Source organism: Phytopseudomonas dryadis, assembly GCF_004327355.1.
In the GTDB taxonomy this organism is placed as follows: Bacteria; Pseudomonadota; Gammaproteobacteria; order Pseudomonadales; family Pseudomonadaceae; genus Aquipseudomonas; species Aquipseudomonas dryadis.
Map to the genome: position 1 here is coordinate 57672 of NZ_QJUM01000004.1, position 112936 is coordinate 170607.

General features: G+C 64.4%; 106 protein-coding genes, 1 other RNA gene and 1 pseudogene (2 of these 108 only partly in view). 63 read left to right on the top strand and 45 right to left on the bottom strand.

Annotated elements, in window-relative coordinates; genetic code table 11:
• Nucleotides 1-362, bottom strand: the start of a protein-coding gene (locus DNK34_RS04415; protein ID WP_131174307.1) for an aldo/keto reductase. The gene continues 559 nt to the left of window position 1, outside the view; only the first 362 of its 921 coding nucleotides appear in the window; its start codon is at nucleotides 360-362; the stop codon falls past the left edge of the window.
• A 129-nt stretch (nucleotides 363-491) separates the two neighbouring features.
• Here DNK34_RS04415 and DNK34_RS04420 point away from each other — a divergent pair, with 129 nt between their 5' ends.
• A complete protein-coding gene (locus DNK34_RS04420; RefSeq protein ID WP_131174308.1) occupies nucleotides 492-1445 on the top strand; it encodes a LysR family transcriptional regulator in 954 nt (317 codons plus the stop codon).
• Here DNK34_RS04420 and DNK34_RS04425 read toward each other — a convergent pair.
• The 3 genes from DNK34_RS04425 to hslO all read right to left on the bottom strand — a co-directional run bounded on the left by DNK34_RS04425 (nucleotide 1409) and on the right by hslO (nucleotide 6082).
• Nucleotides 1409-3334 (bottom strand): RecQ family ATP-dependent DNA helicase, encoded by a 1926-nt coding sequence (locus DNK34_RS04425; RefSeq protein ID WP_131174309.1) that lies wholly within the window; start codon nucleotides 3332-3334, stop codon nucleotides 1409-1411. The two genes, DNK34_RS04420 and DNK34_RS04425, sit on opposite strands and share 37 nt — an antisense overlap.
• Nucleotides 3335-3495: 161 nt before the next feature.
• Nucleotides 3496-5037 carry a phosphoenolpyruvate carboxykinase gene (locus DNK34_RS04430; protein ID WP_131174310.1) on the bottom strand — a complete coding sequence of 514 codons (1542 nt, stop codon included), beginning with the start codon at nucleotides 5035-5037 and terminating at the stop codon, nucleotides 3496-3498.
• Between the two features lie 157 nt (nucleotides 5038-5194).
• Nucleotides 5195-6082, bottom strand: a complete 888-nt coding sequence (gene hslO, locus DNK34_RS04435; RefSeq protein ID WP_131174311.1) for an Hsp33 family molecular chaperone HslO — start codon at nucleotides 6080-6082, stop codon at nucleotides 5195-5197.
• 125 nt (nucleotides 6083-6207) lie between these two features.
• Between hslO and DNK34_RS04440 the strand changes: the two genes are divergently transcribed.
• Both DNK34_RS04440 and DNK34_RS04445 read left to right on the top strand, forming a co-directional pair.
• Nucleotides 6208-6678 carry a hypothetical protein gene (locus DNK34_RS04440; RefSeq protein ID WP_131174312.1) on the top strand — a complete coding sequence of 157 codons (471 nt, stop codon included), beginning with the start codon at nucleotides 6208-6210 and terminating at the stop codon, nucleotides 6676-6678.
• A 116-nt stretch (nucleotides 6679-6794) separates the two neighbouring features.
• Entirely contained in the window at nucleotides 6795-7589 is a 795-nt protein-coding gene (locus DNK34_RS04445) for a phosphatase PAP2 family protein (protein ID WP_131174313.1), read from the top strand.
• A gap of 264 nt (nucleotides 7590-7853) precedes the next feature.
• Here DNK34_RS04445 and DNK34_RS04450 read toward each other — a convergent pair whose 3' ends face one another.
• Nucleotides 7854-8258 (bottom strand): RNA-binding S4 domain-containing protein, encoded by a 405-nt coding sequence (locus DNK34_RS04450; protein ID WP_131174314.1) that lies wholly within the window; start codon nucleotides 8256-8258, stop codon nucleotides 7854-7856.
• Nucleotides 8259-8363: 105 nt separating this feature from the next.
• On the opposite strand from DNK34_RS04450, the gene rimA reads away from it, so the two are divergent.
• From rimA to DNK34_RS04470, 4 genes are all read left to right on the top strand, one after another.
• The gene (rimA, locus tag DNK34_RS04455; protein ID WP_131174315.1) at nucleotides 8364-9155 is read left to right on the top strand and encodes a S6 modification regulatory phosphodiesterase RimA; all 792 of its coding nucleotides are present in this window, start codon (nucleotides 8364-8366) and stop codon (nucleotides 9153-9155) included.
• A gap of 75 nt (nucleotides 9156-9230) precedes the next feature.
• Nucleotides 9231-9698, top strand: a complete 468-nt coding sequence (rimB, locus tag DNK34_RS04460; protein WP_131174316.1) for a retropepsin-like aspartic endopeptidase RimB — start codon at nucleotides 9231-9233, stop codon at nucleotides 9696-9698.
• Nucleotides 9695-10600 carry a 30S ribosomal protein S6--L-glutamate ligase gene (gene rimK, locus DNK34_RS04465; protein ID WP_131174317.1) on the top strand — a complete coding sequence of 302 codons (906 nt, stop codon included), beginning with the start codon at nucleotides 9695-9697 and terminating at the stop codon, nucleotides 10598-10600. Before rimB ends, rimK begins: the two co-directional genes overlap by 4 nt.
• Nucleotides 10597-11493, top strand: coding sequence for a S66 peptidase family protein (locus DNK34_RS04470; RefSeq protein ID WP_131174318.1), 897 nt, complete (start codon nucleotides 10597-10599; stop codon nucleotides 11491-11493). The genes rimK and DNK34_RS04470 overlap by 4 nt, the downstream gene beginning before the upstream one ends.
• Before the next feature lie 41 nt (nucleotides 11494-11534).
• Here DNK34_RS04470 and DNK34_RS04475 read toward each other — a convergent pair whose 3' ends face one another.
• From DNK34_RS04475 to ompR, 3 genes are all read right to left on the bottom strand, one after another.
• Nucleotides 11535-15326: a bifunctional diguanylate cyclase/phosphodiesterase gene (locus DNK34_RS04475; RefSeq protein WP_131174319.1), complete on the bottom strand. Its 3792-nt coding sequence runs from the start codon at nucleotides 15324-15326 to the stop codon at nucleotides 11535-11537.
• Nucleotides 15327-15566: 240 nt separating this feature from the next.
• Nucleotides 15567-16880, bottom strand: coding sequence for an ATP-binding protein (locus tag DNK34_RS04480; protein ID WP_131174320.1), 1314 nt, complete (start codon nucleotides 16878-16880; stop codon nucleotides 15567-15569).
• A gap of 88 nt (nucleotides 16881-16968) precedes the next feature.
• Nucleotides 16969-17706, bottom strand: a complete 738-nt coding sequence (ompR, locus tag DNK34_RS04485) for an osmolarity response regulator transcription factor OmpR (RefSeq protein ID WP_131174321.1) — start codon at nucleotides 17704-17706, stop codon at nucleotides 16969-16971.
• A 468-nt stretch (nucleotides 17707-18174) separates the two neighbouring features.
• On the opposite strand from ompR, the gene DNK34_RS04490 reads away from it, so the two are divergent.
• From DNK34_RS04490 to rmf, 4 genes are all read left to right on the top strand, one after another.
• The gene (locus tag DNK34_RS04490; RefSeq protein WP_131174322.1) at nucleotides 18175-20499 is read left to right on the top strand and encodes a Tex family protein; all 2325 of its coding nucleotides are present in this window, start codon (nucleotides 18175-18177) and stop codon (nucleotides 20497-20499) included.
• Between the two features lie 3 nt (nucleotides 20500-20502).
• Nucleotides 20503-20892 (top strand): PaaI family thioesterase, encoded by a 390-nt coding sequence (locus DNK34_RS04495; RefSeq protein WP_131174323.1) that lies wholly within the window; start codon nucleotides 20503-20505, stop codon nucleotides 20890-20892.
• A 157-nt stretch (nucleotides 20893-21049) separates the two neighbouring features.
• The gene (gene gshA, locus DNK34_RS04500) at nucleotides 21050-22630 is read left to right on the top strand and encodes a glutamate--cysteine ligase (RefSeq protein WP_131174324.1); all 1581 of its coding nucleotides are present in this window, start codon (nucleotides 21050-21052) and stop codon (nucleotides 22628-22630) included.
• Between the two features lie 293 nt (nucleotides 22631-22923).
• On the top strand, nucleotides 22924-23151 hold the full coding sequence (gene rmf, locus DNK34_RS04505) for a ribosome modulation factor (RefSeq protein ID WP_131174325.1): 228 nt from the start codon (nucleotides 22924-22926) through the stop codon (nucleotides 23149-23151).
• Nucleotides 23152-23528: 377 nt separating this feature from the next.
• Here the strand turns inward: rmf and argA are convergent, their stop codons facing one another.
• The 4 genes from argA to DNK34_RS04525 all read right to left on the bottom strand — a co-directional run bounded on the left by argA (nucleotide 23529) and on the right by DNK34_RS04525 (nucleotide 28317).
• Nucleotides 23529-24827: an amino-acid N-acetyltransferase gene (gene argA, locus DNK34_RS04510; RefSeq protein WP_131174326.1), complete on the bottom strand. Its 1299-nt coding sequence runs from the start codon at nucleotides 24825-24827 to the stop codon at nucleotides 23529-23531.
• A gap of 150 nt (nucleotides 24828-24977) precedes the next feature.
• Nucleotides 24978-26126, bottom strand: coding sequence for an acetylornithine deacetylase (gene argE / locus DNK34_RS04515; RefSeq protein WP_131174327.1), 1149 nt, complete (start codon nucleotides 26124-26126; stop codon nucleotides 24978-24980).
• Between the two features lie 210 nt (nucleotides 26127-26336).
• Nucleotides 26337-27602: an inorganic phosphate transporter gene (locus DNK34_RS04520; protein WP_131174328.1), complete on the bottom strand. Its 1266-nt coding sequence runs from the start codon at nucleotides 27600-27602 to the stop codon at nucleotides 26337-26339.
• Nucleotides 27603-27639: 37 nt separating this feature from the next.
• The gene (locus DNK34_RS04525) at nucleotides 27640-28317 is read right to left on the bottom strand and encodes a TIGR00153 family protein (RefSeq protein WP_131174329.1); all 678 of its coding nucleotides are present in this window, start codon (nucleotides 28315-28317) and stop codon (nucleotides 27640-27642) included.
• A 287-nt stretch (nucleotides 28318-28604) separates the two neighbouring features.
• On the opposite strand from DNK34_RS04525, the gene DNK34_RS04530 reads away from it, so the two are divergent.
• From DNK34_RS04530 to DNK34_RS04555, 6 genes are all read left to right on the top strand, one after another.
• Nucleotides 28605-29975 carry a CYTH domain-containing protein gene (locus DNK34_RS04530; protein WP_131174330.1) on the top strand — a complete coding sequence of 457 codons (1371 nt, stop codon included), beginning with the start codon at nucleotides 28605-28607 and terminating at the stop codon, nucleotides 29973-29975.
• 58 nt (nucleotides 29976-30033) lie between these two features.
• Entirely contained in the window at nucleotides 30034-30783 is a 750-nt protein-coding gene (locus DNK34_RS04535) for a DUF502 domain-containing protein (RefSeq protein WP_131174331.1), read from the top strand.
• Between the two features lie 188 nt (nucleotides 30784-30971).
• Entirely contained in the window at nucleotides 30972-32756 is a 1785-nt protein-coding gene (tfpB, locus tag DNK34_RS04540; protein ID WP_131174332.1) for a type IV pilus assembly ATPase TfpB, read from the top strand.
• Between the two features lie 83 nt (nucleotides 32757-32839).
• A complete protein-coding gene (locus tag DNK34_RS04545) occupies nucleotides 32840-33763 on the top strand; it encodes an SPFH domain-containing protein (protein ID WP_131174333.1) in 924 nt (307 codons plus the stop codon).
• Between the two features lie 3 nt (nucleotides 33764-33766).
• Nucleotides 33767-34228, top strand: coding sequence for an NfeD family protein (locus DNK34_RS04550; protein WP_131174334.1), 462 nt, complete (start codon nucleotides 33767-33769; stop codon nucleotides 34226-34228).
• A gap of 78 nt (nucleotides 34229-34306) precedes the next feature.
• Nucleotides 34307-34606: a DUF2388 domain-containing protein gene (locus tag DNK34_RS04555; RefSeq protein ID WP_131174335.1), complete on the top strand. Its 300-nt coding sequence runs from the start codon at nucleotides 34307-34309 to the stop codon at nucleotides 34604-34606.
• Nucleotides 34607-34657: 51 nt separating this feature from the next.
• Here DNK34_RS04555 and gcvH read toward each other — a convergent pair whose 3' ends face one another.
• The 9 genes from gcvH to DNK34_RS04600 all read right to left on the bottom strand — a co-directional run bounded on the left by gcvH (nucleotide 34658) and on the right by DNK34_RS04600 (nucleotide 44729).
• Nucleotides 34658-35041: a glycine cleavage system protein GcvH gene (gene gcvH / locus DNK34_RS04560; RefSeq protein WP_131174336.1), complete on the bottom strand. Its 384-nt coding sequence runs from the start codon at nucleotides 35039-35041 to the stop codon at nucleotides 34658-34660.
• 316 nt (nucleotides 35042-35357) lie between these two features.
• The gene (gene gcvT / locus DNK34_RS04565; RefSeq protein WP_131174337.1) at nucleotides 35358-36452 is read right to left on the bottom strand and encodes a glycine cleavage system aminomethyltransferase GcvT; all 1095 of its coding nucleotides are present in this window, start codon (nucleotides 36450-36452) and stop codon (nucleotides 35358-35360) included.
• A gap of 405 nt (nucleotides 36453-36857) precedes the next feature.
• Nucleotides 36858-38474, bottom strand: a complete 1617-nt coding sequence (locus DNK34_RS04570; protein ID WP_131174338.1) for an ABC transporter permease — start codon at nucleotides 38472-38474, stop codon at nucleotides 36858-36860.
• A 114-nt stretch (nucleotides 38475-38588) separates the two neighbouring features.
• Complete coding sequence (locus tag DNK34_RS04575; protein ID WP_131174339.1) at nucleotides 38589-39590, bottom strand: extracellular solute-binding protein; 1002 nt, start codon at nucleotides 39588-39590, stop codon at nucleotides 38589-38591.
• 305 nt (nucleotides 39591-39895) lie between these two features.
• Nucleotides 39896-41113, bottom strand: a complete 1218-nt coding sequence (locus DNK34_RS04580) for a 2-octaprenyl-3-methyl-6-methoxy-1,4-benzoquinol hydroxylase (RefSeq protein WP_131174430.1) — start codon at nucleotides 41111-41113, stop codon at nucleotides 39896-39898.
• 13 nt (nucleotides 41114-41126) lie between these two features.
• Nucleotides 41127-41609: a DUF4442 domain-containing protein gene (locus tag DNK34_RS04585; RefSeq protein WP_131174340.1), complete on the bottom strand. Its 483-nt coding sequence runs from the start codon at nucleotides 41607-41609 to the stop codon at nucleotides 41127-41129.
• The gene (gene ubiH / locus DNK34_RS04590; RefSeq protein WP_131174341.1) at nucleotides 41606-42796 is read right to left on the bottom strand and encodes a 2-octaprenyl-6-methoxyphenyl hydroxylase; all 1191 of its coding nucleotides are present in this window, start codon (nucleotides 42794-42796) and stop codon (nucleotides 41606-41608) included. The genes DNK34_RS04585 and ubiH overlap by 4 nt, the downstream gene beginning before the upstream one ends.
• 4 nt (nucleotides 42797-42800) lie before the next feature.
• Nucleotides 42801-44135: a Xaa-Pro aminopeptidase gene (gene pepP / locus DNK34_RS04595; protein ID WP_131174342.1), complete on the bottom strand. Its 1335-nt coding sequence runs from the start codon at nucleotides 44133-44135 to the stop codon at nucleotides 42801-42803.
• Between the two features lie 39 nt (nucleotides 44136-44174).
• Nucleotides 44175-44729, bottom strand: coding sequence for a YecA/YgfB family protein (locus DNK34_RS04600; protein ID WP_131174343.1), 555 nt, complete (start codon nucleotides 44727-44729; stop codon nucleotides 44175-44177).
• Between the two features lie 145 nt (nucleotides 44730-44874).
• Here DNK34_RS04600 and DNK34_RS04605 point away from each other — a divergent pair, with 145 nt between their 5' ends.
• The 4 genes from DNK34_RS04605 to DNK34_RS04620 all read left to right on the top strand — a co-directional run bounded on the left by DNK34_RS04605 (nucleotide 44875) and on the right by DNK34_RS04620 (nucleotide 46253).
• Complete coding sequence (locus tag DNK34_RS04605; RefSeq protein ID WP_131174344.1) at nucleotides 44875-45084, top strand: TIGR02449 family protein; 210 nt, start codon at nucleotides 44875-44877, stop codon at nucleotides 45082-45084.
• On the top strand, nucleotides 45081-45392 hold the full coding sequence (locus DNK34_RS04610; protein WP_131174345.1) for a cell division protein ZapA: 312 nt from the start codon (nucleotides 45081-45083) through the stop codon (nucleotides 45390-45392). Before DNK34_RS04605 ends, DNK34_RS04610 begins: the two co-directional genes overlap by 4 nt.
• A 33-nt stretch (nucleotides 45393-45425) precedes the next feature.
• Nucleotides 45426-45604, top strand: a non-coding RNA gene (ssrS, locus tag DNK34_RS04615) — 6S RNA.
• 52 nt (nucleotides 45605-45656) lie between these two features.
• Nucleotides 45657-46253 (top strand): 5-formyltetrahydrofolate cyclo-ligase, encoded by a 597-nt coding sequence (locus DNK34_RS04620; RefSeq protein WP_131174346.1) that lies wholly within the window; start codon nucleotides 45657-45659, stop codon nucleotides 46251-46253.
• Nucleotides 46254-46340: 87 nt separating this feature from the next.
• Here the strand turns inward: DNK34_RS04620 and DNK34_RS25375 are convergent, their stop codons facing one another.
• On the bottom strand, nucleotides 46341-46481 hold the full coding sequence (locus DNK34_RS25375) for a hypothetical protein (protein WP_165496866.1): 141 nt from the start codon (nucleotides 46479-46481) through the stop codon (nucleotides 46341-46343).
• Between the two features lie 129 nt (nucleotides 46482-46610).
• Between DNK34_RS25375 and DNK34_RS04625 the strand changes: the two genes are divergently transcribed.
• Entirely contained in the window at nucleotides 46611-47060 is a 450-nt protein-coding gene (locus DNK34_RS04625) for an EVE domain-containing protein (RefSeq protein ID WP_131174347.1), read from the top strand.
• 57 nt (nucleotides 47061-47117) lie between these two features.
• Here the strand turns inward: DNK34_RS04625 and DNK34_RS04630 are convergent, their stop codons facing one another.
• Nucleotides 47118-47525, bottom strand: a complete 408-nt coding sequence (locus tag DNK34_RS04630; protein ID WP_131174348.1) for a flagellar basal body-associated FliL family protein — start codon at nucleotides 47523-47525, stop codon at nucleotides 47118-47120.
• 150 nt (nucleotides 47526-47675) lie between these two features.
• Between DNK34_RS04630 and DNK34_RS04635 the strand changes: the two genes are divergently transcribed.
• Nucleotides 47676-48653, top strand: coding sequence for an NADPH:quinone oxidoreductase family protein (locus DNK34_RS04635; RefSeq protein ID WP_131174349.1), 978 nt, complete (start codon nucleotides 47676-47678; stop codon nucleotides 48651-48653).
• Between the two features lie 103 nt (nucleotides 48654-48756).
• Here DNK34_RS04635 and DNK34_RS04640 read toward each other — a convergent pair whose 3' ends face one another.
• From DNK34_RS04640 to trxA, 9 genes are all read right to left on the bottom strand, one after another.
• Nucleotides 48757-49722: a CDP-6-deoxy-delta-3,4-glucoseen reductase gene (locus tag DNK34_RS04640; RefSeq protein ID WP_131174350.1), complete on the bottom strand. Its 966-nt coding sequence runs from the start codon at nucleotides 49720-49722 to the stop codon at nucleotides 48757-48759.
• Complete coding sequence (gene ubiD, locus DNK34_RS04645; protein ID WP_131174351.1) at nucleotides 49722-51188, bottom strand: 4-hydroxy-3-polyprenylbenzoate decarboxylase; 1467 nt, start codon at nucleotides 51186-51188, stop codon at nucleotides 49722-49724. The genes DNK34_RS04640 and ubiD overlap by 1 nt, the downstream gene beginning before the upstream one ends.
• Before the next feature lie 165 nt (nucleotides 51189-51353).
• Nucleotides 51354-54473, bottom strand: coding sequence for a type I restriction endonuclease subunit R (locus DNK34_RS04650; RefSeq protein ID WP_131174352.1), 3120 nt, complete (start codon nucleotides 54471-54473; stop codon nucleotides 51354-51356).
• Nucleotides 54470-55513 carry a virulence RhuM family protein gene (locus DNK34_RS04655; protein ID WP_131174353.1) on the bottom strand — a complete coding sequence of 348 codons (1044 nt, stop codon included), beginning with the start codon at nucleotides 55511-55513 and terminating at the stop codon, nucleotides 54470-54472. The genes DNK34_RS04650 and DNK34_RS04655 overlap by 4 nt, the downstream gene beginning before the upstream one ends.
• A 169-nt stretch (nucleotides 55514-55682) precedes the next feature.
• On the bottom strand, nucleotides 55683-56858 hold the full coding sequence (locus DNK34_RS04660; protein WP_131174354.1) for an AAA family ATPase: 1176 nt from the start codon (nucleotides 56856-56858) through the stop codon (nucleotides 55683-55685).
• 1 nt (nucleotide 56859) lies between these two features.
• On the bottom strand, nucleotides 56860-58086 hold the full coding sequence (locus DNK34_RS04665) for a restriction endonuclease subunit S (protein WP_131174355.1): 1227 nt from the start codon (nucleotides 58084-58086) through the stop codon (nucleotides 56860-56862).
• The gene (locus DNK34_RS04670) at nucleotides 58083-59642 is read right to left on the bottom strand and encodes a type I restriction-modification system subunit M (protein ID WP_131174356.1); all 1560 of its coding nucleotides are present in this window, start codon (nucleotides 59640-59642) and stop codon (nucleotides 58083-58085) included. Before DNK34_RS04670 ends, DNK34_RS04665 begins: the two co-directional genes overlap by 4 nt.
• A 300-nt stretch (nucleotides 59643-59942) precedes the next feature.
• Nucleotides 59943-61202, bottom strand: coding sequence for a transcription termination factor Rho (rho, locus tag DNK34_RS04675; protein ID WP_131174357.1), 1260 nt, complete (start codon nucleotides 61200-61202; stop codon nucleotides 59943-59945).
• A gap of 262 nt (nucleotides 61203-61464) precedes the next feature.
• Complete coding sequence (gene trxA / locus DNK34_RS04680) at nucleotides 61465-61791, bottom strand: thioredoxin TrxA (RefSeq protein WP_131174358.1); 327 nt, start codon at nucleotides 61789-61791, stop codon at nucleotides 61465-61467.
• 286 nt (nucleotides 61792-62077) lie between these two features.
• Between trxA and ppx the strand changes: the two genes are divergently transcribed.
• Nucleotides 62078-63580 (top strand): exopolyphosphatase, encoded by a 1503-nt coding sequence (ppx, locus tag DNK34_RS04685; RefSeq protein ID WP_131174359.1) that lies wholly within the window; start codon nucleotides 62078-62080, stop codon nucleotides 63578-63580.
• Here the strand turns inward: ppx and DNK34_RS04690 are convergent.
• From DNK34_RS04690 to DNK34_RS04700, 3 genes are all read right to left on the bottom strand, one after another.
• Entirely contained in the window at nucleotides 63577-64497 is a 921-nt protein-coding gene (locus DNK34_RS04690; RefSeq protein WP_131174360.1) for an alpha/beta hydrolase, read from the bottom strand. The genes ppx and DNK34_RS04690 overlap by 4 nt on opposite strands.
• Complete coding sequence (locus tag DNK34_RS04695; protein ID WP_131174361.1) at nucleotides 64475-64771, bottom strand: DUF2218 domain-containing protein; 297 nt, start codon at nucleotides 64769-64771, stop codon at nucleotides 64475-64477. The genes DNK34_RS04690 and DNK34_RS04695 overlap by 23 nt, the downstream gene beginning before the upstream one ends.
• A gap of 351 nt (nucleotides 64772-65122) precedes the next feature.
• Complete coding sequence (locus tag DNK34_RS04700; protein ID WP_131174362.1) at nucleotides 65123-67345, bottom strand: TonB-dependent siderophore receptor; 2223 nt, start codon at nucleotides 67343-67345, stop codon at nucleotides 65123-65125.
• Between the two features lie 371 nt (nucleotides 67346-67716).
• Here DNK34_RS04700 and DNK34_RS04705 point away from each other — a divergent pair, with 371 nt between their 5' ends.
• From DNK34_RS04705 to DNK34_RS25915, 6 genes are all read left to right on the top strand, one after another.
• Nucleotides 67717-68688 carry a helix-turn-helix transcriptional regulator gene (locus tag DNK34_RS04705; RefSeq protein WP_131174363.1) on the top strand — a complete coding sequence of 324 codons (972 nt, stop codon included), beginning with the start codon at nucleotides 67717-67719 and terminating at the stop codon, nucleotides 68686-68688.
• 229 nt (nucleotides 68689-68917) lie between these two features.
• On the top strand, nucleotides 68918-70660 hold the full coding sequence (locus tag DNK34_RS04710) for a potassium/proton antiporter (RefSeq protein WP_131174364.1): 1743 nt from the start codon (nucleotides 68918-68920) through the stop codon (nucleotides 70658-70660).
• 293 nt (nucleotides 70661-70953) lie between these two features.
• Nucleotides 70954-74280 (top strand): mechanosensitive channel MscK, encoded by a 3327-nt coding sequence (mscK, locus tag DNK34_RS04715; protein ID WP_242675307.1) that lies wholly within the window; start codon nucleotides 70954-70956, stop codon nucleotides 74278-74280.
• Nucleotides 74277-75740, top strand: a complete 1464-nt coding sequence (gene selO / locus DNK34_RS04720; protein ID WP_131174366.1) for a protein adenylyltransferase SelO — start codon at nucleotides 74277-74279, stop codon at nucleotides 75738-75740. Before mscK ends, selO begins: the two co-directional genes overlap by 4 nt.
• Before the next feature lie 25 nt (nucleotides 75741-75765).
• Nucleotides 75766-76005, top strand: coding sequence for a DUF6429 family protein (locus tag DNK34_RS04725; protein ID WP_131174367.1), 240 nt, complete (start codon nucleotides 75766-75768; stop codon nucleotides 76003-76005).
• Nucleotides 76006-76610: 605 nt separating this feature from the next.
• The gene (locus tag DNK34_RS25915; RefSeq protein WP_317622801.1) at nucleotides 76611-76853 is read left to right on the top strand and encodes an HIT family protein; all 243 of its coding nucleotides are present in this window, start codon (nucleotides 76611-76613) and stop codon (nucleotides 76851-76853) included.
• A 95-nt stretch (nucleotides 76854-76948) separates the two neighbouring features.
• On the opposite strand, the gene DNK34_RS04735 is transcribed toward DNK34_RS25915, so the two are convergent.
• On the bottom strand, nucleotides 76949-77266 hold the full coding sequence (locus DNK34_RS04735) for a CcdB family protein (protein WP_131174368.1): 318 nt from the start codon (nucleotides 77264-77266) through the stop codon (nucleotides 76949-76951).
• The gene (locus DNK34_RS04740; RefSeq protein ID WP_131174369.1) at nucleotides 77266-77511 is read right to left on the bottom strand and encodes a type II toxin-antitoxin system CcdA family antitoxin; all 246 of its coding nucleotides are present in this window, start codon (nucleotides 77509-77511) and stop codon (nucleotides 77266-77268) included. The genes DNK34_RS04735 and DNK34_RS04740 overlap by 1 nt, the downstream gene beginning before the upstream one ends.
• Before the next feature lie 232 nt (nucleotides 77512-77743).
• On the opposite strand from DNK34_RS04740, the gene DNK34_RS04745 reads away from it, so the two are divergent.
• Nucleotides 77744-77986 carry a transposase gene (locus DNK34_RS04745; RefSeq protein WP_131174370.1) on the top strand — a complete coding sequence of 81 codons (243 nt, stop codon included), beginning with the start codon at nucleotides 77744-77746 and terminating at the stop codon, nucleotides 77984-77986.
• Nucleotides 77987-78151: 165 nt separating this feature from the next.
• Here DNK34_RS04745 and DNK34_RS04750 read toward each other — a convergent pair whose 3' ends face one another.
• Together DNK34_RS04750 and DNK34_RS04755 are read right to left on the bottom strand one after the other, a co-directional pair.
• Nucleotides 78152-79237 (bottom strand): hypothetical protein, encoded by a 1086-nt coding sequence (locus DNK34_RS04750; protein ID WP_131174371.1) that lies wholly within the window; start codon nucleotides 79235-79237, stop codon nucleotides 78152-78154.
• Nucleotides 79238-79425: 188 nt separating this feature from the next.
• Complete coding sequence (locus DNK34_RS04755; protein ID WP_131174372.1) at nucleotides 79426-80889, bottom strand: alpha/beta hydrolase; 1464 nt, start codon at nucleotides 80887-80889, stop codon at nucleotides 79426-79428.
• A 235-nt stretch (nucleotides 80890-81124) separates the two neighbouring features.
• Between DNK34_RS04755 and DNK34_RS04760 the strand changes: the two genes are divergently transcribed.
• The 3 genes from DNK34_RS04760 (at nucleotide 81125) to DNK34_RS04770 (ending at nucleotide 83557) form a co-directional block, all read left to right on the top strand.
• Nucleotides 81125-82102 carry a sulfite exporter TauE/SafE family protein gene (locus DNK34_RS04760; RefSeq protein ID WP_131174373.1) on the top strand — a complete coding sequence of 326 codons (978 nt, stop codon included), beginning with the start codon at nucleotides 81125-81127 and terminating at the stop codon, nucleotides 82100-82102.
• Between the two features lie 73 nt (nucleotides 82103-82175).
• Nucleotides 82176-82610, top strand: a complete 435-nt coding sequence (gene trxC / locus DNK34_RS04765; protein WP_131174374.1) for a thioredoxin TrxC — start codon at nucleotides 82176-82178, stop codon at nucleotides 82608-82610.
• 149 nt (nucleotides 82611-82759) lie between these two features.
• Nucleotides 82760-83557 (top strand): universal stress protein, encoded by a 798-nt coding sequence (locus DNK34_RS04770; RefSeq protein WP_131174375.1) that lies wholly within the window; start codon nucleotides 82760-82762, stop codon nucleotides 83555-83557.
• 99 nt (nucleotides 83558-83656) lie between these two features.
• On the opposite strand, the gene DNK34_RS04775 is transcribed toward DNK34_RS04770, so the two are convergent.
• Nucleotides 83657-84427, bottom strand: a complete 771-nt coding sequence (locus DNK34_RS04775) for a ParA family protein (RefSeq protein ID WP_131174376.1) — start codon at nucleotides 84425-84427, stop codon at nucleotides 83657-83659.
• A 235-nt stretch (nucleotides 84428-84662) separates the two neighbouring features.
• Between DNK34_RS04775 and DNK34_RS04780 the strand changes: the two genes are divergently transcribed.
• From DNK34_RS04780 to DNK34_RS04880, 22 genes and pseudogenes are all read left to right on the top strand, one after another.
• A complete protein-coding gene (locus DNK34_RS04780) occupies nucleotides 84663-85376 on the top strand; it encodes a beta-ketoacyl synthase chain length factor (RefSeq protein WP_131174377.1) in 714 nt (237 codons plus the stop codon).
• A complete protein-coding gene (locus DNK34_RS04785) occupies nucleotides 85349-86158 on the top strand; it encodes a lysophospholipid acyltransferase family protein (RefSeq protein ID WP_131174378.1) in 810 nt (269 codons plus the stop codon). The genes DNK34_RS04780 and DNK34_RS04785 overlap by 28 nt, the downstream gene beginning before the upstream one ends.
• Nucleotides 86139-86399, top strand: coding sequence for a phosphopantetheine-binding protein (locus DNK34_RS04790; protein ID WP_131174379.1), 261 nt, complete (start codon nucleotides 86139-86141; stop codon nucleotides 86397-86399). The genes DNK34_RS04785 and DNK34_RS04790 overlap by 20 nt, the downstream gene beginning before the upstream one ends.
• 11 nt (nucleotides 86400-86410) lie before the next feature.
• On the top strand, nucleotides 86411-86668 hold the full coding sequence (locus tag DNK34_RS04795) for an acyl carrier protein (RefSeq protein WP_042552284.1): 258 nt from the start codon (nucleotides 86411-86413) through the stop codon (nucleotides 86666-86668).
• Nucleotides 86665-87210 carry a COG4648 family protein gene (locus tag DNK34_RS04800; RefSeq protein ID WP_131174380.1) on the top strand — a complete coding sequence of 182 codons (546 nt, stop codon included), beginning with the start codon at nucleotides 86665-86667 and terminating at the stop codon, nucleotides 87208-87210. Before DNK34_RS04795 ends, DNK34_RS04800 begins: the two co-directional genes overlap by 4 nt.
• The gene (locus DNK34_RS04805) at nucleotides 87207-88865 is read left to right on the top strand and encodes an acyl-CoA synthetase family protein (RefSeq protein WP_131174381.1); all 1659 of its coding nucleotides are present in this window, start codon (nucleotides 87207-87209) and stop codon (nucleotides 88863-88865) included. The genes DNK34_RS04800 and DNK34_RS04805 overlap by 4 nt, the downstream gene beginning before the upstream one ends.
• Nucleotides 88862-89611 carry a glycosyltransferase family 2 protein gene (locus DNK34_RS04810; protein ID WP_131174382.1) on the top strand — a complete coding sequence of 250 codons (750 nt, stop codon included), beginning with the start codon at nucleotides 88862-88864 and terminating at the stop codon, nucleotides 89609-89611. Before DNK34_RS04805 ends, DNK34_RS04810 begins: the two co-directional genes overlap by 4 nt.
• Nucleotides 89611-90546: an LpxL/LpxP family acyltransferase gene (locus DNK34_RS04815; protein ID WP_131174383.1), complete on the top strand. Its 936-nt coding sequence runs from the start codon at nucleotides 89611-89613 to the stop codon at nucleotides 90544-90546. Before DNK34_RS04810 ends, DNK34_RS04815 begins: the two co-directional genes overlap by 1 nt.
• A complete protein-coding gene (locus DNK34_RS04820; protein WP_131174384.1) occupies nucleotides 90527-92209 on the top strand; it encodes an HAL/PAL/TAL family ammonia-lyase in 1683 nt (560 codons plus the stop codon). The genes DNK34_RS04815 and DNK34_RS04820 overlap by 20 nt, the downstream gene beginning before the upstream one ends.
• A gap of 233 nt (nucleotides 92210-92442) precedes the next feature.
• Nucleotides 92443-92868: an acyl-CoA thioesterase gene (locus DNK34_RS04825; RefSeq protein ID WP_131174385.1), complete on the top strand. Its 426-nt coding sequence runs from the start codon at nucleotides 92443-92445 to the stop codon at nucleotides 92866-92868.
• Nucleotides 92865-93473, top strand: coding sequence for an outer membrane lipoprotein carrier protein LolA (locus DNK34_RS04830; RefSeq protein ID WP_131174386.1), 609 nt, complete (start codon nucleotides 92865-92867; stop codon nucleotides 93471-93473). The genes DNK34_RS04825 and DNK34_RS04830 overlap by 4 nt, the downstream gene beginning before the upstream one ends.
• Complete coding sequence (locus DNK34_RS04835) at nucleotides 93463-95805, top strand: MMPL family transporter (RefSeq protein ID WP_242675110.1); 2343 nt, start codon at nucleotides 93463-93465, stop codon at nucleotides 95803-95805. The genes DNK34_RS04830 and DNK34_RS04835 overlap by 11 nt, the downstream gene beginning before the upstream one ends.
• Nucleotides 95802-96950, top strand: a complete 1149-nt coding sequence (locus DNK34_RS04840) for a sodium:proton antiporter (RefSeq protein WP_131174387.1) — start codon at nucleotides 95802-95804, stop codon at nucleotides 96948-96950. The genes DNK34_RS04835 and DNK34_RS04840 overlap by 4 nt, the downstream gene beginning before the upstream one ends.
• A complete protein-coding gene (locus tag DNK34_RS04845; protein WP_131174388.1) occupies nucleotides 96937-98181 on the top strand; it encodes an NAD(P)/FAD-dependent oxidoreductase in 1245 nt (414 codons plus the stop codon). The genes DNK34_RS04840 and DNK34_RS04845 overlap by 14 nt, the downstream gene beginning before the upstream one ends.
• Before the next feature lie 10 nt (nucleotides 98182-98191).
• Nucleotides 98192-98920, top strand: coding sequence for a class I SAM-dependent methyltransferase (locus DNK34_RS04850; RefSeq protein ID WP_131174432.1), 729 nt, complete (start codon nucleotides 98192-98194; stop codon nucleotides 98918-98920).
• Nucleotides 98917-99399 carry a hypothetical protein gene (locus DNK34_RS04855; RefSeq protein WP_131174389.1) on the top strand — a complete coding sequence of 161 codons (483 nt, stop codon included), beginning with the start codon at nucleotides 98917-98919 and terminating at the stop codon, nucleotides 99397-99399. The genes DNK34_RS04850 and DNK34_RS04855 overlap by 4 nt, the downstream gene beginning before the upstream one ends.
• A pseudogene (locus DNK34_RS04860) lies at nucleotides 99396-100592 on the top strand (beta-ketoacyl-[acyl-carrier-protein] synthase family protein); the annotation flags it as partial. The gene DNK34_RS04855 and the pseudogene DNK34_RS04860, both read left to right, overlap by 4 nt.
• A gap of 60 nt (nucleotides 100593-100652) precedes the next feature.
• Nucleotides 100653-101135 carry a hotdog family protein gene (locus DNK34_RS25670; protein ID WP_165493586.1) on the top strand — a complete coding sequence of 161 codons (483 nt, stop codon included), beginning with the start codon at nucleotides 100653-100655 and terminating at the stop codon, nucleotides 101133-101135.
• Nucleotides 101132-101860, top strand: a complete 729-nt coding sequence (fabG, locus tag DNK34_RS04865; RefSeq protein WP_131174391.1) for a 3-oxoacyl-ACP reductase FabG — start codon at nucleotides 101132-101134, stop codon at nucleotides 101858-101860. Before DNK34_RS25670 ends, fabG begins: the two co-directional genes overlap by 4 nt.
• 19 nt (nucleotides 101861-101879) lie before the next feature.
• Nucleotides 101880-103106 carry a beta-ketoacyl-ACP synthase gene (locus tag DNK34_RS04870; protein WP_131174392.1) on the top strand — a complete coding sequence of 409 codons (1227 nt, stop codon included), beginning with the start codon at nucleotides 101880-101882 and terminating at the stop codon, nucleotides 103104-103106.
• A 37-nt stretch (nucleotides 103107-103143) separates the two neighbouring features.
• Nucleotides 103144-103545 (top strand): hypothetical protein, encoded by a 402-nt coding sequence (locus tag DNK34_RS04875; RefSeq protein WP_207390734.1) that lies wholly within the window; start codon nucleotides 103144-103146, stop codon nucleotides 103543-103545.
• Between the two features lie 23 nt (nucleotides 103546-103568).
• Nucleotides 103569-104009: an excinuclease gene (locus DNK34_RS04880; RefSeq protein ID WP_131174394.1), complete on the top strand. Its 441-nt coding sequence runs from the start codon at nucleotides 103569-103571 to the stop codon at nucleotides 104007-104009.
• Nucleotides 104010-104065: 56 nt separating this feature from the next.
• Here the strand turns inward: DNK34_RS04880 and DNK34_RS04885 are convergent, their stop codons facing one another.
• Nucleotides 104066-104620 (bottom strand): methyltransferase family protein, encoded by a 555-nt coding sequence (locus DNK34_RS04885; RefSeq protein ID WP_131174395.1) that lies wholly within the window; start codon nucleotides 104618-104620, stop codon nucleotides 104066-104068.
• A gap of 61 nt (nucleotides 104621-104681) precedes the next feature.
• Here DNK34_RS04885 and DNK34_RS04890 point away from each other — a divergent pair, with 61 nt between their 5' ends.
• The 6 genes from DNK34_RS04890 to DNK34_RS04915 are packed head-to-tail and all read left to right on the top strand — an operon-like array spanning nucleotide 104682 to nucleotide 109052.
• Nucleotides 104682-105089 (top strand): hotdog family protein, encoded by a 408-nt coding sequence (locus DNK34_RS04890; RefSeq protein WP_131174396.1) that lies wholly within the window; start codon nucleotides 104682-104684, stop codon nucleotides 105087-105089.
• Nucleotides 105082-105966, top strand: coding sequence for an ABC transporter ATP-binding protein (locus DNK34_RS04895; protein WP_131174397.1), 885 nt, complete (start codon nucleotides 105082-105084; stop codon nucleotides 105964-105966). The genes DNK34_RS04890 and DNK34_RS04895 overlap by 8 nt, the downstream gene beginning before the upstream one ends.
• A complete protein-coding gene (locus tag DNK34_RS04900) occupies nucleotides 105963-107150 on the top strand; it encodes an ABC transporter permease (protein ID WP_131174398.1) in 1188 nt (395 codons plus the stop codon). Before DNK34_RS04895 ends, DNK34_RS04900 begins: the two co-directional genes overlap by 4 nt.
• Entirely contained in the window at nucleotides 107132-107398 is a 267-nt protein-coding gene (locus DNK34_RS04905) for an acyl carrier protein (RefSeq protein WP_131174399.1), read from the top strand. Before DNK34_RS04900 ends, DNK34_RS04905 begins: the two co-directional genes overlap by 19 nt.
• A complete protein-coding gene (locus DNK34_RS04910) occupies nucleotides 107395-108504 on the top strand; it encodes a beta-ketoacyl synthase N-terminal-like domain-containing protein (protein WP_131174400.1) in 1110 nt (369 codons plus the stop codon). Before DNK34_RS04905 ends, DNK34_RS04910 begins: the two co-directional genes overlap by 4 nt.
• The gene (locus DNK34_RS04915) at nucleotides 108501-109052 is read left to right on the top strand and encodes a hypothetical protein (protein WP_131174401.1); all 552 of its coding nucleotides are present in this window, start codon (nucleotides 108501-108503) and stop codon (nucleotides 109050-109052) included. The genes DNK34_RS04910 and DNK34_RS04915 overlap by 4 nt, the downstream gene beginning before the upstream one ends.
• Before the next feature lie 206 nt (nucleotides 109053-109258).
• Here the strand turns inward: DNK34_RS04915 and darH are convergent, their stop codons facing one another.
• Genes darH through DNK34_RS04935 form a run of 4 tightly spaced genes read right to left on the bottom strand, consistent with a single transcriptional unit; the run spans nucleotide 109259 to nucleotide 112748 of the window.
• Nucleotides 109259-110260, bottom strand: coding sequence for a BtrH-related acyltransferase DarH (darH, locus tag DNK34_RS04920; RefSeq protein ID WP_131174402.1), 1002 nt, complete (start codon nucleotides 110258-110260; stop codon nucleotides 109259-109261).
• A complete protein-coding gene (locus tag DNK34_RS04925) occupies nucleotides 110257-110664 on the bottom strand; it encodes a DarG family dialkylresorcinol biosynthesis protein (protein ID WP_131174403.1) in 408 nt (135 codons plus the stop codon). Before DNK34_RS04925 ends, darH begins: the two co-directional genes overlap by 4 nt.
• Nucleotides 110654-111811, bottom strand: coding sequence for a beta-ketoacyl-ACP synthase III (locus DNK34_RS04930; RefSeq protein WP_131174404.1), 1158 nt, complete (start codon nucleotides 111809-111811; stop codon nucleotides 110654-110656). Before DNK34_RS04930 ends, DNK34_RS04925 begins: the two co-directional genes overlap by 11 nt.
• A gap of 19 nt (nucleotides 111812-111830) precedes the next feature.
• Nucleotides 111831-112748 (bottom strand): dialkylrecorsinol condensing enzyme, encoded by a 918-nt coding sequence (locus tag DNK34_RS04935; protein ID WP_131174405.1) that lies wholly within the window; start codon nucleotides 112746-112748, stop codon nucleotides 111831-111833.
• Nucleotides 112749-112830: 82 nt separating this feature from the next.
• Between DNK34_RS04935 and DNK34_RS04940 the strand changes: the two genes are divergently transcribed.
• Nucleotides 112831-112936, top strand: the beginning of a protein-coding gene (locus DNK34_RS04940; protein WP_131174406.1) for a DUF2141 domain-containing protein. It continues 296 nt past the right edge of the window; the window shows 106 of its 402 coding nt (coding positions 1-106); the start codon lies at nucleotides 112831-112833; its stop codon lies beyond the right edge, outside the window.

Consider the following 112936-nt stretch of genomic DNA (forward strand, 5'->3'; position numbering starts at 1 on the left):
CGCCCGGTGGACGAGACCTTGGTCGCGAGAAACACCCGATCGCCGGTGCCGGTACGCTTGACCAGTTCGCCGGTGACCGCTTCCGAACGGCCATAGCTCGGCGCCGTATCGATCAGCGTGGCGCCGCCGTCGACGAAGGCCTTGACCACTTCCTGCAGCGGCGCCATGTCCGCCGATGCCGGATCGACGTTGAAGGTGCGTGAGGTGCCCAGGCCGATTACCGGCAGGGTTTCGCCGGTCGCCGGAATGGCCCGCTTGAGCAGGGTGTCCGCGGCGAAACTGAACGAGGGAAACAAGGACGCCATGCTGGCCATGGCGGCGAGGGCGCTGCTGCGCTGGATGAACTGGCGACGTGTTGGCATAGGGCCTCCTGGCGGGACAAGGATGCGGCCGGACTGGCCGCAACGGGTGAAAGGCGAGTATGGTCAGGGCAGCCCGCCCCATTCTCTCCAGAAACGATATGCATTGTTTCCCCATGGTTGACTAAGCCCATGCTCGAAGACCTCAGTGATCTGCGCCTGTTCGAACGAATCCTGCGTGCGGGCAACCTGTCGGCGGCCGCCCGGGAACTGGATCTTTCCCTGGCCGTGGTGAGCAAGCGCCTGGCGCGCCTGGAGGCCCGCGTCGGCGTGCGCCTGCTGCAGCGCACCACGCGGCGCCTGGCCCCGACGGAAGAAGGCCGGCTGTTCCATGCCCACTGTCGGCGCATTCTCGACGAGGTGGATGTCGCGGAAGCGATGCTCCTGCAACGTCGCGAACAGGTCGACGGATTGCTGCGCATCAGCGCGCCATTCGGCTTCGGCCGTCGCCAGTTGATCCCGCTGATCGCAACATTCCGCAAACAATATCCGGAGCTGCGTATCCAGCTGAATCTCGGCGATGCCCTGGTCGACCTGCTCGAGCACGAGGTGGACATCGCCATCCGCTTCGGCACGCCTGCCGACTCCAGCCTGATCGCCCGGCAACTGGCGCCGAACAACCGGGTCCTCTGCGCCTCGCCGTCCTACCTGGACTGGTACGGCCGCCCGACGCATCCCGAGCAGTTGCACACGCACAGTTGCCTGCTGATCGGTGATCAGGAACGCATGCACTGGCGTTTCGAACAGGACGGCGTCCCGCTGCAGGTGCGGGTTCAGGCCAGCATTCTGTGCAACGACGGCGAAGCGGCCCACGCCCTGGCGCTGCAGGGCCAGGGCATCGTCAGCAAATCCATCTGGGATGTGGCGGCCGACCTCAGGGCCGGGCGTCTGGAGCGGGTGCTGCCACGCTACCGGCTACCGGACGCCCCTTTGCATGCGCTCTATCCGACCAGCCGCCAGCAGGTGCCACGCGTACGGCGCTTCGTCGAATTCCTCGGCGAGCGCCTGGAACAGACCTGGCAGCAGGAGATCGCCGGGTTGGCGGAGCGTCAGCTCGCGGCCAGCCAGTCCCGCACGTCGGCGTAGGGATAATCCTCGAGCGCCGCGAAGCCCTTGATCTGCCTGGCCTTGAGCCGGGTGAGCATGGGCGTGCCGATACCGCAGAGAAAGCGCGTCAGGCACTCGTTGCCGGGCAACTGCCCGCCACGGGCGGCCTGGTGCCTGTCGATGAAGGCGGCGCACAAACCGTCGCGATCCACGCTGGCCAGCGGTGGCAACGGCGCTGGCTCGGGCAGGCGCGCCACCCGGCCCTGACAGACGGAACAGTGAGCGCAGTGCTGCGGTGCCCGGGTATCGCCGAAGTAGGCCGCCAGGCGCTGGCTCAGACACTGCTCGCTGGCGAACAGCGCGAGCATGGCGTGGATGCGGCGGATCTCGCTGGCTTCCTGTCGCGTGAAGTAGCCGTGCAATTCGCGGCTCAGGGCCTCGGCATCGAAAGCCGGCTGCAGCAGGGCATAGACCTCGGTCATCTGCTTGCTTTCCAGTTCGATCCAACCGCGCTCCTGGAACCAGTCCAGCGCCTTGACCACACGGCCGCGCTCGGCCTGGTGCTGGCTGTACAGAGCAGCGAAATCCACCGTGCACCAGGTTCGCGCCCGCGTCGAGGTAGCGACGATGGCCTCGACGAACTGACGGCGCTCACCGTCGAACTTGCCCAGCAGCACCTCGGGCTCGATCAGGTACTTGAAGCGGTACTCGGCGAAGTAGGCGTAACGCGCGGCGATGATGCCGCGCAGTTCGAGCTGCACCAGCAGGGTCTTGAGCGGCAACGGGCGAATATCGCTCTGCTCGCTCAAGGCGCCCAGCATCAGCTCCCACTGGCCGTCGGCAGCGGCGCCCTGCAGCTCGTCGAGCACGCAGCGGATGCCCGCCAGCTCCGGCGTATCGCCGTAGACGAAATTCTCCAGCACATTGAGGCTGTCGCGGTTGGCCAGCACCAGGCAATCGGAGGGCTGACCGTCACGCCCGGCACGACCGATTTCCTGGCTGTAGTTCTCCACCGACTTGGGCAGGTCGTAATGCACCACGTTGCGGATATCGCTCTTGTCGATGCCCATGCCGAAGGCGATGGTGGCGACGATGCAATTGACCCGCCCGTCCATGAACTGGCGCTGGATCGCCTCGCGCGCCTCATGGCCCATGCCGGCGTGGTAGGCACTGGCGGCGATGCCGCGCTGGCCGAGTTGCTCGGCCACCTGCTCGGCCGTCTTCTGCTGGGTGACGTAGACGATGCTCGGCTGGCCTTGTCTGGCGCCGAGCCACTCGACCAGCCGGCGCTGCTTGTCACGGCCAGCCACCGGCTCGACCAGCAGGTTCAAGTTGGCGCGATAGAAACCAGTGGTGACCACGTCATCCGCGGCGATGGAGAATTTCTTCTGCATATCGGCAATCACTGGCGGCGTCGCCGTGGCCGTCAGTAGCAGCACCTGTGCAATGCCGAACTGGCGCTGATAGTCCGGCAGTTTCAGGTAGTCGGGCCGGAAGTTGTGCCCCCACTCGGAGATGCAGTGGGCCTCGTCGACCACCAGCAGGGAGATCGGCACCTGGGCGATGAAATGGCGGAAACGTTCGTTCTTCAGGCGTTCGACCGAGATCATCAGGATCTTCAGCTCGCCGGACTTGGCCCGCGCCATGGTCTCGGCGGTCTGCTCACGGCTCTGCGCCGAGTCGATGCTGGCGGCGCTGATGCCGTGCCTGTGCAGGAACGCGAGCTGGTCCTGCATCAACGCCAGCAAGGGCGACACCACCAGGGTCAGGTGCGGCAGGTGCAATGCCGGCAACTGATAGCACAGGGACTTGCCCGAGCCGGTGGGGAAGATCGCCGCCGCCGAACGGCCGGCGAGTACGGCGCTGACCACGGCTTCCTGGCCGGGGCGCAACTGGCTGAAACCGAAGACGCGTTCGAGGGTGGTCATGGCTGTCACTCCTTTGAGTCAGCTGCAAGCCTCAAGTGAAAAGCCTGCTGGCGTCCCGTCAAATGCTGTTCCGCTTTTGCTTCTACTTGCCGCTTGTAGCTTGAAGCTTGCCGCTGCAAAAACAAAACCGCCCGAAGGCGGTTTCTTTTGCTCTGGCTCGCTTACAGCTGCGGGCCGGCGTTCCGGATGGCGTCGCTGACGTCGAACTTCTGGAAGTTGTCGATGAACAGCTTGGCCAGGCCCTTGGCGGCTTCGTCATAGGCGTTCGGGTCGGCCCAGGTGTTGCGCGGGTTGAGCAGTTCGGTCTCGACGCCCGGGACGGCCTTCGGCACGTTCAGGTTGATGATCGGCAACTGCTCGGTTTCGCTACCGATCAGCGCGCCGCTCTGGATGGCCGCGATCACGCCACGGGTGGTCGGAATGTTGAAGCGCTTGCCGACCCCGTAGCCACCGCCGGTCCAGCCGGTGTTGACCAGGTAGACCTTGGAGCCGAAGGCCTGGATGCGCTTGATCAGCAGCTCGGCGTAGACACCGGCCGGACGCGGGAAGAACGGCGCGCCGAAGCAGGTGGAGAAGGTCGACTTGATGCCCGAACCCGAGCCCATTTCGGTGGAACCGACCAGGGCGGTGTAGCCGGACAGGAAGTGGTAGGCCGCCTGCTCCTCGTTGAGGATCGACACCGGCGGCAGCACGCCGGTCAGGTCGCAGGTCAGGAAGATCACCGCGTTCGGCTCGCCACCGAGATTCTTCTCGCTGCGTTTCTCGACGTATTCCAGCGGGTAGGCGGCACGGCTGTTCTGGGTCAGGCTGTCGTCGCTGTAATCGGGTACGCGCTGCTCGTCGAGCACGACGTTTTCCAGCACGGTGCCGAACTGGATGGCTTTCCAGATCACCGGCTCGTTCTTTTCCGACAGGTCGATGCACTTGGCGTAGCAACCACCTTCGATGTTGAACACCACGCCGGTGCCCCAGCCGTGTTCGTCGTCGCCGATCAGGTAGCGGCTCTCGTCAGCCGACAGGGTGGTCTTGCCGGTGCCGGAGAGACCGAAGAACAGGGTCACGTCGCCTTCTTCGCCGATGTTGGCGGCGCAGTGCATCGGCAGCACGTCGACGGCCGGCAGCAGGAAGTTCTGCACGCTGAACATGGCCTTCTTCATTTCACCGGCGTAACGCATACCGGCGATCAGTACCTTGCGCTGGGCGAAATTGATGATCACGCAGCCGTCGGAGTTGGTGCCGTCGCGCTCGGGCACGCACTCGAAGTTGGCCACGTTGAGCACTTGCCACTCATCCTTGGCGGATGGGTTGTACGGGGTCGGGTCGATGAACAGCTGGCGGCCGAAGAGGTTCTGCCAGGCCGTGGCGGTGGTCATCCTGACCGGCAGGTAGTGGGCCTCGGCGGAACCTACATGGACATGGGAGACGAAGCTGTCCTGGGCATCGGAGAACGCCTGTACGCGGTCCCACAGGGCATCGAACTTGTCGGCCGGGAACTTGCGGTTGATCGGGCCCCAGCCGATGTCGGCCGAGGTGCTCGGCTCGTCGACGATGAACCGATCGACCGGCGAACGCCCGGTACGGTGGCCGGTGCGTACGACCAGGGCACCGTTGGACGCCAGTTCGCCCTCACCGCGACGGAGGGCCTCTTCGACCAGTTGGGCGGTGCTGATGTCGGTGTACACGGCGTTGGTGGCTTGCGTCATGTGAGTCCCCGTCGGCCAGATGGCCGAGTCTTCCAAACGTTTTGTAGTGATGCCCTGGCACCGCTACAGCTAAAAAAGTGCGTCGGATTATGCCAGAAAAGCAGGCTACGGGTGCAGCCTCTAATCAGAACAATCTAGCGCGGTCCAGTGGTGCCCCTCAGTGACGGGTGTCAGAGGGCTCGTGACTGCCTCCACCGGCGAACAGCTGGGCGACGTCGGCGGCATCGAACGCATAGCGCTCGTTGCAGAACTGGCAGTCGATTTCCACACGGCCGTGATGCTCGTCGAGCAGTTGCTCGGCATCGGCCCGCCCTAAACTGACCAGCGCTTTGGCAGAGCGTTCACGGGAGCAGCTGCAACGGAAGCGCAAAGGACGCGGTTCGAACAGACGCAAGGGCTCCTCGTGGTACAGCCGGTGCAACAGGGTTTCGTTGTCCAGGGCCAGCAATTCCTCATTCTGCAAGGTGTTGGCCAGGGTCGCCAGATGCTGCCAACTGGCGGCACGTTCCTCGTCATCTTTCAGACGATCGGCAGGCAATTGCTGCAACAGCAACCCTCGGGCGCGGCGCCCGTCGGCACACAACCAGAAGCGTGTGGCCAATTGCTCGGAGGTGGCGAAATAGTTGCTCAGGCACTCGGCCAGGCTATCGCCATCCAGCGCAACCAGGCCCTGGTAGCGCTGCCCCTGCCGGGGGTCGACGGTCATGGCCAGCACACCCTCGGGCATCAACTGGGCCAGGCCGGCGTCATCGCCGATGCGCTCGGCAGCGTAACGGGCGATGCCGCGCACCTCGCCGTCGCTGGAGCACTCGACCATCAGCAGGGGAACCGCCCCGTCCGAACGCACCTGCAGCACCAGCAGGCCGTCGAACTTCAGCGTGCCCACCAGCAGCGACGCGGCGGCCAGCAATTCGCCGAGCAGTTGTGCGACCGGCTGCGGATAGTCATGCTTGGCCAGTACCTGCTGGTAGCTAGCGGACAGCCCGACCAATTCACCGCGCACATCGGTGTCATCGAACAGGAAACGCTGGGTATGGTCGGACATGCCGGGCTCGCAGAAAATAGGCGGGGAAACCGCGAATAATAGAGGAAAAGCCTCGGTCGACCAAGGATCGGGCATCCTCGCCCCCCGCGCGCAACGGGGTAATCCGCAGACTGGAGGAAGACACGATGCTCACTGCGCTATTCTGCTTCATCGCCGGTGTGCTGGCGGCCCCGCTGGGCGGCCTGCTGCAACTGAGCGTACTGGCGTTATTCTCCGGGGTCCTGGCGGATCACCAGAGCCTGACGGCCGCGCAACGACACTGGCGCAGCACCTGGTTGCGGCTCATGGCCATCGGCTTCTCCCTGGGCCTGTTCTACGTGGCCATGTTGATCGCCGACAATGTCCCCATCCCCCTGGTCGATTTCGCCAGCGGCGCGGCCGGCATCGCCCTGGCGTTCCTCCTGTTCCGCTGGCTGATCCGCCAGCAGGAAAATTCGCCCATGGCCAGCACTTCGGCCGACGCGCTGGGCAGCGCCAGCTTCATCCACCTGTCCAGCCACGCCGGTACCCATGACGGCTACAGCGATTGCACGGCGGACAGCGGCTCCAGTTGCGATGGCGGCGGAGGCGATGGTGGCGGGGGCGGCGGCGACTGAAGGGCAATCGCGGGGCAAGCTGAACGGCGGCTGAACGAACCGCCCATCGTCAACCGACGGCGACGGCGGATCGCTAGAATTGCGCACCCGAAAACGTCCCGTTCGAAGCCGCCATCATGTCCAGCGCTGTTCTCGATAACCACTGGCGCCCACGCGCCCTGCTCATCAGCCATATGATCGTCGGACTGCTGCTCGCCAGCTGGCTGTGGCAACCGACCCGACAACTGTGGAATCACTTCGACCTGTGGCTGTTCCACCTGCTCAACGACCCAGTGCATGCCGTCGGCCTGTGGGCCCATCTCTGGGCCATCGGCAGCATGCGCCCGGTGGATGCCGGCGTGGGCCTGGCGATGCTGGCGATCATGCTTCGGGGCGGCCTGGTGCTCCCGGCGGCCCAGGTGCGCACGGGGCTGTATGCCTTCCTGGTCGCCCTGACCGTGATGCTGCTGATGCGCGTGCTGTTCGCCGACCTGGTGGAGTACATGGACTGGCAGCACGCCAGTCCTTCACTGGTGGTGGAAGGCAGTGCGCGGCTCACCGAGCTGTTCCCGGCCTGGGAGGAACGCTGGGACCTGAAGGATAGCGCCAGCCGCAGTTTCCCTGGCGATCATGCTTCGGTGCTGCTGATCTGGGCGATGTTCTGCAGCTTCTTCGCCAGCGGCTGGCGCCTGGCGCTGGTGTGGGGAGTGGCGGTCATCGGCATGCTGCCACGCCTGGTCGCCGGCGCCCACTGGGGGGCCGACGCCCTGGTCGGCGGCGTGCTGCTGAGCGTGCTGGGCCTGGCCTGGAGCTGCTACACGCCATTGGCCCACCGCGCCAGCGGCGCCATCGAACGCCTGACCGCCCCACTGATGCGGCGCCTGGCCGGACTGCCGCTGCTGGGTCGCCTGAGCGTTATCAGCGGGCGCTGAGAGGCGCCTGCGGTTACCCGGCCGCCAGAGGGCTCACGGACAGGAGCGTCGCCCCCGGCGCGATAATGATGGCCGCGTCACGGCCACCATTCGCGGCGAGGTCGCAGCGCCTACACAAGCATGACCCTCTTCTGCACTTACCGCTGAATCCCGTGCAGGGCGCCGTACCTCACAGGCCGTAGCCCGGGTCGAGCGTAGCGATACCCGGGTGTCGCTACGCTCGACCCGAACTACAGGAACAAGAGGTTTGGCGCGAGCAGGCGCTCAGTCGTTCGCCCCGCCGCGCAGGAAGTGCAACTGCCGCCGCTGCTTCTTGGTCGGGCGCCCGTCGGTCTGCACCCCCAGGGCACCGGACTTGCGCTGCTCGGCGGCCAGTTCGCGGCGCACGATGCTCTCGCCGGTCTCGGCATACAGCGCCTGGGCCTCCGGCGCGCCACGCCGAACCGCCGACAATGCCTGAACCACCACGGTACGCTCGTCGAAACCGCTGCGGATCACGTATTCCTCACCCACGCGCGGTTCCTTGCCCGGCTTGCAGCGCTCGCCCCGGCAATGCACCTTGCCGCCTTCTATCGCCGCCTTGGCCAGCGCTCGCGTCTTGTAGAACCGCGCGGCCCATAGCCACTTGTCCAAGCGAATCTTGTCATCGGAATCCTGCCTTGCCACCATCGCTTCACCCGTTGCTTCATTGCCCACACAATTCACTGCCACATCAGCCTGTCCGTATTGTCACAGGGACACAAGCCTGATGTGCAATCGCTACCCGGAGCCGCAGTGACCCACTTTCCCAGCGACCTCACCCATCCCGAAAAATGTCGCGGCTGCCAGAATAGCCAGGCGCTGGACTTCGACTTCACCTTCGCCTTTCAACCCATCGTGGATATCCGCGAGCGGCAGGTCTTCGCCCATGAGGCCCTGGTACGCGGCCCCGCGGGCGAGAGCGCACTGTCCGTGCTCGAGCGTGTCAACGATCACAACCGCTATCGCTTCGACCAACGCTGCCGCACCCAGGCCATCGCCGAGGCGATGCAACTGGGCCTGGATACCCATCTGTCGATCAATTTCCTGCCCAATGCCGTCTACCGCCCGGAGCTGTGCATCCGCAGCACCCTGGAGGCCGCCCGGCAACACGGTTTTCCGTTGCACAAACTGATCTTCGAGACCATCGAGAGCGACCACATGGAAAACAGCCGGCACCTGACGAACATCCTGCGCCAGTACCGCGAGTTCGGTTTCAAGACGGCGATCGACGATTTCGGCGCCGGGCACTCGGGGCTCACCCTGCTGGCCGGTTTTCAGCCCGACCTGATCAAGCTGGACATGGCCCTGATCCGCGGGATCGATCAGGACAAGGCTCGCCAGGCCATCGTTCGCGGCATCGTCGGCATCTGCGCCGACCTCGGCGTGACGGTGATCGCGGAAGGTATCGAGACCGCCGCGGAACGGGATTTCCTCGCCGACAGCGGGATCGAACTGATGCAAGGCTACTGGTTCGCCAGGCCACGATTCCAGGGCTTGCCGGCCATTGCCGAAGCGGCCTGGCCGGCAGCGAATCCAGCGTGCTGACGGGCTCGCATCGCCCGGGATTTTCAGTACCATGAGCGCCACACAGCCTGACCTCAGCAGCCACGGAAGCCTTTCTTGAAGACATTCGACCACCTCAGCGTGATCGGCCTGCGTGAATGGGTCAACCTGCCCGACCTGGGCATCATCGGCCTGCGCGCCAAGATCGATACCGGGGCCAGCACGTCCAGCCTGCATGCCAGCGATATCCAGACTTTCGAGCGCGATGGCGAGCAGTGGGTGCGCTTCACCGCCTACATCGGCACCCAGGTACAACGCCGGCACCGCTGCGAAGCCCGTCTGGTGACGGTCAAGAGCATCAAGAGCTCCAACGGCCTGGCGCAAAGCCGCTACGTCATACGTACCAGCCTGGTGCTGGGCGACCGGCTGTGGCCGGTGGAATTCACCCTGGCCAGCCGCAAGACCATGCGCTATCGCATGCTGCTCGGTTCCAAGGCGCTGATCGACGGCCAACTGGTGGTCAATCCCGCGCTCGCCTATGTTCAGGACAAACCCACGCTTACCGACCTTAGCGGTGCCCAATGAAAATCGCTGTGCTGTCGCGCAACCCGCGCCTGTATTCCACCCGCCGCCTGGTCGAAGCCGGGCAGCAGCGCGGCCATGAAGTGGTGGTGATCGACACCCTGCGCGCGTACATGAACATCGCCAGCCACAAGCCGCAGATCCACTACCGCGGGCGCCCGCTGGAGGGCTTCGACGCGGTGATCCCGCGCATCGGCGCCTCGGTGACCTTCTATGGCTGCGCGGTGCTGCGCCAGTTCGAGATGATGGGCGTGGTGCCGCTCAACGAATCGGTGGCCATCGCCCGCTCGCGGGACAAGCTGCGTTCGCTGCAGCTGCTGTCGCGGCGTGGCGTGGGCCTGCCGGTGACCGGTTTCGCCCACTCGCCGGACGACATCCCCGACCTGATCCAGATGGTCAACGGCGCGCCGCTGGTGATCAAGGTGCTGGAGGGCACCCAGGGCATCGGCGTGGTGCTGTGCGAAACGGAAAAGGCCGCCGAATCGGTGATCGAGGCCTTCATGGGCCTCAAGCAGAACATCATGGTGCAGGAGTACATCAAGGAAGCCGGCGGCGCCGACATCCGCTGCTTCGTGGTCGGCGACAAGGTGATCGCGGCGATGAAGCGCCAGGCCAAGCCCGGCGAATTCCGCTCCAACCTGCACCGCGGCGGTACCGCCAGCCTGATCAAGATCACCCCGGAAGAGCGCATGACCGCCATTCGCGCGGCCAAGGTCATGGGCCTGTCGGTGGCCGGCGTCGACATCCTGCGCTCCAACCATGGCCCGCTGGTGATGGAAGTGAACTCCTCGCCCGGCCTGGAAGGCATCGAGGTGACCACCGGCAAGGATGTCGCCGGGATGATCATCCAGTACCTGGAAAAGAACGGCGGCCCGCATCTGACCCGCACCAAGGGCAAGGGATGAGCCAGCCATTCGCAGGGCGCCTGGCCCTGATCGCGCCGGCGGCGGCCATCGCCGAGGATGTGCTCGAAGCGACCCTGGCGCAGCTCGAGGTGCTGGGCATCGACTATCACCTGGGCGCCCATGTCCGGGCCCGCCATCGCTACCTGGCCGGCACGCCGGCACAGCGGCTTGCCGACCTGCACCAGGCCTTCGGCCTGGCGGATATCGAGGCGGTGTGGTGCCTGCGCGGAGGCTATGGCTGCGCGCACCTGCTGCCCGGCATCGACTGGGCGCTGCTGCGACGCGCCAGTGCCCGGCCGCTGATCGGTTTTTCCGACCTGTCGATCCTGCTCGCCGCCTTCCAGCGGCATGGCCTGCCGGCGATCCACGGGCCGGTGGCCACGGCCCTGGGTCGGCAGCCCCTGTCTGCGCCAACGGGCCAGCGCGAACGCCTGGCTTCGCTACAGGCGCTATGGCAGTTGCTGCAGGGCCACGGCCGGCCGTTGCCGGTGCGGCATATCGCCGGGCCGACCCGGCCGGTCGACGGCCCCCTGGTCGGCGGCAACCTCACCGCCCTGGCCAGCGCCTGCGGCACCCTGGGCCAGTTGCAGCTGCCGGACAACGCCATCCTCATCCTCGAGGATGTCGGCGAGCCCTACTACCGGCTCGAGCGCAGCTTCTGGCAGTTGTTCGAAAGCTTCGGCGAGCGTCGCCCGGCAGCGGTATGCCTGGGCAGCTTCAGCGATTGCCCACGGCGCGGCGTCCAGCACAGCATCGAGGCGATCATCGGCGAATACCTGGCGCCGTTCGCCATCCCGCTGTACGGCGACCTGCCCAGCGGCCACGGCGACGCCAACCTCGCCTGGCCCTATGGCCACCCGGCGCGACTGCGGGGCAGCACGCTGGACTGGTGAGCGAGCCGCCGCGGCACCGGTTCGGCCTGGCCGCTCTCCTGCTACGCGGGAACCCTCGACCCGGGTGTCTCCAGCCAGGCCAGGAACGCCGCCTCCGGCATCGGCTGGCCGAGCAGATAACCCTGCCCCAGGGCACAGCCCAGGGCATTGAGGCGGTCGAACTGGGCCTGTGTCTCGATGCCTTCGGCGACACACTCCAGCCCCAGGTTGCGGGCGATCACCAGGATGGTCTCGACCAGCATGGCACCGCTGCTGTCTTCGCCGCCGCCGAGATCCTGGGTGAAACTGCGATCGATCTTCAGGCGATCCAGCGGCAGGCGCTTGAGGTAGGTCAGCGACGAGTAGCCGGTGCCGAAATCGTCGATGGCGAAGCGCACGCCCAGCGCCTTGAGCGCCTGCATGTTGGCGATGCACTGCTCGACGTCCTCGAGCAGCACGCCCTCGGTGATCTCCAGTTCCAGCGCCGCCGCCGGCACCCGATGGCGCTCCAGGCAGCCGCGCACGCGTTCCACGCAAATCCGGCTGCGCAGCTCGCGCGGGCTCAGGTTGACGGCGAGCACCAGATGCGGCCGCAGCGGCAGCCAGCGGCCCAGTGTGGCGCATGCCTGCTCCAGCACCCAGTTGCCGATGTCCTGGATCAGGCCGGTCTCCTCGGCCAGCGGGATGAACTGCCCCGGCAGGATTTCACCACGGTCGGGATGGACCCAGCGCAACAGCACTTCGGCGCCGATGATCCGCCCCCCGTCGAGCTGCAGTTGCGGCTGGAACGCCAGGTGCAACTGGCCGCGCTGGATCGCCTGGCGCAGTTCGCCCTGCAACTGCAGGCGCTGATCGATGGCCGCCTGCATCTGCGGCGCGAAGAAATGCAGCGCGTTACGGCCCGCGTGCTTGGCCCGGTACATGGCGGTGTCGGCCTGCTTCAGCACATCGGCCGCGACCTGTTCGCCGAATGGGTGCAAGGCGATGCCGATGCTGGCGCTGATGACCAGTTCATGGCCATCGACCTGACAGGAGGCCTCGAGGTTCTTGAGCAATTTCTCCGCCATCAGCGCCGCCTGCTCGGCGGCGAGTTCGGGGTTGGCATCCAGCGCCTCGAGCAGCACCACGAACTCGTCGCCGCCCATGCGCGCCAGGGTGTCTTCGGCGCGCAGCGCGGCGGCCAGGCGGTGGGTGACCTCGCGCAGCAGGTTGTCGCCCACCAGATGCCCCAGGCTGTCGTTGACCGTCTTGAAGTGATCCAGATCGATGAACAGCAACGCGCCCAGCGTGCCTTCGCGCAGCTCGCGATCCATGGCGTGCTGCAAGCGGTCGAGCAGCAGACGACGATTGGGCAGCCCGGTCAATTCATCGCTGTAGGCCAGCCGCTCGATTTCGCGCTGGTAACGCTGGCGTTCGGAAATATCGGAAATGCTGCAGCGAATCATCGCCGGCTCGCCGGGCATGCGCACCAGGCGTACCTCGCAGGGGAACTGCCGGCCGCTGCTGTCGCGGTGCATCCATTCGAACACCGGCGCGGCGCCCTGCAGAGCGCTCTCCACGTAGGCCTTGCCGGCCAGGGCCGACGGCTGGCCGTCGGGCTGGCGCAAGGGGCTCAGCTCGAAGGGCTTGCGGCTGAGCATGTCTTCGCGGCGGCAACGGAACAGGCGCAAGGCGTTCTCGTTGAAATCGACCATGCCGCCATCCTCGGTGAACAGCATGATGGCTTCCGGGGCATGCTCGACGATGGTGCGGTAGCGCGCCTCGGCCTCGAAGCGCGCGCTGATGTCTTCGACCAGCAGCAGGAACATGCCGACCCGGCCACTGCGCTTGCGCACCGCGCGCAGGTTGACCCGGGTATGCACCTGCGAGCCATCGGCGCGCAGGAAACGCTTGTCGCACTCATAGCCCTCGCGCTTACCGTCGAGCACCTCGTCGAGCAGTTGCCGCTCGGCCTCGAGGTCCTCGGCGACACTGATGCTCTCCCAACTGCAGCGCTGCAACTGTTCGCGACTGCGGCCGAGGATGCTGCACAGCTTGAGGTTGACCTCCTCCCAGGCGAATTCCGGACTGGTCAGCGCCATGCCGATCAGCGGGGCTTCGAAGAACAGCCGCAGGCGGTCATCGCGCTCGCGCAACTGCTGCTCGGTGCGGCGCCGCGCGCTGATGTCCTGAACGGCGCCATAGACCCGTACCAGAGCATCGCCATCATGCTCGCTGACGCCACGGATACGTACCCAGCGCGTCCTGCCCTTGCCGGTGGTCATGCGCACTTCGATGTCGAATTGTTCGCCACCGTTGCGCATCCGCTGCTGCGTCTCGCGCGCCAGCATCCGGCCGGCCGAATCGAAATGCCCGATCGCCTGCTCGAAGTCCGGCGCGCCGCCATTGGCATCCAGTTCGAAGATGCTGAAACAGCCGGCGCTCCAGTACATGCTCATGTCGTTGAGGTTGATCATCCAGCCGCCCAGATCGGCGATATTCTCGGTCTGGCTGAACAGGTAGCTCTGCTGCAGCAACTCCTCGCGCTGGCGGGCGACCTCGCCGGCCAGTTGCTCGCGGGCGCTGACATCCTGCTGCAGCGCGATGAAATGGCTGAGCCCCTGGTCGTCGTGCATCGGCGCGAGGATCACCTCGTTCCAGAACGACTGACCATCCTGGCGCTGGTTGCACAGCACCACATGAGTGCCGGTGCCCCGGCGGATGGCGGCATCCAGCTGACGCATTTCATGAGGGCGCTGCGCGTCATCGAGCAGCGCACGCAAGTTCTTGCCCAGGCTCTGCTGGGCACTGTAGCCGGTGATGCGTTCGAAGGCGGGGTTGCAGTAGATCAGCGGCAGCTCGGCCTGGCGCGCATCGGCGATGACCACCCCCAGCGGGCTGGCCTCCAGCGCCAGCCTGGCCAGTGCCAGTTGCTGCTGCATCAGCGCACTGCTGCGCAGGGCCAGGCGCAGGTCGCTCAGGCTGCGTCCGACCAGCAGGGTCGCCAGGGTCAGCAGCAAGACGCTGAAGTGCAGCTCCAGACGCTGCGGTTCCAGCCAGCCGGCGCTGGCGCCCAGGCCGAGCAGCCAGGGCAGCGCGAGGATGTTCAGGGCGCTGAGCCAGGCACTGCACAAGGCCCCGGGAAAGCCCCAGAGCAACGCCAGGCCCAGGGTCACCGCGCCGATCAAGGGCAGCTTGAGCGTCAATGGCAACAGCCCGACCAGTACCGGCAGGCACAGCAACAGCGCCAGCAGCAACGGCCACGGCGGCAGACGGCGCAAGACCTCGGGCACCCGTTCCAGGGGTGGCTGCGCCGTCGGCGTCGGCAGCAGCCAGCCACGCCGGCGCAACAGCGGGCTGAGGTAGCTCAGCAGGGGAATGGAAATCACCAGCGCGGTCAGACTGTCGGCCAGCCACAGGGTCATGATCACCTGCGTCCAGTCACCCTGCTCCAGGTCACCGAGCAGCCACAGGTTGACCTGCAGACCGACGCAGGTCAGCGCTGCCGGACACAGCACGCCCAACAGCATGAAGCGCAACAGATGAGCCGTATCCGGCAAGGCCACATCGAAGGGACGCGCGCGCAGCAACAGATAGCTCAGGCCGACGCCGATGGTTTCCGGCAGGGCATGCACCGGCGCCCAGCGCCAGTCGAGCCCCCATAGCGGCGTGCAGAGCAGGGCATTGGCATACAGCGCCAACAGCACCCGTGGCCCCCACCACAGGCACAGCACCAGGCCGAGCGCGAATGGCAGATACCAGATCGCCACTCCGCCATGGAAGTGGGTCGCCAGGGAAAGCCAGGAGGCCACATGGAAGATCGGCAGTGGCAACCACCATGTCCAGGACGGCAGGCGATCGGGATTTACGGGCATGCTGACCTCATGTCGGAGCACCCACACAGCATAGTGCAGCCGCCATCGCTGGTCAGCTCACGCCGCGAATAAAGCCAGGCGAGACGGCGGCAGCCATAAGGCGATAGCGGCCTTCGGCCTTCGATCAAAAGCGCTTGAGGCTGGAAAGCTGGACGAAAGAGCCTATGCGGTTTGCTTGTCGTTCAGCCTCCAGCCTCTAGCGCTCTTATCGGCCGTCCGCTTCCGCCTTTGAGCAACCAGTCAGACCGCATCGCGCGGCAGCAGCAGGCCCAGTGGCAGACAGATACGCGCCTCCAGGCCACCGCCGGAACGGTTGCGCAACTCGACGCTGCCGCCGTGCAGCGCGGCGATGCGCTTGACGATGGCCAGGCCCAGCCCCGCGCCCTGCCCGCCGCGGGCGCGGTCGCCACGGATGAAGGGGTTGAAGATATTGCCCAGTTCCGTGGGATCGATACCGGTACCGCGGTCGAGCACGCTGAGCACGACGTAGGGCGCGCCGTCGTCGCCCGCCAGCGACAGGGCGATTTCCACGGCGTTGCCACCGTAACGCAGCGCGTTCTCGATCAGGTTGACGATCAGGCGCTTGATCGAGACGCGCCGCAGGGGAAACGCCGGCACGGGCTCCAGGCACAGACGCACCAGCTCCTGCTTCTGGTTGTAGGGCGCAGCCACCTCGCGGATCAGCTCGGGCAGCTCGAGCTCTTCCACCGGCTCGTCGCGACCGTCGCGGATAAAGGCCAGGAACTGATCGAGGATGGCGTCCATGTCCTCGATGTCGCGCACCATGTCGTCGGTGAGCTCGGAATCGTTGTTGAGAAACTCCAGCGACAGGCGCAAGCGCGTCAGCGGCGTGCGCAAGTCGTGGGAAACCCCGGCCAGCATCAGTTCGCGTTCGCGGGCGGCCTGTTCGACGTCCTCGGCCATCTGGTTGAAGGCGCGATACACCTCGGTCATCTCGCTCGGCGTATCGCTCACCGGCAGGCGCACGCTGCGTCCCTGGCCGATCTGCCGGGCGGCGAAGACCAGACGCTTGAGCGGCGCGTTGAGCTGACGCACGAAGATCCAGGCGGCCGCCGTGGACAGCAGGCCGATGCCGAGGAACCAGCCGAGCACGCTCCAGATGCGCTGGCCACGCAGCGGATGGGGATACAGCGGCACCCGCAGCCATTCATCGCCCAGGCTCGGCGCATGCACCCACAGCGCGGGCGGACTCTTGGCCCGTACCCGGGTCTCGGTATCGGGGCCCAGTTCGGACTGCATCTGGCGCTGGAATATTTCGCTGTAGGGCCAGTGCTCCTCGCTGGCCGGCACCTCGGTACGCGGCACGCGCTTGAGCCCGGCGGCCTCGGCGATGTTGGACCGGTCCTCCGGATCCGCCGCCCAGTAGGCGCGCAGGGTCAGCGCCGCGCCATGGCTGTACTGCCGGTCGACCAGCACGTCCTCGTTCATCATCAGATAGACCAGGGTCAGCGCCTTGGAGAACAGCACGACGATGAGCACCAGCCAGAGGGTGCGCGAGAAGAAGCTTTGCGGGAACCAGAGTGGAGCTTTCATAATTAAGAACCGAATCAGAGCGCTGAAGGCTGGAGGCGGAACGGAAGAGCGCCGTCGTTCAGCCTCCAGCCTCTCGCGTTTTTTCGGCTTATTTGTTGCCATCCGGCACGAACACGTAGCCCACGCCCCAGACGGTCTGGATGTAACGTGGCTTGGACGGGTCCGGCTCGATCAGGCGGCGCAGGCGGGAGATCTGCACGTCGATGGAACGCTCCAGGGCGTCCCATTCGCGGCCGCGCGCCAGGTTCATCAGCTTGTCCCGGGTCAGCGGTTCACGGGCGTGCTGCACCAGCGCCTTGAGCACGGCGAATTCGCCGGTGGTGAGCATGTGCACCTCGTCGCCCTTCTTCAGTTCGCGGGTGGCCAGCGACAGCTCGTAGTCGCCGAAGGTGACGGTCTCGTCCTCGCTGCCTGGCGCGCCGGGCACCACCGGCGCCTGGCGGCGCAGCACGGCCTTGATCCGCGCCAGCAGCTCGCGCGGGTTGAAGGGTTTGGCCAGGTAATCGTCGGCGCCCAGTTCCAGGCCCTGGATACGGCTGCTCTCGTCGCCCTTGGCGGTGAGCATGATGATCGGCACCTGATTGTTAGAGGCCCGCAGGCGACGGCAGGCGGACAGGCCGTCCTCGCCCGGCAGCATCAGGTCGAGCACCACCAGATTGAACAGCTCGCGCGCCAGCAGGCGATCCATCTGCTCGACGTTTTCCACCGCGCGCACGCGGTAGCCCTGCTCGTCGAAAAAGCGCTCGAGCAGGCGCCGCAGACGGGCATCGTCATCGACAATCAGGATCTTCTCACCTTCGACCGGTAGTGCTGCAGTGCTGCTCATAGGGGCTCCTTGATCGAGAATTCGGGACGCGACGCGCCCGACTTCAACGCGGCATTATGGCTCAGAGGCCGTATAGACCACGTAGTGTCCATTGTTAGCAGATTTTTCGGTTTGGAGGGGGCTGGAAGCTGTTTTGCTCGGGCCCTGCCGCTGTCAAGCTTTTTCGCCCAGCCTTCAGCCTTTAGCGCCTTTATCGGCTTCTGCCCCGTAGCCTGGGTTGAGCGCAGCGATACCCAGGTAAACCCTTCCCGGGTGTCGCTCCGCTCGACCCGGGCTACCAGGCTTTTTCGTTCAGCCTTCAGCCTCCAGCGCTGTTCTCGGCTTCTAGCCTTTCTCGTCCAGCGTTTTTTTCGACTTCCAGTTTCAGGCTTCCAGCTGCTTTTATACCGCTATAATGCGCCGCTTTATCGTCCGGCCGATCATGAGCGAGGCCGGTTCTTATTCGTTCCAGGGTAGGCTTACTTTTCCATGCTCAGCATCAACAACCGTATCGCCGAAGAACTGGGCGTGCGCCCGCAACAGGTCGCCGCCGCCGTCGCGCTGCTCGACGAAGGTTCCACCGTGCCGTTCATCGCACGCTACCGCAAGGAAGTCACCGGCAGCCTGGATGACACCCAACTGCGCAACCTGGAAGAACGCCTGCGCTACCTGCGCGAACTCGACGAGCGCCGCGCCAGCATCCTCGCCAGCATCGAGGAACAGGGCAAGCTGACCCCCGAGCTGCGCCGCGAGATCGACCTCGCCGAGACCAAGACCCGCCTCGAAGACCTGTACCTGCCCTACAAGCAGAAGCGCCGCACCAAGGGCCAGATCGCCCTGGAAGCCGGCCTCGGCGAGCTGGCCGACGCGCTGTTCGACGACCCGAGCCTGAGCCCGGAAAGCGAAGCGGCGCGGTTCATCGACGCTGAAAAAGGCTTTGCCGACATCAAGGCCGTGCTCGAAGGCGCCAAGTACATCCTCATGGAGCGCTTCGCCGAGGACGCCAGCCTGCTCGCCAGCCTGCGCGGCTTCCTCAAGGACAACGCCACCCTCAGCGCCCGGGTGGTCGCCGGCAAGGAAAGCGAAGGCGCCAAGTTCCGCGACTATTTCGAACACGACGAGACGCTCAAGGGCGCGCCGTCGCACCGCGCCCTGGCGATCTTCCGCGGGCGCAACGAGGGCATCCTCGGCGTCAGCCTCAAGGTCGGCGAGGAGCTGCCGGGCACCCTGCACCCCTGCGAGGGCATGATCGCCGAGCGTTTCGGCATCGCCAACCAGGGCCGCGCCGCCGACAAATGGCTGGGCGAAGTGGTGCGCTGGACCTGGAAGGTCAAGCTCTACACCCACCTGGAAACCGACCTGCTCGGCGAGCTGCGCGAGGGCGCCGAAGACGAGGCGATCAGCGTCTTCGCCCGCAACCTGCACGACCTGCTGCTGGCCGCGCCGGCCGGCCCGCGCGCCACCCTCGGCCTCGACCCGGGCCTGCGCACCGGCTGCAAGGTCGCCGTGGTCGACGCCACCGGCAAGCTGCTCGATACCGCCACCGTCTACCCCCACGCGCCGCGCAACGACTGGGACGGCACCCTCAACGTGCTGGCCAGGCTGTGCGCCAGGCACGGTGTCGACCTGATCGCCATCGGCAACGGCACCGCCAGCCGCGAGACCGACAAGCTGGCCATCGAGCTGATCAAGAAATACCCGGGCCTGAAGATGACCAAGATCATGGTCAGCGAAGCCGGCGCCTCGGTGTACTCGGCCTCGGAGCTGGCCGCCCGGGAATTCCCCGACCTGGACGTGTCCCTGCGCGGTGCCGTGTCCATCGCCCGGCGCCTGCAGGACCCGCTGGCCGAACTGGTCAAGATCGATCCCAAGTCCATCGGCGTCGGCCAGTACCAGCACGACGTCTCGCAGCTCAAGCTGGCGCGCAGCCTCGACGCCGTGGTGGAGGACTGCGTGAACGCCGTCGGCGTGGACGTCAACACCGCCTCCAGCGCGCTGCTGGCGCGGATCTCCGGGCTCAACGCCAGCCTGGCGCAGAATATCGTCGCCCACCGCGATGCCCATGGCGCGTTCAAGACCCGCGACGAGCTGAAGAAAGTCCCGCGCCTGGGCGACAAGACCTTCGAGCAGGCCGCCGGCTTCCTGCGCGTGATGAACGGCGACAACCCGCTGGACGCCTCCGCCGTGCACCCGGAAACCTACCCGCTGGTGCAGCGCATCGCCGTCGACACCGGCCGCGACATCCGCTCGCTGATCGGCGACGCGGGCTTCCTCAAGCGCCTCGATCCGAAGAAGTTCACCGACGAGACGTTCGGCCTGGTAACCATCGGCGACATCCTCAGCGAGCTGGAAAAGCCCGGCCGCGACCCGCGTCCCGAGTTCAAGACCGCGGAATTCCAGGAGGGCGTGGAAACCCTCAAGGATCTCGAGCTGGGCATGATCCTCGAAGGCGTGGTGACCAACGTCACCAACTTCGGCGCCTTCGTCGACATCGGCGTGCACCAGGACGGCCTGGTGCACATCTCCGCCCTGTCGGAGAAGTTCATCAAGGACCCGCGCGAGGCGGTCAAGGCCGGCGACGTGGTCAAGGTCAAGGTCATGGAGGTGGACATCCCGCGTAACCGCATCGCCCTGTCGATGCGCATGGGCGACACCCCGGGCGAGAAGATCGAAGGCCCGCGCGGCGGTGCTCGCCAGGGCGGTCGCGGCGCCCAGGCGCCGCGCAGCGAACGTCACTCCGGGCAGGACAAGCCGGCTCCGGCCAACGCGGCCATGGCCGCGCTGTTCGCCAATGCCAAGCAACTGAGGAAATAACCCGTGAGCGAACCCGTGGAAGCAATCGGCAAGAGCAGCGCCTTCGGCCGTCTGCTCGGCCTGCGGATCGTCAAGGCCGAAGGCGGCGAAGCGGTGATCGACCTGAGCATGCACGACGGCCTGCGCAACCTGCATGGCAAGCTGCACGGCGGTGCGCTGTTCTCCCTGATCGATACCGCCATGGGCCAGGCCAGCCACAGCCTGGGTGACGGCGAGCCGAACAGCGTCACCCTGGAATGCAAGGTCAACTACATCCGCGCGGTGACCGATGGCGAGCTGAGTTGCCGGGCCTGGGTGGTGCATGCCGGGCGCCGGACCCAGGTGATCGAAGCCGAGGTGCACCAGAACGGCAAGCTGATCGCCAAGGCCCAGGCGACCTTCGCCTGCCTGTGATCGCCACCCTGCGGCGCCCGGCTTCGCTCGGGCGCCGCGGCCCGCTAGAATGCAGGCCACACTGACCCGCCAGACGACCAACGTCGGTAACCGTCCCCTTGTACGGCGCACGATCCACCCCCATATTGGGGCGACCGCTGCGTGAAGGAATGCAATCTTGAGCGACCTGTTCTCCCGTCGTCTGGCTCTGCTCGGCGAGCACGCCAACCTCTCCCTGCTGTCCCAGTGCCTGCACGGCATCGAGCGCGAGTGCCTGCGCGTCGACGGCAACGGCCAACTGGCGCTGAGCGGACACCCGGCGGCCCTGGGCTCGGCCCTGACCAACGCGCAGATCACCACGGACTATTCCGAATCGCTGCTCGAGTTCATCACGCCGACCGCCACCGACCCGGCCACCACCCTGGCCGAACTGGAACGCATCCACCGTTTCGTCTACAGCAAGCTCGATGGCGAATACCTGTGGAGCCCATCGATGCCCGGCCCGCTGCCGGACGAAGAGATCATCCCGATCGCCCGCTACGGCCACTCGCACATCGGCCAGCTCAAGTACGTCTACCGCAAGGGCCTGGCCCTGCGTTACGGCAAGACCATGCAGTGCATCGCCGGCATCCATTACAACTTTTCCCTGCCCGAAGCCCTGTGGGCGGTCCTGCAGCAGGCCGAAGGCGACACGCGTAGCGCCCGCGACTTCCAGTCGTCGCGCTACATCGCCCTGATCCGCAACTTCCGCCGCTACAGCTGGCTGCTCATGTACCTGTTCGGCGCCTCCCCGGCCCTGGACCGGAACTTCATGCGCGGCCGCCCGCACCAGTTGCAGGAGCTCGATGCCGACACCCTGTACCTGCCGTACGCCACCAGCCTGCGCATGAGCGACCTGGGCTATCAGAGCGAGGCCCAGGCCGGCCTGACGCCCTGCTACAACGACCTGCCCAGCTACACCGACAGCCTGCGCCAGGCGGTGGCCACCCCCTACCCGCCCTATGTCGACGTCGGCACCAAGAAGGACGGCGAGTGGCTGCAACTCAACACCAACATCCTGCAGATCGAGAACGAGTACTACTCCAACATCCGTCCGAAGCGGGTGACCTACAGCGGCGAGCGCCCGATCCAGGCACTGATGGCCCGCGGCGTGCAGTACGTGGAAGTGCGCTGCCTGGACATCAACCCCTTCCTGCCACTGGGCATCGACCTGGTCGAATCGCGTTTCCTCGACGCCTTCCTGTTGTTCTGCGCCCTGCAGGACAGCCCGCAGCTGAGCAATGGCGAGTGCGGCAACTGCTCCGACAACTTCCTCAAGGTGGTCAAGGAGGGCCGTCGCCCGGGCCTGCACCTGCAGCGCCAGGGCGTACCGGTGGTGCTGCAGAGCTGGGCCCACGAGCTGCTCGACGGCATCGAAGCGCTGGCCGCGCTGCTCGACGCCAGCCAGGGCGGCGACGCCCATCGCGCCGCCCTGCAGGCGCAACGGGCGAAGATCGATGACGCCAGCCTGACACCATCGGCCCAGGTGCTGGCACAGTTGCAGCAGGGCGAAAGCTTTGCCGCGTTCGCCCTGCGCCAGAGCAAGCGCCACGCCGAATACTTCCGCCAGCAGCCGCTGAGCCGCGAGCAACAGGCCGAATTCGAAGAGGCCGCCGCACGCTCGCTGCAGGAACAGGCGGAGCTGGAAGCCCACGAAGACGGCGATTTCGACAGCTTCGCCGCCGCCTACCAGGCCAGCATCCTGGCTCTGGCGGTATAGGGTCTGTTGACGTTTCAGCGCAAGCCGCGTTGCCGCGAGAAATCTCGCCAGGCCGGGCGGCGATCCGCTAGGCGGAGGACGCCGGGAATGGACTAGCCGTCCGCGTGTTCCCTTGCCAAGTCCTCCAACAACGATAGGGTCTGTCGAGCCTACATGCCCGCTCGTGGTGCAGCGACTTTCGTCGACTGCATCACAAAAAAAGCCAGCGGCAGTAAATCCATGACCAGCGGCTCGGTTCGTGCATCCCGACTTGGCTAGCATTGAGCCTGAGCACTCAATGCGAATCCCAGCCCATGTCCCACCGTGAAAAAGACCAGCACTGGAGCCTGGAAAGCCTGACCAAGGCCTATCAGCAAGGCTACATGGCAGGCCTCACCGGTCAGTCGGCGCAGTCGCAGCCATTCGCTGCCAGCGTGCCCGCGGCGGCCTGGGAAGCCGGCTGGGTGGATGGCGAAGGCCAGCGCCGGCTCAGCGAAGAGAAACTCAACCGAACGCCCTCCGCCAACAGAAAGCGCGCCTGATTCGAGCCGGCGCGAGCAGCTATTAGCTGCAAGCTAGAAGCCGAGGCAGCCCGTAGACACCACCGTCTTGATCCTTGGCCTGCAAGAGCCCGTTGGGAGCCAGCGGGCTCGCCTGTAGGAGCGTCGACCTCGGCGCGATGCGATGGCGGCCATCCGGCAGAATCTGCGGCGTGACCGCCAATCGCCGCGGGGTCGCGGCTCCTACAAGAGTGTGACGGCCCGTAGTTCGCCCGTGACAATGGATGCGAAGCCCGACCCTGCTAACGCAGGGCTGGATGAAACAAGCGCCGGCTACGCGCCCCAGAAACGAGTTACGCGCAGCACCTGCGTCTGCGCCTGCGCTTGAAGCTTGAAGCTTGAAGCTTGAAGCTTGAAGCTCAGAGCGTCTTCTCGAAGATCTTCGAATTGCGCTGGAAGTTGTACAGCGAAGCCCGCGCCGCCGGCAGGCGCTCGACGCTGCTGGGCGCGAAGCCACGCTCGCGGAACCAGTGAGCGGTGCGGGTGGTGAGGACGAACAAGGTATTGATGCCCATGCCCCGGGCTCGCGCCTCGATGCGCTCGAGCAACTCGTCGCCACGGCCGCCATGGCGATAGTCCGGGTTGACCGCCAGGCAGGCCAGCTCGCCGCAGGTCGAATCCGGGATCGGATAGAGCGCCGCGCAGGCGATGATCATGCCGTCGCGCTCGACGATGCTGAACTGGCCGATCTCGCGCTCCAGCACCTCGCGCGAACGCCGCACCAGGATGCCCTGCTCCTCCAGCGGGCTGATCAGTTCGATCAGGCCGCCGACATCGCCGATGTTCGCCTCGCGCAGCGACTCGAACTGCTCCTGGTCGACCAGGGTGCCGCCACCGTCGCGGGTGAACAGTTCGGTGAGCAGGGAGCCATCGGCCACGTAGCTGACGATATGGCTGCGCTTGACCCCGCTGCGGCAGGCCTGGGCCGCGGCGTCCAGCAACTCGCCCTGATAGTCGCCGCCGAGGCGTGCAACATGTGCCGGCACCTGCTGCGGGCGCAATTCGCGGATCAGCTTGCCGCTGTCGTCGAGCAGCCCCGGCTCGGCGCCGAACAGCACCAGCTTGTCGGCGGCCAGGTCGATGGCCGCGCGCATGGCCACGTCTTCGCAGGCCAGGTTGAAGATCTCGCCGGTCGGCGAATAGCCCAGTGGCGAGAGCAGCACGATATTGCGTTCATCGAGCTGGCGATTGATGCCCTTGCGATCGATGCGCCGCACTTCGCCGGTGTGGTGGTAGTCGATGCCATCGAGCACGCCGATGGGCCGGGCGGTGACGTAGTTGCCGCTGGACACGCGCAGCCGCGCGCCCTGCATGGGCGAAGCCGCCATGTCCATGGACAGGCGCGCCTCGATGGCGATGCGCAACTGCCCCACCGCATCGATCACGCACTCCAGGGTCGGCCCGTCGGTGATGCGCAGGTCGCGGTGAAAGTGCGGCGTCAGCCCGCGCGCCTGCAGGCGTGTCTCGATCTGCGGCCGCGAGCCGTGCACCAGCACCAGGCGCACGCCGAGGCTGTGCAGCAGGACCAGGTCGTGGACGATATTGCCGAAATTGGGATGGGCCACCCCCTCGCCCGGCAACATGACCACGAAGGTGCAGTCGCGGTGGGCGTTGATATAGGGCGAAGCGTGGCGCAGCCAGTTGACGTAGTCGTGCATGTGCAGCGTAACCCTCAGGTAATGTCGCGATCCGAATGAAAAGCGTCAGGCGGCCATGACCATGGCCGCCAGCGGCGCGGAACCCGGGGCTCCGCAGACAGGCTCAGCGCGTTATCGTCGTCGCAACGGCATCGGCGGCGCACTCCTCGTTCAGGCGGGGTTGAGACAGTAATGCTGGATGAGCTGGCGCAACAACCGCACCGTCGGCTCCAGGCGGTCGGTGTCCAGGTATTCGCCCGGCTGGTGCGCGCAGTCGATATCGCCGGGGCCGAGCACCAGGGTCTCGCAGCCAAGCTGCTGGAAATACGGGGCTTCGGTGCCGAAGGCCACTGCCGTCGCGGCATGCCCGGTGAGGCGCTCGGCCAGGCGCACCAGCTCGGCGTCGGCATTCTGCTCATAGGGCGGCACGCTGGGAAACAGCGGATTGAAGTCGATGCTGACCTGGTGCCGCTCGGCCAGCGGCTGCAGCTTCTGCCGAATCGCCGCCCGCAGCGTTTCGGGCTGCATGCCCGGCAGCGGACGCAGGTCGAACTCCAGGGAACATTGGCCACAGATGCGGTTGGGGTTGTCGCCACCATGGATGCAGCCGAAATTGAGGGTAGGCTGCGGCACGCTGAACTGCGGGTTGCGGAATTCGCGCTGCCACTGCTGGCGCAGCTGCATCAGTTCGCCCATCACCTCGTGCATGGCATCCAGCGCGCTGCGCCCCAGGCTCGGGTCCGAGGAGTGGCCGCTCTGGCCGAGGATATCGATGCGCTCCATCATCACGCCCTTGTGCAGGCGGATGGGCTTGAGCCCGGTCGGCTCGCCGATCACCGCGGCACGCCCGAGTGGACGTCCAGCCTCGGCCAGGGCCCGGGCGCCGGACATCGAGCTTTCCTCGTCGCAGGTGGCGAGAATCAGCAAGGGCTGGCGGAAAGGCTGGTCGAGCAGGCCCTGGACGGCCTCGATGATCAGGGCGAAAAAGCCCTTCATGTCGCACACCCCGAGCCCGACCCAGCGATCGCCGACTTCGCTCAGGCTGAGCGGATCGCTGTTCCACAAGGCCTCGTCGAACGGCACGGTGTCGCTGTGTCCGGCCAGCACCAGGCCGCCGGGGCCGCTGCCGTAGGTGGCGAGCAGGTTGAACTTGCCCGCTTCGACCTGCTGCTTCTCGCAGACGAAACCCAGCTCGCTCAACCAGTTGGCCAGCAGGTCGATGACCTGCTGGTTGGACTGATCCAGCGCCGGTTGTGTGCAACTGACCGACGGCGCGGCGATCAGCGCCGCGAAGCGATCCTTGAGCGTGGGAAATGACATGGCGGCTCCTAGGGTCGGTCGCCTCATCATAAACCAATAGAGCAGCTTCAAGTCAGAGCGTGCAGGGCAATCGCGCTATGGCGTCAGGGCATCGCCCGCACTCGATGAAAAGCGCTGGAGGCTGGAAAGCTGGACGAGAAACCGCTGTTTCGCGTCGTGCTCGAGCCGCTTTTCGTTCAGCCTCCAGCTATCCAGCGCTGTTTCCGGCTCTTAAAGAAAGATCAACATGAAGATTTCCAGGTAGATGATCGCCAGGATCGCACCGATCGGCAGGGTCACCACCCAGGAGGTGAAGATGCGTCCGACCACCGACAGGTTCAACGCGCCGATACCGCGGGCCATGCCGATCCCCAGCACCGCACCGACCAGGGTATGGGTGGTGGAAATCGGCAACCCGACACCCGAGGCCGCGACCACGGTGGCGGCGGTGGCCAGCTCGGCGGCGAAGCCACGGCTGGGCGTCAGTTCGGTGATGCCCTTGCCGATGGTGGCGATGACCTTCCAGCCATAGGTCGCCAGACCGACCACGATACCCGCCGCGCCCATCAGCAGCACCCAGCCGGGCACGGCCGATTGCCCGCCGATGGCCATGTCGCCACCGGCCTCGATCACACCGACCACGGCAGCCAGCGGGCCAACGGCGTTGGACACGTCGCTGGCGCCATGGGCGAAGGCCATGGAACAGGCGGTGAAGATCATCAGCACGGCGAACACCCGTTCGACGCTGGCGAAGTGGAAGTCCTTGTCCGCCTCGGGATCGAGCTTGATGCGCCGCAGCAACAGCATGCCCAGGCCGGCGACCAGGATGCCGACGCCCGCCGAGAGCAGGATGCCCTGCCCGGTGCTGAAACTCAGGCCGACGTGCTTGAGGCCCTTGGTGAAGGTCATCAGCGCCAGCATGAAGCCGGTGAGGAACATGTACACCGGCACCCAGCGCTTGGCGTTGCGAAACGGATCATCGGTGTCGATGATCAGCCACTGCACGCTCATGAACAGGCCGAAGGCGAGCAGGCCGGAGATGAACGGGGTGACCACCCAGCTGGAGACGATCGGCACCAGCCCGGCCCAGTTCACCGCATCCACCGAGACACTGACCGAGGCGAAGCCGATGATCGCGCCGACGATGGAGTGGGTGGTGGACACCGGCCACCCCCGCAGGGAAGCGATCAGCAGCCAGGTGCCCGCCGACAGCAGCGCCGACATCATGCCCAGCACGAACATGTCGGCCGGGATGACATTGGCGTCGACGATGCCGTTCTTGATGGTCTCGGTGACCTGGCCACCGGCCAGGTAGGCGCCGCAGAACTCGAAGACCATGGCGATGAGGATCGCCTGCTTGATCGTCAGGGCCTTGGAGCCCACCGAGGTGCCCATGGCATTGGACACATCATTTGCACCGACACCCCACGCCATGAACAAACCAAAGCAGCAGGCCAGCACGAGGAGTACGAAACCGTAGTCCGCGACAAGAGACATAGAAGATTACCTGTAGACCCAGAAAGGATGCCGGCGACTAGCGCGCCAGCAGTTGTTCCAGCCGGTTACCGACGCGCTCGGCGCGATCCGCGATATCACCGACCCAGTCGATGATCCGGTAGAGGAACATCACATCGACGGCGGGAAGATCCTTTTCCAGCTTGAACAAGGCGCGGCGCACCTCGATCTGCTGGCGGTCGGTCTCGTGCTCGATTTCTTCGAGCTCCTCGACCATGCGTTCGACCAGGGATGCCTCGCGCCCGGCGAAACCGGCCTCGAGCAGGGAATCCAGTTCCTTCATCGCCTTCAGCGCCTGGGCGCTGGCATCCACGCAACGACTGACATAGGCCAGCATCAGCGGCTGCAGTTCGCTGGGGATGGTCATGCAGCGACCGAGCATCAGCCCGGCGATATCCTTGGCCCGGTTGGCCACCTTGTCCTGGGTGCTGAGCAGTTCCAGCAGATCGGAACGTGGCACCGGCAGGAACAGGCTCTTGGGCAGGTGCATGCGCACGCTTTTCTTGAGCTTGTCCGCCTCGCGCTCCAGACGCACCATTTCCTGCTGCACCTGTTCGACCCGCGCCCAGTCCTCGACCATCACCGCCTCGAAGAACGGCACCAGGTTGGCTGCGCATTCATGGGCCTTGGCGATGTGCTGCTGCATCGGCCCGATGGGCGAGCGGCCGAACAGGCTGACGAACGGATTGGTTGGCATAGGGGTGACCCCTGTCTGTGAAGAGGCGGCAAGTATACGGATGACATCCGGGGCAAGCCAGCGCGTGTCATCTTTCAGTCACAATGTCGCATCTGGCCGGGGATTTTCCGCGAACGCCGGGGAAACATCGACGAAGCCAGGGTCATGCACAGCCTAGCATCGTTCGCCAGTACCGTTCGCCGACCTGCATCCGCCGCGCTTTTCCACTACCCTGTACGGCCAAATGCCCAGGGCGAGCCCTCCGCCCGCCGGACATCCCGCTTTCACCGGTTCACCGAGCCATCGCGATGAATAAAGAAACCGAAATCAAACTGCGCGCCAGTCGCGACACCCTGGTCGCCCTGCAGGCGCATCCGTTGCTGAAGAAACGCAACAAGAGCGGCTGGGAGCCGCGCGAGCTGTCCAACCAGTACTTCGACACCGACGCGCGCGACCTGGCCCGGGCCAGGGTCGCCCTGCGCCTGCGGCGCGACGGCGAGCAACTGATCCAGACCCTCAAGAGCCGCGGCCAGAGCGTCGCCGGCCTGTCCGAGCGCAACGAGTGGGACTGGTACCTGAGCGAGGCCGAGCTGGATCTGGCGAAACTCGACGACAGCTGCTGGCCGGCCAGCCTGGCCGAGCTGGACAAGCAGCAGCTGAAACCGATCTTCACCACCGACTTCCTGCGCCAGCGCGCGGAGATCGCCTGGGGCCGCGGCAAGGCCCGGGTGGTGATCGAGGCCGCCCTGGACCTGGGCAAGGTGATCGCCGCCGGCCAGGAAGAAGAAATCTGCGAACTCGAGCTGGAGCTGCGCCAGGGCGAACCCGAAGCGCTGCTGGAGCTGGCCGCCGAGCTGGCCGCCGATCTGCCGCTGATGCCCTGCGACATCAGCAAGGCCGAGCGCGGCTATCGCCTGTTCGACGAGGGCAGCTACAACCTGCACCTGCCCGCGCCGGCCCTGCAGGCCGGGCAGAGCCTGGACGATGCCGTCGCCGCCATCGGCTGGTACCTGCTGGGCAGCAGCCAGCGCCTGGCCGAACAATACCGCCACAACGGTCACTGGCGCCTGCTGGTCGACTGGCAGCAGTGCCTGGTCGACCTGCGCGCGCTGCTCGGCAGCCTTGGCCAGGCCGCGCCACGCGCCAGCAGCAGCGAGCTGCGCCAGGCCCTCGACAGCCTGCTCGACGACTGGCGTCCGCGCATCCTCGCCGGCCAGCAGGACGAGACGGCGCGGCACAACGCCCCCGGCCAGTTCGCCAGTGAACTGGAGAACTGCCGCTGGGGCCTGTTCTCCCTGAACGCCTCGCGCTGGCTGCTGGCGCGTAGCTGGACCCTGGCGCGCAACACGCGTGGCGATCGCCAGGGCGCCGCGCCGCTGCAAAGCTGGCTGCAGACCCTGATCGCCGAGGAAGGCCGCGACCTGCAGCTCAAGCGCTACCAGCAACAGCCCGAGGATCTCGCCGAACAGCTGCCGCGACTGGAACGCCTGCTGCTCTGGCTGCACCTGGCCCGTGGCGTGCTCGATGTCGCCGAGAGCGACCGGCTGTTCGGCGAGCTGAGCAAACTGGCGGAACTGGCCAAGCGCCCGCTGAGTCGAGAAGAGCTGGATCTGCGCATGACCCAGGCACAGATCGTGATGAGCCTGAAACCCTGGAAGACCTTGCTTAAACTCAGCTGAAACCATTGGCAGGTAGCCTGCGCCACCTGCCCCGCCCTCGACGACAGGACGACCGCCGATGTTCAAACACAGCCTGAAATCCATAATCGCGACCTGGCTCACCGGGCTGCTGGCCTTGCTGCCGCTGGCCCTGACCATGGTGGTGCTGGCCTGGATCGTCAGCCTGCTGAACAATCTGGTCGGCCCCTCGACCGCCATCGGCCGGCTGTTCGCCGCCCTTGGCACGCCCTTCGCCAGCAACCCCTACCTGGCTTACCTGCTCGGCAGCCTGGTGCTGCTGATCAGCCTCTACCCGCTGGGCCTGGCGGTGCAGCTCGGCCTGCGCCGCCCGCTCGGCTGGCTGATCGACGTGACCCTGCGCCGCACCCCACTGATCGGCAACTTCTACAACCTGGCCGACCGCTTCGTCGGCCTGCTGGACAAGAAGAACACCGACATCACCAGCATGCGCCCGGTGTGGTGCTTCTTCGGTGGCGACGGCGTGGCCGTCCTGGCCCTGCAACCGAGCGCGCAACCGGTCTTGCTGGATGGCCGCCCGCACTTCGCGATCCTCGTACCCACCGCACCGATCCCCATCGGCGGCGGCCTGCTCTATGTGCCGGCGGAATGGGTGAAACCGGCGAACATGGGGGTGGAAACCCTGACCAGCATCTATGTCTCCATGGGCCTGACGCCACCGCCCGCGCTGCCCACGCCAAGCCAGGAAGACGAAAACGAAAAAGTTGACGGTAAAGACGAGGCACCCAGGCAGGAAACGCTGGCGGTGACCAGCGAACAGCAACCGCCAGCGAAAGCGGACGGCCGATAGGAGCGCTAAAGGCTGGAGGCTGAACGACAAGCTCTTTCGTCCAGCTTTCCAGCCTCAAGCGCTTTTGATCGAAGGCCGCTATCGCCTTGGCGATCCTCGGCAGAACGTGAATAGGGCCTTAGCCAGCCCCCGCACAATCAGGCATGCTGACTTCCGACAGCACCGCCGCCGACCCTTCAGGAGCCCGCATGTCCAGCCTCTCCCCCAACGTCCCCGACCGCCTGCTGGATCTCAACGATCTGCTGCGCGAACTGGTCGCCCAGGGTAGAACCGCCCAGGAAAGCGCCGAGCAGTGCCTGGCGATCCGCCGCAGTGGCAGCAACAACGAGCTGCATCCGCTGGAGTTCCTCGCCGCGCAACAGCTCGACGACCTGTCGCGGCCGGGCAAGAAGCTCGATCTGGAAAGCCTCACCCAGTGGCTGGCGCACTATGCCGGCCAGCCCTACCTGCGGATCGATCCGCTGAAGATCGACGTGGCCGCGGTCACCCCGCTGATGTCCTACGCCTTCGCCCAGCGCCACAAGATCCTCGCCGTCGCGGTGAGCGCCGAGGCGGTGACCATCGCCAGCGCGCAGCCCTTCCTGCACAGCTGGGAAGCCAACCTGACCCATGTGCTGAAGCGGCCGATCAAGCGGGTGGTGGCCAACCCGGCGGACATCCAGCGTTTCACCGTGGAGTTCTACCGCCTGGCCCGCTCGGTCAGCGGCGCCACCGCCAACGACATGAAGACCAGCCAGGTCGGCAACTTCGAGCAATTGCTCAACCTCGGCGCCCAGGATCAGGAGCCGGACGCCAACGATGCCCACGTGATCAATATCGTCGACTGGCTGTTCCAGTACGCCTTCCAGCAGCGCGCCAGCGACATCCACATCGAGCCGCGGCGGGAACAGGGCAGCGTGCGCTTTCGTATCGACGGCGTGCTGCACACCGTCTACCAGTTCCCGGCGCAGGTCACCATGGCCATCGTCAGCCGCCTGAAGACCCTGGGCCGCATGAACGTCGCCGAGAAACGCAAACCCCAGGACGGCCGGGTCAAGACCAAGACCCCGGCCGGCAACGAGGTGGAGTTGCGCCTGTCGACCCTGCCCACCGCCTTCGGCGAGAAGATGGTGATGCGCATCTTCGACCCGGACGTGCTGCTGCGCGGCTTCGACCAGCTGGGTTTCAGCCCGGACGACCTCAAGCGCTGGGAGAGCATGACCCGCCAGCCCAACGGCATCATCCTGGTCACCGGGCCCACCGGCTCGGGCAAGACCACCACGCTGTACACCACGCTCAAGCAACTGGCCACCGACGAAGTGAACGTCTGCACCATCGAAGACCCCATCGAGATGATCGAAGGCGCCTTCAACCAGATGCAGGTGCAGCACAACATCGACCTGACCTTCGCCAGTGGCGTACGCGCCCTGATGCGCCAGGACCCGGACATCATCATGATCGGCGAGATCCGCGACCTGGAAACCGCCGAAATGGCCATCCAGGCCGCGCTCACCGGCCACCTGGTACTGTCGACCCTGCACACCAACGACGCCCCCAGCGCCATCACCCGCCTGCTCGAACTGGGGGTGCCGCACTACCTGCTCAAGGCCACCCTGCTCGGGGTCATGGCCCAGCGCCTGGTGCGCACCCTGTGCCCGCATTGCAAGGCACCGCACAGCCTCGACGAAGACGACTGGCAGGCCCTGACCCGCCCCTGGAACGCCCCGCTGCCGACCGGTGCGCAGCGCGCCGTGGGCTGTGCCGAGTGCCGCGAGACCGGTTACCGCGGGCGTGCCGGGGTGTATGAGATCATGCTCCTCAACGATGGCCTGAAACCGCTGATCAGCGCCGATACCGACCTCACCCCACTGCGCCGCCAGGCGTTCAAGGAAGGCATGCGCAGCCTGCGCCTGTCCGGCGCGCAGAAAATCGCCGCCGGGCTGACTACTATTGAAGAAGTCCTGCGCGTCACCCCGCAAAGCGAACAGAAGTAACCGCCGGCCAACGGCGCCATGGTCAGCAGACGCTGGCTTGCCCCGCTCACAGTGCAGCATCAGCCAACAGGGATACCGTTTTCATGGATATCGGTACAGCAGTCATCTTTCTTTTCGTCGGCCTCGCCTTCGCCGTGGTGTTCATGGGCTTCAAGGTGGTGCCGCAGGGCTCCCAGTGGACGGTGGAACGCTTCGGTCGCTACACCACCACCCTCAAGCCCGGGCTGAACATCATCGTGCCGGTGATGGATCGCATCGGCCGCAAGCTCAACGTCATGGAAAGCGTGCTGGACATCCCGCCCCAGGAAGTCATCACCGCCGACAACGCCACGGTGCAGATCGACGCGGTGTGCTTCTTCCAGGTGATCAACGCGGCGCAGGCCGCCTACGAGGTCAACAACCTCGAACACGCCATCCGCAACCTGCTGCAGACCAACATCCGCACCGTGCTCGGCTCCATGGAGCTGGATGCCATGCTCAGCCAGCGCGATGGCATCAACGAGAAGCTGCTGAAAACCGTCGACGAGGCCACCGCGCCCTGGGGCATCAAGATCACCCGGATCGAGATCAAGGACATCAGTCCACCCGCCGACCTGATGGCCGCCATGTCCGGGCAGATGAAGGCCGAGCGTATCAAGCGCGCGCAGATCCTCGAAGCCGAAGGCCTGCGCGCCGCCGCCATCCTCACGGCAGAAGGCAAGAAACAGGCGCAGATCCTCGAGGCCGAGGGTGAACGCCAGGCCGCCTTCCTCGAAGCCGAAGCGCGCGAACGGGCCGCCGCCGCGGAAGCCGAGGCGACCCGCGTGGTGTCGGTCGCCATCGCCGCAGGCAACGTGCAGGCGATCAACTACTTCGTCGCCCAGAAGTACATCGACGCCCTGGGCCGGCTGGCCAGCGCCGACAACAGCAAGGTGGTCCTCATGCCGCTGGAGGCCAGCCAGATGATCGGCGCGGTCGGCGGCATCGGCGAGATCGTCAAGGCCACCTTCGCCGACAAGAAGGCCTGAGCCATGCTGGCTTACCTGCAGCACCTGACGTTCTGGGACTGGCTGGCGCTCGGCACCCTGCTGCTGATCCTCGAAGTCTTCGGTGCCGGCGGCTACCTGCTGTGGATCGGCATCGCCGCGGCGGCCGTGGGCGTGCTGACCTACCTGATCCCCGGCCTGCCCTGGGCCCTGCAGTTCATCCTGTTCGGCATCCTGTCGGTGCTCACCGCGGTGTTCTGGTGGCGCCGCCAGCGCAGCGCCGGCAAGGTCTCCGACCAGCCGGGCCTGAACCACCGCGGCCAGGAACTGCTGGGCCGCCAGTTCGTCCTCCACGAGGCCATCGCCGGTGGCCGCGGCAAGATCAAGGCCGGGGACTCACTGTGGCTGGTAGTCGGCCCGGATCTGCCGGTCGGCAGCCTGGTCGAGGTCATCGGCCAGGACGGCGTCCTGCTGAAAGTGCGCGCGGCAACCACGACGGCCGCCTGAGCCGCCCGCGATTACAGTGGAACCAGTCATGCGGCCGCACACTCCTATCATTAGAAATTCCAACAAGGAGTCACCGATATGCGTCGCTTCAGCCCGTTGCTTTTTGCCGTACTGTTCATGGCCACGGCCCCGACCTTCGCCGCCGGCCTGCGCGACATCCTCTCGTCAGGGGCGACCACTGCGTCGACCTACCTGACGTTCAAGGACAACAAGCTGATCATCCCCGCCCAGGACGATGCCAGTAGCTACGTCGCCAGCAATGGCGAGATCCGTGGCCCCTATCTGGAGGCCGCCCTGCAGAAAGTGCGGGCCGACCATCCGGATCTGCAGGCCAGCGACATGGAACTGGCCACGGCCATCCTCACCGCCGAGCAGTGACATCCGCGCAGCCCATGGCCTTGCGCCATGGGCTGTTGTGACATTCGCCCGTCACGCGTCGATGGAAGCCTCGTAGGCGGCGGCGTCGAGCAAGGTCTGCAGTTGCGCCGTGTCGCTGGGCTGCAGCTTGAAGAACCAACTGCCATAGGCATCGCTGTTGACGCTTTCCGGGCTGTCGGCCAGCGCCTCGTTGATGGCGATCACCGTGCCGGCGATCGGCGCATAGATATCCGATGCGGCCTTGACCGACTCCACCACACCGGCTTCCTGCCCGGCCTCCAGCACCTTGCCGACCTCCGGCAACTCGATGAACACCACATCACCCAAGGCCTCCTGGGCATGGTCGGAGATGCCCACGGCGACACTGCCATCGGCTTCCAGGCGAGCCCATTCGTGGCTGGCGGCGTAACGCAGATCGGCGGCAATAGAGCTCATGTTGTGGTTCCTCATCAGACAGGGACGGCGACCGCGCCGTCAGGAAAATTTAGCGTAAAAGCAAGCGGCAGGCTTCAAGCAAAGCGCGCACCCCGTGACGCGGTGAAAAAGCCCCTATCCCGGCACGATGGCTGCCATCGCATCGCCGGGGCTCCTACCCGAACGCTGGCTTGCCGCAAACCTGTAGGAGCGCGCCCCCGCGGCGATCGATCGAGGCGCCCCGATCTGGCACGAAACAACATATCCTTCATCACCGGGAACGGCCAGCGGCCATGGCCGTTAGCGTAAAAGAAAGCGTCGGATCGCGAAACGTGTGCTAGATCAGCGCCTTGCCATGGCGGACGAAACTCGGCTGAACCACGCGCACCGGATACCACTTGCCACGGATCTCCACCTCGGCCCGCTCGCCGGTGGCGGCGGGCACCCGGGCCAGGGCGATGGACTTGCCCAGGGTCGGGGAGAAGCTGCCACTGGTGATCTCACCCTCGCCCAGGCCCTCGACCCGCACCACCTGGTGGGCACGCAGCACGCCACGCTCTTCCAGCACCACACCGACCAGACGCGACTGGACACCCTGGCGCTGTTGCTCTTGCAGCGCCTGGCGCCCGTAGAAGTCGCGCTCGAGCGGCTCCCAGGCCACCGTCCAGGCCATGTTCGCTTCCAGGGGCGAAACGCTCTCGTCCATGTCCTGGCCGTACAGGTTCATGCCGGCCTCCAGGCGCAGGGTGTCCCGCGCGCCGAGACCGATGGGCGAGATGCCGGCGCCGACCAGGTCATTGAAGAAGGCCACCGCCTCGCTCGCCGGCAGCATGATTTCCAGGCCGTCCTCACCGGTGTAGCCGGTACGCGCGATGAACCAGTCGCCTTCCGCCAGGCCCTGGAACGGCTTGAGCTCATGGATCAGTGCGGCGCGGCTCGCGGTCACCAGCTCAGCGGCCTTGGCCCGCGCCTTGGGCCCCTGGATGGCGAGCATCGCCAGTTCGCTGCGCTCGCGCAACTCGACGGCAACGCCCTCGCTGCACTGGCGCATCCAGGCCAGATCCTTGTCGCGGGTGGCGGCGTTGACCACCAGGCGGTAGCTCGGCGCATCGGCCGCGCCGGTGAGGTAGACGATGAGGTCGTCGATCACCCCGCCCCGTTCATTGAGCATGGCGCTGTACAGGGCCTTGCCCGGCGCCTGCAGACGCGCCACGTCATTGGCCAGCAGCCGTTGCAGATAGCCGCGTGCCTGCGGGCCGTGGACATCGACGACGGTCATGTGCGAGACATCGAAGACGCCGCAGTCACGCCGTACCTGGTGATGCTCCTCGACTTGCGAACCGTAGTGCAGAGGCATGTCCCAGCCGCCGAAGTCGACCATCTTGGCACCCAATGCGAGGTGCAGGTCGTAAAGAGCTGTGCGCTGTCCCATGGGTGTCTCCTTCCGGGCTTGGCGGAGCTGCGGCGCGCACGCTTCGGGCCACTGCGGCATTGAGCGGAGACGGGCGCATGACGGGCCGCAACGAATGGCGCGCATTGTAGCCGCATGACCGGAGCCGGTCATCCCGGACATTGGCAGGCCTTGTAACAGGGCCCGGGTACAGCCTCGAACCGGGCTGAGCAGAGCGAGGCCGGGACGACACCTGCACGGCGCCAGACCGTCTATCAGGTTGTTGAAAAACGTTAGCGAGGCAGCCAGCGCAATACCGATGGCAGCCCCGCAAAAACAGGCGAAAAAGCGGAGTTTACGTGTTGTAAATGAGCCTGTTGATTGGACTCGCACACGAGCCTGTTTTTAACGCCGCGATGGCAACGTAGGTAGTTCTTCAATGGCCTGCTATCCGATTCGTCGGGCCGAGCGGCGGATAAGCAGGACCACCGGCGGCAGGCCGACCAGCACCAGGGTCAGGGCCGGCAATGCGGCGCGCGCCCATTCACCCTCGCTGGTCATCTCGAAGATGCGCACCGCCAGCGTGTCCCAGCCGAAGGGACGCATCAGCAGCGTGGCCGGCATTTCCTTGAGTACATCGACGAACACCAGCAAGGCCGCGGACAAGGTCCCCGGCAGCAGCAACGGCAGGTAAACCCGCAGGAACAGCCGCGGGCCAGCGACGCCCAGGCTGCGCGACGCTTCCGGCAACGACGGCCGGACCCGCGCCAGGCTGTTTTCCAGCGGCCCGTAGGCCACGGCGAGGAAACGGATCAGGTAGGCCAGCAGCAGCGCTCCGAGGCTGCCGAGCAGGATCGCCTTGCCGGCACCACCGGCCCAGGCCGACAGCGGAATGACCAGGTGCCGGTCCAGGCCACTGAATGCCAGCATGATCGCCACCGCCAGCATCGAGCCGGGTAGCGCATAGCCCAGGTTGGCCAGGCCCACCGTGGAGCGCATCAGCCGCGTCGGCGTCAGGCGCCGGGCGAAGGCCAGCAGCAGCGCCACGGCAACCGTGATCAGCGCGGCCGTCACGCCGAGGTAGAGGGTGTGCACGATCAGCGCGCTATAGCGCTCATCGAGATCGAAGCGCCCCCGCTGCCAGAACCACACCAGCAACTGCAGTACGGGGATGACGAAGGCGCAGGCGAACACCAGCAGGCACCAACCGCTGGCCGCCGCGGCGCGCCAACCGGCGAGCCGGTACAAGGCCTCGCCCCGCGGCCGTTCGTTGGCCGGGCGTACCGCACCGCGGGCGCGACGCTCGCCGTAGAGCACCAGCATCACCGCGAACAGCAGCAGGCAGGCCAGTTGCGCGGCGCTGGTCAGGCTGTAGAAGCCGTACCAGGTCTTGTAGATCGCCGTGGTGAAGGTGTCGAAATTGAACACCGAAACGGCACCGAAATCCGCCAGGGTCTCCATCAACGCCAGGGCCAGTCCGGCGCCGATGGCGGGCCGGGCCACCGGCAAGGCAACCCGCCAGAAGGCCTGCCAGGGTGTCTGCCCGAGCATCCGCGCCGCCTCCATCAGGCCCTTGCCCTGGGCGAGAAAGGCCGTGCGCGCCAGCAGGTAGACATAGGGATAGAACACCAGCACCAGGACGATGATCACGCCGCCGGTGGAGCGCACCCGCGGCAGGCGCACGGCGCTGCCGAACCAGTCGCGCAGCAGCGTCTGCAACGGCCCGGAGAAATCCAGCAGGCCGACGAAGACGAACGCCAGCACATAGGCCGGAATGGCGAAGGGCAGCATCAGGGCCCAGTCCAGCCAGCGCCGTCCGGGAAACTCACAGAGGCTGGTCAGCCAGGCCAGGCTGACGCCGAGCAGGGTCACGCCGCAGCCGACCCCCAGCACCAGGATCAGCGTGTTGCCGATCAGACGCGGCATCTGCGTCTGCCACAGGTGCGCCCAGATCTGCCGATCCACGTCGTGCCAACTGAGCAACAGCACGCTCAGCGGCATCAGCACCAACAGCGCGACGGCAAAGGCGATGGGGTACCAGCGGCGCTGGGCGGGATGGGCCACGCACACTCCTCGATGCGTCGAAAAAGCTGCAAGCTAGGGTGGTGTACACCTCAAGACCGCTGTCAAGCTTTGGCTCCTACTTGAAGCTTGGCGCTTGCGGCTTGCAGCTGCTCGTCAGTTCCAGCCGACGCGGTCCATCAGGCGAATGGCTTCGGCCTGGCGCTTGCCGGTGACTTCGACCGGGATGGTGTCGGCCTTGAACGCGCCCCAGGAAGCGACTTCAGCGGATGGCTTGACCTGCGCATTGGCCGGGAACTCCTTGTTGCCGTCGGCGAAGATGTTCTGCGCCTCGGCGCTGGTCATCCACTCGACCAGTTTCTGCGCGGCCTGCGGATGCGGCGCGTGCCTGGTCAGGCCGATGCCCGACAGATTGACGTGCACGCCACGGTCTTCCTGGTTCGGCCAGAACAACTTGGCCTTGAGCTCGGGGTTCTGCTGGTGCAGACGGCCGAAGTAGTAGGTATTGACCATGCCGACGTCGCACTGGCCGGCAGCCACCGCCTGGATCACCGAGTTGTCGTCGGCGAACACGTCGGTGGCCAGGTTGTCGATCCAGCCCTTGATCACTTGCTCGGCCTTGGCCTCGCCATGGGTTTCGATCAGGGTCGCGGTCAGCGACTGGTTGTAGACCTTCTTGCTGGTACGCAGGCACAGGCGACCTTCCCAGTTCTTGTCGGCCAGGGCCTCATAGGTGCTCAGCTCGCCCGGCTCGACCCGCTCCGGAGCGTAGACGATGGTCCGCGCGCGCAACGAAAGCCCCGTCCAGGCGCCGCTGGCGGCACGGTACTGTGGCGGGATGTTCTGCTCGACGATGCTCGACTTCAGCGGTTGCAGGATACCCATCTGCTCGGCCTGCCAGAGGTTGCCACCGTCCACGGTGAGCAGCAGGTCGGCCGGGGTGTTCTCCCCTTCGGCCTTGATCCGCGCCATCAGCGGCGCTTCCCTGTCGGTGATGAACTTCACCTGCACGCCGGTCTTGGCGGTGTAGGCGTCGAATACCGGCTTGATCAGTTCGTCGATCCGCGAGGAATAGACCACGACTTCCTCGGCCGCCTGGACGGAAGTCGTGGCGAGGCCCAATGCCAGCGCCGCGATAAAAGGTTTGCCTACGCGCATCGTGCAGTCCTTGTGGATTTCGGAAAGGCGCAAATGATAGTAAAACTCAGTTACGGAAGATCGCAGGATTTATGTCGAGGTGTTTCACCTGGCCATGCGCTTATCCGTGACCCGCACATCGAGCAGCGCAGCAGCGCAGCAGCGTCAGACGACGGTCCAGACAGCCCGCGGGGCGTTTTCCACCCCACGGTATCCAGGCTACTTGCTCGTAGGAGGCGCTTTAGCGGCGATGGCGCCCGCAAGAACGCCGAAAGAATCGCGGCTGAAGCCCCTCCCACGACCCGGCCCTACGCTCGGTGGTCCTATCAGGCCCTGGCCAGCGCCGGCAGGTCGCCGCTCAGGCCCAGGGCCTGACGAACGAACGCCGCCTTGGCCGCATCCAGGCCATCCACCCAGTCCAGGCCGGCATTGCGCAGCCAGCGCAGCGGCAACGGGTCGGCCTGGAACAGGCGCTCGAAGCCTTCCATCGCCGCCATCATCGCCAGGTTGTGCGGCATGCGCCGGCGTTCGTAACGACTCAGCACACGTTCATCGGCGAGCCGCTCGCCACGCCCCGCGGCCTGGCCGATCACCTCGGCCAGCACCGCCGCGTCGAGAAAGCCCAGGTTGACGCCCTGCCCGGCCAGCGGGTGGATGCTATGCGCGGCGTCGCCGATCAGGGCCAGGCCCTGCTCGACGTAGCGCTTGGCGTGCCGCTGGCGCAACGGGATGCACAGGCGGCGCTCGACCTGCAGCACCTCGCCCAGGCGCTGTTCGAAGGCCTGCCCCAGTTCACTGCGGAAAGCGTCGTCGTCCAGGGTCATCAGTTGCGCGGCCCGATCCGGTGTGGTCGACCAGACGATCGAGCACCAGTGGCCATCAAGCGCCGAGCCCAGGGGCAGGAACGCCAGCGGACCGTCATCGGTGAAGCGCTGCCAGGCCGTGGCCTGGTGATGCGCCGTGCAGCGCACGCTGGTGACGATGGCATGGTGCAGGTAATCCCATTCCCGCGTGGCGCAACCGGCCAGGCGCCGCACCGCCGAGTTGGCGCCATCGGCGGCGATCAGCAGCGGCGTGCGCAGTTCGCGGCCATCGACCAGGGTCAGCAGCCACTCATCGCCGGAACGGCGCAGGCGCTCCAGACGGGCATTGGCCAGCAGGCCGATGTCGCTGTCGTGCAGGCGCTCGAGCAGCGCGTCCTGCACCACCCGGTTCTCGACGATATGGCCCAGGGTATCGGCGTGCACGCTGGCGGCGCTGAAGTGGATCCTGCCGGTGCCACAGCCGTCCCAGACGTGCATCTCGGCATACGGGCTGCTGCGCCGGGCCAGCACTCCCGGCCAGGCGCCGAGGCGCTGGAGGATGCGCTGGCTGGCTACCGACAGCGCGCTGACCCGGGGCTCATAGGCCGCGGCGAGGTCGAAGGGCTCGACGCTCAGGGGGCCGCCATCGATCAGCAGCATATCCAGCCCCTGCTCGCGCAAGGCCAGCGCCAGGGCGCTGCCGACCATTCCGGCACCGACGATGATCAGATCCGCACGCATCTCGTTCATATCCTCAGACTGCCTGCCGGGCGTGCGGCTTGAGCCGCACGTAAAGGGTCTTGTGCACCCGCGCCACCAGGGTACCGTCGCCATCCCGCACCTCGACCTGCAACTCGGGCAGGTACTTCTCGCCGCTGGCGGTGCGCTGGCGTACCTCGTCGATAAAGGCCTGATCGATGGCGAACGAGGCGAATACCGGCCCCCGGCCGGGGGCGATGAAATCGATGCTGGCGGCCTTGTCCCACACCACGTAGTCGCTGCCCAGGTTCTCCATCAACATCAGCATGAAGAAGGGGTCGGTCATGGAATACAGGCTGCCACCGAACTGCGTGCCCACGTAGTTGCGGTTGTACCAGCCCAGGCCCATCTTCACCTGCACCTGACGGAAGTCGGCGGCGATGTGCCGCACCCGCACGCCGGCGCCCAGATAGGGGGGATAGATATTCATGATCCAGCGCAGCAGGCGGGCCTTGCGCGCCAGTTTGCGGGCATTCATCGCCGTGTCCCGCGGGTACCCATGCCCATGGCCTGCCGGGCGAGCCAGCGCTTGGCCGGCGGCAGCAGTTCCAGGCCGAGCAGGCCGAGATTGCGGCCGGCGGCGAGCACGGGGTGGCCCGTGCTGAACAGGCGGGTGAGCTGATCGGAGAAGCCCACGGTGAAGGCCTGATCGCCCTGTTGCCCCTGTACGTATGCTTGCAGGGTGGGCAGATCGCCCAACGGTGCCCGGCTCGCCAACAGGGTATCGGCCAGCGCCCGGGTATCGCGCAGCGACAGGTTGAAGCCCTGCCCGGCGATCGGATGCAGGCTGTGCGCGGCATTGCCCAGCACCACCAGGTGCGAGCGCACCTGCTCGGCCGCCTCGACCAGGGCCAGCGGATAGGGCAGCCGCGCACCGACCTGCTGCAAGGCGCCCAGGCGATAGCCGAAGGCCTGCTGCAGCTCCTGGAGGAATTCCCGCTCGCCGACCCGCAGCAGACGCTCGGCATCGGCCGCCGGCCGCGTCCACACCAGGGCGCAGCGATTCTCCGAGAGCGGCAGCAGCGCCATGGGGCCGGCCTCGGTGAAGCGCTCGAAGGCTTCACCGCCATGGGCCAGGGACGGAGTGACGTTGGCGATCACCGCGGTCTGCTCGTAGGGCGTCTGCGCCACCTCGATGCCCAGTTGCTCGCGCAGGGCCGAACGCCCGCCATCGGCCAGCACGGCCAGGTCGCAGTCGACGAGCGACTCGTCATCCAGGGTCAGGCGGTAGCCATCGTCCAGCGCCTCCATGCGCTGCACCTGCGCCGGGCAGCGCCACTGGATCACCTCGCGATCCAGCGCCTGCCAGAGGCAGTGCCCGAGCCAGGCATTCTCCACCACGTAACCCAGGGCCGGCACGCCCTCCTGCGCCGCGCTCATGCGCGCGGCGGCGAAGCGGCCACGGTCGGAGACATGGATCCGCACGATGGGCTCGGCCCGCTCGGCGATCGCCGGCCACAGGCCGATGCCCTCGTAGATCAACCGCGAGCCGTAGGACAGCGCCGTGGAGCGGGCGTCGTAACTCGGCTGGTAACCCTCGCCCGGGGCGAAGGGCTCGATCAGGGTGATCTGCCAGCCGCGTGCCCGCGCCGCTCCCTGCAGCGCCAGCGCCAGGCTGGCGCCGACCAGGCCACCGCCGATGATCGCCAGGTTGACCCGCTGCATGGGCTCAGGCCACCTGCGTGCGGGCGGCGGCCATCAGCGCCTCGATCTCGTCGACGGTCTTGGGCACGTCGCCGGTGAGAATCTCGCAGCCCGTTCTGGTCACGACGACATCGTCCTCGATGCGTACACCGATGCCGCGCCATTTCTTGGCGACGTTCTGGTTATCCACAGCAATGTAGATCCCCGGCTCGACGGTCATGGCCATGCCCGCCTCGAGCACCCGCCATTCGCCACCGACCTTGTACTCGCCGACGTCGTGCACGTCCATGCCCAGCCAGTGGCCGGCACGGTGCATGTAGAAGGGCTTGTAGGCCTCGGCGGCGATCAGCTCGTCGACGTCGCCCTTGAGCAGGCCCAGCTCGACCAGCCCGGCGGTGATCACCCGCACGGTGGCCTCATGGGCTTCGTTCCAGTGACGTCCGGGGGCGATGTGCTTGAAGGCTTCGAGGTTGGCGGCCAGCACGATCTCGTAGATGGCCTTCTGCTCGGGCGTGAACACGCCACTGACCGGGAAGGTACGGGTGATGTCGCTGGCGTAGCAGTCGATCTCGCAGCCGGCGTCGATCAGCACCAGGTCACCGTCCTTGAGCAGCGCGTCGTTTTCCCGGTAGTGCAGGATGCAGGCGTTGCGGCCGGCGGCGACGATGGAGCCATAGGCCGGCATCTTCGCGCCGCCCTTGCGGAACTCGTAATCCAGCTCGGCTTCGAGGTGGTACTCGTGCAACCCCGCGCGGCTGGCCTGCATCGCCCGCACGTGGGCACGGGCGGAGATCCGCGCCGCCTCGCGCATCACCTTCACCTCGCCGGCGGACTTGTACAGACGCAGGTCGTGCAGGAAGTGGTTGAGGGCGACGAATTCCTTGGGCGGCGTGGCGCCCTGACGGGCCTTGGAGCGGATCACGTTGACCCACTCCATCAGGTGGCGGTCGAACTCGGGGTTGGTGCCCACCGCGTAGTAGACACGCTCGCGGCCTTCGATCAGGCCGGGGAGGATGTCGTCGATATCGCCGATGGGAAAGGCATCGTCCGCGCCGTAGCGGCTGATCGCCCCCTCCTGGCCGGCCCGCAGGCCGTCCCACAGCTCCCGCTCGGGATCGCGCTCGCGGCAGAACAGCACGTACTCGCCATGCTCGCGGCCGGGAATCAGGGCGATCACCGCCTCCGGCTCGGGAAACCCGGAGAGGTACTGGAAATCGCTGTCCTGACGGTAGACATGCTCGACGTCACGGTTGCGAATGAACACCGGGGCCGCGGGCAGAATGGCGATGCTGTTGGGTTCCATCTGCGCCATCAGCGCCTTGCGCCGACGGGCGTATTCCGCTTTGGAGATGCTGGTCATGGGCAGGCTTGTCCAGGTCTGGCGGGTCAATGAAAAGGCTCAGTGCAGCGAAGGCTTGGGCACTGCTGCAACGGGCTTGGCGCACTCGCTGAACAGCAGCAGCGGGGCGACGCGCAGGTACTCCATCACCTCCATGTAATCGCTCTCGCCGTCTTCGGACTCGTCCAGCGCGTTCTGCACCTGGGCGATGGCGGACAGATCCTGCAACACCTCCATGGCTTCGGCGCTCAGCGCGGCATCGCCGGCGGCCAGGCCGAAACCACCGAGAAAACCCTGGCACCATTGCCCCAGGGCCGCCGCACGTTCGGCCAGGGGCGCGTCGTCCGAGGGCAGCAACAGCACCACGGTGACGTCATCGCCGGTCAGCTCGCCCCTGACCATTTCCTGCAGGCCGATCAGCGCCTGGCGGACGTTGTCCTGGGGCGCCCCGCCGAGCAGCTCGGCGGCATCCACCAGCCAGGGATCGACCTCGAAGCCGGCGCCGGCGCAACTGCGCCCCAGCAGCAGGCCATGCAGTTCGGCGGGAGAAACGGGATTGCCGCCACTGGCGAGCAGGGTGGCGAACGCAGCGTAGGGAGAACTGGAAGTCGGCATCGATCACTAGGCGCCAGACGGCGCAGTCACTAGAATGGGGGCTCGTATCCTAGCACCGGCAAGCGCGCCAAGACCATCAGCGGGTTTGACCCCGCCTGCCGGGGCGCCTATACAGTCCGCTCAACCCTTGCCCTAGCGAGAGCCCATGGAAGACGCCGATCTACAAGCCCTAACGGCCAAACTGGAATTGCTGATCCAGCGCGTCGAGCGACTCAAGGCGCACAATCGTCTTCTGCTGGCGAGTGAGCAATCCTGGCGTGAAGAACGCGCCCATCTGATAGAAAAGAACGAAATGGCCCGGCACAAGGTCGAATCGATGATTTCGCGCCTCAAAGCCCTGGAGCAGGACTCATGACCCAATCGAATACCGTTACCGTCCAGATTCTGGACAAAGAATATTGCATCGCCTGCCCGGTGGATGAACGCGGCAACCTGCAGAGCGCCGCCCGCTACCTGGACGGCAAGATGCGCGAGATCCGCAGCGGCGGCAAAGTCATCGGCGCCGACCGCGTGGCGGTCATGGCGGCGCTCAACATCACCCACGAACTGCTGCACAAGCAGCAGCACCTGGACCAGCAGGCCAGCACCAACCGTGAGCAACTGCGCGACCTGCTCGGCCGTGTCGACAATGCCCTGGATGACACCGATGGCCGCGGTGTCTGACCAACGGTCGACACTTTGCGGTATACTGGCCACCGCTCCCTGGAGTGTGCGCCAGTCGGTGATGTCCCTGAGCCGATACGCACAAACCCGGGGGTTGCAAGTTGAGGCCGGTGTGCATGTCCGCTCGACGGAAAGCCTTAACGCCTCCTGCAACCTCCACCTTGAACTTTCGGGTTCAAGGGCTAAACCGACAGCGGCACGTCGGGGAGTCACACCTTGCAGCCCCTTGCCGGCCCGGTCCGACAAGGGGCTTTTCGTTACAGCATGATCGACTGCCAAGACCTCAGCCGCGCGCAATTGCGCCGCCTGCTGCGCCAGCGACGACGCTCGCTCGCCGCCCATGCCCAGCGTCAGGCCGCCCGTGCGCTGTACCGGCAGCTGGCTCAGCACCCCCTGTTTCGTCGCGCCCGCCATATTGCCCTGTACCTGAGCAATGACGGGGAAATCGATCCCCGCCTGCTCATGGCGGCGGCCCATACCCGCGGCAAGCAGGTCTATCTGCCCGTGCTCAGCCCCTGGCCCCGCAGCAAGATGGTGTTCCAGCGCATCGAACGCAACGAGCCCCTGTCGGCCAATCGCTTCGGCATTGCCGAACCACTGCGCAACGGCAAGCGCCAGCGCAGGATCTGGGCCCTGGATCTGATCCTCCTGCCACTGGTGGGCTTCGACCGCCATGGCGGGCGCCTGGGCATGGGCGGAGGCTTCTACGACCGCAGCCTGGCCTACCGGGCCAGGCGCAAAAATTGGCACAAACCGACACTGCTCGGGCTGGCCCACGGCTGTCAGCAGGTGGAACGCCTGCCCATGGCCAGCTGGGACGTGCCGCTCGCGGCCACGGTGACGGACGAAGGCTGGTATTAGCGTGACAGACAGCAGCGCCAATGCAGCCGGGTTGGCGGTCGAGACGCTCACCCGTCGGGGGCGGCCAGACCGGCAGCCTCGCCGCGACTACTGCGCCCGGGTAGCGGAAAAACCGGCGACGGGCGCACCATCCGAGTGCCGCCACTGACTCTGGGTGTAACCGGTCGTCACCATGCCGACACTGAACAGAATGACCAATACCCACAACAGATCTGGTTTACGCCTCATCGGTTGCCTCCCCCTTTCAGGCAAACTGCACGTGTATCCGGCAGACGCTCATCGTCGGCGCTGCTCGAATCGCCCTGCCCACGAGCGACCCTCGCTCGCCGTGACATCCCGACTCCTGGAGCAAAGTTCATGCCCTATTGGCTGATGAAGTCCGAACCCGACGAATTATCCATCCACGACCTGCAACGTCTCGGGCGCGCACGCTGGGACGGCGTGCGCAACTACCAGGCACGCAACTTCATCCGCAGCATGCAGACGGGCGATCTGTTCCTCTTCTATCATTCCAGCTGCCCCCTGCCGGGCGTCGCCGGCATTGCCCGCGTCGAAGGCCCGGCCTACCCGGACCCGGCGGCGCTGGATCGCCAGAGCCCTTACTTCGACGCCAAGGCCAGCGCCGAAAAGAACCCCTGGAGCGCCATCGACGTGGCTTTCGTCGAGGCCTTCGCGCGGGTCATCCCGCTGGCCGAACTGAAAGCCCAGAACGCCCTGCTGGAGTTGCCGCTGGTGCAGAAAGGCAGTCGCCTGTCGGTGATGCCCGTCACCGAGCCACAGTGGACGGCCATCCTCGCGCTACGCTGACAAGCCAGGTCGCGGCAATGCGCTCCCGACGGCCCGGACGGAGCTGGCACCGCGGACTCAACCCTGCAGGATCAGGTTGTTGAACAGCAGGTCCTCGACCAGCGGCCGGCCTTCTTCGTCGCTCAGCACCTGCTGCACCTGCTTCAGGGCCTCCTGGCGCAGCAGCTCCTTGGCATCCGGCGAGGCCAGGCTTTCTTCGGTCTGCTGGGAGAACAGCATCACCAGTTGATTGCGGATCAACGGCTCGTGATGGATGACCTTGGCCTCGGCGTCGACACCGGTCACACGCAGGGCGACATCGGCCTTGTAGAACTTGAGCCTGGGACCGACGCCGTAGTTGCCGACCAGCGCCGGCACCAGGTTGTGATAGATCACCTGGGGGGCGGCACCTTCCTTTTTTTCTTCCTCGGCGAGGACCGGGAGCGAGAGCGCACAAGCAAGCAAGAGGGCGACGACGGTTTTCACGGGACGAATCTCCATTGGGTTGCCGGCAAGCATAGCAACGCCTGCGCCCGAGCCCAATGCTTATAGCCGGCCATCAGGCCGGGCCATGCTCGTTGACCTCCCTCACCACCTTTCTACACTGCAGAACATTCATAGAAAGAGGTTGCCGAGATGAAAGCGCTGCTGTGCAAGGCCTTCGGCCCCGCCGAGACCCTGGTTCTGGAAGAGGTCGCCGCGCCGCGCGCGAAAGGTAACGAAGTGCTGCTGGAGGTGCATGCCGCCGGGGTCAACTTTCCCGACACCCTGATCATCGAGGGCAACTATCAGTTCAAGCCGCCCTTGCCGTTCAGCCCCGGTGGCGAAGCCGCTGGCGTGGTGACGGCGGTCGGCGACAAGGTCGCGCACCTCAAGGTCGGTGACCGGGTCATGGCGCTCACCGGCTGGGGCAGCTTCGCCGAACAGGTCGCCGTGCCCGCCTACAACGTCATGCCGATCCCGGACAGCATGGACTTCACCAACGCCGCGGCCTTCGGCATGACCTACGGCACCTCGCTGCATGCGCTGCAACAGCGGGCCCGACTGCAACCCGGCGAAACCCTGCTGGTGCTCGGCGCCTCGGGCGGCGTCGGCCTGGCGGCGGTGGAAATCGGCAAGGCCATGGGCGCCCGGGTGATCGCCGCGGCGAGCAGCGCGGCGAAACTGACGGTGGCGAAGAACGCCGGTGCCGACGAACTGATCGATTACGCCACCCAGAACCTCAAGGACGAGATCAAACGCCTGACCAATGGCCAGGGCGCCGATGTGATCGTCGACCCGGTCGGCGGCGTCCTGTTCGATCAGGCCATACGCGGCATTGCCTGGAACGGGCGCCTGCTGGTGATCGGTTTCGCCAGCGGACGCATCCCGGAACTGCCGGTAAACCTGGCGCTGCTCAAGGGCGCGGCGGTGCTCGGCGTATTCTGGGGCGCGTTCGCCCAGCGCCAGCCCGCCGACAATGCGGCCAACTTCCAGCAATTGCTGCAGTGGTTCGCCGAGGGCAAAGTCAAGCCGCTGGTGTCGCAGACCTATCCTCTGGAACGGGCCGCCGAGGCGATCACCGCCCTGGGCCAGCGCAAGGCGGTGGGCAAGCTGGTGATCCAGGTGCGCTAAAGCAGCTACAAGCTACAAGCTACAAGCTACAAGCTACAAGCTACAAGCTACAAGACAAAGCATAGGTGCTCTTGCTTGTAGCTTGGAGCTTGTGGCTTGCCGCTTATCTAGGCGCGTAGGCGAAGACGTCGGCGCGCATCTGATGGGCGTCCATGCCGGCTTCGACCAGGGCGTCCAGGGTCGCGTAGACCATGGCTGGCGAACCGCTGGCATAGACGTGCAACGCGCCGAGATCGGCGAAATCCTCGCGGATCGCTTCGTGCAGCAGGCCGCAGCGGCCCTGCCAGCCACACTGGTCGCTGACCACCTGGTGCAGGAACAGATTGGGCAGTTGTCGCCATTCGTCCCAGTGCGGCAAGGCGTAGAAATCCTCGGGCCGGCGCGCGCCCCAGTACAGGTGCACCGGATGCGCGAAGCCCCGGGAGCGGCACTCCTCGATCAGACTGTGCATCTGCGCCATGCCGGTGCCCGCCGCGATCAGCACCAGCGGGCCATCCGGCAGCTCGGCCAGGTGGGCGTCGCCGAACGGCAGTTGCACCCGCGCCATGCCCTGCTCGCGCAGCTGCTGCAGCAGGTTCAGCGCACTGCTCTCGCGACCGAGGATGTGCAGTTCCAGATCGCGCCCACACTGGGGCGCCGAGGCCAGGGAAAACGCCGACTGCTCGCCATCCTCGCGCTCGATCAGCAGGTACTGCCCGGCGTGATAGCGCGGCGGCCTGCCGGCCGGCGCCCGCAGACGCACCCGCCAGACATCGCCACCGGCATCCTCGCAGGCCAGCACCTGACAACTCAGCTTACGCACCGCTAGCTCGCCCGGCGCCAGCACCCCGTCCCAGTGCAGCACGCAGTCTTCCAGCGGCTCGGCCAGGCAGGTGTACAGCTCGCCATGCTCGAGTTCGACGCCGTTCTGGCGTACCCGCCCTTCCACCAGCAACGCGGCGCAGACATGGCAATTGCCGTTGCGGCAGCTCTGCGGGCAGCTGTAACCGAGGCGCCGGGCACCGTCGAGAATGCGTTCGCCGTCCTCGATCTGCAGGACGGCGCCGGACGGTTGCAGGGTGACCTTCATCAATCGATTCCCAACTGGCTCCAGATTTCGTCGACCCGGCGCGTCACCGCGTCGTCCTTGACGATGGCACGCCCCCACTCGCGACTGGTCTCGCCCGGCCACTTGTGGGTGGCGTCCAGGCCCATCTTCGAGCCCAGGCCGGACACCGGCGAGGCGAAGTCCAGGTAGTCGATCGGCGTGTTGTCGATCATCACCGTGTCGCGCTTGGGGTCCATACGCGTGGTGATGGCCCAGATCACGTCGTTCCAGTCGCGGGCGTCGATGTCGTCGTCGGTGACGATGACGAACTTGGTGTACATGAACTGTCGCAAGAACGACCAGACACCGAGCATCACCCGCTTGGCGTGGCCCGGGTACTGCTTCTTCATGGTCACCACCGCCATGCGGTAGGAACAACCTTCCGGCGGCAGGTAGAAGTCGGTGATCTCGGGGAACTGCTTCTGCAGGATGGGCACGAACACTTCGTTCAGCGCCACGCCGAGAATCGCCGGCTCATCCGGCGGCCGGCCGGTGTAGGTGCTGTGGTAGATGGGGTCGCGGCGACGGGTGATGCGCTCGACGGTGAACACCGGGAAGGTGTCGACCTCGTTGTAGTAGCCGGTGTGATCGCCGTAGGGACCTTCCGGAGCGGTCTCGCCGGGATGGATCACCCCTTCGAGGACGATTTCGGCACTGGCCGGCACCTGCAGCTCGCTGCCACGGCACTTCACCAGTTCGGTGCGATGGCCACGCAGCAGGCCGGCGAAGGCATATTCGGAAAGGCTGTCCGGCACCGGGGTGACGGCGCCGAGAATGGTCGCCGGATCGGCGCCCAGGGCCACCGCCACCGGATACGGCTGGTCCGGATACTTCTCGCACCAGTCACGGTAATCCAGGGCGCCGCCACGGTGGCTGAGCCAGCGCATGATCACCTTGTTGCGACCGATGACCTGCTGGCGATAGATACCGAGGTTCTGCCGCTCCTTGTTCGGGCCCTTGGTGACGGTCAGGCCCCAGGTGATCAGCGGCGCCACGTCGCCCGGCCAGCAATGCTGGATCGGCAGCTTGCCGAGGTCGATGTCGTCGCCCTCCTCGATCACCTCATGACAAGGCGCGTCCTTGAGCACCTTGGGCGCCATGCTGATGACCTTCTTGAAGATCGGCAGCTTCGACCAGGCGTCCTTGAGCCCCTTCGGCGGCTCGGGCTCCTTGAGAAAGGCCAGCAATTTGCCGATCTCGCGCAGCTCCGACACCGCCTCCGCGCCCATGCCCAGCGCCACGCGCTTCGGCGTACCGAACAGGTTGCCGAGTACCGGCACGTCGTGGCCAGTGGGATTCTCGAACAACAGAGCCGGGCCACCCTTGCGCAGGGTGCGGTCGCAGATCTCGGTCATTTCCAGGATCGGCGACACCGGCGCCTGAATGCGCTTGAGCTCGCCGCGCTCTTCCAGGCCGCGGATAAAGTCGCGCAGGTCGCGATACTGCATGCTGGAGCCTCTCGAATCGGGGCGCAAAGTTTAGCGCCGAAGTGGGGTTTTCAGAAGGTCTGCAGCGACAGTCTCCGCTCTTCAACCCTGCGTGACACTGAAACACATCGGTCGATTGCGAATTCGTGCCCATCGTCCAAAAGTCGATTCTCAAAACAAAGAAACCTATAAATCCCCTTCAACGCCGTTGAATTTCTTCACGCCTTTGAATTTCTCCACGAATGCAGAAATCTTCTGAAAGACGCTTTGCTTCTTAGTCAGGAACTGCGGATTCAACGGACTCATCTTGGGCAGAATGGAGTTCAACTCGGTTCCGGCGTCACTGGCATATTCTCGCCGCAACGAAGTCGTGATGTAGCGCCTTGCAGCTTCCGCATTGAGGCTCTCCCCGTTGATCAGTTCCTCGGCTTCTTGCCGCAACACAGCTTGGGCATAAGCATAGAAAGCCTCGATCACACTGGCCGCATCATCGATCTGATCGAGGTCGGTTTGATTGATGAAATCGACCACCAGGCTTTCCTTCGCCCGGTTACCCAAGCTAGCTCGAATGATCCGACGCATTTCCTCGACCAGTTCAGCCTTGCTCTTGGTTTTCTTATTGTGCTCGAAGAGCAGCTCCAGGATGTAATCCAGATTGATTTCCTGGGATTTGAGCAGATCCACTTCAAAGACCACGTCATCCCAGTCGATGGTGGATTGCTCCTTTTTAGCACCCGCTCTTTCCCGGCGCAGCCAATCACGCACATCGTTATAGGCCGAACGGTAATCCTGGATTTTTCTCTCCGCCGGCACCTTGATCGCTTGCAGCGCGGCGAGCTCTTCATCATTCAAATAATGCTGTGCCTTGAACGCCTCGACCGCCGCCGAGTCGTTCATGTCCACGCTTTGCAAGGTCTTCAGGCTGGCGAATTCATCGTAGTTCTGTAACACGTTTTCCACGCGCAGATACTCGCCAAACAGCTTGGCAAAGGCCTTTTTGTCGGACTCTTTTTCAATCGCCGTCGGGTCGGGGAAACGCTGCTCCAGCTCGGCAACCACATCGACAAAACCACGCCGCGCTTCACCCGTCAGCACGTCGGTAAAGCCCTCCATATATTCCTTGTAACTCTTCTCCAGCACCACGTTGCGGGTATGGCTGTTACCGAACAAGGTGATGGAGTCGATGGTCGCCTGCTGCAGATCGCGAAAGGTGACGATATTGCCGAAGGTCTTGGTTGCGTCAAAAATCCGGTTGGTGCGTGAATAGGCTTGCATCAGCCCGTGATAGCGTAGGTTCTTGTCGACGAACAAGGTGTTGAGCGTAGGTGCATCGAAACCCGTGAGGAACATGCCTACCACAATCAGCAGATCGACCTCCCTGGCTTTGACCTGCTTGGCCAGGTCGCGGTAGTAGTTCTGAAAGCCGTTGCTGTCCACGCTGAAGTTGGTTTTGAACAATCCGTTGTAGTCTGCAATGGCCGCACTCAAAAACTCCTTGGCGCTGCTGTTCATGGCAGAGACATCGAAGCTTTCGTCCTCGATCTCGCCGACCGCATCCTGCTCCTCGTTGGCCGCGAAAGAAAAGATCGTGGCAACCCGCAGCGGCTTTTCGCTGCCCGCTTGCAGAGCCCTGAAGGACTCGTAGTAAAGCTTTGCGGCATCTACGCTGCTGACCGCAAACATGGCGTTGAAGCCTTTGTTGCCCGCTTGCAAACGATGGGTTTTCTGCCGGAAGGTATTGAGGATGTACTGCGTGATTTCACGGATGCGATCAGGGTGCAGCAAGGCCCGCCTGTTTTCCGCCGCGCTGAGTTTTTTCTCATCCTGCTCGGTTTCGATGGCCTTGAACTGTGGGCGCACATCGTTGTAATCGACCTTGAACTTGAGCACCTTTTCATCGCGAATCGCATCGGTGATCACGTACGAGTGCAACTCAAGGCCAAACACGCTGGCCGTATCTTCCGCACCCAAGGCGTTGTGGCCGGCAAAGATCGGGGTGCCGGTAAAGCCGAACTGATAAAACTTCTTGAACCGCTTCTTCAGGTTCTTCTGCGCCTCGCCAAACTGGCTGCGGTGGCACTCGTCGAAGATAAACACCACCTGCTTACCGTAAATGGCCAGGTCGGGCTCGCTCTTCATCAGGTTATTGAGCTTCTGGATGGTGGTGACGACGATCCTGTTGTCGTCCTTGTCCAGGTTACGCTTCAGGCCCGCCGTGCTGTCCGAACCGTTCACGCTTTCCGGCGAGAAGCGCTGGTATTCCTTCATGGTCTGGTAATCCAGATCCTTGCGATCCACCACGAAGAACACCTTGTCGATGAACGGCACTTCGGTGGCCAGGCGAGCGGCCTTGAAGCTGGTCAGCGTCTTGCCGGAGCCGGTGGTGTGCCAGACGAAGCCACCACCCTCGCGGGTGCTCCACTTCTTGGCCTGATACGCGCAGTTGATCTTCCACAGAATGCGCTCCGTGGCAGCGATCTGGTAAGGGCGCATGACCAGCAGCGTGTTGCTGGTATCGAAGACCGAGTAACGCAGCAGCACCTTCAGCAAGGTGTCTTTCTGGAAGAAGGTGGCGGTGAAGTCCTTCAGATCCTTGATCAGGCTGTTATCGGCCTGCGCCCAATTCATGGTGAAGTCGAAGCTGTTCTTGTTGCGCTGCGTAGTGTTGGCAAAGTAGCGCGTGTCGGTGCCGTTGGAGATCACGAACAATTGCAGGAACTTGAACAAGGACTGTTCGCTGTTGAAGCTTTCCTTGCTGTAGCGGTGTACCTGATTGAAGGCCTCGCGAATCGCCACCCCGCGCTTCTTCAACTCCACCTGCACCAGCGGCAAGCCATTGACCAGAATCGTCACGTCGTAGCGGTTGGCATGGCTGCCGGCCTGCTCGAACTGCTTGATCACCTGCACCTTGTTGCGCAGGACGTTCTTCTTGTCCAGCAGGTAGATATTCTGGATACGGCCATCGTCAAAGACGAAGTCGTGAATGTAGTCATCGTGAATCTTGCGAGTTTTCTCGACAATGCCGTCGCCAGGCTTGTTCAGCCAGGTGTCGACGAAGCGCTGCCACTCACCATCGGAAAACTGCGCGTCATTGAGGGTTTGTAGCTGCACGCGCACATTGGCCAGCAGGGCCTGGGGCGTATTCAGGCCCGGCGGATATTCATAACCTTGGCTGACCAAGTCCTGAATGAACTCGCGCTCCAGATCGCCTTCGCTCTGATAGCTCTCGGCAACCTGCCATTGCTTCGTGTACTGCTCCAGAACGATGAAGTTTTTCGATTCGGCAATGGCCTTATAGTCACTCATTCCTGCACGTCCCTTTTCTGCAGCAGCTTTTTTATCTCGCGGTCGAAATCAGACTCGATACGCTGCTGCTTGTTGAATTTTTCATACTCGGCGAAGGCTTTCTGCTCCGCCTGCTGACGCGACATCGTGCCGTAGCCTTCCAGAATCCGGTATTCATTGAACGCCAGAAACTTGTTCACGCTTTCCGCGAAGCCCTCCATGGTGAAGGTGTTGCGCCGCTCGATGATGCCTTCGATGTAGTCGAAGAATGTGGCAACGGCCCGTTCCAGCTTCTTGATATCCGTCTCGCTCAGATAATTCTTCGCCACGATGGCATCCGACTTCAGCACGCGGCCATCTGGCGCGTTCTTGTAGGTGCTCATACCCATCAAGGGCTTACTGGCATCAGCATGCAAGGCAATGATTTCTGCCGCCGTATGGCCGGTAATCGCGAAGTGAAACTTGTCCTGCACATGGGCGTAGAATAGCCGCGTGGTTTCAGACTTCGGGTCGTAGTCGATGCTGCATTCGGCAAAAATATCGGTGATCTGCTGATAAACGCGCCGCTCGCCAGCACGGATGGAGCGCACCCGCTCCAGCAGCTCGCGGAAATAGTCCTTGCCGAAGTAGCGGCCATTTTTCAGCCGCTCATCATCCATGGCAAAGCCCTTGATGATGTACTCCTTGATCAAGGCCGTCGCCCAGATGCGAAATTGCGTCGCCTGCGCCGAATTGACCCGATAACCGACCGAGATCACCGCATCCAGGTTGTAGTACTTCACCTGCTGGGTTTGCGTCAGCCCCGCCACTGCACCGTGTTCAGTGGTTGTTTCCAAAATGGAAACAACCACGTCTTCCACCAGCTCGCCGCTGTCGAAAATATTCTTCAAGTGCTTGGAAATCGCCGGCACGCCCACACCGAACAGCTCGGCCATGCGCTTCTGCGTCAGCCAGATGCTCTCATTGCTGAGCAGCACCTCCACCTTGATCGCGCCATTGGGTGCGGTGTAGAGCAAAAACTCAGTGGTTTGATCGCGCAATGTCAGGTTGTGCTTGGACATGGTCGTTCTCTCGTGTCATACCCGCAAGGTGCGTACATGCAGCACCCAAGCGCGTTCGCGCTGCTTGATGGCTACTGGCGCGTCTGGCGGTAATCGCCAGGATGGGTGATGGCGGTCATGCCTTAGATCCTCACGAAGGAAAACCGCTGCCAGCCGAAAAATATGCTCATCAACCGTTTTCTTTCTTCTGCTGCCAGAAGCCATAGGTGTTCAGCTTTTCAAGCAATAGACCAACCATCTCTTTTTCGGGCGGCGTCGGCTCTGCGATCTCTTCGTTGGACAAGGTGTTGTGAGGATAGAAATTCATAACCCGACTGGCGTAAGCCTTTTTATCCTCCGGCAACAGCTCAGACCACCTTTGATATCCAAGAAAATTGGCGGTTTTTTCATACAGATTACGCAGCAGAGCAAAATGGTAGCGTTGCACGCTATTGGTAGCGACCGCTTGCTCGATAAGAGCTTTAATGTGCAGATGATAAGAAAAGCTTTTATTTGAATCGCCCTTCTTTTCTTCATGCACAAATGTGCCATCGTCTAAACGACTGAGAATATAACCGCCCTTGGCACCAACCTCATTGTAAAGCACATTGTAAAAAATAGCGCTGTGCGTAGATACGATGAATTTGACGCCCGACTCACTCGAATTGATCAATTGCCCCAGGTTCACCGCTAACTGAATCAGATGATTCTCATCCAGAGAGCTGACCGGATCATCAATAAACACATATTCCAGCTGATTGAATTGGTCAGTTTCGCGATCAGCCGGCTCAGCAACATTGAGTACGCCAATCACCTGCTCAAGCAGCGTGTAGAAAATACTCCAGATGAAGTTGCTTTCTTCGCCCTTGGAGATTTTCAGATTGCCCGAATGTGTCGTATCGCCACGCTCCATCGAGAACGTGACTTCCGAGAACGCCTTGATGGTGATCTCGTTACCGTCCTTGTTTTGTTCTTTTCGCTCTGCATTGAATCGTGGCGTGAGCTTGTCGTTGGTGTAACGCTGAAAGGTCGTGATGATGTTCTGGTCTTGGCCCTCATCCATCAACACCCAATCCGTAAAGGTATTGGGTTGGATTTTCAGCTTGGGCTCGGCGTCACCGGCCAGGTCGTTATCCCAATAGAACAAGTCTTCGGTAAAGGCGCTGTAATAGAGTATCTTGTTGCGCGACAGCCTTGGTTGATCGTCCTCATCGCCATCTTCATCGGCATCCGTTTTGGGAGCGAAGAGCTGTTTGAACTCCCGCGACAGGCGCGTTTTGCCCGTACCATTGAAGGCGTAGATCAACTGCACCTTCTTCGGGCTTCTTTTCAGACCTTCAGCTATTTCCCTTAGCGTCTTACCCATATTACGCCGCTACCTCTTCTGGCTTGGGGAAACTCAACAGTAAGGCACGATAATGTTCGTATTGCTTTTGGCGTAGGGCGATTTCGCGGGGCAAGCCTTCGCTGATGGAATTGGTTAGCGCGTCGAGTTTGTCGAGGATGGCGACGATGCGGGCTTGCTCTGCAAGTGATTTTTCAGCCTCATCTGGGTATGGAACAGGAATTTTAATCTTTGAAAACCCATTAACCAGCAATGTATTAACTTTGGTTCTGGCTATATACTTTGCCTTCTCGGAAACGAAAGATGTAGTTTGCATGCAATAGGAAACAAATTTCGGATCCATTGAATGCCGAAAAGCATAGCAATGATCGTGAATGGCGACCTTTTCATCTCCGAGCCATGCCACGGCCTTACCAACATCTTCAACGGTTTCGCCCACGTCGGTTATCACTACGTCGCCTGGCTCTGCATAGCGCAGTGACCCAGCCATATCGTTTCTAACCTGAGAATAGACTCGCGTCGTAGAAATGCCGTAACGCGTGTATATCTCGCCATAATGGATAACGTTGATACCGTCTCCCACATAATCAGCCTTGGTAAAACGCTTGCCACGAATAAAGTCGCCAACTTCTCCCAACGCCTTCCACTTCACATTCCCTTCTTTAAAACTCAGCAAGTGATCACGGTAGTAGCTGTATTGCCTTTTACGGGCGGTCAGCTCGGTGGTCAGCTCGGTGGTCAGCTCGGTAAAGGTGTCCAGTATGCGGACGATTTCGGCTTGGATTTCAAGCGATTTTTTAGGATTATCTGGACAGGGGATGGGGACTTGAATTTCTACCATGCTACCCTTGGTTAACTTAGCTCGACCACCACCAGTCAAAAATGGGATGAAATTAACAATGGATAGATAGTGGTACAAGAACCTTGTATTCACCTGCGTTTTACCACAAACAACATGAACGTGATTGTTTGCCCAAAATTTTCCTGTTGCATATTGAATCGAGTAGCTTTGCAGACTTGCGCTTCCGTCCTCAGCGATTAGAGCAAACTCACCGTCATGCGTATAACCTTCTACATAGTCTTGAATATTATTTGCACCGTAATATGGTATTTCGCCAGATTTTCGCAATGAAGCCTTTACTGGTGTTCTACCACTGTTGGCTATTTCAAAAAAACGCTCATCGCCCAGCTCCTTCCACTCCACTTCAACCCCATCCAGCAGCCTATCCAAGAAAGTCACGCTGCTCATGCCTCCAGCTCCTCGCCCTCAATCTTCGCCACGATGGCATCGATGTCCTTTCGCAATTGGTCAATCCTGGCAACCGTGGTTTTCAGGTCGGCATTGAGCTGAGCGATATTCACCGCCTCACGATTGTCCCTGACTTCCACATAGCTGCTGACGGACAGGTTGTAGTCGTTGGCGGCTATGCGCGCTAAAGGCATAGATTGGGCAAAGTGCTCGATATTCGCCTTGCTGTCGAACGCCTGCATGATGCGCTCGATATGCACGTCTTCCAGCAGGTTGTTGTTGACGCCTTTTTTGAACAGGCCGCTGGCGTCGATGAATTGGGTGGTGGTGTCTGGCTTGTTTTTCGCCAGCACCAGAATGTTCACGGCGATGGTGGTGCCGAAGAACAGGTTGGGGGCCAGAGAAATCACGCTCTCCACATAGTTGTTGTCCACTAGGTATTGACGGATCTTCTGCTCGGCACCACCCCGGTAGAAGATGCCGGGGAAGCAGACGATGGCCGCGCGGCCCTTGCTGGACAGGTAGCTGAGTGCATGCAGTACGAAGGCGAAGTCGGCCTTGGACTTGGGCGCCAATACGCCGGCCGGGGCAAAGCGGTCGTCGTTGATCAGGGTGGGGTCGTCCGAGCCTTTCCACTTCACCGAGTAGGGCGGGTTGGAGACGATGGCATCGAAGGGTTTGTCGTCACCAAAGTGCGGCTCGATCAGGGTGTCGCCAAGTTGGATGTTGAATTTGTCGTAGTTGACGTTGTGCAGGAACATATTCATCCGCGCCAGGTTGTAAGTGGTGTGGTTGAGTTCCTGACCGAAAAAACCCTCTTCGACAATATGGGCGTCAAAGTGCTTCTTGGCTTGCAGCAACAGCGAGCCGGAGCCGCAGGCCGGGTCGTAGATCTTGTTGATGCGGGCTTGCTTGTGCATGGCAAGTTGGGCGATCAGCTTGGAGACCTGCTGCGGGGTGAAGAACTCGCCACCGGACTTACCGGCGTTGGCGGCGTAGTTGGAGATGAGAAATTCATAGGCGTCGCCAAACAGGTCGATATGGCTGTCGTCGAAGGTGCCAAAGTCCAGTTTTGCTACGCCTTTGAGCACGTCTGCGAGGCGCGCATTCTTGTCCTTGACGGTATTGCCCAGGCGGTTGCTGGTGGTGTCGAAGTCAGCGAACAACCCCTTGATGTCTCGCTCGGAGGGGTAACCGCTGGCGGATGCCTCGATGGCTTTGAAGATATCGTTCAGATCGGTGTTCAGGCTGGCGTTGTTGTGGGCATTGGCCGCCACCTTGGCGAATAGCTGACTGGGGTAGATGAAATAGCCCTTGGTTCTGATGGCATCGTCTTTGACTGCCGCGATGTTCTTGTCGCCATCATTCATGGCAGCGTAATCGACTGACTCATCGCCGCCGCTCATGTAGTCAGCGAAATTTTCGCTGATGAAACGGTAGAACAGAGTGCCGAGCACATATTGCTTGAAGTCCCAGCCGTCGACTGCGCCACGCACATCGTTGGCGATTCTCCAAATTTGGTTGCGCAGTGCGGCACTTTGTTGGGCGCTGGTCATGCTCTGATTCCTACTTCAATACGGTTTGCTGGGTCACGCAATGGCGAAGGAGCGTGACGCGGATGATCGTGGTGTTTAGAGACAGCGGCATGTCTTAACTGCTTCTGCACACGGACTGCCGAGCCGACTTATCGCATAAACGGGGTATCAGGACAGCGCACTGCCTAGCCTGTAAGGGCGCCCTGGATGGCCTGAAGTCTACCAGCACTGTCCCCGCCCTCGGCAGGGGCTTTCTAGCCTGCCCTACGTGCAGAAACGACAAGGCCGGGTTTCCCCGGCCTTGTGGCATGACGCAATGTCTTACTTGCGCTTCATGGACATGAAGAACTCGTCGTTGGTCTTGGTCGCCTTGAGCTTGTCGATCAGGAACTCGATGGCCGCGATCTCGTCCATCGGGTGCAGCAGCTTGCGCAGGATCCACATGCGCTGCAGTTCGTCCTCGGCGGTCAGCAACTCTTCGCGACGGGTACCGGCGCGGTTGATGTTGATGGCCGGGAACACGCGCTTCTCGGCGATACGACGATCCAGGGGCAGTTCCATGTTGCCGGTACCCTTGAATTCCTCGTAGATCACTTCGTCCATCTTCGAGCCGGTTTCCACCAGCGCGGTGGCGATGATGGTCAGCGAGCCGCCTTCCTCGATGTTGCGCGCGGCACCGAAGAAACGCTTGGGTTTCTCCAGGGCGTGGGCGTCGACACCACCGGTCAGCACCTTGCCGGAGCTCGGGATCACGGTGTTGTAGGCACGCGCCAGGCGGGTGATGGAGTCGAGCAGGATGACCACATCCTTCTTGTGCTCGACCAGGCGCTTGGCCTTCTCGATGACCATCTCGGCGACCTGCACGTGGCGGGTCGGCGGCTCATCGAAGGTCGAAGCGACCACTTCGCCGCGCACGGTGCGCTGCATCTCGGTCACTTCTTCCGGACGCTCGTCGATCAGCAGGACGATCAGGTGGCACTCGGGGTTGTTGCGGGTGATGTTGCTGGCGATGTTCTGCAGCATGATGGTCTTGCCCGCTTTCGGCGGGGCGACGATCAGGCCGCGCTGGCCCTTGCCGATCGGGGCGCAGAGGTCGATCACCCGGCCGGTGATGTCCTCGGTGGAGCCGTTGCCGGCTTCCATGATCAGGCGTTTGTTGGGGAACAGCGGCGTCAGGTTCTCGAACAGGATCTTGTTCTTGGCGTTCTCCGGACGGTCGTAGTTGATCGTGTCGACCTTGAGCAACGCGAAGTACCGCTCGCCTTCTTTCGGCGGGCGGATCTTGCCGACGATGGTGTCGCCGGTGCGCAGGTTGAAACGGCGGATCTGGCTCGGCGAGACGTAGATATCGTCGGGGCCGGCGAGATAGGAGGCATCCGCGCTGCGCAGAAAGCCGAAACCGTCCTGGAGGATCTCCAGCACGCCATCACCGGAAATTTCCTCGCCGCCTTTGGAATGTTTTTTCAACAGCGAGAAGATCACGTCCTGCTTGCGCGAACGGGCCATGTTCTCGATGCCCATCTGTTCGGCCATTTCCAGCAGTTCGGTAATCGGCTTTTGCTTGAGTTCAGTCAGATTCATATAGGAATGACGTAATCATTAGAGGAGGGAATGATAAGCATTGAGCTTGAGAGGCCGCGCCGCAGATAGAGACGACTGGGTCGCCTGCTTGTGTTTCGACCGTTTGTTCAGCGAAGAGTCGAGTAGGAATGCGTCGGCGACGGCGTGCAGGGGGTTGCATAGAGAATGCAACGGAGCCGAATGTAACATCGGCTTGACGAAGGCGTCTAGCCTTTGCGCAGAAAAAAGCCCCGCGAACAGCGGGGCCTTTGTGCGCAGCGTCTCAGATATTGCTATCGAGGAACGCGGCCAGCTGGGACTTGGACAGAGCACCGACCTTGGTCGCTTCGACGTTGCCGTTCTTGAACAGCATCAGCGTCGGAATGCCGCGCACGCCATACTTCGGCGGGGTGTCCTGATTTTCGTCGATGTTCAGTTTGCAGATTTTCAGCTTGCCCTGGTATTCCCTGGAAATCTCGTCCAGAACCGGCGCGATCATCTTGCACGGGCCGCACCACTCAGCCCAGTAGTCGACCAGAACCGGGCCTTCGGCCTGGATGACATCCTGATCGAAGCTGGCATCGCTGACGTTGGTGATGAATTCACTCATGGGAAGTCTCCGTGTTCGCAGGCAATAACGGTAAAGTGCCCGCCATCATAGCCCGGCTTGCCGGACACAGGAAGGCGCCCGCCATTGAGCGTGTCTATAATCGCTATCGACACCCGCGATGCGCAAGCACCCGACACCACCCGCCCCGGCCTCGACGCACACCCCGCCACACCTGGTTCCGGGCCATGCACGCCAGGTGCGTGCCGGCCACGACGAAGCGGTATGCGTTGGCGCGGCCGGTCTATCGTGGCACGATGATGGGGTTCTGCCTCGAGATTGAGTCATCATGCCGCTTCCCCGTGCCGAGTCCTTTCCGCTGATTGCCGCCATCGACCTGGGCTCCAACAGCTTCCACATGGTGCTGGCCAAGGCCGACCATGGCGAAATCCGCATTCTTGAGCGCCTCGGCGACAAGGTGCAGCTGGCGGCCGGCATCGACGAGCAGCGCCAGCTCAGCGAGGAGGCCATGCAGCGCGGCCTGGATTGCCTGGGTCGCTTCGCGCAACTGACCAGCAGCCTGCCCCAGGGCGCGGTGCGCATCGTCGGCACCAATGCCCTGCGCGAAGCGCGCAACCGCGCCGACTTCATTCGCCGCGCCGAGGCCCTGCTCGGCCACCAGGTGGAGGTCATCTCCGGTCGCGAAGAAGCGCGCCTGATCTACCTCGGCGTGTCGCACAGCATCGCCGACACCCCGGGCAAGCGCCTGGTCACCGACATCGGCGGCGGCAGTACAGAATTCATCATCGGCCAGCGCTTCGAGCCGCTGCTGCGCGAAAGCCTGCAGATGGGTTGCGTGAGCTATACCCAGCGTTATTTCAAGGACGGCAAGATCACCCCGGCGCGCTACGCCCAGGCCTATACCGCCGCGCGCCTGGAAATCATGGGCATCGAGCATGCCCTGCGCCGCCTCGGCTGGCAGGATGCGGTGGGCGCCTCGGGCACCATCAAGGCCATCGGCCTGGCCATCCAGTCCGCCGGCCTGAGCAACGGCGAGGTCAACGGCGAAGGCCTGGCCTGGCTCAAGCGCAAGGTGTTCAAGAGCGGCGACGTCGACAAGCTCGACCTCGACGGCCTCAAGCCGGATCGCCGGCCGATCTTCCCGGCGGGCCTGGCGATTCTCGAGGCCATCTTCGACGCCTGCGAACTCAGCCGCATGAGCCACTCCGAAGGCGCCCTGCGTGAAGGCGTGCTCTATGACCTGCTCGGCCGCCATCACCACGAGGATGTGCGCGAACGCACCCTGAGCTCGCTGATGGTTCGCTACCACGTCGACCTGGAGCAGGCCGCCCGGGTCGAGCACAAGGCGCTGCGCGCCCTGGACCAGGTGGCGCAGAGCTGGCAGCTCGATGCCGAATGGCACCGCGAGCTGCTGACCTGGGCCGCCCGCGTGCATGAGATCGGCCTGGATATCGCGCACTACCAGTACCACAAGCATGGCGCCTACCTGATCGAGCACTCGGATCTGTCCGGCTTCTCCCGCCAGGATCAGCAGATGCTGGCCCTGCTGGTGCGCGGCCACCGGCGCAACATCCCCCGGGACAAGCTCGCCGAGTTCGGCGAGGACGGCATCAAGCTGGTGCGCCTGTGCGTGCTGCTGCGCTTCGCCATCCTCTTCCACCACATCCGTGGCACCCAGGACATGCCGACCGTACGCCTGAAGGCCGGCCCGACCAGCCTGGCGATCCAGTTCCCGGATGGCTGGCTGGCGGCCAATCCGCTGACCCAGGCGGATTTCGAGACCGAAGCCGAGTGGCTCTCGCGCATCGATCTGACCTTGACCGTCAGCTAGTCGGTAGCGAATTCCAGCACCTGCGCGGCGCTGATAAAGGCCGTACTGGCATGATCGCCATGCGCCTGGATACGTAGCTCGGAGACGAAGCCGAGCCTGGTCAGGGCAGCATCCAGGTCCCGTGCATTATCGACGATGCGCCGTCGCGCCTGATGCAACAGCCGCTCGTCCTGCCGCGCAGGATCGCCTGCAGGCTGTTCGCCATCGCCCACGCTCAGCAACAGCCGAGGCTCGCCGCTGCGCAGCGAGCGTGCGCCTTTGGCTGCCGGCAGCAGGCTGAAGATATACCGCTGCTTCCACCACAGCGAAGGGCTGGATGCCAGGTAGCGCTGGAATGCCTGGGGTCGGCTCAGCAGGGTGTAGACCGTGAACAGGCCGCCATAGGAGTGGCCGAACAGGGTCTGCCGCCCCCTGTCGATGGGATAGCGCGCCTCGACCAGTGGCTTGAGCTCATTCTCGATAAAGGCCAGAAAGCGCTCGGCGCCACCGTGCCTGCTCGATAGCCGGTCACCGGTATCGCCCATATCCGCTGCTGGCGGGGTGTAATCCTCGGCCCGCGCCTGCACATCGAAGGCTTCGTCAGTGGGGTAGCCGATGCCCACCAGCACGACCGGTTCGCGGCCACCGCGAAAGGCATTCGGCTGGAACATGCGTGATTGCGGCAGCAACGCCGGAAACAGCAGATTACCATCGAGTACATAGATGACCGGGTAGCCCTGGGCAGGCGGCTGGCCAGGCGGCACCGACAGGTAGATGCGGTATTCACGCCCGGTGTGTTGCGAATGCAGCTCGCGTTCTTCGGCGAGGGGCAGCGAAGCCGTGCGCCAGGGCGACGTGTCGGCACTGGCGCTCAGCCAGGGCACCATTCCCAGCAGAAACAGCGCGCAACGCCACTCAACGCCCAGCCAACCGCTCATGCCAGTCAATGCTCAGGTCCTCCTTGCGCGCGAAGCGTGGCAGATGGTCGTCGAGCACCGCACGAATACGGGCAGCGGCCTCTTCACTGGGCGCCTCGCAGTCGAAGCGTAGCGTCCGATCGTCGGCACGCATCAGGCACAGGCCGAAGGGAAATTCGGCTCGCGCCTGCTGCTCGTCGAATTCGACGCTGATCTTGTGGCGGAAATGTTTGCACAGCTTGCTCATGTACAGCGAGGCCGAGGCCGTGGCCACGCAACCTTGAAAACGGATCATGCAGGTTTCTCGGGTTATGAAGACTGTTCACGAAGTTGTCGGTTACCGCATGCAGCGACGAAAGACCGTTAAGACGAAAGACCGTTAAAAGGCAAAAGCAGCCATAAGCTGCAAGCCTCAAGCTAGTTCGTAGGATGGGTGCAACCCATCGGCAATTGATGGGTTTCACCTGCGCGGCCCGACCCATCCTACAGGCTGCCTCGCTTCTAGCTTGAAGCTTGTGGCTTGCAGCTCAACGTCCGTTTGCGCCTTGGTCAGGTCGTGAACAGTTCTTGTTGGTCATGCGCCAAGGCGCAATGAAAGCGGGCACGAGAAACGCTGTCTCGTGCCCGCGATGCGCTGCTAGGCAAGTCAGAAATCGACGCTCAGGCTGGTGTAGAAGGTACGCCCCGGTTCGTTGTAGGTGTAGGCGCCCGCTTCACGCGCATTACCTTCCCGGTACAGGCGCTTGTCGAACAGGTTGTCGACGCCCGCGCTGACACTCAGGCTCCTGGTGATGGCGTAGCTGCCACTGAAGCCCAGCAGCGCGTAGGGCGAGATCTGGCGACGCGCGTCGCCGGTCAGCACATTACCCTGATAGTCGTACTTGCCAGGTTTCTGCTTGCCATACCAGACCACCGAGGCACGCAGCGACAGCGGCTCGCTGACCTGCCAGTCGAGGCTCGAGTTGACCGTGTATTCCGGGATGATCGACAGCGGCTCGCCGGTTTCCTTGTTCACCGACTGCAGCATGTAGGTGAAGTTGGTGTTCCAGTCCAGGTTGCTCGCCACCGGTACGTTCAGGGTGCCCTCGAGCCCTTCGACCACCGCCTTGGGCACGTTTTCCCACTGGAACACATCGGCGTTGGCGTAGGCGGAACTGCTGCCGCCCACCGCGCTGCCAACGGCGCTTCGTCCGGCCTCGATCTTGTTCTTGTAGTCGTTGCGGAAGTAGGTGATGCCGGCGACCCAGCCGTCACGGTTGAATTCGATGCCCAGCTCCTTGTTGACGCTGGTTTCGGCGTCCAGGCCCTCGTTACCCTGCAGGTAACAGGCGCCACCGCCGCCCCAGCAACCGGCGCCGCGACTGTACAGCAGATAATTAGGGTTCAGTTGATAGAGGTTCGGCGCCTTGTAGGCACGCGCGATCCCCGCCTTGAGGGTGAAGTCCGCGCCCAGGCTCTGCGACACGTTCAGCGCCGGACTCCAGTTGGTGCCGACGATGCTGTGATGGTCGACACGCAGGCCCGGGGTCAGGATGGTCCCGGGACGCAACTCGATGTTGTCCTCGACGAACAGCGACGCGATTCGCGCCGAGATGTCCGAGGCACGATTGGTATCGCTGATACCGGGAATAGAACCGGCCTCGATGGTGCTCTGGGTATTCGAGGAGGGATCGTCCAGCGACTGTTCGACCCACTCGGCGCCAACCGTCAGAACCTGCTCCACCCCCCAGGACAGCGGCAGATTGACTTCACTGTGCGCGGTGGTGCTTTCCAGCACGCTGGTGTTGAAAACGCCATTGGCGGTGATGTTGCCCTCGGGGCCGCCGGAGAGACCTTCCTCCAGGCGCCGGTTGCGCGTCTTCTCGTATTGCAGGTAACTCAGGCTGGTCCCGAAGTCCCAGTCGCCATGATGGGTCAGGGCGTAGTTCTCGCGGTACATCTTGTTGGTCGTGCGGCCGAGCCAGGGCTCGCGGTAGGAGGTCAGCGCCGCGGAACCGCTGTTGTTCATGTTGTCGCCCGCGTAGATATTGCCCTGGCGACTGAAGCCCGCTTCGAAATCGACGCTCTGCCGGTCGTCGAGGCGCCAGGACAGCAAGCCGTTGAGGTCCTTGTTGCGCACACCCTCGCGGCCGGACGTCGAACGCGCGCCGGCATTGATGACATGCCCTTCGTTGATGTCCTCGTCGTCCATGTCGGTCTTGCTGAGATTGCCGTACAGGCGATAGGACAGGTTCTCCGTGACCGGCCCGCTGAGGCCGAAGTTGATGCGCTTGCTGGCCCCCTCCTCGCTGTGCTGCGGCATGTTCATGTAGACGGTGGCGTTGCCATGGTGCTCGGCGGTCGGCGCCTTGGTGATGATGTTGATGACACCGCCCGCGGCACCGTTGCCGTAGCGGGCCGCGGCGGGGCCACGCAGCACCTCGATACGCTCGACCTGATCGGCGGGAACCCAGTTGGTGTCCCCACGGGTGTCACGGTCGCCACGCCAGCCGTAACGTATCGAGTTGCGCGAGGTCACCGGCTTGCCATCGACCAGGATCAAGGTGTTCTCCGGGCCCATGCCACGGATGTCGATCTGCCGGTTGTTGCCCCGGGCACCGGAGCCGCTGTTGCCGGTCAGGTTGACACCGGGCTGCTTGCGAATGATCTCGGCGATGTCGTTGGCCGGCGGCGCCTTGCGGATGTCTCCGGCGCTGATCACGGAGACCCCGGGAGCCTGCTTGAGCTCTTCCTGAGCGGTGGCCATGACCTTGGTTTCTTCCAGTTCCAGCGCCTCATCGGCGTGCGCGACACTCGCCAGGCCGCTGGCCAGCAGCAGCGCGGCGGCCAGCCGATCGAGCGGCCAGCCCCTGTAGTGACGATTGCCCATCTGTGTTCTCCCCTGAAGTTGGCGACAGCGAGTCAGTCAGCCATATGCTACTGATTCGTATTTATGATGATGGAGAGTGTCCCACAGCCATTGCGGGAAAAGGTTTGCGCCAGCAAGGATGATGTTTGTGCGAACACCCGCTTGCCGCGGCATGTGGTCACGGGGCGACAAGCAAGGATAAGAATCATTTGCATCAATACCGAGGCGGCAGTAGTCTTGCCCGGCGTTTCCGGCACGGGCACTCGTGAATCCATCCCGTGTTCGCCGGATTGCCCCTGCCGGCATCCGCCCAGTGCCTGGCCCGCCAAAAGCGGGTTGCCGGATCCGCGCCAGTTTTCGCCCGATACAGCCCAAGCCCAGCAGGTAGTGACATGTCCAGCATGCAACCCGTGGTGCCACGCAGCGAGCTGATCCGCCAGGTCAGCCCCGACCTGCGCCTGATCGAGGCCGAGCCCTGCCGTGACAACCTGTTCCGCGGGCAGTTGCGCTGGCTGCGCCTGCGGGCCGGGCTGTCGCTGCACTGCTCCGATTGCCATGAACTGCACAATTTCAGCACCCAGGTGCAGATCGAACCCCGCCTGAACTTCATCCTGTTCCTGGAAGGCCATAGCGACGTGCGCTACGGCGACCACGCCGTGCGCTTCGGTTCGCCGAGACCGGCTCCCTGCGAAGGCGTCGCCCTGTCGCTGAGCGAACCGGTGCTGTTCTCGCGCCAGGCGCAGCGCGGCACACACATCCGCAAGCTGGTGGTCAGCCTGGCGCCGGAGTGGTTCGACGCCGGCGGCCTGGACGATCAGGCCGAGTACGCCAACATCACCCGCTTCACCCGCCAGCACCTGGCGCTGCGCCGCTGGCAGCCGTCCCCGCGCCTGCTGGCCATGGCCGAACAGATTCTCCATCCGCCCGGCTACGGCCCGCTGCTGGAAAACCTCTACCTGGAAAGCCGCAGCCTGGAGATCGCCAGCGAGGCTCTGGCCATGCTCTGCCAGCAGCAGCCGGCCGCCACGCCCGGCCTGCGCCCACAGGAACACCAGCGCATCCGCCGGGTGGTCGAACTGCTGGACAGTGGCGAGGCCGATGGCTGGACCCTGGAAGCCATCGCCCGCGATGCCGGCATCAACATCAATAGCCTGCAGCGCCAGTTCCAGGCCAGCCAGGGCATGACCCTGTTCGAGTACCAGCGCGTGCGCAAACTGCAGCAGGCCCGCGAAGCCCTGGAACGCCAGGGCGTCAGCGTGGCCCAGGCGGCCTGGCTGGCCGGCTACGGCAGCGCGGCGAACTTCGCCACCGCCTTCAAGCGCCAGTTCGGCCTGACGCCGAAGCAGGTCCGGACGAAGATCTGATCGAGCAAAGGCGCTGGAGGCTGGAGGCTGAACGAAAAGCCGTTCGAGTAACGAGCAAAACAGAATTTTCTCGTCCAGCTTTACAGCCTCCAGCGCTTTTCATCGAGTAGCTGCCACGCCCTGACGCCGAAGCGCGATCGCCTGGGCTAGTTGTAACTATTTTTGACAGCAGCGCCAAGGCGCACGCTAGAATCGGGCTCCCCCTACCGACCGCGGGAGTCACGCCATCGTGGATGCCAGCACGATCAACAGCCTGCTTCTGATCGGCGCGCTCATGGTGGGCGCGAGCATCATGGTCAGTTCGCTGTCCTCGCGCCTCGGCATCCCGATCCTGGTCATCATTCTCGCCGTCGGCATGGTCGCCGGCGTCGACGGTGGCGGCATCATCTTCAACAACTACCCGACCGCCTACCTGGTGGGCAATCTGGCCCTGGCCATCATCCTGCTCGACGGTGGCGTGCGCACCCGCGTCGGCAGTTTCCGCGTGGCCCTGTGGCCCGCCCTGTCCCTGGCCACGGTCGGGGTGCTGATCACCACCGGGCTGACCGGCATGGCCGCCGCCTGGCTGTTCGACCTGAGCCTGATGCAGGGCCTGCTGATCGGCGCCATCGTCGGCTCCACCGATGCCGCGGCGGTGTTCTCCCTGCTCGGCGGCAAGGGGCTCAACGAGCGGGTCAGCGCCACCCTGGAGATCGAGTCCGGCAGCAACGACCCGATGGCGGTGTTCCTCACCGTGACCCTGATCGACATGCTCGCCAAGGGTCAGGGCGAATTCCACCTGAGCTTTCTCGGCCACCTCGTGCAGGAATTCGGCATCGGTGCGGTGCTCGGCCTGGGCGGCGGCTGGCTGCTGTTGAAAACCATCAACCGCCTGAACCTCGCCCATGGCCTGTACCCCTTGCTGGTGGTCAGCGGCGGCCTGCTGGTGTTCGCCCTGACCAACACCCTGCACGGCAGCGGCTTCCTCGCCGTCTACCTGTGCGGGCTGGTGCTGGGCAACCAGCCGATCCGCTCGCGCCACGGCATCCTGCACATGCTCGACGGCATGGCCTGGCTGGCGCAGATCGGCATGTTCCTGGTGCTCGGCCTGCTGCTCACGCCCCACGATCTGCTGCCCATCGCCCTGCCGGCCCTGGGCCTGGCGCTGTGGATGATCCTCTTCGCCCGCCCCCTGTCGGTGCTGGTCGGCCTGATCCCGTTCCGCGCCTTCCACAACCGCGAGAAAGCCTTCATCGCCTGGGTCGGCCTGCGCGGCGCGGTACCGATCATTCTCGCGGTGTTCCCGATGATGGCCGGCCTGCCCCACGCCCAGCTGTATTTCAACCTGGCCTTCTTCATCGTGCTGGTCTCGCTGCTGCTGCAGGGCGCCAGCCTGCCCTGGGTGGCCAGGGTCCTGCGGGTCACGGTGCCGCCGGACCCCGTACCGATTTCCCGCGCCGGCCTGGAAGTGCATCCGACCAGCCAGTGGGAGCTGTTCATCTACCGCCTGGGCGCGGAGAAATGGTGCATCGGCGCCCCCTTGCGCGAGCTGAACATGCCCGGCGACACCCGCGTCGCCGCCCTGTTTCGCGACCAGCAGTTGCTCCATCCGTCGGGCAGCACCACCCTCGAAGCCGGCGACATGCTCTGCGTGATCGGCCACGAGCACAACCTGCCGGCGCTCGGCAAACTGTTCAGCCAGGCGCCACAGCGCGGCCAGGATCTGCGCTTCTTCGGCGACTTCGTGCTCGAGGGCGACGCCCAGCTCGGCGCCATCGCCGCGCTTTACGGGTTGTCCACCGAGGCGCTGGACAGCACGCTGCACCTCGGCCGCTTCATCGCTCAGCAGATCGGCGGCGGCCCGGTGGTCGGCGATCAGGTCGAGTGGCAGGGGCTGACCTGGACAGTGGCCGAGATGGAGGGGAACAAGATCCGCAAGGTCGGCGTCAGATTCCCCGAAGGCGCCCGCCCGGGGCCGGGGTTGTCGTTCTGACAACCTGGCCAGAGCCAAAGCGCTGACCGATTGGATGTCCACAAGAAGGCGCAAGCGGACGGCCGATAGGAGCGCTAAAGGCTGGAGGCTGAACGACAAGCAAACCGCACAGGCTCTTTCGTCCAGCTTTCCAGCCTCAAGCGCTTTTGATCGAAGGCTGAAGGCCGCTTTCGCCTTTTCCCGGCCGTATCGGCAATCCGCGCGGCCGATCGCGAACCGTTCTGACGGATCGCTGGGCGCGGTTTCATAGCAACCTGTAGACTCGGAAAATCTCCATCCCCACGACCATGATCATGCCCTTTTTCCGTCGTTTTCTCGCAGCCTCCCTGCTCGGTCTGTGCCTCGCCGCCCTGCCGGCGCTGGCGGCCGACACCCCGACCAGCGCCGACGTCCAGCACAGCCTCGACACCCTGGCCGAGCGCAAGCTGCCGGAGGCCGAGCAGGCCCTGGTACGTCAGGCCCTGGAAAGAACCCTGGCCTCGCTGAACGCCAAGGCCGAGAGCGAGCAGAAGCTCGTCGCCCTCGACAAGCAGCTGGAACAGGCGCCACGCCTGACCCAGGAGGCGCAGCGCGAGCTGGAGCGACTCAAGGCCAGCCAGGTGGTGCCGGTCGCACAACGCTACGCCGCCAGCAGCGTCGCCCAGCTGGAGCAGATACTCAGCGAGCGCAGCGCGCAACTGAGCGACTGGCAGAAGCAGAGCAACGACGCCAACACCCTGATCATCACCGCCCAGACCCGGCCGGAACGCGCCCAGGCGGAAATCAGCAGCAACCAGACCCGCAGCCAGCAGATCAACAACCTGCTCAAGGCCGGCAGGGAAGATGGCAAACCGCTGAGCGCCGAACGCGGCAATCAGCTCAGGGCCGAGCTGGCGCAGTTGAACGCCCAGACCCAGTTGCGCCGTCAGGAAATGGCTGGCAACAGCGTTTTGCAGGATCTGGGCACCGCCCAACGCGACTTGCTCGACGAGCAGATCAAGCGCCTGGACGTCGAGCTGCAGGATCTGCAGACGCTGATCAACGAGAAACGCCGCGACCAGTCCGAACGCACCGTGGCCGAGCAGTCCATCGAGGCGCAGAAGGTCGGCGGCTCGGATACCCTGCTGGCCCGCGAAAGCGCCCTCAACGTCAAACTCTCCGACTACCTGCTGCGCGGTACCGACCGGCTCAACGAACTGACCCAGCTCAACCTGCGCACCCAGCAACAGCTCGACACCCTGAACCAGACCGACCAGGCCCTGGACGAGCAGATCAGCGTGCTGCAGGGCAGCCTGCTGCTGTCGAAGATCCTCTACAAACAGAGGCAGGCACTGCCCAAACTCACGTTCGACCGCAACCTGGCCGACGAAATCGCCGATATCCGCCTGTACCAGTTCGAACTCAACCAGCAGCGCGAACAGATCAGCAACCCCGGCGCTTACGTCGACAAGCTGCTGCAGGCCCAGCCCGAAGCCAGCGTGACGCCGGAGCTGCGTCGTGCCCTGCTCGAGCTGATCGACACCCGCCGCGCCCTGCACGACAGCCTCAACCGCGAGCTCAACGCGCTGCTCAACGAGTCGATCACCCTGCAACTGAACCAGAAGCAGTTGCAGGACACCGCCACGGCGCTGCGCGCCACCCTCGACGAGCAGATGTTCTGGATCCCCAGCAACAACCCGCTCAACCTCGAGTGGTTCAGGAATGCGCCGGCGCAACTCGAACGGCAGATCGCCGACCTGCCCTGGCTCGACAACCTGAGTCAGCTCGGCGCCGGCCTGATCGAGCGGCCGTTGCTGTTCCTGCCGCTGCTGCTGGTCACGGGCCTGCTGCTGTACAAGCGCAGCTACCTGAGCCAGAAACTCACCGACCTGCACCAGGACATCGGCCACTTCAAGCGCGACAGCCAGTTGCACACCCCCATGGCCATCCTGCTCAACGTGCTGCTGGCCTTGCCCGGTACGCTGCTGCTGGCCCTGTGCGGCTTCGCCCTGCAGATGGATGCCCGCGGTATCAACGTCAACCTCGGCTCCGCCCTGCTCGGCATGGCCCAGGCCTGGCTGGTGTTCTATACCGTGTACCGCATCTTCACCCCGGGTGGCGTGGCCGAGCTGCACTTCCACTGGGCGCGCTCCCACGTCGCCTACCTGCACCGGCAGATCCGCTGGCTTGGCGTGGTGGTGATGGCGCTGGTGGCGGTGGTCACCATCGCCGAGCACCAGCCGTCGAGCCTGTCCGACGACGTCATCGGCATCGCCGTGGTGCTGACCTGCTACGGCCTGATGATCTGGCTGCTGCAGAAACTGCTGCTGCGCGGCCCGGCGCGGGAGAACGCCTCGACCTTCCGCATGTTCATCGGCGTGCTGTTCAGCATGCTGCCCCTGGGGCTGTTTCTCGCCGTGTGTTTCGGCTACTACTACACCGCGCTGAAACTCAGCGACCGCCTGATCGACACCCTGTACCTGCTGCTGATCTGGCTGGTGGTCGAGGCCGTCTTCGTTCGCGGCCTGGCCGTGGCCGCCCGGCGCCTGGCCTACCAGCGCGCCACCGCCAAACGCGAGGCACAGACCGCCGAAGACGGCGAAGGCACGGAGGTCCAGGTCGAGGTGCCGACGCTCGACATCGAGCAGGTCAACCAGCAATCGCTGCGCCTGATCCGCCTGGCCCTGCTCGGCACCTTCATCGCCGCCATGTACTGGGTCTGGGCCGACCTGATCTCGGTGTTCGCCTACCTCGACAACGTCACCCTGTACGAATACAACGACGGCGTCGGCGCCGCCGCCAGCCTGGTGCCGATCAGCCTGCGCGATGCCCTCGACGCCCTGATCATCGCCGCCATCACCCTGGCCCTGGGGCGCAACCTGCCCGGCCTGCTCGAGGTCCTGGTGCTGTCGCGCCTGCGCCTGGCCCAGGGCAGCGCCTACGCCACCACCACCCTGCTGTCCTACGTGATCTTCGGCACCGGCATCGTCGTCACCCTGTCGACCCTGGGGGTGAGCTGGAACAAGCTGCAATGGCTGGTCGCCGCGTTGTCGGTGGGGATCGGTTTCGGCATGCAGGAAATCTTCGCCAACTTCATCTCCGGGCTGATCATCCTCTTCGAACGCCCGGTGCGCATCGGCGACCTGGTGACCATCGGCGGCGTCACCGGCACGGTCAAACGCATCCACATCCGCGCCACGCACATCATCGACAGCGACCGCAAGGAAGTGATCGTGCCGAACAAGACCTTCGTCACCAGCCAGTTGATCAACTGGACGCTGACCGATACGGTCACCCGCATCGTGCTGACCTTCGTGGTCAACCGCGGCGCCGACCTGGAAAAGGTACGCACCCTGCTGCTGCAAGCGGCCCAGGAGAACTCGCGGGTCATGCGCGACCCGGCGCCTACCGCGCAACTGAGCCTGTACGCCCCCGGCGGCCTGACCCACGAGCTGAAGTTCTACGTCAAGGAACTCGGTGACCGCGGCGCCGCCACCGACGAACTCAACCGGCGCATCGACCAGCTGTTCGCCGACAACGAGATCAACCTGTCCAGCACGCCGAAGATGGACGTGGTGCTGAGCCGCGCCGAAGCGCCCCATAGCACGCTGAAGATCGAAGAGGCCGCGCCCCTCGACGGCAGCGGCGAGGCCAAACCATGAGAACCCTCGACACCCTGACCTTCGACAATCGCTTCGCCCGGCTCGGCGACGCCTTCTCCACCCACATACTGCCCGAGCCCATCGCCGAACCGCGCCTCGTCGTCGCCAGCCAGGCGGCCATGGCCCTGCTCGACCTGGAGCCGCAGGAAACCGAGCACGCGGTGTTCGCCGAGCTGTTCAGCGGCAACCAGCTGTGGAGCGATGCCGAACCCCGGGCCATGGTCTATTCCGGGCACCAGTTCGGCGGCTACTCGCCGCGCCTGGGCGATGGCCGTGGCCTGTTGCTCGGCGAGGTGCTCAACGAGGCCGGGGAGCACTGGGATCTGCACCTCAAGGGCGCCGGCATGACCCCCTACTCGCGCATGGGCGATGGCCGCGCCGTACTGCGCAGCTCGATCCGCGAGTTCCTCGCCAGCGAAGCGCTGCACGCCCTGGGCATTCCCAGCTCGCGCGCCCTGTGCGTCACCGGCTCGAGCACACCGGTGTGGCGGGAAAAGCAGGAAACCGCCGCCATGCTGCTGCGCCTGGCGCAGAGCCATGTGCGCTTCGGCCACTTCGAATACTTCTATTACACCCGCCAGCACGAGCAACTGAAGCAGCTTGCCGACCACGTACTGGCCAATCACTACCCGCATTGCCAGGAACAGGCCGAGCCCTATGCCGCCCTGTTCCAGGACGTGGTCGAACGCACGGCGCAAATGATCGCGTACTGGCAGGCCTACGGTTTCTGCCATGGGGTGATGAACACCGACAACATGTCGATCCTCGGCATCACCTTCGACTACGGCCCCTACGCCTTTCTCGACGATTTCGATGCCAGGCACATCTGCAACCACTCGGACGACACCGGGCGCTACAGCTTCAGCAACCAGGTGCCTATCGCCCAGTGGAACCTGGCAGCCCTGGCCCAGGCGCTGACGCCGCTGGTCGAGGTCGACACTCTGCGCGCCAGCATCGAGCTGTTCCTGCCGCTGTACCAGGCCCACTACCACGACCTGATGCACCGCCGCCTGGGCTTCACCACTGCCGAAGACGGTGACGAGGAACTGATCCAGCGCCTGCTGCAATTGATGCAGGCGGGCCAGTCGACGGACTACCACCTGTTCTTCCGGCGCCTCGGCGACCAGCCACCCGACGCGGCGCTCCAGGTGGTGCGTGACGATTTCGTCGACATCAAAGGCTTCGACGCCTGGGGCAGCGCCTACCTGGCGCGCTGCGCCCGCGCCCCGGGCGAGCAGAGCGCACGCCAGGCACGCATGCACGCCGTCAATCCGCTCTACGTGCTACGCAACTACCTGGCCCAGCAAGCCATCGAAGCCGCCGAACAGGGCGACTACGGTCCGGTGCGCGAACTGCACCAGGTACTCGGCCGCCCCTTTGAGGAGCAACCCGGCAAGGACGCCTATGCCCAGCGCCCGCCGGACTGGGGCAAGCACCTGGAGATCAGTTGCTCTTCCTGAAACGTCAAAAGAGGAGATAAGAACTGTGGAGTACGACCAGAAACGTATCGAAGAAGCAGTATTGGCCCTGCTCGCCACGTTCAGTTTCGACGGCAACCGCTCCTGGAAGGGCTTCGATTTTGGCGTGATGGACGCCCTGCATGCCCAAGGATTGATCGATGATCCTCGGGGCCAGGCCAAATCGGTGTGGCTGACCGCTCAAGGGCTGGAAAAGGGCAACGAGATCGCCGATCGGCTGTTCGCTGCAGATGGCAAAAGCAGTTGAGCCCGCTCGATTACGCAGATACCGTCTTGATCCTTGGTCTGCAAGAACCCGTTCGAAGCTCGGAGAGCTCACTTGTAGGAGCGTCGCCCCCGGCGCGATGCGATGGCGGCTCACCCACAAAATCCATAGTGCGACCCGCAATCGCCGCCGGACGCGGCGACACAAACATGGCTCCGTGCACAAGAAGGAACCACTAACTGTATGGCACTCATAGCCGACCGAGTAACGCTCGCCAGCGCGGACACAACCCCTGGGTTATTGCCCAATGCCGATCAGATAAGGGTTTTGCAGGAGCAGGGGGCGTCTACGGAAGAGCGGCAAACCGCCGCCCGTGTAGGAGCGTCGACCTCGGCGCGATGCGATGGTGACCATTGCCCAAAGCGTGTCATGGCCAGCAATCGCCGCGGGGTCGCGGCTCCTACAGGACCAGGGCAAGCCGCCGTTTTGCGGGCCAAACGCTTAACTGACTGGCATTAGGGTTATTGCCAAGCTTGCACCTGGCCGGGTCGTCATCGGAGACGTTCAGCTTCTGCCAGGCGACTGTCTCCAGCTTGCCAAGCTCGTTGTGCCCAGCCTCAATGATCTACCGCCTCAGGAACGCGCTCATGGCGCGCATAGGCGATGCGATCCTCAAAGCGACAGGTTCCTTGCGCATCAACTATGAAATCCTGGGCAACTCTGAGCCTGAACTACATGCCCACATCTTTCCGCGTTACATGAGTGAGCCCGAGGAGAAACGTCGCATGCCAGCGTGGTTCTATGACTGGCAGAACGCGATTCGTTATTCTGAACAAGAGCATGGGCACATCGTGGAAGCAATTCGTCGAAACCTGCAATCCGAGGCCTGACACGTCGCTCAACACCACTCTCTCCGCTCGATTGGATGGTGGGCACCGGGACCGACTAAAAAGCCGTCCTTTCGCTTAATCGCTAGCTGCGCCCATCAGATGCCGGTGATAAGCAAATCAAGAGCCGCAATGATGTCGTCGCGTTGCACGGACAGGTCGACAACTATGGGGCCTAACTGCTTCTTGGCGATACCGGCCAGTTGCGGTGTCATCATCACGTACTGGTCGTCCTCGATTTCAAATATTGGCGTTAGCGTTTCGAGCATTTTCCCTTTCATCGCGGCAACCCTGTAGAGAGGCACGACAACCCGGGTACCGAGCTCGGCAATCAGGTCACTTTGAACATCGAGCAGGAAGGGTACGGCGACCTTGGTGGCTGCATTGGTGTTCTTATGGACGGCGAACTGAGGCATCAGAAGCTCCGCAGATCGTCGCTGAACACGCCGTGGGATTCCACGTGCTGGTTGTAAGCTTCGATGGCTTTGCGGTTCTCGGCCAGCCATTGTTCGCGTTGTTTCTTCCTCAGGGTCTCGGCCAGCGCCCGCTCCAGTGTCGCAGAGAGGTTGATGTCCAGATCCCTGGCTTTATCGAGCAAATCGCCATTAACGCGGAGGTTGGCAGCCCGCTTTGGGGCATGAGGGTTGTAAGCGGGAATCATGGGTGTTCTCCAGAGCATGCATGCGCATATCTTATGCGCACACTGATAGACGGTAAAGGCGCACCCAATGAGCGCACAGCCACCCGCAGGTAGTGGGCGAAGCGCTTCCCCCCTGCCGTCAGCGCGATTGCATTCGTATATCCGGCCGTTAGCCGCTTGAGTCCTGCCTGGTCCGTCCCGGACTGAGTGGACACTGACTTAAGGTGGATAATGTCCGCCACAAGGAGTGTTCATGATCCAGACCAGACGACGTTTTCCCGAATCCTTCGAACGCGAAGCGGTAAACCAGGTGCTCGCCGGTACTGCGCTTCGTCATGTAGCCGACACGCTGGGCATCGCTGATAGCCTATTGGGCAAATGGAAACGTCAGGTGACGATGCCTTCCCGGGCAACGGCAAGCAGCGTGGCGAGAGCGCAGAGTTGCGTCGACTCCGCCAGCAATTGGCCCAAGTCACCATGGAGCGCGATGTTCTAAAAAAGATGATCGCCCTCTTCCGCCGCCTACGAAGTAAGGTTCCGCGCCATCGAGGCGTCGATGTGTCGGCCGCTGCGGGTCTCACGCAGCGGTTTCTATGCCTGGCGGCAGACGATGTGCTCAGTACTCTTCTCTGGCTCCCTCATGGGCTGAGCTGAGACGATATCAACGCCCGATCATGTAAATCTCGCCCCAGCGCGACTGGCCCTTGGCCGGCTTGGCCGCCAGGGCTACGGGGCGCGTCTGCAGGCCGGAAAGGGCGGCGCTCATCTGCTGATAGCCGTACTTGGACGGATCGCTGGCGTTGCGGAAATCCTTCAACCGTGTGGGCAGGCGTACCAGGTAGAGGCCATCGAGTTCGCATTGCACCTGGTCGTTGGCGATGCGTTCGCACTGCTCGTCGCGGAAGTCGATGTTCGGCACCTCGGGAAAGAAGCCGTCCACCAGCACGGCTTCGCCAGCGGCGATATCGAAGGAGGCGAACGGCTTGTCCAGCGCCGAGTGCACATCCAGGGCTTCGACCTTGCGCTCGGAAACAGTATTGGCCCAGCCGGCGGCGCGGGTCTGCTCCGTCACGTCATAGGAGCTGGTCTGCCAGTTCACGCACTCGTTGCTCACCACGCGCACCGTGGTGCAGTAGCTCTGCTCGTAGGTCTTGTTGGCGTACTGGGCGTCGCGCCATTCCTGGCCGTGGTCGTATTCGGAGTTGAGTTTCTCTTTGAGTACGGTGTGGCCGAGTGCGGAAGGGCTGGGCGTCTCGCGGCCGGTCAGGTCCGGCGTCACCGTGCGCGGCGATTCGTAGTAGCTGTTCTTCAGTTCGTAGTGCCCGGGCTCGACGATATAGACCTGATACAGCACGCGCCCGAACACCGTCTGGTAATGGCTGCCAGTGACGCCGACGTCAGGCGCCCTGTTGGTGTTGCCGACACGCAGCACGTTGTTCGGCGCCTGGCTGTTGACCCATTCGACTCCGGCCTTTTGCAACTTGGCGAAGTCGTTCATGCCTTCGTTGCTGTTCAGGTCGTAGGTCATGCTGTCGAGGTTGACGGTGGTGGTGACGACGATGGCCTTGCCGGATTGCAGGGCCATGCCGAACAAGTCGTCGGTGGCCTTTTGCAGCGCCTGGCGCTCGGCGATGATCTGCGCTTCGCTCTTCAGGCCAAGCATGTTGGGGGTGTTCTGCTGGGGGACGCAGCCCACCAGGGGCAGCAGTATCAGCGCGATCCCTGCCGGTGTCAGGTGAGGATTCATGGCGTAGAAGCTTTCTCGGTACGGATGGACTGGCGTGCGATGCTACGCAGTGTGTGGCACGTGCTGGATAGGTCAAGTGTACTAATGCTGTTTCGCTACTGCTGCCTCATTCGGCTTCCGACTGACGATCGCACCGCCCTGCCTTCATGCGGCCCTTCGGCAGCACGGGTATGGCATGACTGGTCGAGCTACGGCCTGGCCGCCTCGAACCCCACATGCTCACCCAGCCGCTCCAGCAGATAGGGATAGAACGGATTGGAGGTCACCCGCTGCAGCGCCTCCATGCTGACCAACAGCACGCCGCGCTCCCCCCGCACCGAGAGCGCGCCCAGGTGCACGCCGAAGTCTTCCGCTTCGTCCGGCTGCAGGCCGTACAGCGAATCGCTCAGGGGAAACGGCAGGGCGACGTGGGACAGCGAGAACACCTCACGCGGGAACGCCAGCCTCAGCGGGAAAAGCTGCTCTTCCTGGGCGCCCGCTTCAGTGATGCGGGCGGCGGCGTCCAGACTCTGCGTCGTGGTGTTGCCGACCACCACCGTGCGGTAGCGCCGCGGCGCGGGCGGCAACAGGTCGGCGGGCGAGCGGGCATTGGCGCCCAGCAGCGGGCCGAAATCGACGAAGCGGTTGAGGTCGAACAGCACCAGTTCGCTGCCATTGGCCGGCAGACGCTGGTACAGGGCGTCGATGACTGCCGGCGTGCTCACGGTGTAATCGACCAGCGACTGGAAGGTCAGCAACGGCGGCAACTCCTGCAAGGCGCCACGCTCGCTCAACGTGGCGATCTGCTCCTGCAGCGCGCTGGTGAACAGGTAGGACTGGCGCGCCGCATTGAGGGCGAAGGAGTTGTACTTGAACGGGTTGTACTCCGGCAGCACATCCAGCCAGGCGGCCTTGGCGAACGCCGGGAACACTGCCGGCAACCCGGCCAGCCCAGCGAACCGGGCGTAGCCGGCCACACCGATCATCGGCGAAATCAGCGTCAGGTGGTCGACGCGGGCCAGGCTGTCGTTGCCCAGGGCATCGAGGGCGTACTTGAGGGCCAGGCCGCCACCGGCGGAGTAACCGACCAGGTGCAGTTGGGCTTCGCTGGAGGTCAGCCGCTTGGCCTCGCGAATGGCCAGGCGCGTGGCGGCCAGCCAGTCCTGCCAGGTGACGTCGGTCAGGCCTCCGGGCGTGGTGCCATGCCCGGGCAGGCGCAGCCCGACCACCACGAAGCCGGCATCGCGATAATGCCTGGCGATATGCCGCAGGCTGTAGGGCGAGTCGCTGAGGCCGTGCAGCATCACCGCGGCGCCACGCACCGCGCCCTCGGGCTCGAGCACGTAGGAGCGGTTCCAGTCCTTGTCGAACCGCGAGGCGTTGATCGGGCTGTCGGCGAAATAGCGGTTGTCCGGCACCCGCTCGGCATCGTCCAGGCGCTGGTAGACCTTGTCCGGCAGCGAGGCGAACAGCGCCTGCTCGGCCAGCAGGTAGTCCTGCCAGGCGGCCGCGTCCAGTTCGGCGGCACTCAGTTCATGGGGCACGAAGGTGTGCCAGGGCCCCAGATCGGGCTTGCCCAGGGAATCGTAGACACGCAGGCCGAAAAAGGTCAGGCCGACCACGGCGACCACCAGAGCGCTCAAGCGCATCCATTTACTCACTACCGCCCGCATGCCTCACGCTCCACTGACCTTATCGAGGGCGATGATAGCGCCTCGAGCGGCCGTCATCCGCAGTACGAGCCGATCATCGGGAAAGGCTCACAGGTTTTAAACGCGCTTATCGATTAAACCGAATAGGTATATAGACCTTTGCAAACGGTCTTAGACTCGCCAGGAAAAGCCGTCTATCGTCGTCGCCGCTTCAAAAAAGCCTGTTCTACCACCCGCTGTCAGGCCCCCACACCGCATGAAAATCCGCAACCTCGATCTCAGCCAGAGCCCGGTCAACGACGAACACCAGGCACTGGGCCTCCCCCCTGTAGAAGATTTCGTTTCCCACCCCGATGACCATCCCGTGCTGCGTGCGGCCATGTGGTTCGCCATCCTGACCCTGGCCGGCCTGCTGCTGTTCCTCGCCTGGCGCCTGTTCTTCGGCAACCACGAAAGCAGCGGCCTGGAAATCATCGAAGACGCCCTGACCAGTCGCGCCTTCTGGAGCGCCGTGGCGGTCGGCTTCTTCGCCCAGGTCATCGACGGCGCCCTGGGCATGGCCTATGGCATCACCGCCACGACCTTCCTGCTCAGTACCGGCGCCTCGCCGGCTGCGGCAAGCGCCAGCGTGCATATCGCCGAAGTGTTCACCACCGGCCTGTCGGGGATTTCCCATGCCAAGCTGGGTAACGTCAACAAGGCGCTTTTTCTGCGCCTGCTGCTGCCGGGCATCATTGGTGCAATTCTCGGTGCGGTGCTGATCACCACCTTTGACGGCGACGTGATGAAGCCTTTCATCTCCGCCTACCTGTTGCTGATGGGCCTGTACATCCTGCGCAAGGCTTATCGCCACGTGCGGCTAGTCAAGAAGGAGCCCAAACACGTCGGCAAGCTGGCCTTGTTCGGTGGTTTCGTCGACGCCGCCGGCGGCGGTGGCTGGGGTCCGGTGGTCACCAGCAGCCTGCTCGGCTCGGGCAGCGACCCGCGCACCACCATCGGCTCGGTGAACTTCGCCGAATTCTTCCTGACCATCACCAGTGCGACCTCCTTCATCCTGCTGGCCGGTCAGCCGGACACCTGGCTGATGGTCGCCGGCCTGGTCTTCGGCGGCATGTTCGCCGCACCGCTGGCCGCGCTGCTGTGCAAGACCCTGTCGGCGCGTACCCTGCTGACCATCGTCGGCTGCCTGATCACCCTGCTCAGTGCCTACAACATCTACGCCAGCCTGACGTAAGAACCCGCGCCTTGCGATGACGGGCCGCAGCCCATAGGCTGCCGGAAAGTTGCACGACTTTCCGGAGCCCGTCATGAGCGATTCGCCAATCATTCCCTGCCCCAGTTGCAGCAGCCTCAACCGCATTCCCGCCGCACGCCTGGGCGAGGCGCCGCGCTGCGGCCACTGCAAGGCCGAAGTACTGCCCGGCACGCCGTTCGAGCTGAACCAGGGCAACTTCGCCCTGCAGCTCAAGGGCGACCTGCCCTTGCTGGTGGATGTCTGGGCCGCCTGGTGCGGGCCGTGTCGCAGCTTCGCGCCGGTGTTCGAGCAGGCCGCCGGGCAGCTGCGCACCCTCTGCCGGCTGGGCAAGCTCGACAGCGAAGCCAATCCACAGCTATCCACCCAGTTGGGTATTCGCTCGATTCCCAGCCTGATTCTGTTTCGTGACGGCAAGGAGGTGGCCCGGCAGAGCGGTGCCCTGCCCCTGCCGCAATTGCGTGCCTGGCTCAATGGCCATGGCATCTGAGCGAGCGTTCCAGGCGCCTGCCGCGACCCGGTCTAACGCGACCCGGTCTGACGCCTGACCTTGCCATGGGCGAAAAGACCAGCTAATCCATGGAACACAATAATCGGGTTCTGAGGCGCTCGCCCAAGGCCTGGCAAGAGAGAGGTTCCATGTTCACGCACATCCTGATCGCCCACGATCTGCGCGACACTGCCGAGATGGCCTTGCGCCGAGCGGCGCAACTGGCGCGACAGCACGGCGCCCGCCTCAGCGTACTGCACGTGCTCGACCCGACGCAGAGCGAGCAACAACATGAACACGCCAGGCAGGTGCTGGATCGCAGCATCGGCCAGCACGCGCCTCCCGACAGTGCCCTGCACCTGCGCAGCGGCAAGCCTTCGGAAGTGGTGCTGCAACTGCTGGGCGAGCTCGACTGCGACCTGCTGGTGCTCGGCGCTCACCACCAGCGCCATGACTTCTTTTCCGGCACCAGCCTCGACCGTATCTCGCGCCATTGCCCGGTGGCACTGCTGCTGGTCGCGCGCAACGCGTTCGACCCCTACGAGCGTGCCCTGGCGGCCATCGACTTCTCGCTCTGCGCCTGCAGCGCCCTGGCTCAGGGCTACAGGCTGCTGCCCGAAGAGGCCGAGCTGCATGCCGTGCACGTCTTCGAAGCGGACAAGGGCACCCCGGAGCAGAGGCGAAGCCAGTTGCAGATCCAGCAGGCCCTGATCGATCAGTTGTTGCACGACGAAGCGCAGAAACTGCCCGAGATCGGCCCGCGCCTCAGCCACTCGCTCCATGAGGGCGGCATTCTGCGCTGCCTGCAACAGCAGTTGAGAAGCCGCCGCAGTGAAGTGCTGATCCTCGGCAGCCACGGTCGCGGTGCGCTCTCCCAGGCATTGCTGGGCAGCCTGGCCCAGCATTTCCTGCACAAGGCGCCCTGCGACGTGTTCGTGGTTCGCTAGCCTCGCAACCCGGGTATCGCTGCGCTCAACACCGGGCTACTCAAGCAAGCAGCAGCATCGCCTGTAGCCTGCGGTCGAGCGCAGCGATACCCAGGGCCATCAAGCCTGCTGCAACAGGTCGTGCAATTCGACGTACTGCAGGGTCAGCTTGTGCCGCGGGTCGAGGTAGATCAGCGGCATACAGGCCTGGTGCGACTCGCGCATCTTCACCGAATTCATCAGGTTCACCGGCAGTACCGGCAAGCCTTCGGCCACCAGCTCGTCGAGCAATTGCTGCGGCAACGACGCCCGCGGCTGAAACTGGTTGACCACGATGCCTTCCACCTCCAGGCCCTCGTTGTGATCCTCCTTGAGCTCCTCGATCTCCTGCAGCAGGCCGTACAGCGCATTGCGCGAGAAGCTGTCGCAGTCGAAGGGAATCAGCACACGATCAGCGGCGATCAGTGCTGAAACGGTATAGAAATTCAACGCTGGCGGGGTGTCCAGGTAGATCTGGTCGTAGTCCTCGGAGAGTTCCTCGAGCAACTTGCGCAGCTTGTTGATCTTGTGTTTCTGCTCCAGCTTGGGCTGCAGATCGGCCAGTTCGGCAGTCGCGGTGATCACATGCAGGTTGTCGAACGGCGTTTCGTAGATATCCACCTTGCCCTTCTTGGCGAACGGCCCGCTGGACAGCGTCTGCTTGAAGAAGTCGGCGATGCCCATGGGGATCTCATCGCCGGTCAGCCCGGTCAGGTAATGGGTGGAGTTGGCCTGAGCATCCAGATCGACCAGCAGCGTACGGTAACCCTGCGAGGCACTCACCGCCGCCAGATTGCAGGCGATACTGGACTTGCCCACACCACCTTTCTGATTGAAAACCACACGCCGCATCGGGAACCTCCCTCACTGAAGTCCAGTGATTCTAGGCCTAGCCTGATGACAATGACGAGAAAACCGGCGAAAACGCGTCATCCAGCAGAAAATCACCACTTAATGTTTGCGAGGTAAAGTCTTACCCCGGATAATGCCCGCGCAGTATCGCTTCCCATCGACAAGGCCCTTGTCGCACAGGACAGTCGCATAGACAAGGAAATGCCCGGCGGGCCAAGCGGAGTTTCATCTAGACATGCATTTCAGGATCGATCAATGGCGTGCCTGGGCTCCCGGCCTGGACAGCACGGATGACTGGCTCGCCTGGAGCAAGGCACCCGAACGCCTGCACGATTCTGGCGAACAACCCGATGTCAGCTTTCTCCCGGCCCTGCAACGCCGTCGCCTGAGTCGCCTGGCGCGCATGGTTTTCCAGGTCGCCTGGCCGCTTGCCGAAGGTCATGCGGCGTTGCCCCTGGTGTTCGTCTCGCGGCATGGCGAAACCCCGCGAACCCTGGCCATTCTGCAAGACCTCGCTAGAGAAGAACCGCTGTCGCCGACACAGTTCAGTCTTTCCGTGCATAACGCGACCATCGGCCAATGGTCGATCCTGCGTGGCGACACCAGCGAGATGACCGCCCTGGCCGGCGAAGGTGATGGCCTGGAGACGGCCATGCTGGAAGCGGCCACGCTGCTTGCCGACGGCGCACCGGCCGTGCTGCTGGTGATCGGCGAGGAGGCGCAGCCGGCGCTTTATGCGCCGTTCATCGACGACGTTCCGTTCCCCTACGCGCTGGCCCTGCTGCTGGTGCCTGGCGACGACTGGGATTTGCAGCTACGCACGGGCACGGGCCCGCGCACACCGTGGCCGCATCCGTTGAGCCTGGTGCAAGGCCTCTGCAACGGATGCACCTCCCTCGAACACACCTGGAAGGAACGCCAATGGACCTGGTCACACAACGCCTCGTGAAGCGCTACAGCGCGCCCTACTGGTGGCGGCTGATCGCGACAGCGGCGAGCTTTACCCTGTTCGGTATCGGCGGCCTGCTGCTGCGGGTACTGGTGTTTCCCGTGTTGTCGCTGCTGCCGGGCGACGCCGCGGCCCACCAGCGCCGCGCCCGGCAAGTGGTGAGCTGGAATTTCCGCGCCTTCGTCAAGTTCATGCAGCACAGCGGCGTGCTCACCTATGAAGTCGAGGGTGCCGAGCGCCTGGGCCGCCCCGGACAGATGATCATCGCCAACCACCCGTCGTTGATCGATGTGGTGGTGATGATCGCCTTCACCCGCAACGCCAATTGCGTGGTGAAACAGAGCCTGTGGAACAACCCTTGCATGCGCGGACCGATCCACGCTGCGGGCTACATCAGCAACAGCGGCAGCATGGACATGCTCGACGAAGCGGCTGGCGCCCTGCAGCAGGGCCAGACCCTGATCATTTTTCCGGAAGGCACGCGCACCACGCCAGGCCGCGCGCCGGAATTCCACCGGGGCGCCGCCGCCATCGCCCTGCGCGGTGCCCGGGTGATAACGCCGGTGGTCATCAGTGTCACCCCCACCACGCTGACCAAGGCTGAACCCTGGTACCGGATTCCGGCACGGCGCTTCCACTTCCGTCTGCGCGTGGGCCAGGACATCGACCCGGCGCAGTTCGCCGCCATGGGCGCGGCACCGGTGGCATCGCGCAAACTCAACGATCATCTGCATCAGCATTTCATACAGGAGCTCGCAAGAGATGAGCGCTCTACGACTTGAGATCAAGAACCTGATCATCGATTCCCTGGGACTCGAAGACATCACCCCCCAGGACATTGGCGACGACCTCACCCTGTTCGGCGAGGGCCTCGGCCTGGATTCGGTCGATGCCCTGGAACTGGGCCTGGCGATCCAGAAACGTTTCGGCATCAAGATCGACGCCGAAGCCAAGGACACCCGCACCCATTTCGCCAACGTGGCCAGCCTGGCAGCCTTCGTTGCCAGCCGCCAGGCAGCCTGAGGACGACCACCATGCAGACCCGTGACGAAATCTTCGCCACCTTGCGCGACGCCCTGGTGGAATTGTTCGAGCTGAGCCCCGAGCGGATCAGCCTGGACGCCAACCTCTACGAGGATCTGGAAATCGACAGCATCGACGCCGTCGACCTGATCGACCACATCAAGCGCCAGACCGGCAAGAAGATCGCCGCCGAAGCCTTCAAGTCGGTGCGTACCGTCGGCGACGTGGTCGAAGCGGTGTATCAGTTGGTCAATGCGGAACCCGCATGAGCCGTTTGCTCGGCCTGCTGGTAGCCCTGGTCAGCGTGGCGTATCCGTTCGCCGTATATTTCGGCGCGGGCCACCTTTCACCCGGGTTGTTCGCCGGGCTGCTCGGTGGCTTGTGGCTGGCCCGCCTGCTCGCCAACCCGCGCGACAGCAATAGCCGCAGGATGACCGGCGTGGTTCTGGTCTTCTGCCTGCTGCTTGCCCTGGCTGACGAGCCGGCGTTGCTGCGCTGGTACCCGGTGCTGGTCAGCGCGCTGTTGCTGGCGCTGTTCGCCAGCAGCCTGAAGATCGGCATGCCGATGGCCGAGCGCCTGGCACGCCTGCGCGAGCCCGAGCTACCTGAAGTGGCCGTGCGCTACACCCGCCGAGTAACCGAGGTGTGGGCACTGTTTCTGCTCGCCAACGGTCTGGTGGTGGTCGCGCTGAATCTGTGGGCACCGCTGTCCTGGTGGGCGCTCTACACCGGGCTGATTTCCTACTGCCTGATGGGCCTGCTATTCGCCGGCGAATGGCTGGTACGTCAACGTGTAAGGAGATTCGCATGAACTGGCTGAGCCTCGAGAACCTGCTGCTGGAGGCGGATGCCAGCCGTCAGATAACGCCGCAACTGAACCACGCGCAACTGTGCCAGCGCGCCTTGAACCTGGCCGGCCACTGGCAGGCTGCGGGCGTGCAGCGCGTTGCCCTGCACCTGGAGGATGCCGCCGAGCTGGCCATCGCCCTGCTCGCTGCCTGGCAGGCCGATATCCATGTGCTGCTGCCGGCCGATGCGCAGCCGCAGACCCGTCAGCGCCTGGGCGCCCAGGTCGATCTGTGGCTGGAGCGGCTCGATGATTCGATGACGGCAGCGCCACTGCCCGCTCGTGCGCTGGATCTGGAACATTGTCGCCTGACCCTGTGCACATCCGGCTCCAGTGGCGAGCCCAAGCTTATCGACAAGAGCCTCGGGCAGCTGACCAACGAAGTGCAGGCGCTGGAAAATCTTTGGGGTGAAAGGCTCGGCGATGCACTGATCATCGGCAGTGTGGCCGCCCAGCACATCTACGGGCTGCTGTTCCGCGTGCTCTGGCCGCTGTGCGCGGGGCGCGCCTTCCTGCCCAAGACGTTGCCCTTCCCCGAAGACCTGCAACTGGCCAGCCTGCCCCACCCGGCGTTTGCCTGGGTCACCAGCCCGGCGCTGCTCAAGCGCATGGGCGACAACCTCGACTGGTCGGCGCTGAGCCGCGTGCGTCAGGTGTTTTCCTCCGGCGGAGCCCTGCCGGCCGAGGCCGCTGCTTCGCTGCAACAGCGCCTGGATCAGTGGCCGACGGAAATCTACGGCAGCTCGGAAACCGGCGGCATCGCCTGGCGCCAGGGCGGCGAGCACTGGCAGCCGTTCGCTGACGTGCAGCTCGAGCTGAACGACGAGGGCGCGTTGCGCCTGAGCTCGCCCTATCTGCCTGCTGGCCACTGGGAACAGATGGCCGACGCCGTGCAGATCGAGGCCGATGGTCGCTTCATCCTCGGCGCGCGCCTGGATCGCATCGTCAAGCTGGAAGAAAAACGTATCTCCCTGCCCCTGCTGGAACAGGCCCTGACCCTGCACGGCTGGGTCAGCGAGGCGCGTCTTGGCGTGCTGCAGCAGGGCCGCGCCTTTCTCGGTGCGCTGGTGGCACTGTCCCCCGAAGGCCTGCACGTGTTGCGCAACCAGGGCCGTCGCCACCTCACCGAAGGCCTGCGCCAGCATCTCGCCGCTCATTGCGAAACCATCGCCCTGCCGCGCCGCTGGCGCCTGCTGTCCCAGTTGCCCTATAGCAGCCAGGGCAAGCTGGGCCAGGTCCAGGTCAACGAGCTGCTGGCTGCCGACCGGCCCACGCGTATCGAGCCCAGCAGCACACGGGAAGAAGACGGCGAATGGCATCTGGAGCTGGACGTACCGCTGGATCTGGCCCACTTCAGCGGCCACTTCCCGGGCACCCCGGTGCTGCCTGGCGTGGTGCAGATCGATTGGGCCCAGCACCTGGGGCGCGCGCTGATCAGCGACCTGCCGCCGCTGTTCGGCGGCATGGAAGTGCTCAAGTTCCAGCAATTGGTACGCCCCGGCGACCGCCTGCAACTGACCCTGCGTTTCGACCGCGAGCGCAACAAGTTGTATTTCACCTTCCGCAACGGCGAGGCCAACTGCTCCTCCGGGCGCATCCTGCTCAAGGCCGCGCCATGACTGCGATTGCAGCCGTTCATCGCCCCTGCGCACTGATCCCGGTGTACAACCATGAGCACGCACTGCCCGCAGTGGTCGCCGCCTTGCTCGATGCCGGCCTGCCTTGCGTGCTGGTCGACGATGCCTCCAGCCCGGGCTGCGCGGCGGTGATCGACAGGCTCGCCAGCGAGGCCGATACCTATTTGCTGCGCCTGCCCCACAATCAGGGCAAGGGTGGTGCGGTAATGGCCGGCCTGCGCGAGGCGCAGCGCCTGGGCTTCAGTCATGCGCTGCAGGTGGATGCCGATGGCCAGCACGATCTGCAGGCGGTTCAGGCCTTCCTCGACGAGTCCCGCGATCATCCCGAGGCGATCGTCTGCGGCTACCCGCAGTACGACGCCAGCGTGCCCAAGGGCCGCCTGTATGCGCGCTACCTGACTCACGCCTGGGTGTGGATCAACAGCCTGTCGCTGCAGATCCGCGACTCCATGTGCGGCTTCCGGGTCTACCCGCTGGCCGCCAGCGTGGCGCTGATCGACTCGGCGAAGCTGGGCACGCGCATGGATTTCGACTCGGAAATCCTCGTGCGCCTGTCCTGGCGCGAGCAGCCCATGCGCTGGCTACCGACCCGCGTGCATTACCCCGAGGATGGCGTCTCGCATTTTCGCCTGTGGCAGGACAATGCGCTGATCTCGAAAATGCATGCGCGGCTGTTCTTCGGCATGCTCTGCCGCGCGCCCTGGCTGCTCTATCGGCGGTGGCGCTGATGGATCGGAGCAAGCACTGGGCCGAGCAACGCGAGCGCGGCAGTTTCGCCCTGATGAAATTCACCGCCCTGGCCTCGCGCCATCTGGGGCGCCGTGCCCTGAGCCCGTTGCTGTACCTGATCGTCGGCTATTTCTTCCTGTTCGGCGCCAAGGCCCGGCGCAGCGTTCGCCAGTACCAGAACAACCTGGCGAGCTGGAGCGCCCGCCCGGCATTGCGCCCGACTCACCGCTCGGTGTTCGCCCAGTTCATGGCCTTCGCCGACAGCCTGCTGGACAAGCTGGACGTGTGGAGCGGCCGCCTGCACTTCGCCGACATCGAGCTGATCGACCCCCACGGCCTGCACGGCCAGATGAACTGCAGCCGTGGGCAACTGCTGGTCGGCGCCCACCTGGGCAATCTCGAAGTGTGCCGCGCTCTGGCCGAGCTGGGCGCCCAGGTACGCATGAACGTGCTCGTTCATACCCGGCATGCCGAACAGTTCAATCGCCTGCTCAGGGAAAGCGGTGCCGACAACCTGCGGCTGATTCAGGTCAGCGAATTGGATCCGGCGGTGATGATGCGTCTGGCCGATCACCTGGAGCGCGGCGAATGGCTGGCGATCGCCGGCGATCGCGTGCCGCTGCACGGCGAGCGCACCGTCGACGTGGAGTTTCTCGGCCAGTCGGCGCCCCTGCCCCAAGGCCCCTGGCTGCTCGCCGGGCTGTTGCAGTGCCCGGTCAACCTGATCGACTGCCTGAAGATCGATGGCCGCTACCAGATCATGCTGCAACCCTTTACCGACTCCGTGCAGTGGAAACGCAGCGAGCGCGATGCGGTGATCCAGGGCTGGGCGCAACGCTACGCCGATCACCTGGCCCAACGCTGCCTGCAAGCCCCGCAGCAGTGGTTCAACTTCTATCCGTTCTGGAACGAACATGACAACCCATCAGCCTGAAACGGTGACCTTCGGCGCTCAGCCGCTGCGTCTTGAACAGATCGTCGGCCTGGCCCAGCGCACGGCGCGTGGCGCCCTGGACACGAGTGCCGAATGGCGTGAGCGCATCAGCCGCGGCGCACGCTTCGTCGACAGCCTGCTGGATCGTGAAGGCATGATCTACGGCATCACCACCGGCTACGGCGACTCCTGCGTAGTGGCAGTGCCGCTGCACCAGGTCGAGGCGCTGCCCCGTCACCTGTACACCTTCCACGGCTGCGGCCTGGGCAAGCTGCTCGACGAGCCGGCCACCCGCGCGGTGCTGGCTGCCCGTTTGCAGTCGCTGTGCCAGGGCATGTCCGGGGTTCGCCTGGAACTGCTGGAGCGCCTGCAGGCATTCATCGAACAGGATGTGCTGCCGCTGATCCCGGAAGAAGGTTCGGTAGGCGCCAGCGGCGACCTGACGCCACTGTCCTACATTGCCGCGACCCTGTGCGGCGAGCGCGAGGTACTGTACCGCGGCGAGCGGCGCAGTGCCGCCGAGGTGCACGCCGAACTGGGCTGGACGCCGCTGGTGCTACGCCCCAAGGAAGCCCTGGCACTGATGAACGGCACTGCGGTAATGACCGCCCTGGCCTGCCAGGCTTATGCCCGCGCCGATTACCTGCTCAAGCTGGCGACGCGCATTACCGCGCTCAATGTGATCGCCCTGCAGGGCAATCCCGAACACTTCGACGAGCGCCTGTTCGCCGCCAAACCGCATCCGGGCCAGAATCAGGTCGCCGCCTGGATTCGCCAGGATCTGGCCATCGACGCGCCGACCGCCCCCAAGGCCGCTGGAAGCGTATCGAGCGACGGGGCGGCAAGGCGAGAGACGGCGAGGCCGCGGAGTTTACAAGCGGTAAATGAGCAGGCCGAGCCGGCTCTCAACGCAGCCGCACCTAGCGCAGTAGCTTCCAGAGGCCTTGGTTTGCATCGCCTGCAGGATCGCTACTCCATCCGCTGCGCCCCCCACGTGCTTGGCGTGCTGGCCGACAGCCTGGGGCTGCTGCGCCAGTTCATCGAAATCGAGCTGAACAGCGCCAACGACAACCCGCTGATCGACCCCGATGAGGAGCGCGTGCTGCATGGCGGGCACTTCTACGGCGGGCATATCGCCTTCGCCATGGACAGCCTGAAGAACCTGATCGGCAACCTCGCCGACCTGCTCGACCGCCAACTCGCCCTGCTGGTCGACACCCGCTACAACCACGGCCTGCCGAGCAACCTGTCCGGCGCCCCGGCCGAAACGGCGATGATCAACCACGGCTTCAAGGCCGTGCAGATCGGCGCCAGCGCCTGGACCGCCGAAGCTCTGAAGAACACCCTGCCGGCCAGTGTGTTCTCGCGCTCCACCGAATGCCACAACCAGGACAAGGTGAGCATGGGCACCATCGCCGCCCGCGATGCCCTGCGCAGCCTGGAACTGGCCGAGCAGGTCGCCGCGGCCACGTTGCTCGCCGCCAACCAGGGCGTGTGGCTGCGCCAGCGCGCCGAATCGACCGTCCTGCCGGCAGCCCTGGCGGACATGCACGGGCAACTCGCCGAAGACTTCCCGCCGCTGATCGAAGATCGCGCCCTGGAAGGCGAACTGCGCCTGTGCCTGCAACGTATCCGTGCCCGGCACTGGAGCCTCTATGCGTAACCCATGCTTCGCAGGAGCCATGCTGGCGATAATGGCGTTGAAATCCGCTTCGCTGTTGCCGCGCAAATCGCTTTCGCTGGCAAGCCAGCTCCTACAGGGTGCGCAACGCGACCGTATACACCTGACACGTGTAGGAGCCGGCTTGCCGGCGATAAAGATGTTGAAATCCGCTTCGGTGTTGCCAGGTAAACCGCTATCGCTGGCAAACCAGCGCCTACAGGGACGAAGCCATCATGCGTAGCAAAGGCGTGCTGCAGGCCGAGGTGGAAATCCTCGTGCCGTTCTTCGACGTGGACATGATGGAAATCGTCTGGCACGGCCACTACGTCAAGTACTTCGAACAGGCACGCTGTGCCCTGCTCGACCGGCTAGACCACGGCTACCCGCAGATGCGTGACAGCGGTTACGCCTGGCCGGTGATCGATCTGCAGCTGCGCTACATCCGCGGCGCCCAATTCGGCCAGCGCATCACCGTGTGCGCGGATCTGGTGGAGTGGGAAAACCGCCTGAAGATCCACTACCTGATCAGCGACAGCGCCAGCGGCGAGCGCATGACCCGCGGCAGCAGCGTGCAGGTGGCGGTGGACATCGCCAGCCGGGAAATGCAGCTGGCTTCCCCTCAGGTATTCATCGATGCCGTGCAGCGGGTGATCGGATGATCGCCATGGCGCGCTTCGCCCTGCTGCTCGGCCTGGTGGCGACGACGCTATGCAGCCAAGCCGAGCCCCTCACCCTCGACGGGCTCAGCAAGCAGCTGTCGCAGCATGCCGTGGTGCGTGGGCCGTTCATCCAGGAAAAACACCTGCGCGCCCTGCCCCAGCCGCTGACCAGCAGCGGCGAATTCGTGCTCGCCGCCGATGCCGGCCTGCTCTGGAAGCTGCGCAAACCGCTGCAGCAGGACTACCGCATCGACGCCAACGGCATTGCCCGACGCACTACCGACGGCTGGCAGATGCAACCGGGGCGCGACATCGCCGCGCAGCAGAGCCGCCTGTTTCTCGACGTGCTCAAGGGCAACCACAGCGGCCTGGCGCGGGATTTCGACCTGCGGCTGAGCGGCGATGCCAAGGCCTGGACGCTGAGCCTGCTGCCGACCTCGCTGCTGCTCAAGCAGGTGTTCAGCCGCATCGACATCAGCGGTGGCGAGCTGGTCGAGCGTATCGAACTGCACGAAACCCAGGGCGACCGCACGCTGATGCGCATGCCCGCGAGTGTCGTGGATGATGCCCTGAGCGAGCAGGAGCGTAGCGACTTTGCCCGCTGAACCGAGAAACGCGCTCATCGAGCGCCGACTGCCGCGGCTGTTCGCCGTATTGCTGTTGGCGCTGCTGGCGCTGACCGCCTGGCAGTGGCGCCACGGCCCGCCGGTGGCTGCCAGCATGCTCGCCCTGCTGCCCAGCGGCGCCGGCGATGCGCGGCTGCAACAGGCCGAAGCGCGCATGCAGGAGCCGATTCAGCACGACGTGCTGGTGCTGGTCGGCCACCCCGAGCGCGAGCGTGCCGTCGACCTGGCTGCCACCCTGGGTCAGCAATGGCGCGACAGCGGCCACTTCGAACAGGTGCGCTGGAGACTCGACAGCGACCTCGACGCCCTGCGCCAGCATCTGCGCGACAACCGCCTGAACCTGCTCCCCGCGGCCGACCGTCAGTTGCTGATCGAGCAGCCGGAAATCTTCATCCAGCAGCGCGCTGCCGGGCTGTTCGATCCGTTCGCGTCCTTCAGCCTGCTACCGCCGGAACAGGACTGGTTCGGCCTGGGCGGGCGTGCCCAGCAGGCACTCAATTTTGGCGGCCGGGTACAGCCGGATCTGGCCAGTGGCACCCTGCTGGTTCAGGAATCCGGCATGAGCTGGGCCGTGCTGCACCTGCGCAGCCACGGCGACGCCTTCGATATGCAGGCACCACTGGCCATCGCACACAGTATCGAAACCGCGCGTGCCGCTACCGAGGCAGCCGGCGGCCAGTTGCTCGCCACCGGCGGCGTACTGTACGCCGCGGCGGGCCAGAACAAAGCCATGAGCGAGATGACCCTGATTGGCGGTGCCGCCAGCCTCGGCACCCTGCTGCTATTGCTGCTGGCCTTCCGGCGCCCGCGGGTGCTGCTCAGCCTGCTGCCGATCGGCGTGGCCCTGCTCACTGGTTCTGCCGCCTGCGTACTGCTGTTCGGCCAGATCAACGCACTGACCCTGGTGCTCGGCGCCAGCCTGATCGGCGTTGCCGCCGACTACCCGCTGCATTACCTGAGCAAGAGCTGGGGCCATGCCGAGTGGCGCAGCTGGAGCGCGTTGCGCAGCACCCTGCCGGGCCTCAGCCTGAGCCTGGGTACCAACCTGATCGGTTACCTGGCGCTGGCCTTCACGCCGTTCCCGGCCCTTACGCAGATCGCTGCGTTCTCCGCTGCCGGCCTGATCGGTGCCTATCTCTGCTCGGTCTGCCTGCTCCCCGCCTGGCTGGATGGCATGCAGCTGCGCCCGGCTCCGCGCCTGCTGGCCGTGGCCACGCGCCTGCTGAGCTGGCACAGCCGCATACAGAAAGGCAGCGGTAATTTCTGGCTACTCGGCCTGTTCCTGCTGTTCTGCGCGGGCGGTATCTGGCAGTTGCACAGCCAGAACGATCTGCGCCAGTGGCTGGGCAAGGATCCGGCGCTGTTCGCCCAGTCGCAGCGCATCGTGCAGCTCACCGGGCAGCAGCCCACCAGCCAGTTCTTTCTGGTACGTGCGGCCGATGAGGCGCAACTGCTGCAGCGTCAGCACGCCCTCGGCATACGTCTCGACACACTGGTGAAGAGCGATCAGCTGCGCAGCTACCTGTCGCTCAACCAACTGATAGCGCCCGCCGCCCAGTTGCAGTCGCTACGCACTGCCCTGGCAGAACTGCCAACGCATTGGCAAGCGCTGCTCGACCTGGGCGTACCGGCCGCCGCGTTGCAGACCGAGCTGCAGCAACTGCTGGAACAGCCACAAGCGGATCTGGATCAAGCCCTCGCCAGCCCCCTGGCCGAGCCCTGGCGCACACTATGGCTGGGCCGCGATGAAAATGGCGTTGCCGCCATCGTCAGCCTGCAGGGGCAGACCGACAGCGCACTGCTGCAAACCGCCGCAGACGGCCTCGACGGCGTGCAACTGGTCGACCGCCTAGGCGAGTTGAACAGCCTGTTCGCCGCCACCCAGATCAGCGCCGCCGAGCTCAAGCTGGTGTCGTGCCTGGCGATCGTGCTGCTGCTGTGCATACCCTTCGGCATCGGCGGTGCCCTGCGGGTGGTCTGCCTGCCGCTGCTGGCAGCACTCGCCGCGCTGGCCTGCCTCGGCTGGCTGGGCCAGCCGTTGACCCTGTTCAGCCTGTTCGGCCTGCTGCTGATCACCGCCATCGGCGTCGATTACGCCATCCTGATGCGCGAGAATATCGGCGGCCCCGCCGTCAGCCTGCTCGGTACGCTGCTCTCAGCGATCTCCAGCTGGCTGTCGTTCGGCCTGCTGCTGATCAGCCAGACGCCGGCCATCGCCAATTTCGGCCTGGCCATCAGCCTGGGGCTGATGTTCTGTTTTCTGCTGTCGCCCTGGGCCGCACCGCGTCCCGACAAGGAGGTCGTCGCGTGAGCGTGCTCGGTTTCTGGCTGCTGGCTCTGGCAGTCTACGCCCTGGTCGGCAGCGTTGGCGGTCGCCGGCTGATTCCCATCGTCGGCCAATTGCTGGTCGCCAGCCTGGCGATACCCGCCATGCTGCTCGGCTGGGTCGAGCCGCACCTGCAACTGGGCGCCGCGGATCTGCTCGCGCCAACCTGGCTGAACCTGCTCTACGGCCTGTGCTTCGCCTTGCTGCTGGGCTACATCCTCAGCGACGTGATCGACCTCGAACTCAGCCCGGCATGCCTGAAGATCGCCCTGCCGAGCTTCCTGGTGCCGCTGCTCGCCGGTCTGGCCTGTGCCCTCTGGCTGTTACCTGGCGAACGCAGTTGGTTGAGCGCGGTGGGCATCGGCCTGCTGTTTTCCATCACCGCGATCCCGGTGCTCTATCTGTTCCTGCAGAACATCGGCTATCCGCCCGCGGCGACCAAACGCCTGCTGCACGCGGCGATCCTGATGGACTTCATGTGCTGGAGCCTGTTCGGCCTGGCCCAGGGCAGCAGCCATCCGGCAAGCCTGCTGTGGCCGCTGCTGGCCGCCGCCCTGCCCATGCTGTTGCACCTGTTGAAGTTGCGCCACCCGTTGTTCTTCAGCCTGCCGTTCTTCGCGCTGATGCTGCTGTTCCATAGCCTCAAGCTCAACGCCCTGGTATTCGGCATCGCCTACATGCTGTGCCTGGCCTGGATCCGCCAGCCATTGCGCCTGCCGCTGCCGGAACACCTGTGGAAGCTGCTGATGAATGGCCTGGCCGTGCCGTTGATCCTCACCTGCGGCGTTTTGCGCGTGGACTTCCACGGCATCGATGAGCATTACTCCTGGCTGTCGGTCGGCGTACTGCTGGTGGTACCGGTGGTCAGCAAAGTGCTGGGAAGCTGGCTTGGCCTGCACTGGGCGGAGCCGGCTGCCTCGGCGCAGATCAAGTGGCGCGAAAGCCTGCTGCTGAATATCCGCGGCCTGACCGAAATCGTGTTTCTCAACCTGCTCCTGCAACTGCAGCTGATCGATGCCATGGTCTATTTCGGCCTGCTGCTGATGAGCCTGTTCTCTACCCTGCTGCCAGCCCTGCTGGGCCGGCGCGCTTATACAAGCGAGGCGAAAAGCCGCTATGAAGTCTCCTGAAGTCCAACAGCATCAGATCGTCGTAGTCGGTGCCGGCCCATCCGGTGCCATCGCGGCCGCCATCCTCAAGCGCAAGGGCCACGAGGTGCTGATTCTCGAGCGCCAGCGCTTCCCGCGCTTCTCCATCGGCGAGAGCCTGCTGTCGCACTGCCTGGATTTCGTCGAAGAAGCCGGCATGCTCGACGCGGTGCGCGCTGCGGGCTTCCAGACCAAGCATGGCGCGGCCTTCGCCTGGGGCGAGCACTACACCGACTTCGACTTCCGCGAGACCTTCACGCCGAGCTTCGGCTCGACCTTCCAGGTGCAACGCGCCACCTTCGACAAGGTGCTGGCCGACGAAGCCGAGCGCCAGGGCGTGAGCATCCGCTACGAGGAAGAAATCGTCGCGGTGGACTTCAGCAGCGAACAACCGCTGCTGTCAGTGCGCCGTCTCGCAGACGGCCACGAGTACCAGGTGCGCTGCGCCTTCGTGCTCGATGCCAGCGGCTATGGCCGCCTGCTGCCACGCCTGCTCGACCTCGAGCTGCCGTCCAGCCTGCCGATGCGCAAGGCGCTGTTCACCCATATCGAAGACCGTATCGACCACCCGGACTTCGACCGCGAGAAGATCCTCATCACCACCCATCCGACGCTGCGCGATGTATGGTTCTGGACCATTCCGTTCAGCAACGGCCGCTGCTCCCTCGGCGTGGTCGGCCTGGCCGAGCGCTTCGACGGTTACCCGGAGGATATGGACGCCTGCCTCAAGCAGTTCGTCGATGAAACCCCCAGCCTGACCAAGGTACTGGGCAATGCCGTGTGGGATACCCCGGTGCGCGAAATCAGGGGTTACTCGGCCAACGTCAAGGCCCTGCATGGTCCCGGTTTCGCCCTGCTGGGCAACGCCGCCGAGTTCCTCGACCCGGTATTCTCCTCCGGCGTGACCATCGCCATGCGCTCGGCGAGCATGGCCGCCAACCTGCTGCACCGCCAGTTGAGCGGCGAAAGCGTGGATTGGGAACGGGACTTCGCCACCCCGCTCAAACGCGGCGTCGATACCTTCCGCGTCTACGTGGAAGGCTGGTACGACGGCAGCTTCCAGGACGTGATCCATTACCCCAATGCCTCACCCGAGATCCGCAGCATGATCAGCTCCATCCTCGCCGGCTATGCCTGGGACGAGCGCAACCCCTACGTGGCCGAACCTCGGCGACGCCTGCGGGTACTGGCGGAGTTGTGCGCCAGTGCCTGAGAACGCTTCGATGAACCGCGCCGCGGCCAGCTACGTCGAGGAAACCGGTTTCGGTTTCTGGTTCCTGCGCAGCCACGTGTGGCAGCACCATGTGCTGCGCGTGGCCATCGACGATCTGCACAAGCTGATCAGCGGCCCGCTACCGAGCGACGCCGTGCTGCTCGACGCCGGCTGTGGCCAGGGCAAGTCGTTCGCCCTGCTGCAACGCGCTTTCCAGCCGGCCCGCATCATCGGCCTGGATGCCGACCCGCACAGCCTCGACTGCTCGCGCGCCGAAGCGGATCGCCTGGGGCTGGACGTACAATTGATCGCCAGCGACTGCGCGGCGATCCAGTTGCCCGACGCCAGCGTCGACATCCTCTTCTGCCACCAGACCTTCCACCACCTGGTCGAGCAGGAGCAGGCCCTCGCCGAATTCTGGCGCGTGCTCAAGCCCGGCGGCCTGCTGCTGTTCGCCGAGTCGACCAAGTACTACATCGACACCTGGGTGATTCGCTGGCTGTTCCGCCACCCGATGGAGGTGCAGAAGAGCGCCGACGAATACCTCGGCATGCTGCGTGGCCAGGGTTTCGAATTCAGCGAACGCAATGTCTCCTACCCCTACCTGTGGTGGAGTCGCTCGCAGGATTTCGGCCTGCTGGAGCGCTGGGGCATTCGCCGGCCCAAGCCCTTTGGCCAGCGCAACGAAACCCTGGTCAACGCGGCGGTACGCAAACCCTTCGGGCAGGCGCCGGCATGAAGCGCTTGTTGCTGCTCACCTGCGCTCTGGCGCTGACGGCCTGCGCCGCGCGCGCGCCGCTGCCCACGTCTTCGCCAGCGCTGGTAGCGCCGCTGCCGATATCGCTGCAGGTGAACACGGCAGATGGCCAGGACTGGCTGTTGGTGATCCAGGCCGAAGGCAGCACCCTGCGCTGGTCGCTGTTCGACCCGCTCGGCGTGCCCCTGGCGCGACAATCCCTGGCTGGCGGTGCCTGGCACAACGACGGCCTGCTGCCGCCCAATGGCGAGGCGCGGGAGCTGTTCGCCGCCCTGCTGTTCGCCCTCACCGCGGACGATGAACTGGCGCACACCTACGATGCGGCTGACTGGCGGCAGCAAGGCGCGGACAGTCGCCAGCTCGCCCCGCACTGGCGCATCCATTACCAGGCGCCGCTGGCCATCGAGCTGGAGAATGGCAAGCAGCGCTACCGGGTCAGTCCTCTGGAGAGGCAACCATGATCGCTCGACTCGACGCCCTCGGCGTTATCTGCGCCCTCGGCCAGGGCAAGCAGGCGGTAGCCGATGCCCTGTTCGCTGGCGATACCAGCGGCATGCGCCGCCAGGCCGGCTGGATACCCGAACGCAGCGTGACCGTCGGCGCGGTCGAGACGCCTTTACCGGAGATGCCCGCCGGCCAGGAACACGCCCTCAGCCGCAACAACCAGCTGCTGCTGGCCGCAGCCCTGGAAATCCACGACGAGATCCAGGCTGCCATTGCCCGCCATGGCGCCGGGCGCATCGCCGTGATGCTCGGTACCAGCACCTCGGGTATCGCCGAGGCGGGCGAGCATATCGCCGAATACGTGAACAGCGGTGTCCTGCCTGCCGAGTACCACTACAGCCGTCAGGAAATCGTGGCGCCTGCCACTTTTCTCGCCGACTGGCTGGGGCTGAGCGGGCCGGTGTATTGCCAATCCACCGCCTGCACCTCCAGCGCCCGCGCCCTGCTCAGCGCCCAACGCCTGCTGCAACTGGGTGTTTGCGATGCGGTGCTGTGCGGCGGCGTCGACAGCCTCTGCAAGCTGACCCTGAACGGCTTCGCCAGCCTCGAAGCGGTATCCGACGAACGCTGCAATCCGTTCTCGATCAACCGTCATGGCATCAATATCGGTGAAGCCGCAGCACTGTTCCTGATGACCCGCGCGCACGACGACGATCATGTCCCGGGCATTGCCCTGCTCGGCGGCGGCGCCAGCTCCGACGCGCACCATATTTCCGCGCCGCATCCACAGGGCATCGGCGCCCAACAAGCCATGCACAAGGCGCTGAGCGCTGCGGGCCTGGCGGCCGAGCAGATCAGCTATCTGAACTTGCATGGCACCGCCACCACCCATAACGACGCCATGGAGAGCCTGGCGGTGCAGGCGCTGTTTCCCGCCGGCGTGGCCTGTTCGTCGAGCAAATCACTGACCGGTCATACCCTCGGCGCCGCCGGGGCACTGGAGGCTGCCTTCTGCTGGCTGACCCTGAGTGATTACAACACCGCCAATCGCCTGCCGCCTCATGTCTGGGATGGTCAGGCCGATACGCAACTGCCGCGCCTGAATCTGGTCGAGGCGAACGTCCATGACCAGCTGCCAACGGGTGGCCGCCGTTACCTGATGAGCAATTCGTTCGCCTTCGGTGGCAACAACCTGTCATTGATTTTAGGGTCTGTTGACGCTTCAGCACGACCGCGCGCTGAAACGTCAACAGACCCTAGGAGACCTGCCGTGAGTGTCTGGCCCGTCGCCGAGCTGGTGCCCCACGCTGGCGACATGATTCTGATCGACGAAGTGCTGGCGTTCGATGCCGAGCATATCGAGACGCGCCTCGAGGTTCGCCCAGGCGGCCTGTTCAGCCATTCAGACGGCAGCCTGCCGGCATCGGTCGGCATCGAGCTGATGGCCCAGAGCGTGGCCGCCTTCGCCGGTTGCCACGCGCGTCGGGAAGGCCGTGCGGTGGAACTCGGTTTCCTGCTCGGCACGCGCAATTTCACCTGCAACGTCGAGCGCTTCCCGGCCGGCAGTACCCTGCACATCAGCGCCACCCGCTCGCTGCAGGATGACAATGGCATGTGCGTGTTCGAATGCCGCCTGCAAGGCCCGGACATTCTCGTCGAAGCCCGGCTGAACGTATTCCAGCCCCGCGACGTGGCCAGCTACATTCAGGAACCGCCCTTTACTCAGACCCTTTCTCAGGAGCCGCTCCCATGAGCGAGACCATTCTGGTCACCGGATCGAGCCGCGGTATCGGCCGCGCCATCGCCCTGCGCCTGGCGCGCGCCGGTTTCGATCTCGTACTGCACTGCCGTTCGCGCCGCGACGAAGCCGAGGCCGTACAGGCGCAGATCGCAGCCCTCGGCCAGAGCGCCCGCATCCTGCAGTTCGACGTGGCCGACCGCGAGGCCTGCCGCAGCGCCCTGGAAGCCGACGTGGAAATCCACGGCGCCTATTACGGCGTGGTGTGCAACGCCGGGCTGACCCGCGATGGCGCCTTCCCGGCACTCAGCGGAGAGGACTGGGATGTGGTGCTGCGCACAAATCTGGATGGTTTCTACAACGTCCTGCAGCCGCTGACCATGCCCATGGTGCGCCGCCGCCAGCCAGGGCGTATCGTCTGCATCACCTCGGTTTCCGGGTTGATCGGCAATCGCGGCCAGGTCAATTACAGCGCCTCCAAAGCCGGTATCATCGGCGCCGCCAAGGCGCTGGCCATCGAGCTGGGCAAGCGCAGGATCACCGTCAACTGCGTGGCGCCGGGGCTGATCGATACCGAGATACTCGACGAGCACGTGCCACTCGAGGAGATTCTCAAGATGATTCCCGCCGCGCGCATGGGCACCCCGGAAGAAGTGGCTGGCGCGGTGAATTTTCTGATGTCCGAAGAGGCGGCCTATATCACCCGCCAGGTAATCGCCGTGAATGGCGGTCTGTGTTGATCAAGAGCGAAGTGGCACGATGAAGCGCGTAGTCGTTACCGGCATGGCCGGCATTACCTCCCTGGGCGATAGCTGGGACAGCATCTCGGCGAATTTCCGCGCCAATCGCAGCGGCATTCGCGTCATGCACGAGTGGGATCGCTTCAGCGAGCTGAATACCCGCCTGGGTGGCCCGGTGGATGACTTCGTGGTGCCGGGCCACTGGACGCGCAAGCAACTACGCAGCATGGGCCGCGTATCACGGCTGTCGGTGTACGCCGCGGAGCGTGCCCTGGCACACGCCGGCCTGCTGGGCGATGCGACGATCCAGGATGGCCGCATGGGCGTGGCGTGCGGTTCGTCGACCGGCAGCACCGAGGAGATCAAGGCGTTCGGCAACATGCTGCTCAATTCGGTGGCTGACGGTCTCAACGCCAACTCCTACGTGCGCATGATGCCGCACACCACGGCCGCCAATATCAGCATCTTCTTCGGCCTCACCGGCCGGGTGATTCCGACCTCCAGCGCCTGCACCAGCGGCAGCCAGGGCATCGGCTACGCCTACGAGTCGATCAAGTTCGGCCGCCTGCCGCTGATGCTCGCCGGCGGCGCCGAAGAATTGTGCCCCACCGAGGCCATGGTCTTCGATGCGCTCTACGCCACCAGCCTGAAGAACGACGCGCCGCACACCAGCCCGCGCCCCTACGACAGCGCCCGCGACGGCCTGGTGATCGGCGAAGGCGCCGGCATCCTGGTGCTCGAAGAGCTGGAGCACGCCCTCGCCCGCGGCGCCACCATCCACGCCGAAATCGTCGGTTTCGGCTGCAACGCCGACGGCCAGCACGCCACCAAACCGGTACAGGCCACCATGCGCCGAGCCATGGAGCTGGCGCTGGAGGATGCCGCGCTGGCGCCGGAAGCCATCGGCTACGTCAACGGCCATGGCACCGCCACCGAGCAGGGCGACGTGGCCGAAACCCAGGCCACCAGCAGCCTGTTCGGCGCGCGCATGCCAATCAGCTCGCAGAAGAGCTACCTCGGCCATACCCTGGGTGCCTGCGGCGCGCTGGAATCCTGGTTCAGCATCGAGATGCTCAACCGCGACAGCTATGTGCACACCCTCAACCTGGATCGAGTCGACCCGGCGTGCGGCGAGCTGGACTATCTGCGCGGTGAATTCCGAGAGATGAGCCATGAATACGTGATGAACAACAATTTCGCCTTCGGCGGTGTCAATACCTCGCTGATCTTCCGCCGCTGGCGCTAACCGCCCATAGATTTTTCACTGACAAGGAACATGGATGATGTCTCGTTTCAACCGCCTTGCCCTGCTCGCCCTCCTGGTACTGGGTATCGCCGCCTGCACCGCGAAGCCGGTGATGAACATCGAAAACAGTGCGCCGCCCGCTGCGCTCAAGGGCGAAGACGACATGCGCCGGGCGATCCTCGCCGCCCTGCAACGCCGCCAGTGGACGGTGCAACGTGCCGACCCGGGGCAGATCATGGCGTCGATCAGCCGCCGCAGCCATCAGGCGGAGATCAGCATCCCCTATACCGCGTCGAGCTATTCGATCCGCTACCGCGACAGTCACAACCTCGACTACCGCAACGGCAAGATCCATCGCAATTACAACAAGTGGATCCATAATCTGGATCGCGGCATTCAACAGGAATTGAGCAGTCCTTCCCTTCATATGTCCCATTGAACAGTGCCATCAAGGAGATACCCATGAAAGCAAAAGCCTGGACCACTGCTGCGCTTCTCACCGCCGCCCTGCTGCCTGCCGTCAGCCAGGCCCGTGACACGGCCCACTTCCTCGACTTCCAGTCGGTGATCAACGAGGCCACCCAGGCCGGACGCCTGGATGGCTCGGTGAAGTTCTACCTGAACAAGACCCCGGCCGGCGCCAAGATCATCAACGCCAACGTCACCACCAGCCAGAAGACCAATGCCTTCGGTAAAAGTGACGAGGAAGCCTGCAGCTGGGTGCTGCAATCGGCGCTGATCAAGCTGCAGAACTCGGCCAAGGCCGCCGGCGCCAACGCCGTGGTCGACCTGGCCAGCAACTACAAGAACAAGGAATACCGCGACAACGGCAAATACGAATGCCACGCCGGCGCCATCATGGCCGGCGTCGCGCTGAAGGGTAAGTTCGCCAGCGTCAAGTAAGCGAACGGTGTGCCGGGAGCAGCCTCCGCTCTCGGCGACCGGCTGATGGCCGCGGCTCAGAGAATGAAGGGAACGAACATCCGGCTGCGCGCCATATAGTCGCGGTAGGCATCGCCGAAATAGGCCAGGCATTCGCGTTCTTCACACCTGGCGGCGAACCATAGCAGCACGCTGGACAGCGCTGCCAACAGCAACGCCACGGCCGTTGGCTGCTTCCAGGCGATGCCCCAGGCCAGCAACAGTAGCGAGCAGTACATCGGATGGCGGATGTAGCGGAAGACGCCGCTGGTGACCAGCCGCGACGTGCGCTCGAAGGCGAACAACTCATCGTCCTGACGCCGTTCATCGGCACGCCCGAAGCGACGCATCTGGTATACGCCGGCGAACAACACCAGCAGCGAAGCCGTCAGCAGCACCCAGGAAATACGCTGATGCGTGGCGCCACGATCCTCGAACCAGAACGGCGCATTGAGCACCAGCGACAGCAGCATCACCTCCCAGGCGATGAAACGATAAAAACCATGGCTGCGCGGGTTGCCCAACGTCCGCCAGGAAATCCCCGTCAGCACCATGCTCAGCACCACGAAAGCCAGTAATTGCCAGACCCCCACCACACGCCTCCCCAATCGCCCTCTGTTACACTGCTGCGCTCGTACGTCCAGACCGCTCGCCATGGATCGCACCCAACTGCACACACTGCTGCCGCACCAGGGCAAGGCGCTCTGGCTGGACGCGCTGCTCGACCATGACGCCAACGCCATTCGCGGCCTGAGTGGCTGGCACCACCTCGACAACCTCGGTGCAGACGCCTCACCCTGCCTGCTGTTCGAAGCGGCCGCGCAACTGTGCGCTGCACATGGTGCCCTATACGGCGGCGATGACGCCATCGAAATGGCCCTGGTCGGCAAGCTCTCGCAGCTGCAATTGCATCACCAGCCGACACAGCGCGACGGCCGATTGCTGGTCAGCGCGACCCAGGAAGCACTCAGTCCGGCGGGCGCCCTGTACGGTTTCAGCGTGCACGCCGACGAACGCCTGCTGCTCGACGGCAAACTCCTGCTGGTGCTCGTCCGTGCTTGAACTCGAGAACCTCGGCTATCGCTACCCCGAAGCCCGCCAGCCCGCGCTGCTGGGGATCGACCTGCAACTGCAGGCCGGACAATGCCTGGGCCTGCTCGGCAGCAACGGCGCCGGCAAGACCACCCTGCTGTCGCTGCTCAGCGGCGTGCTGCAGCCGCTGAGCGGAAAGATCGTCTGGCAAGGCGAGCGGCGCATCGGCCTGGTGCCGCAGCAACTGGCGTTCTATGCCGGGCTGAAGGTGAAGGAGAACCTCGAACTGTTCGCCGACCTTCATCGGTTGCGCGGCGCTGAACGGCGCCAGCGCCTGGATCGCTGCATCGCCAGCACGGCCCTGGAGGACAAACTCGAACGCCGCGCCGAACGCCTGTCCGGCGGCGAGCAACGGCGCCTGAACTTCGCCATCGGCCTGCTGCAGCCGGCAGAGCTGTATCTGTTCGACGAAGCCACAGTGGGCGTCGACGCCGCCAGCCGGCAGTTGCTGCTCGAGGCCGTCCGGCAACTGGCCGCCGAGGGCAAGGCGGTGATCTACACCAGTCATTACCTCGACGAAGTGGAAAAGGTGGCGGATCGCATCCTGCTGCTTCACGAAGGCTGCGTGCAGCTGGATATCGACAAGCACCAGTTGCTCGGCGACCAGCCGGGGCTGCTTCTGGAATGGCCCGAGCGCATGCCAGGAGCTCTGTTGCCACTGCTCGACGAACTGGGCCTGAGTGTCGAACACCTGCCCACTGGCGTACGCATCGCCTCGCTGGACGTGGCGCAGTTGCTGGCGATCACCCGCTGCATCGCCGAGCAAGCGCAGGCGCCAAGTCTGCTGCGCTTCGGCCGGCCATCACTGGAGCAACTCTACCTGCGCCTCAATGGAGGCCGGTTATGAGACTGCGCGCCCTGGTTCGCAAGGAAATCCTCCTGTTGCTGCGCGATCCACACGCGCTGGCGGTGCTGTTCATCATGCCGACACTGTTTCTGGTGATCATGGCCGGGGCCATGTCCAGCTACCTGCAGGATCGTCTGCCGCCCCTGCAACTGGTTCTCGAAGCAGCACAGCAGAGCGATTCCAGCCGCTTCTTCCAGAGTGCGCTGCAGGCGCAATTACCCGACAGCCAGTTGCTCGCCAGCGGCCCGCCGGAGATGGCACGCATCAGCCTGGCCGCCGACTTCGACGACAGGCTGCTGGATACGCCTCACCAGGGTCCAGCCCTGAGCTTCCCGGCCCAGTTCGACCGCCTCTCGCGCCAGCGCCTGCATGGCGCGGTGACCATCGCCCTGGCACAGACCCGATTGCTCGCTTATCTGCAGGACAGCGGCGCGCTGGAGGAAGGCCTTACCCCGGCCGAGCAGCTCGAGCTGATCCAGCAACGGACCGAGAGCCATATCGACGAGCAGGAACGCCTGGCCAGCGGCGACCTGAGCGACCGAGCCAACGCCACGCAGATGAGCGTGCCGGCCTGGCTGATCTTCGGCATGTTCTTCGTGGTGCTGCCGATGGCCGGCAGCTTCCAGCGCGAGCAGCAGAGCGGCGCGCTGCTGCGTTTTCGTTGCCTGGGCCTGGAGCTCGGCACCCTGGCGTTGAGCAAGATGCTGCCTTACCTGGCCATCAACCTGCTGCAGTTCGTGCTGCTCCTGGGCATCGGCATGCACGGCCTGCCACTGCTCGGCCTGCCAGCGCTGGAACTCAATGGCAGCCTCGCGGCCTATGCGCTGCTGGCGGCGAGCATCGCCCTGGCCACCAGCAGCCTGGGCCTGCTGCTGGCGGCCTTGGCGCGCAGTAGTGAACAAGCCCTATTGCTTGGCGGCGGGATCAATATCATCCTCGCAGCCATCGGCGGCATCATGGTGCCCAAGAGCGTGATGCCGGAGGCCATGCGCCATCTGGCGGAAATTTCCCCGATGAGCTGGGCGCTCGATGCTTTCCTCACCCTGCTGGTGGGCCACGGTTCACTGAACGACGTAGCGCCCGGGTGCACGCGCCTGCTGCTGTTCGCGGCTCTGGCCGGCGCCGGTGGCTTGTTCCTGTTCCACAAACGAGTACAGCAAACGCAATGGACGACACACTACTAGAAGAAAAACTCAAGCAATTGCTGATTCGCGAGTGCGACAAGGAAGACGACATCGACTGGCAGAGCATCGACAACGACGAGCCGCTGTTCGGCCAGCAGAGCCGCATCCAGATGGACAGCCTGGACGCGCTGCAGGTCTCGCTGGCGCTGCAGCAGCACTATGGCGTGCGCATCGAGGGCGCCAAGGACGGCCGACGCATCCTCAACAGCATCGCCAGCATCGCAGCCTTCATCAGGCACAAGCAGTGACCCCCGTCTACCTCCAGCGCGGCGCCCTGCACAGCGCGCTCGGCAGCGATCTGTACGCGGCCAGCGAAGCCCTGCAGCGCGGCGTGCTGCCCGAGGCGGGCACCTTCGTGCTGCACGAACTGCAGCAGCCGCGCGCGTACCTGGGCGTCGCGCCGACCGATGAAAGCCGGGACCAGCATCTCGATCGCCTGATCCGCGAGACACTTGGCGAGGACGCCGGTGCACTGGACGATTGCCTGCTGATCGTTGCCAGCACCAGCCTGGACATCGACGAACTGGAAGAGCGCACGGGCCAGGCCGGCGGCTTCCACCCGGATCACTCGACCCCCCTCGACCTGATCGCCGAGCAGTTGCGCCAACGCTGGGGCTTCGCCGATGCCTTTACCCTGAACACCGCGTGCACCAGCGCTGCCAATGGTCTGCTGTACGGTGCCCGACTGCTCGCCGCGAACCTGTACCGGCGCGTCCTGGTGCTGGCCTTCGAAACCTCCAGCGCGGTGGCCCAGCAAGGTTTCGGCGCTCTGGACCTGATCTCCGCCAGTGGCCACTACCGCCCCTTCCACCCCCAGCGCGATGGCCTGATTCTCGGCGAGGCCTACGTGGCCACGCTGCTGGCACTGGAGCCCGGCCCAGCCCCCTTGGCCAGGCTGCTCGGCGGTTTCAGTGCCTGCGACACCAGCAACCTGACCACCACCCGCGAAGATGGCAGCCATATCGACTGGGTGATGCGCGAAGCCCTGCGCAGCGCCGGCACCAGCGCCGAGCGGATCGGTCTGGTGAAACTGCACGGCACCGCCACCGGCGCCAACGACCGAGCCGAGAGCAACGGCGTGCGCCTGCTGTTCGGCGCGGCGCTGCCGCCGCTGTGCGTGCTCAAGCCCTGGCTCGGCCACACCCTGGGCGCCTGCGGCCTCGCTGAAACCCTGCTGCTGGTGCACAACCTCGGGCATCTTCCGGCTTGCGATTACGCCGGCGAAGCCCTGCTACCACTGCCGGCCAGGCCGCTCGCCATCACCAATGACAGCCTGCTGCTGGCCAACTTCTTCGGTTTCGGCGGCAACAACGCCAGCCTGGTACTGCAGCGCTGCCAGGGAGACGCATCATGAGCCTAGCCATCGCCGCCTGCAGCGTTCGCGGCAATGCGAGCTGCTCCGACAAGGACCTGAAAGCCGCCCTGGGTGAATGGTTGAACAGCCCGCCGCGGCGCATCGACCGGCTGATCCTGCAGGCGCTGCTGTGCAGCGCACCGCTCAAGGCCCAGGTACGCAACGATTGCGGGTTGTATCTGGCTTCGCGTCACCCGGCACGGGCGACCATGGGCTCGCTGCTCGACGCGGTGTGCGTCCACCAACTGCAGCCCAAGCCCTTCGAATTCGTCAACAGCGTCAGCAATGCCGCCGGTTTCCACGTTGCGGCGCAGTTGGGGCTGGAGGGGCCGAACCTGTTCATCGGTGCCGGACCGAATGTGTGGAAACAGCTGCAGGCGTTGGCCGCACTGGATCTGGCCGACGGCCTGATCAGCCAGGCGCTGCTGGTGGTGATCGATGAAAACGACGAGTTCGAGGCCCAGGCGGTGCTGATCAATGGGCTGAGCAAAGCGGCAGATTTTGCCGAGCTAACGGCGGGGATCGACGTGCTGCAGTTGCAGCTATAAAAAAGCGGCTGCTTTTGGCGATAGCGCCCGTAGGATGGGTGAAACCCATCGGCATATTGATGGGTTTCACCCATCCTACGAGCTGTGACTGTGGGAGGGGCCGGGCGGCGATCCGCTTTAGCCGCGAGCCCTTCGCGCCCCAATCGCGGCTAAAGCCCCTCCCACGCAAACCGCAACGTCCGCTTCCGCCTTACTGCAACCCTGGCTCATCCCTTGCGCCTGGCCCAGGCGCCCAACTCCTTCATCAACACCCGTTCCTGATCGGCAATCGCACGCAGCCTGTCGGCGATCGGCCGGAAATCCGGAACCTCGCCCTTGCTACGGCTGGCCCGCACACAGGCCGAGGCGAACTGGCGCCAGTCATCGCCCACCGCGGTCATGCGCACCGAGGCCTCCCGCAGCGTGGTATCCCCGATCTTCTCGCCGGCCTCCTGCAGAAAGCTCGCGTACATGAAGCGAAAGCCCGCACCACCGGTGCCGATCTCCTCCTGCATGCGCACGATATGGGTGAGGTACAGGCGGTTGTACTTGGCCTGCGCCGGATCGAGCGCCTCGACGCGCTTGGCCAGGTGCCCGATGCCGCGAATGCCGATCCACGGCAATGGCATGCCATCGAGGATGCGCGCGGTGGACAACACACTCTGGCGTATCAGCCGCTCCCAGTCCTGGTCGAGCGAGACGTCGTCCAGGTAATACATCAGGCCCTTGGCCGCCAGTGCACCCTTGGCGAAGCGCGCCTTCTGCAGATCCTCGGCGGCGCAACGCACCGGCGCCTCGAACACCGGATCGCTGAGCAGGTACTCATTGCCCTCGCGGCCGTAGGCCAGCAGGTTGTGGGCATTGAAGTGAAAGCGCATCTCCGGCGGGAAATACGGCAGCCAGAACACCGAGCTTTGCAAACCGGCCAAGCGGCCACTGTCGAGCGCAGCGTCCAGGGCAACGCGCCCTTGCTCGGGACTGGAGAAGGTACGGCTGGTCAGGCGCACGCCCAGACGCTTGCTGAGGGTCTTGATCAGGTGACGGGGCGGCATGCGGTAGGCAATCAGCGGCATACCGCCGAGCTTGACGATCGGCAGGTAGGCGAAAGCCAGGCCGGATGCCAGGCCGAACGCCATCGGCTCGCTCATCGGCAGGCCGGCATGGGTCAGCAGGCTGGCCATGACGCCGCTTTCGCAGTGGGCGCTCTGGCGGTGCTCGAACGCGGTCATGGCAGTTCTCTCTGGTAGCGACGCAATTCGTCGACGGACAGGCCGAAGGCTTCGGCATAGCGCGCCAGCAACGCGGTGCTCAGGCGTCGGTAGATCTCCGGGCGAAAATGCCGGCGCATGCGCCATTGCCAGAGCCCGGTGATCTGCGCCAGTGCCGGTTCGTCCATGCGGTAGCGGTACATCAGGTGTTTCAGCGGCGACAGCTCGCCACGACGCCAGGCCGCTTCGGCCTCGGCCGCCTGGGCCTCGAGCTCGGCCACCGCCAACTGGGTGGCGTAGGCTTCGGGCTCCCAGCCATCGCTCTGGGTGCCCTGGTAATGGCCGCTGGCATCCACGGCATAGACCAGCTTGCTGTGGCCGCCATAGGTGGAGCTGTGATCCTGAGGAACCTCGTCAAGCTTCATGGCCGACCACCGTGAGATGCATGAAGGCACTGGAGAAACGCCCGCTTTCCGGCACGTAGCACAGCAGCTTCTGGCCGCTGCGCAGGCGCCCGCCGTTGAACAGCTCGTCAAGGATGATGAAGATCGACGCCGCGCCGGTGTTGCCCTTGCTGGTCAGGTTGGTGAACCAGCGCTCGGCAGGGATCGGCAGGTCGACATTGGCCAGGCCCACGGCCAGGCGTTCGCGGAAGAATTCCGACGAGTAATGCGGCAGGAACCAGTCGATATCCGCCACGCGCAGCTCACGGCGCGTCATGATGCGCCGCAGCGCCTCTTCCACGGTGTACTTGACGATGTTTTCGTTGAGCAGTTTGACGTCCTGCTTGATCGCCATTACCGACTGCCGCGCGCGCTCATCGGCGTCGTAACGGCTCCAGCCACGCAGGCTGCCGTCCTGCATGTCGGCGCCGGCGTACATGCAGGCCGGCATCCGGTCGGCGAACGAGAGAATATCCAGCCAGTCGATACGCAGGCTCAACCCGCTGGCGTTGGGATGCCCCTGCAGCAGCACGGCGCCAGCGCCGTCGGACAGCATCCAGCGCAGGAAATCCTTCTCGAAGGCGATTTCCGGATGGCTCTCCAGTTCGTCGACGCGGCTCTCGTACTCGGCATTGAAGTTGCGCGCCTGCATCAGCGTCGACGCCACTTCAGAGCCGCAAGCCACGGCGTTGCGGCTTTCGCCACTGGCCACGCTCATCCAGGCGTACTTCAGCGCGGTCATCCCGCACAGGCAGATGCCCGCCGTGGTCGCCACCTCACAGGGCGGGTTGCCCAGTTCGCCGTGCACCATCACGCCGTGGCCGGGCATCATCTGGTCGGGCGAAGAGGTGCTGGCGACCAGGCAATCCAGGCTGTCCAGCGCGAAGCCCGCGCCTGCCAGACCACGGATCGCCTCGGCGCTGAGCTGCGCGTTGCTCATGCTCGGCTCGCCGGTGCGTGGATCGATGACGTAGTGGCGCTGCTGGATGCCGTTACGGCGCAAGACCAGCTTGCGCGCACGCGACGGCTTGCCACCGACCATGCCAAGCCGAGCCTCCATCTGCTCGTTGTCGACCGGCTCATGGGGCAGAAACGCACTGATGCGGTTGATGAATACGGGGGTTACCACGGGATTACCTCGAACCACTTCACTCGCCGGACGGGCCGGCGAAGTAGGCCTTTTCACGCTGGATTCGCGCCTTGAACAGCGGGGCCAACATTTTTTTCAACAGGGCACTGATCGGCACCACGGTCAGAATCAGGCAGATCAGGAACACGATGTACACCATCAGCCCGGCGCCACGGCGCTTGCTCTGCTGCGGGCCGAGGGCGGCAAGCAGCCGGCTCCACAGCGTGAAGCTGCGATTACCGACCTTTTCGCTGGCGATCAGCTTTTCATCCACCTTCACCGCACCCAGGCCGCGGAGCATCGGTTGCTCGATGGGCTGCTCGTCAGCCAGCAGGCGGCGCGCCATAGCATCACCGAAGCGGCTGGCATCGGCCATTTCCATCTCGTCGATACCGGCGCGCGGCACCCAGCTGTAGGGTTTCTGTCGACCGGTGAACATCCACAACGGCGTGGCCAGGAAACTCGCCGCCGTGCCGCAGGCATCGGTCAGCACCACATTGTCGACCAGTTTTGCGCCCAACGCCTGCAGGCGCGTCTTGACCTTTTCCTGGGCCATCAGCCACATATTGCGGCAGCCGATCAGGGTCACCACGGGCGTATCCTGCAACAGCCGCGCGGCCTCGGGCGTCGCGAGGAAACTGGTGAACGGCAACGACGGCGACAGGAACCACACCTGATAGGCGAGAATCACCAGGTCGTAATCCTTGTCGGCATCGATTGCCAACGGCAACAGGGGCTGCGGCTGCATCAGCACGGTTTCCGGGAAGATCCGGAAGAAGCCGAGAAAGGGCCACGGAAAGGGAAAAGGCTTGGCCGGCTCCAGCGCCAGGAAATCCACCTGGATGCCGTCACTCGCCTGCAGGGGCGCACAGACCGATTGCACCAGGCGGTTCAATTGGCCAGTCTGTGAGAAGTGAACGACGAGAACCTGACGCATTTAAAGCGAATCCCTGCAAAATGGGCGGATTATGCCACAGAGAATTCTTCAAATCGTAACCAAAGGCTGCACGGTCTGCGCAGTGGTTCTCCTGCTCGGCTCTTTGTCGGCGCAGGCGGGCGATCTGCTGATACGCGTGGAGGACAACCAGAGCGACGCCACGCTGTACCTGGCCCTGGTGGCCGCTG

Excerpts from the sequence above, each read along its gene's own strand:
- DNK34_RS04420 (WP_131174308.1), top strand. The coding sequence starts at position 492 with ATGCTCGAAGACCTCAGTGATCTGCGCCTGTTCGAACGAATCCTGCGT.
- DNK34_RS04425 (WP_131174309.1), bottom strand. The coding sequence starts at position 3,334 with ATGACCACCCTCGAACGCGTCTTCGGTTTCAGCCAGTTGCGCCCCGGC.
- DNK34_RS04430 (WP_131174310.1), bottom strand. The coding sequence starts at position 5,037 with ATGACGCAAGCCACCAACGCCGTGTACACCGACATCAGCACCGCCCAA.
- hslO (WP_131174311.1), bottom strand. The coding sequence starts at position 6,082 with ATGTCCGACCATACCCAGCGTTTCCTGTTCGATGACACCGATGTGCGC.
- DNK34_RS04440 (WP_131174312.1), top strand. The coding sequence starts at position 6,208 with ATGCTCACTGCGCTATTCTGCTTCATCGCCGGTGTGCTGGCGGCCCCG.
- DNK34_RS04445 (WP_131174313.1), top strand. The coding sequence starts at position 6,795 with ATGTCCAGCGCTGTTCTCGATAACCACTGGCGCCCACGCGCCCTGCTC.
- DNK34_RS04450 (WP_131174314.1), bottom strand. The coding sequence starts at position 8,258 with ATGGTGGCAAGGCAGGATTCCGATGACAAGATTCGCTTGGACAAGTGG.
- rimK (WP_131174317.1), top strand. The coding sequence starts at position 9,695 with ATGAAAATCGCTGTGCTGTCGCGCAACCCGCGCCTGTATTCCACCCGC.
- DNK34_RS04470 (WP_131174318.1), top strand. The coding sequence starts at position 10,597 with ATGAGCCAGCCATTCGCAGGGCGCCTGGCCCTGATCGCGCCGGCGGCG.
- DNK34_RS04475 (WP_131174319.1), bottom strand. The coding sequence starts at position 15,326 with ATGCCCGTAAATCCCGATCGCCTGCCGTCCTGGACATGGTGGTTGCCA.
- DNK34_RS04480 (WP_131174320.1), bottom strand. The coding sequence starts at position 16,880 with ATGAAAGCTCCACTCTGGTTCCCGCAAAGCTTCTTCTCGCGCACCCTC.
- ompR (WP_131174321.1), bottom strand. The coding sequence starts at position 17,706 with ATGAGCAGCACTGCAGCACTACCGGTCGAAGGTGAGAAGATCCTGATT.
- DNK34_RS04490 (WP_131174322.1), top strand. The coding sequence starts at position 18,175 with ATGCTCAGCATCAACAACCGTATCGCCGAAGAACTGGGCGTGCGCCCG.
- rmf (WP_131174325.1), top strand. The coding sequence starts at position 22,924 with ATGTCCCACCGTGAAAAAGACCAGCACTGGAGCCTGGAAAGCCTGACC.
- argA (WP_131174326.1), bottom strand. The coding sequence starts at position 24,827 with ATGCACGACTACGTCAACTGGCTGCGCCACGCTTCGCCCTATATCAAC.
- argE (WP_131174327.1), bottom strand. The coding sequence starts at position 26,126 with ATGTCATTTCCCACGCTCAAGGATCGCTTCGCGGCGCTGATCGCCGCG.
- DNK34_RS04520 (WP_131174328.1), bottom strand. The coding sequence starts at position 27,602 with ATGTCTCTTGTCGCGGACTACGGTTTCGTACTCCTCGTGCTGGCCTGC.
- DNK34_RS04525 (WP_131174329.1), bottom strand. The coding sequence starts at position 28,317 with ATGCCAACCAATCCGTTCGTCAGCCTGTTCGGCCGCTCGCCCATCGGG.
- DNK34_RS04530 (WP_131174330.1), top strand. The coding sequence starts at position 28,605 with ATGAATAAAGAAACCGAAATCAAACTGCGCGCCAGTCGCGACACCCTG.
- DNK34_RS04535 (WP_131174331.1), top strand. The coding sequence starts at position 30,034 with ATGTTCAAACACAGCCTGAAATCCATAATCGCGACCTGGCTCACCGGG.
- tfpB (WP_131174332.1), top strand. The coding sequence starts at position 30,972 with ATGTCCAGCCTCTCCCCCAACGTCCCCGACCGCCTGCTGGATCTCAAC.
- DNK34_RS04545 (WP_131174333.1), top strand. The coding sequence starts at position 32,840 with ATGGATATCGGTACAGCAGTCATCTTTCTTTTCGTCGGCCTCGCCTTC.
- DNK34_RS04550 (WP_131174334.1), top strand. The coding sequence starts at position 33,767 with ATGCTGGCTTACCTGCAGCACCTGACGTTCTGGGACTGGCTGGCGCTC.
- DNK34_RS04555 (WP_131174335.1), top strand. The coding sequence starts at position 34,307 with ATGCGTCGCTTCAGCCCGTTGCTTTTTGCCGTACTGTTCATGGCCACG.
- gcvH (WP_131174336.1), bottom strand. The coding sequence starts at position 35,041 with ATGAGCTCTATTGCCGCCGATCTGCGTTACGCCGCCAGCCACGAATGG.
- gcvT (WP_131174337.1), bottom strand. The coding sequence starts at position 36,452 with ATGGGACAGCGCACAGCTCTTTACGACCTGCACCTCGCATTGGGTGCC.
- DNK34_RS04575 (WP_131174339.1), bottom strand. The coding sequence starts at position 39,590 with ATGCGCGTAGGCAAACCTTTTATCGCGGCGCTGGCATTGGGCCTCGCC.
- DNK34_RS04580 (WP_131174430.1), bottom strand. The coding sequence starts at position 41,113 with ATGCGTGCGGATCTGATCATCGTCGGTGCCGGAATGGTCGGCAGCGCC.
- DNK34_RS04585 (WP_131174340.1), bottom strand. The coding sequence starts at position 41,609 with ATGAATGCCCGCAAACTGGCGCGCAAGGCCCGCCTGCTGCGCTGGATC.
- ubiH (WP_131174341.1), bottom strand. The coding sequence starts at position 42,796 with ATGCAGCGGGTCAACCTGGCGATCATCGGCGGTGGCCTGGTCGGCGCC.
- pepP (WP_131174342.1), bottom strand. The coding sequence starts at position 44,135 with ATGACCAGCATCTCCAAAGCGGAATACGCCCGTCGGCGCAAGGCGCTG.
- DNK34_RS04600 (WP_131174343.1), bottom strand. The coding sequence starts at position 44,729 with ATGCCGACTTCCAGTTCTCCCTACGCTGCGTTCGCCACCCTGCTCGCC.
- DNK34_RS04605 (WP_131174344.1), top strand. The coding sequence starts at position 44,875 with ATGGAAGACGCCGATCTACAAGCCCTAACGGCCAAACTGGAATTGCTG.
- DNK34_RS04610 (WP_131174345.1), top strand. The coding sequence starts at position 45,081 with ATGACCCAATCGAATACCGTTACCGTCCAGATTCTGGACAAAGAATAT.
- DNK34_RS04620 (WP_131174346.1), top strand. The coding sequence starts at position 45,657 with ATGATCGACTGCCAAGACCTCAGCCGCGCGCAATTGCGCCGCCTGCTG.
- DNK34_RS25375 (WP_165496866.1), bottom strand. The coding sequence starts at position 46,481 with ATGAGGCGTAAACCAGATCTGTTGTGGGTATTGGTCATTCTGTTCAGT.
- DNK34_RS04625 (WP_131174347.1), top strand. The coding sequence starts at position 46,611 with ATGCCCTATTGGCTGATGAAGTCCGAACCCGACGAATTATCCATCCAC.
- DNK34_RS04635 (WP_131174349.1), top strand. The coding sequence starts at position 47,676 with ATGAAAGCGCTGCTGTGCAAGGCCTTCGGCCCCGCCGAGACCCTGGTT.
- DNK34_RS04640 (WP_131174350.1), bottom strand. The coding sequence starts at position 49,722 with ATGAAGGTCACCCTGCAACCGTCCGGCGCCGTCCTGCAGATCGAGGAC.
- ubiD (WP_131174351.1), bottom strand. The coding sequence starts at position 51,188 with ATGCAGTATCGCGACCTGCGCGACTTTATCCGCGGCCTGGAAGAGCGC.
- DNK34_RS04650 (WP_131174352.1), bottom strand. The coding sequence starts at position 54,473 with ATGAGTGACTATAAGGCCATTGCCGAATCGAAAAACTTCATCGTTCTG.
- DNK34_RS04655 (WP_131174353.1), bottom strand. The coding sequence starts at position 55,513 with ATGTCCAAGCACAACCTGACATTGCGCGATCAAACCACTGAGTTTTTG.
- DNK34_RS04660 (WP_131174354.1), bottom strand. The coding sequence starts at position 56,858 with ATGGGTAAGACGCTAAGGGAAATAGCTGAAGGTCTGAAAAGAAGCCCG.
- DNK34_RS04665 (WP_131174355.1), bottom strand. The coding sequence starts at position 58,086 with ATGAGCAGCGTGACTTTCTTGGATAGGCTGCTGGATGGGGTTGAAGTG.
- DNK34_RS04670 (WP_131174356.1), bottom strand. The coding sequence starts at position 59,642 with ATGACCAGCGCCCAACAAAGTGCCGCACTGCGCAACCAAATTTGGAGA.
- rho (WP_131174357.1), bottom strand. The coding sequence starts at position 61,202 with ATGAATCTGACTGAACTCAAGCAAAAGCCGATTACCGAACTGCTGGAA.
- trxA (WP_131174358.1), bottom strand. The coding sequence starts at position 61,791 with ATGAGTGAATTCATCACCAACGTCAGCGATGCCAGCTTCGATCAGGAT.
- ppx (WP_131174359.1), top strand. The coding sequence starts at position 62,078 with ATGCCGCTTCCCCGTGCCGAGTCCTTTCCGCTGATTGCCGCCATCGAC.
- DNK34_RS04690 (WP_131174360.1), bottom strand. The coding sequence starts at position 64,497 with ATGAGCGGTTGGCTGGGCGTTGAGTGGCGTTGCGCGCTGTTTCTGCTG.
- DNK34_RS04695 (WP_131174361.1), bottom strand. The coding sequence starts at position 64,771 with ATGATCCGTTTTCAAGGTTGCGTGGCCACGGCCTCGGCCTCGCTGTAC.
- DNK34_RS04700 (WP_131174362.1), bottom strand. The coding sequence starts at position 67,345 with ATGGGCAATCGTCACTACAGGGGCTGGCCGCTCGATCGGCTGGCCGCC.
- DNK34_RS04705 (WP_131174363.1), top strand. The coding sequence starts at position 67,717 with ATGTCCAGCATGCAACCCGTGGTGCCACGCAGCGAGCTGATCCGCCAG.
- mscK (WP_242675307.1), top strand. The coding sequence starts at position 70,954 with ATGCCCTTTTTCCGTCGTTTTCTCGCAGCCTCCCTGCTCGGTCTGTGC.
- selO (WP_131174366.1), top strand. The coding sequence starts at position 74,277 with ATGAGAACCCTCGACACCCTGACCTTCGACAATCGCTTCGCCCGGCTC.
- DNK34_RS25915 (WP_317622801.1), top strand. The coding sequence starts at position 76,611 with ATGGCGCGCATAGGCGATGCGATCCTCAAAGCGACAGGTTCCTTGCGC.
- DNK34_RS04735 (WP_131174368.1), bottom strand. The coding sequence starts at position 77,266 with ATGCCTCAGTTCGCCGTCCATAAGAACACCAATGCAGCCACCAAGGTC.
- DNK34_RS04740 (WP_131174369.1), bottom strand. The coding sequence starts at position 77,511 with ATGATTCCCGCTTACAACCCTCATGCCCCAAAGCGGGCTGCCAACCTC.
- DNK34_RS04745 (WP_131174370.1), top strand. The coding sequence starts at position 77,744 with ATGATCCAGACCAGACGACGTTTTCCCGAATCCTTCGAACGCGAAGCG.
- DNK34_RS04750 (WP_131174371.1), bottom strand. The coding sequence starts at position 79,237 with ATGAATCCTCACCTGACACCGGCAGGGATCGCGCTGATACTGCTGCCC.
- DNK34_RS04755 (WP_131174372.1), bottom strand. The coding sequence starts at position 80,889 with ATGCGGGCGGTAGTGAGTAAATGGATGCGCTTGAGCGCTCTGGTGGTC.
- DNK34_RS04760 (WP_131174373.1), top strand. The coding sequence starts at position 81,125 with ATGAAAATCCGCAACCTCGATCTCAGCCAGAGCCCGGTCAACGACGAA.
- trxC (WP_131174374.1), top strand. The coding sequence starts at position 82,176 with ATGAGCGATTCGCCAATCATTCCCTGCCCCAGTTGCAGCAGCCTCAAC.
- DNK34_RS04770 (WP_131174375.1), top strand. The coding sequence starts at position 82,760 with ATGTTCACGCACATCCTGATCGCCCACGATCTGCGCGACACTGCCGAG.
- DNK34_RS04775 (WP_131174376.1), bottom strand. The coding sequence starts at position 84,427 with ATGCGGCGTGTGGTTTTCAATCAGAAAGGTGGTGTGGGCAAGTCCAGT.
- DNK34_RS04780 (WP_131174377.1), top strand. The coding sequence starts at position 84,663 with ATGCATTTCAGGATCGATCAATGGCGTGCCTGGGCTCCCGGCCTGGAC.
- DNK34_RS04785 (WP_131174378.1), top strand. The coding sequence starts at position 85,349 with ATGGACCTGGTCACACAACGCCTCGTGAAGCGCTACAGCGCGCCCTAC.
- DNK34_RS04790 (WP_131174379.1), top strand. The coding sequence starts at position 86,139 with ATGAGCGCTCTACGACTTGAGATCAAGAACCTGATCATCGATTCCCTG.
- DNK34_RS04795 (WP_042552284.1), top strand. The coding sequence starts at position 86,411 with ATGCAGACCCGTGACGAAATCTTCGCCACCTTGCGCGACGCCCTGGTG.
- DNK34_RS04800 (WP_131174380.1), top strand. The coding sequence starts at position 86,665 with ATGAGCCGTTTGCTCGGCCTGCTGGTAGCCCTGGTCAGCGTGGCGTAT.
- DNK34_RS04805 (WP_131174381.1), top strand. The coding sequence starts at position 87,207 with ATGAACTGGCTGAGCCTCGAGAACCTGCTGCTGGAGGCGGATGCCAGC.
- DNK34_RS04810 (WP_131174382.1), top strand. The coding sequence starts at position 88,862 with ATGACTGCGATTGCAGCCGTTCATCGCCCCTGCGCACTGATCCCGGTG.
- DNK34_RS04815 (WP_131174383.1), top strand. The coding sequence starts at position 89,611 with ATGGATCGGAGCAAGCACTGGGCCGAGCAACGCGAGCGCGGCAGTTTC.
- DNK34_RS04820 (WP_131174384.1), top strand. The coding sequence starts at position 90,527 with ATGACAACCCATCAGCCTGAAACGGTGACCTTCGGCGCTCAGCCGCTG.
- DNK34_RS04825 (WP_131174385.1), top strand. The coding sequence starts at position 92,443 with ATGCGTAGCAAAGGCGTGCTGCAGGCCGAGGTGGAAATCCTCGTGCCG.
- DNK34_RS04830 (WP_131174386.1), top strand. The coding sequence starts at position 92,865 with ATGATCGCCATGGCGCGCTTCGCCCTGCTGCTCGGCCTGGTGGCGACG.
- DNK34_RS04845 (WP_131174388.1), top strand. The coding sequence starts at position 96,937 with ATGAAGTCTCCTGAAGTCCAACAGCATCAGATCGTCGTAGTCGGTGCC.
- DNK34_RS04850 (WP_131174432.1), top strand. The coding sequence starts at position 98,192 with ATGAACCGCGCCGCGGCCAGCTACGTCGAGGAAACCGGTTTCGGTTTC.
- DNK34_RS04855 (WP_131174389.1), top strand. The coding sequence starts at position 98,917 with ATGAAGCGCTTGTTGCTGCTCACCTGCGCTCTGGCGCTGACGGCCTGC.
- fabG (WP_131174391.1), top strand. The coding sequence starts at position 101,132 with ATGAGCGAGACCATTCTGGTCACCGGATCGAGCCGCGGTATCGGCCGC.
- DNK34_RS04870 (WP_131174392.1), top strand. The coding sequence starts at position 101,880 with ATGAAGCGCGTAGTCGTTACCGGCATGGCCGGCATTACCTCCCTGGGC.
- DNK34_RS04875 (WP_207390734.1), top strand. The coding sequence starts at position 103,144 with ATGTCTCGTTTCAACCGCCTTGCCCTGCTCGCCCTCCTGGTACTGGGT.
- DNK34_RS04880 (WP_131174394.1), top strand. The coding sequence starts at position 103,569 with ATGAAAGCAAAAGCCTGGACCACTGCTGCGCTTCTCACCGCCGCCCTG.
- DNK34_RS04890 (WP_131174396.1), top strand. The coding sequence starts at position 104,682 with ATGGATCGCACCCAACTGCACACACTGCTGCCGCACCAGGGCAAGGCG.
- DNK34_RS04900 (WP_131174398.1), top strand. The coding sequence starts at position 105,963 with ATGAGACTGCGCGCCCTGGTTCGCAAGGAAATCCTCCTGTTGCTGCGC.
- DNK34_RS04905 (WP_131174399.1), top strand. The coding sequence starts at position 107,132 with ATGGACGACACACTACTAGAAGAAAAACTCAAGCAATTGCTGATTCGC.
- DNK34_RS04915 (WP_131174401.1), top strand. The coding sequence starts at position 108,501 with ATGAGCCTAGCCATCGCCGCCTGCAGCGTTCGCGGCAATGCGAGCTGC.
- darH (WP_131174402.1), bottom strand. The coding sequence starts at position 110,260 with ATGACCGCGTTCGAGCACCGCCAGAGCGCCCACTGCGAAAGCGGCGTC.
- DNK34_RS04925 (WP_131174403.1), bottom strand. The coding sequence starts at position 110,664 with ATGAAGCTTGACGAGGTTCCTCAGGATCACAGCTCCACCTATGGCGGC.
- DNK34_RS04935 (WP_131174405.1), bottom strand. The coding sequence starts at position 112,748 with ATGCGTCAGGTTCTCGTCGTTCACTTCTCACAGACTGGCCAATTGAAC.